This window comes from Anabaena sp. CCY 9910 (assembly GCF_963920875.1).
Lineage (GTDB): Bacteria > Cyanobacteriota > Cyanobacteriia > Cyanobacteriales > Nostocaceae > Trichormus > Trichormus variabilis.
Window position 1 is genome coordinate 115,344 of the sequence record NZ_CAWUDJ010000004.1, and the last position, 107,971, is coordinate 223,314.

At 42.0% G+C, this 107,971-nt stretch carries 89 protein-coding genes, 1 tRNA gene and 2 pseudogenes (1 of these 92 running past the window's edge); 41 read left to right on the forward strand and 51 right to left on the reverse strand.

From position 1 onward, the window contains the following. Positions 1-469, reverse strand: the 5' end (the start) of a protein-coding gene (locus ACM5QX_RS05490) for an NAD-dependent epimerase/dehydratase family protein (RefSeq protein ID WP_414752720.1). Its footprint begins 482 nt before the window's first position; only the first 469 of its 951 coding nucleotides appear in the window; it begins with the start codon at positions 467-469; the stop codon falls past the left edge of the window. A gap of 684 nt (positions 470-1,153) precedes the next feature. Between ACM5QX_RS05490 and purD the strand changes: the two genes are divergently transcribed. From purD to ACM5QX_RS05520, 6 genes are all read left to right on the forward strand, one after another. Continuing rightward, the gene (purD, locus tag ACM5QX_RS05495) at positions 1,154-2,431 is read left to right on the forward strand and encodes a phosphoribosylamine--glycine ligase (RefSeq protein ID WP_414752721.1); all 1,278 of its coding nucleotides are present in this window, start codon (positions 1,154-1,156) and stop codon (positions 2,429-2,431) included. A 144-nt stretch (positions 2,432-2,575) separates the two neighbouring features. Further along, entirely contained in the window at positions 2,576-4,528 is a 1,953-nt protein-coding gene (gene nblS / locus ACM5QX_RS05500; protein ID WP_414752722.1) for a two-component system sensor histidine kinase NblS, read from the forward strand. A gap of 100 nt (positions 4,529-4,628) precedes the next feature. Next, positions 4,629-4,994, forward strand: coding sequence for a dihydroneopterin aldolase (gene folB / locus ACM5QX_RS05505; RefSeq protein WP_414752723.1), 366 nt, complete (start codon positions 4,629-4,631; stop codon positions 4,992-4,994). Between the two features lie 271 nt (positions 4,995-5,265). Then, positions 5,266-5,700, forward strand: a complete 435-nt coding sequence (locus ACM5QX_RS05510; RefSeq protein WP_011319956.1) for a SufE family protein — start codon at positions 5,266-5,268, stop codon at positions 5,698-5,700. A 19-nt stretch (positions 5,701-5,719) separates the two neighbouring features. Further along, a complete protein-coding gene (locus ACM5QX_RS05515; RefSeq protein ID WP_414752724.1) occupies positions 5,720-6,622 on the forward strand; it encodes an alpha/beta fold hydrolase in 903 nt (300 codons plus the stop codon). A 111-nt stretch (positions 6,623-6,733) separates the two neighbouring features. Continuing rightward, complete coding sequence (locus ACM5QX_RS05520; RefSeq protein ID WP_414752725.1) at positions 6,734-6,880, forward strand: hypothetical protein; 147 nt, start codon at positions 6,734-6,736, stop codon at positions 6,878-6,880. Between the two features lie 630 nt (positions 6,881-7,510). Here the strand turns inward: ACM5QX_RS05520 and ACM5QX_RS05525 are convergent. The 5 genes from ACM5QX_RS05525 to ACM5QX_RS05545 all read right to left on the reverse strand — a co-directional run bounded on the left by ACM5QX_RS05525 (position 7,511) and on the right by ACM5QX_RS05545 (position 13,448). Next, the gene (locus ACM5QX_RS05525; protein WP_414752726.1) at positions 7,511-9,724 is read right to left on the reverse strand and encodes a tetratricopeptide repeat protein; all 2,214 of its coding nucleotides are present in this window, start codon (positions 9,722-9,724) and stop codon (positions 7,511-7,513) included. A gap of 313 nt (positions 9,725-10,037) precedes the next feature. Continuing rightward, positions 10,038-10,217, reverse strand: coding sequence for a photosystem II assembly protein Psb34 (gene psb34, locus ACM5QX_RS05530; protein ID WP_011319952.1), 180 nt, complete (start codon positions 10,215-10,217; stop codon positions 10,038-10,040). Positions 10,218-10,506: 289 nt separating this feature from the next. Then, positions 10,507-12,465, reverse strand: a complete 1,959-nt coding sequence (gene thiO, locus ACM5QX_RS05535) for a glycine oxidase ThiO (protein ID WP_414752727.1) — start codon at positions 12,463-12,465, stop codon at positions 10,507-10,509. Positions 12,466-12,618: 153 nt separating this feature from the next. Next, positions 12,619-13,089 carry a hypothetical protein gene (locus ACM5QX_RS05540; RefSeq protein ID WP_011319950.1) on the reverse strand — a complete coding sequence of 157 codons (471 nt, stop codon included), beginning with the start codon at positions 13,087-13,089 and terminating at the stop codon, positions 12,619-12,621. Positions 13,090-13,109: 20 nt separating this feature from the next. Further along, complete coding sequence (locus ACM5QX_RS05545; RefSeq protein ID WP_011319949.1) at positions 13,110-13,448, reverse strand: 2Fe-2S iron-sulfur cluster-binding protein; 339 nt, start codon at positions 13,446-13,448, stop codon at positions 13,110-13,112. 75 nt (positions 13,449-13,523) lie between these two features. Between ACM5QX_RS05545 and cimA the strand changes: the two genes are divergently transcribed. After that, on the forward strand, positions 13,524-15,200 hold the full coding sequence (gene cimA, locus ACM5QX_RS05550; RefSeq protein ID WP_414752729.1) for a citramalate synthase: 1,677 nt from the start codon (positions 13,524-13,526) through the stop codon (positions 15,198-15,200). A gap of 86 nt (positions 15,201-15,286) precedes the next feature. Here the strand turns inward: cimA and ACM5QX_RS05555 are convergent, their stop codons facing one another. Further along, positions 15,287-15,520, reverse strand: a complete 234-nt coding sequence (locus ACM5QX_RS05555) for a hypothetical protein (protein ID WP_011319947.1) — start codon at positions 15,518-15,520, stop codon at positions 15,287-15,289. Between the two features lie 161 nt (positions 15,521-15,681). Here ACM5QX_RS05555 and ACM5QX_RS05560 point away from each other — a divergent pair, with 161 nt between their 5' ends. Both ACM5QX_RS05560 and ACM5QX_RS05565 read left to right on the forward strand, forming a co-directional pair. After that, positions 15,682-17,796, forward strand: coding sequence for an NAD(P)/FAD-dependent oxidoreductase (locus ACM5QX_RS05560; RefSeq protein WP_414752730.1), 2,115 nt, complete (start codon positions 15,682-15,684; stop codon positions 17,794-17,796). 138 nt (positions 17,797-17,934) lie between these two features. After that, positions 17,935-19,071 carry an AIR synthase related protein gene (locus ACM5QX_RS05565; protein WP_414752731.1) on the forward strand — a complete coding sequence of 379 codons (1,137 nt, stop codon included), beginning with the start codon at positions 17,935-17,937 and terminating at the stop codon, positions 19,069-19,071. Between the two features lie 203 nt (positions 19,072-19,274). Here ACM5QX_RS05565 and ACM5QX_RS05570 read toward each other — a convergent pair whose 3' ends face one another. Continuing rightward, a complete protein-coding gene (locus ACM5QX_RS05570; protein ID WP_414752732.1) occupies positions 19,275-20,831 on the reverse strand; it encodes a hypothetical protein in 1,557 nt (518 codons plus the stop codon). 572 nt (positions 20,832-21,403) lie between these two features. Here ACM5QX_RS05570 and ACM5QX_RS05575 point away from each other — a divergent pair. Then, positions 21,404-21,787 carry a nuclear transport factor 2 family protein gene (locus tag ACM5QX_RS05575; RefSeq protein WP_011319943.1) on the forward strand — a complete coding sequence of 128 codons (384 nt, stop codon included), beginning with the start codon at positions 21,404-21,406 and terminating at the stop codon, positions 21,785-21,787. A 116-nt stretch (positions 21,788-21,903) separates the two neighbouring features. Here the strand turns inward: ACM5QX_RS05575 and ACM5QX_RS05580 are convergent, their stop codons facing one another. The 3 genes from ACM5QX_RS05580 to ACM5QX_RS05590 all read right to left on the reverse strand — a co-directional run bounded on the left by ACM5QX_RS05580 (position 21,904) and on the right by ACM5QX_RS05590 (position 25,527). Then, positions 21,904-23,394 carry a hypothetical protein gene (locus ACM5QX_RS05580; protein ID WP_414752733.1) on the reverse strand — a complete coding sequence of 497 codons (1,491 nt, stop codon included), beginning with the start codon at positions 23,392-23,394 and terminating at the stop codon, positions 21,904-21,906. A gap of 49 nt (positions 23,395-23,443) precedes the next feature. Then, positions 23,444-24,202 (reverse strand): TIGR03943 family putative permease subunit, encoded by a 759-nt coding sequence (locus ACM5QX_RS05585; protein ID WP_414752734.1) that lies wholly within the window; start codon positions 24,200-24,202, stop codon positions 23,444-23,446. A 272-nt stretch (positions 24,203-24,474) separates the two neighbouring features. After that, positions 24,475-25,527 (reverse strand): permease, encoded by a 1,053-nt coding sequence (locus tag ACM5QX_RS05590; RefSeq protein WP_011319940.1) that lies wholly within the window; start codon positions 25,525-25,527, stop codon positions 24,475-24,477. Between the two features lie 746 nt (positions 25,528-26,273). Here ACM5QX_RS05590 and ACM5QX_RS05595 point away from each other — a divergent pair. Continuing rightward, positions 26,274-27,632, forward strand: coding sequence for a sensor histidine kinase (locus ACM5QX_RS05595; RefSeq protein WP_414752735.1), 1,359 nt, complete (start codon positions 26,274-26,276; stop codon positions 27,630-27,632). A gap of 44 nt (positions 27,633-27,676) precedes the next feature. Here ACM5QX_RS05595 and ACM5QX_RS05600 read toward each other — a convergent pair whose 3' ends face one another. The 4 genes from ACM5QX_RS05600 to ACM5QX_RS05615 form a co-directional block, all read right to left on the reverse strand. Then, entirely contained in the window at positions 27,677-28,555 is an 879-nt protein-coding gene (locus tag ACM5QX_RS05600; RefSeq protein ID WP_190568540.1) for an NAD(P)-dependent oxidoreductase, read from the reverse strand. Between the two features lie 426 nt (positions 28,556-28,981). Next, positions 28,982-30,196, reverse strand: a complete 1,215-nt coding sequence (locus tag ACM5QX_RS05605; RefSeq protein ID WP_414752736.1) for a class I SAM-dependent methyltransferase — start codon at positions 30,194-30,196, stop codon at positions 28,982-28,984. Between the two features lie 41 nt (positions 30,197-30,237). After that, the gene (locus tag ACM5QX_RS05610) at positions 30,238-30,777 is read right to left on the reverse strand and encodes a GAF domain-containing protein (protein WP_414752737.1); all 540 of its coding nucleotides are present in this window, start codon (positions 30,775-30,777) and stop codon (positions 30,238-30,240) included. Positions 30,778-31,228: 451 nt separating this feature from the next. After that, positions 31,229-32,164, reverse strand: coding sequence for a lysylphosphatidylglycerol synthase domain-containing protein (locus tag ACM5QX_RS05615; protein WP_414752738.1), 936 nt, complete (start codon positions 32,162-32,164; stop codon positions 31,229-31,231). 137 nt (positions 32,165-32,301) lie between these two features. On the opposite strand from ACM5QX_RS05615, the gene ACM5QX_RS05620 reads away from it, so the two are divergent. From ACM5QX_RS05620 to ACM5QX_RS05635, 4 genes are read left to right on the forward strand one after another with little or no spacing between them, the layout of a single operon-like run. Further along, positions 32,302-33,126, forward strand: a complete 825-nt coding sequence (locus tag ACM5QX_RS05620; RefSeq protein ID WP_414752739.1) for an alpha/beta fold hydrolase — start codon at positions 32,302-32,304, stop codon at positions 33,124-33,126. 12 nt (positions 33,127-33,138) lie between these two features. After that, positions 33,139-34,077, forward strand: coding sequence for an alpha/beta hydrolase (locus ACM5QX_RS05625; RefSeq protein ID WP_414752740.1), 939 nt, complete (start codon positions 33,139-33,141; stop codon positions 34,075-34,077). Between the two features lie 13 nt (positions 34,078-34,090). Next, entirely contained in the window at positions 34,091-34,996 is a 906-nt protein-coding gene (locus ACM5QX_RS05630) for an alpha/beta hydrolase (protein ID WP_414752741.1), read from the forward strand. Further along, positions 34,993-36,663 carry a phosphatidylglycerol lysyltransferase domain-containing protein gene (locus tag ACM5QX_RS05635; RefSeq protein WP_414752742.1) on the forward strand — a complete coding sequence of 557 codons (1,671 nt, stop codon included), beginning with the start codon at positions 34,993-34,995 and terminating at the stop codon, positions 36,661-36,663. The genes ACM5QX_RS05630 and ACM5QX_RS05635 overlap by 4 nt, the downstream gene beginning before the upstream one ends. A 102-nt stretch (positions 36,664-36,765) precedes the next feature. On the opposite strand, the gene ACM5QX_RS05640 is transcribed toward ACM5QX_RS05635, so the two are convergent. Further along, positions 36,766-37,950 (reverse strand): NAD(P)H-quinone oxidoreductase subunit H, encoded by a 1,185-nt coding sequence (locus ACM5QX_RS05640; RefSeq protein ID WP_414752743.1) that lies wholly within the window; start codon positions 37,948-37,950, stop codon positions 36,766-36,768. 300 nt (positions 37,951-38,250) lie between these two features. Between ACM5QX_RS05640 and rsmH the strand changes: the two genes are divergently transcribed. Next, on the forward strand, positions 38,251-39,192 hold the full coding sequence (gene rsmH / locus ACM5QX_RS05645) for a 16S rRNA (cytosine(1402)-N(4))-methyltransferase RsmH (protein ID WP_414752744.1): 942 nt from the start codon (positions 38,251-38,253) through the stop codon (positions 39,190-39,192). Between the two features lie 276 nt (positions 39,193-39,468). Here the strand turns inward: rsmH and ACM5QX_RS05650 are convergent, their stop codons facing one another. From ACM5QX_RS05650 to ACM5QX_RS05665, 4 genes are all read right to left on the reverse strand, one after another. Then, complete coding sequence (locus ACM5QX_RS05650; protein WP_414752745.1) at positions 39,469-41,766, reverse strand: peptidoglycan DD-metalloendopeptidase family protein; 2,298 nt, start codon at positions 41,764-41,766, stop codon at positions 39,469-39,471. Between the two features lie 794 nt (positions 41,767-42,560). After that, positions 42,561-43,022: a tRNA (cytidine(34)-2'-O)-methyltransferase gene (locus ACM5QX_RS05655; protein ID WP_414752746.1), complete on the reverse strand. Its 462-nt coding sequence runs from the start codon at positions 43,020-43,022 to the stop codon at positions 42,561-42,563. A 215-nt stretch (positions 43,023-43,237) separates the two neighbouring features. Next, on the reverse strand, positions 43,238-44,377 hold the full coding sequence (gene gshA, locus ACM5QX_RS05660; protein WP_414752747.1) for a glutamate--cysteine ligase: 1,140 nt from the start codon (positions 44,375-44,377) through the stop codon (positions 43,238-43,240). A gap of 515 nt (positions 44,378-44,892) precedes the next feature. Continuing rightward, positions 44,893-45,810, reverse strand: a complete 918-nt coding sequence (locus ACM5QX_RS05665) for a histone deacetylase (RefSeq protein WP_414752748.1) — start codon at positions 45,808-45,810, stop codon at positions 44,893-44,895. Positions 45,811-46,141: 331 nt separating this feature from the next. On the opposite strand from ACM5QX_RS05665, the gene ACM5QX_RS05670 reads away from it, so the two are divergent. Together ACM5QX_RS05670 and ftsH2 are read left to right on the forward strand one after the other, a co-directional pair. After that, positions 46,142-46,636 carry a hypothetical protein gene (locus ACM5QX_RS05670; RefSeq protein ID WP_011319923.1) on the forward strand — a complete coding sequence of 165 codons (495 nt, stop codon included), beginning with the start codon at positions 46,142-46,144 and terminating at the stop codon, positions 46,634-46,636. A gap of 323 nt (positions 46,637-46,959) precedes the next feature. Beyond that, entirely contained in the window at positions 46,960-48,846 is a 1,887-nt protein-coding gene (ftsH2, locus tag ACM5QX_RS05675) for an ATP-dependent zinc metalloprotease FtsH2 (protein WP_414752749.1), read from the forward strand. An 84-nt stretch (positions 48,847-48,930) separates the two neighbouring features. Here the strand turns inward: ftsH2 and mutS are convergent, their stop codons facing one another. Beyond that, on the reverse strand, positions 48,931-51,495 hold the full coding sequence (mutS, locus tag ACM5QX_RS05680) for a DNA mismatch repair protein MutS (protein WP_414752750.1): 2,565 nt from the start codon (positions 51,493-51,495) through the stop codon (positions 48,931-48,933). Between the two features lie 449 nt (positions 51,496-51,944). Here mutS and ACM5QX_RS05685 point away from each other — a divergent pair, with 449 nt between their 5' ends. The 6 genes from ACM5QX_RS05685 (at position 51,945) to ACM5QX_RS05710 (ending at position 59,609) form a co-directional block, all read left to right on the forward strand. After that, positions 51,945-52,793 carry an LPS biosynthesis glycosyltransferase gene (locus tag ACM5QX_RS05685; protein WP_414752751.1) on the forward strand — a complete coding sequence of 283 codons (849 nt, stop codon included), beginning with the start codon at positions 51,945-51,947 and terminating at the stop codon, positions 52,791-52,793. 262 nt (positions 52,794-53,055) lie between these two features. Beyond that, positions 53,056-54,393 (forward strand): S-layer homology domain-containing protein, encoded by a 1,338-nt coding sequence (locus tag ACM5QX_RS05690; protein WP_414752752.1) that lies wholly within the window; start codon positions 53,056-53,058, stop codon positions 54,391-54,393. A 347-nt stretch (positions 54,394-54,740) separates the two neighbouring features. Beyond that, positions 54,741-55,787, forward strand: coding sequence for an SGNH/GDSL hydrolase family protein (locus tag ACM5QX_RS05695; protein WP_414752753.1), 1,047 nt, complete (start codon positions 54,741-54,743; stop codon positions 55,785-55,787). 179 nt (positions 55,788-55,966) lie between these two features. Then, entirely contained in the window at positions 55,967-57,007 is a 1,041-nt protein-coding gene (locus tag ACM5QX_RS05700; protein ID WP_414752754.1) for a M42 family metallopeptidase, read from the forward strand. Positions 57,008-57,213: 206 nt separating this feature from the next. After that, positions 57,214-58,662 (forward strand): site-specific DNA-methyltransferase, encoded by a 1,449-nt coding sequence (locus ACM5QX_RS05705; protein ID WP_414752755.1) that lies wholly within the window; start codon positions 57,214-57,216, stop codon positions 58,660-58,662. Then, positions 58,662-59,609: a type II restriction endonuclease gene (locus tag ACM5QX_RS05710; protein WP_414752756.1), complete on the forward strand. Its 948-nt coding sequence runs from the start codon at positions 58,662-58,664 to the stop codon at positions 59,607-59,609. Before ACM5QX_RS05705 ends, ACM5QX_RS05710 begins: the two co-directional genes overlap by 1 nt. A gap of 77 nt (positions 59,610-59,686) precedes the next feature. Here the strand turns inward: ACM5QX_RS05710 and ACM5QX_RS05715 are convergent. After that, positions 59,687-59,758, reverse strand: a tRNA-Thr gene (locus ACM5QX_RS05715). Positions 59,759-59,791: 33 nt separating this feature from the next. On the opposite strand from ACM5QX_RS05715, the gene ACM5QX_RS05720 reads away from it, so the two are divergent. After that, on the forward strand, positions 59,792-60,058 hold the full coding sequence (locus ACM5QX_RS05720; protein ID WP_414752758.1) for a DUF3493 domain-containing protein: 267 nt from the start codon (positions 59,792-59,794) through the stop codon (positions 60,056-60,058). A 380-nt stretch (positions 60,059-60,438) separates the two neighbouring features. Here ACM5QX_RS05720 and ACM5QX_RS05725 read toward each other — a convergent pair whose 3' ends face one another. The 3 genes from ACM5QX_RS05725 to ACM5QX_RS05735 form a co-directional block, all read right to left on the reverse strand. After that, positions 60,439-62,097, reverse strand: a complete 1,659-nt coding sequence (locus ACM5QX_RS05725; RefSeq protein WP_414752759.1) for a DUF1565 domain-containing protein — start codon at positions 62,095-62,097, stop codon at positions 60,439-60,441. Positions 62,098-62,423: 326 nt separating this feature from the next. Next, positions 62,424-63,122: a tetratricopeptide repeat protein gene (locus tag ACM5QX_RS05730; protein ID WP_414752790.1), complete on the reverse strand. Its 699-nt coding sequence runs from the start codon at positions 63,120-63,122 to the stop codon at positions 62,424-62,426. Positions 63,123-63,251: 129 nt separating this feature from the next. Beyond that, positions 63,252-64,544, reverse strand: coding sequence for a dihydrolipoamide acetyltransferase family protein (locus ACM5QX_RS05735; RefSeq protein ID WP_414752760.1), 1,293 nt, complete (start codon positions 64,542-64,544; stop codon positions 63,252-63,254). Positions 64,545-64,876: 332 nt separating this feature from the next. Here ACM5QX_RS05735 and ACM5QX_RS05740 point away from each other — a divergent pair, with 332 nt between their 5' ends. Next, positions 64,877-65,401, forward strand: coding sequence for a hypothetical protein (locus tag ACM5QX_RS05740; RefSeq protein ID WP_414752761.1), 525 nt, complete (start codon positions 64,877-64,879; stop codon positions 65,399-65,401). A 56-nt stretch (positions 65,402-65,457) separates the two neighbouring features. Here ACM5QX_RS05740 and ACM5QX_RS05745 read toward each other — a convergent pair whose 3' ends face one another. The 4 genes from ACM5QX_RS05745 to ACM5QX_RS05760 form a co-directional block, all read right to left on the reverse strand. Beyond that, positions 65,458-65,910: a YlqD family protein gene (locus ACM5QX_RS05745; protein WP_011319907.1), complete on the reverse strand. Its 453-nt coding sequence runs from the start codon at positions 65,908-65,910 to the stop codon at positions 65,458-65,460. Positions 65,911-65,952: 42 nt separating this feature from the next. Then, positions 65,953-67,929: an AMP-dependent synthetase/ligase gene (locus ACM5QX_RS05750; protein ID WP_414752762.1), complete on the reverse strand. Its 1,977-nt coding sequence runs from the start codon at positions 67,927-67,929 to the stop codon at positions 65,953-65,955. Between the two features lie 274 nt (positions 67,930-68,203). After that, positions 68,204-68,479 (reverse strand): hypothetical protein, encoded by a 276-nt coding sequence (locus ACM5QX_RS05755; protein WP_153228440.1) that lies wholly within the window; start codon positions 68,477-68,479, stop codon positions 68,204-68,206. A gap of 342 nt (positions 68,480-68,821) precedes the next feature. Continuing rightward, positions 68,822-70,321 (reverse strand): hypothetical protein, encoded by a 1,500-nt coding sequence (locus tag ACM5QX_RS05760; protein WP_414752763.1) that lies wholly within the window; start codon positions 70,319-70,321, stop codon positions 68,822-68,824. Between the two features lie 124 nt (positions 70,322-70,445). Here ACM5QX_RS05760 and ACM5QX_RS05765 point away from each other — a divergent pair, with 124 nt between their 5' ends. Beyond that, the gene (locus tag ACM5QX_RS05765; protein ID WP_414752764.1) at positions 70,446-71,651 is read left to right on the forward strand and encodes a histidine kinase; all 1,206 of its coding nucleotides are present in this window, start codon (positions 70,446-70,448) and stop codon (positions 71,649-71,651) included. A gap of 43 nt (positions 71,652-71,694) precedes the next feature. On the opposite strand, the gene ACM5QX_RS05770 is transcribed toward ACM5QX_RS05765, so the two are convergent. Continuing rightward, the gene (locus ACM5QX_RS05770) at positions 71,695-72,729 is read right to left on the reverse strand and encodes a diguanylate cyclase domain-containing protein (protein WP_414752765.1); all 1,035 of its coding nucleotides are present in this window, start codon (positions 72,727-72,729) and stop codon (positions 71,695-71,697) included. A gap of 82 nt (positions 72,730-72,811) precedes the next feature. Next, the gene (locus ACM5QX_RS05775) at positions 72,812-72,967 is read right to left on the reverse strand and encodes a hypothetical protein (protein ID WP_153228441.1); all 156 of its coding nucleotides are present in this window, start codon (positions 72,965-72,967) and stop codon (positions 72,812-72,814) included. Positions 72,968-73,612: 645 nt separating this feature from the next. Here ACM5QX_RS05775 and ACM5QX_RS05780 point away from each other — a divergent pair. After that, positions 73,613-73,873, forward strand: a complete 261-nt coding sequence (locus ACM5QX_RS05780; RefSeq protein WP_011319902.1) for a chlororespiratory reduction protein 7 — start codon at positions 73,613-73,615, stop codon at positions 73,871-73,873. Between the two features lie 16 nt (positions 73,874-73,889). On the opposite strand, the gene ACM5QX_RS05785 is transcribed toward ACM5QX_RS05780, so the two are convergent. Then, positions 73,890-74,465 carry a DUF2854 domain-containing protein gene (locus ACM5QX_RS05785; RefSeq protein ID WP_414752766.1) on the reverse strand — a complete coding sequence of 192 codons (576 nt, stop codon included), beginning with the start codon at positions 74,463-74,465 and terminating at the stop codon, positions 73,890-73,892. Between the two features lie 168 nt (positions 74,466-74,633). On the opposite strand from ACM5QX_RS05785, the gene ACM5QX_RS05790 reads away from it, so the two are divergent. Beyond that, entirely contained in the window at positions 74,634-74,816 is a 183-nt protein-coding gene (locus tag ACM5QX_RS05790; RefSeq protein WP_011319900.1) for a hypothetical protein, read from the forward strand. Positions 74,817-74,936: 120 nt separating this feature from the next. On the opposite strand, the gene ACM5QX_RS05795 is transcribed toward ACM5QX_RS05790, so the two are convergent. From ACM5QX_RS05795 to ACM5QX_RS05825, 7 genes are all read right to left on the reverse strand, one after another. Beyond that, positions 74,937-75,353, reverse strand: coding sequence for a response regulator transcription factor (locus ACM5QX_RS05795; protein ID WP_041456259.1), 417 nt, complete (start codon positions 75,351-75,353; stop codon positions 74,937-74,939). A 152-nt stretch (positions 75,354-75,505) separates the two neighbouring features. Continuing rightward, positions 75,506-77,716: a polyphosphate kinase 1 gene (ppk1, locus tag ACM5QX_RS05800; RefSeq protein ID WP_011319898.1), complete on the reverse strand. Its 2,211-nt coding sequence runs from the start codon at positions 77,714-77,716 to the stop codon at positions 75,506-75,508. A gap of 224 nt (positions 77,717-77,940) precedes the next feature. Further along, a complete protein-coding gene (locus ACM5QX_RS05805; RefSeq protein WP_414752767.1) occupies positions 77,941-80,883 on the reverse strand; it encodes a carboxypeptidase regulatory-like domain-containing protein in 2,943 nt (980 codons plus the stop codon). Between the two features lie 116 nt (positions 80,884-80,999). Next, the gene (locus ACM5QX_RS05810; RefSeq protein WP_190568574.1) at positions 81,000-81,971 is read right to left on the reverse strand and encodes a molecular chaperone; all 972 of its coding nucleotides are present in this window, start codon (positions 81,969-81,971) and stop codon (positions 81,000-81,002) included. Between the two features lie 22 nt (positions 81,972-81,993). Continuing rightward, complete coding sequence (locus ACM5QX_RS05815; protein ID WP_414752768.1) at positions 81,994-82,527, reverse strand: hypothetical protein; 534 nt, start codon at positions 82,525-82,527, stop codon at positions 81,994-81,996. 301 nt (positions 82,528-82,828) lie between these two features. After that, on the reverse strand, positions 82,829-83,413 hold the full coding sequence (locus ACM5QX_RS05820; protein ID WP_414752769.1) for a hypothetical protein: 585 nt from the start codon (positions 83,411-83,413) through the stop codon (positions 82,829-82,831). A 509-nt stretch (positions 83,414-83,922) separates the two neighbouring features. Continuing rightward, the gene (locus ACM5QX_RS05825; RefSeq protein ID WP_414752770.1) at positions 83,923-85,488 is read right to left on the reverse strand and encodes a calcium-binding protein; all 1,566 of its coding nucleotides are present in this window, start codon (positions 85,486-85,488) and stop codon (positions 83,923-83,925) included. Positions 85,489-86,018: 530 nt separating this feature from the next. On the opposite strand from ACM5QX_RS05825, the pseudogene ACM5QX_RS05830 reads away from it, so the two are divergent. Continuing rightward, positions 86,019-86,183 (forward strand): annotated as a pseudogene (locus ACM5QX_RS05830) (sensor histidine kinase); the annotation flags it as partial. A gap of 24 nt (positions 86,184-86,207) precedes the next feature. On the opposite strand, the gene ACM5QX_RS05835 reads toward ACM5QX_RS05830, so the two are convergent. Beyond that, complete coding sequence (locus ACM5QX_RS05835; RefSeq protein ID WP_414752771.1) at positions 86,208-86,450, reverse strand: type II toxin-antitoxin system HicA family toxin; 243 nt, start codon at positions 86,448-86,450, stop codon at positions 86,208-86,210. Then, positions 86,447-86,668, reverse strand: coding sequence for a 2-oxoisovalerate dehydrogenase (locus ACM5QX_RS05840; RefSeq protein WP_414752791.1), 222 nt, complete (start codon positions 86,666-86,668; stop codon positions 86,447-86,449). The genes ACM5QX_RS05835 and ACM5QX_RS05840 overlap by 4 nt, the downstream gene beginning before the upstream one ends. 78 nt (positions 86,669-86,746) lie before the next feature. Between ACM5QX_RS05840 and ACM5QX_RS05845 the strand changes: the two genes are divergently transcribed. The 3 genes from ACM5QX_RS05845 (at position 86,747) to ACM5QX_RS05855 (ending at position 89,993) form a co-directional block, all read left to right on the forward strand. Then, the gene (locus ACM5QX_RS05845) at positions 86,747-88,174 is read left to right on the forward strand and encodes a sensor histidine kinase (RefSeq protein ID WP_414752772.1); all 1,428 of its coding nucleotides are present in this window, start codon (positions 86,747-86,749) and stop codon (positions 88,172-88,174) included. A gap of 190 nt (positions 88,175-88,364) precedes the next feature. Further along, a complete protein-coding gene (locus ACM5QX_RS05850) occupies positions 88,365-88,844 on the forward strand; it encodes a DUF2267 domain-containing protein (RefSeq protein WP_011319891.1) in 480 nt (159 codons plus the stop codon). A gap of 315 nt (positions 88,845-89,159) precedes the next feature. Then, positions 89,160-89,993, forward strand: a complete 834-nt coding sequence (locus tag ACM5QX_RS05855; protein ID WP_414752773.1) for a hypothetical protein — start codon at positions 89,160-89,162, stop codon at positions 89,991-89,993. A 50-nt stretch (positions 89,994-90,043) separates the two neighbouring features. Here the strand turns inward: ACM5QX_RS05855 and ACM5QX_RS05860 are convergent, their stop codons facing one another. Further along, positions 90,044-91,123 (reverse strand): tetratricopeptide repeat protein, encoded by a 1,080-nt coding sequence (locus ACM5QX_RS05860; RefSeq protein ID WP_414752774.1) that lies wholly within the window; start codon positions 91,121-91,123, stop codon positions 90,044-90,046. A 97-nt stretch (positions 91,124-91,220) separates the two neighbouring features. Next, a complete protein-coding gene (locus ACM5QX_RS05865) occupies positions 91,221-91,850 on the reverse strand; it encodes a sigma-70 family RNA polymerase sigma factor (RefSeq protein ID WP_185478973.1) in 630 nt (209 codons plus the stop codon). Positions 91,851-92,047: 197 nt separating this feature from the next. Between ACM5QX_RS05865 and ACM5QX_RS05870 the strand changes: the two genes are divergently transcribed. Further along, positions 92,048-92,641: a glyoxalase-like domain protein gene (locus ACM5QX_RS05870; protein ID WP_414752775.1), complete on the forward strand. Its 594-nt coding sequence runs from the start codon at positions 92,048-92,050 to the stop codon at positions 92,639-92,641. Between the two features lie 80 nt (positions 92,642-92,721). Here the strand turns inward: ACM5QX_RS05870 and ACM5QX_RS05875 are convergent, their stop codons facing one another. The 3 genes from ACM5QX_RS05875 to lysS form a co-directional block, all read right to left on the reverse strand. Next, the gene (locus tag ACM5QX_RS05875; RefSeq protein ID WP_414752776.1) at positions 92,722-93,144 is read right to left on the reverse strand and encodes a putative toxin-antitoxin system toxin component, PIN family; all 423 of its coding nucleotides are present in this window, start codon (positions 93,142-93,144) and stop codon (positions 92,722-92,724) included. After that, positions 93,141-93,407, reverse strand: a complete 267-nt coding sequence (locus ACM5QX_RS05880) for a hypothetical protein (RefSeq protein WP_414752777.1) — start codon at positions 93,405-93,407, stop codon at positions 93,141-93,143. Before ACM5QX_RS05880 ends, ACM5QX_RS05875 begins: the two co-directional genes overlap by 4 nt. 209 nt (positions 93,408-93,616) lie before the next feature. Further along, positions 93,617-95,302 (reverse strand): lysine--tRNA ligase, encoded by a 1,686-nt coding sequence (gene lysS / locus ACM5QX_RS05885; RefSeq protein ID WP_414752778.1) that lies wholly within the window; start codon positions 95,300-95,302, stop codon positions 93,617-93,619. Positions 95,303-95,382: 80 nt separating this feature from the next. On the opposite strand from lysS, the gene ACM5QX_RS05890 reads away from it, so the two are divergent. The 3 genes from ACM5QX_RS05890 (at position 95,383) to ACM5QX_RS05900 (ending at position 97,607) form a co-directional block, all read left to right on the forward strand. Next, positions 95,383-95,541: a hypothetical protein gene (locus tag ACM5QX_RS05890; RefSeq protein ID WP_414752779.1), complete on the forward strand. Its 159-nt coding sequence runs from the start codon at positions 95,383-95,385 to the stop codon at positions 95,539-95,541. A gap of 260 nt (positions 95,542-95,801) precedes the next feature. After that, positions 95,802-97,283, forward strand: coding sequence for a calcium-binding protein (locus ACM5QX_RS05895; RefSeq protein WP_414752780.1), 1,482 nt, complete (start codon positions 95,802-95,804; stop codon positions 97,281-97,283). Between the two features lie 192 nt (positions 97,284-97,475). Then, positions 97,476-97,607, forward strand: coding sequence for a hypothetical protein (locus tag ACM5QX_RS05900; RefSeq protein ID WP_414752781.1), 132 nt, complete (start codon positions 97,476-97,478; stop codon positions 97,605-97,607). On the opposite strand, the gene ACM5QX_RS05905 is transcribed toward ACM5QX_RS05900, so the two are convergent. Continuing rightward, on the reverse strand, positions 97,604-98,032 hold the full coding sequence (locus ACM5QX_RS05905) for a hypothetical protein (protein ID WP_414752782.1): 429 nt from the start codon (positions 98,030-98,032) through the stop codon (positions 97,604-97,606). The genes ACM5QX_RS05900 and ACM5QX_RS05905 overlap by 4 nt on opposite strands. A gap of 256 nt (positions 98,033-98,288) precedes the next feature. Next, positions 98,289-99,251: a M48 family metallopeptidase gene (locus tag ACM5QX_RS05910; protein WP_414752783.1), complete on the reverse strand. Its 963-nt coding sequence runs from the start codon at positions 99,249-99,251 to the stop codon at positions 98,289-98,291. Positions 99,252-99,399: 148 nt separating this feature from the next. On the opposite strand from ACM5QX_RS05910, the gene ACM5QX_RS05915 reads away from it, so the two are divergent. From ACM5QX_RS05915 to ACM5QX_RS05925, 3 genes are all read left to right on the forward strand, one after another. Further along, positions 99,400-100,944, forward strand: coding sequence for a helicase C-terminal domain-containing protein (locus tag ACM5QX_RS05915; RefSeq protein WP_414752784.1), 1,545 nt, complete (start codon positions 99,400-99,402; stop codon positions 100,942-100,944). 124 nt (positions 100,945-101,068) lie between these two features. Beyond that, entirely contained in the window at positions 101,069-101,284 is a 216-nt protein-coding gene (locus ACM5QX_RS05920; RefSeq protein WP_011319878.1) for a DUF2839 domain-containing protein, read from the forward strand. Between the two features lie 974 nt (positions 101,285-102,258). Then, positions 102,259-102,603 (forward strand): DUF1815 family protein, encoded by a 345-nt coding sequence (locus tag ACM5QX_RS05925; RefSeq protein ID WP_414752785.1) that lies wholly within the window; start codon positions 102,259-102,261, stop codon positions 102,601-102,603. Positions 102,604-102,859: 256 nt separating this feature from the next. On the opposite strand, the pseudogene ACM5QX_RS05930 reads toward ACM5QX_RS05925, so the two are convergent. Continuing rightward, positions 102,860-103,360, reverse strand: a pseudogene (locus tag ACM5QX_RS05930) (CHAT domain-containing protein); the annotation flags it as partial. Between the two features lie 583 nt (positions 103,361-103,943). Here ACM5QX_RS05930 and ACM5QX_RS05935 point away from each other — a divergent pair. Further along, positions 103,944-104,444: an acyl-CoA thioesterase gene (locus ACM5QX_RS05935; protein ID WP_414752786.1), complete on the forward strand. Its 501-nt coding sequence runs from the start codon at positions 103,944-103,946 to the stop codon at positions 104,442-104,444. Between the two features lie 107 nt (positions 104,445-104,551). Here ACM5QX_RS05935 and ACM5QX_RS05940 read toward each other — a convergent pair whose 3' ends face one another. Both ACM5QX_RS05940 and ACM5QX_RS05945 read right to left on the reverse strand, forming a co-directional pair. Next, positions 104,552-106,201, reverse strand: a complete 1,650-nt coding sequence (locus ACM5QX_RS05940; protein ID WP_414752787.1) for a pseudouridine synthase — start codon at positions 106,199-106,201, stop codon at positions 104,552-104,554. 153 nt (positions 106,202-106,354) lie between these two features. Continuing rightward, positions 106,355-107,647, reverse strand: a complete 1,293-nt coding sequence (locus ACM5QX_RS05945; RefSeq protein WP_011319872.1) for a glycoside hydrolase family 10 protein — start codon at positions 107,645-107,647, stop codon at positions 106,355-106,357. Positions 107,648-107,971: the final 324 nt, after the last annotated feature.

Genomic DNA, 107,971 nt, shown 5'->3' on the forward strand with positions numbered 1-107,971 from the left:
CTAACTTAGTAATGCCATAAGGAGAAACCGGTTGCGGAGGAATTCCTTCGTGAGTAGGTAAGGTTTCCGCATCCCCATACACACTAGAAGTAGATGCAAACACAAACCTAGTTAATTGTTGAGCATCCTTAGCTGCTTCCAACAAAACTTGTGTAGCATTAATATTACGCTCAGTATAAGCACGGAAACCTTTACCCCAACTTGCCCTAACTCCCGCCTGCGCCGCCTGATGGTAGACCACAGTCACATCTTGGAGGAGAGAGGGCCAATCTAGAAACTGAATATCTCCTTCAATGAAAGTGAAGTTAGGCGACGATTGTAAATAGGCGATATTTTTACGTTTTAACAAGGGATCGTAGTAATCATTCACTTCATCAATCCCGATTACTTCTTCACCTTGTTTTAGGAGGGTTTCTACCAGGTGCGAACCAATAAATCCTGCTGCTCCAGTAACTATAATTTTTGCCATGTTACCTACTTTATTCTTATTTTCTTAGTTTCTATAGGAATCCGATTTGATTATTGAACAAATCTAAGTATTTGTAGGGTGGGCATTGCCCACCGTATCATTATTTTGGTGGACATTGACCACCATACCTATATTTCAAAAATCAAGTACGAATCTCATATATTCACAGGTTAATAGTGACAATGATGTTACGTCATTATTTCCTAGTTATTTTTAAAACAATTATTCTAAATTTGACAATTGATTATGGGATTGGGGATTGGGGACTAGGGATTGGCTCACAAGTGTAGGTTTTTTAACAAGTAGTGAGTCATGACTCTCAGGCTAACGAGAAAATCATCATTTCATTAACCCTGACCGAAGAGGCGGAGGGGCAGGGAGCGGGGAGCAGGGGGAGTAATCCCTGCCCAGTAGCCGTGAAGCGGAGCGGAACAGGGGTACAAGCCCCGTCCTTCTAGGACGCTTATACGGGGAGGAGTCCAAGCTCCGTCCCGGTCTTCCCCCTTGCCCCCTGCCCCCTGCCCCTTTTCCTCTTCTTGACACCCCTACACCCCTAAACCCTGACACCCCTACACCCCTACAATTCCCCACCATAGGACTTGCATCAGGGTCAGAATTGGTGAAAAATTGATCCGCGAGAGTCATCAGTTACTCTCGCTTCGCCAGAGACGCAAGAGGGAATCAGTGAAAGTTTTAGTTGTCGGTAACGGGGGACGTGAACACGCTCTAGCGTGGAAACTGTTGCAATCACCGCAAATTGAGCAAGTCGCCTGTGTACCAGGAAATGGGGGTACGGCAACTTTGGCACATTGCCAAAATGTAGCTTTAGCCGTGGACGATTTTGAGGGAATTAGTCAATATGCGTTGAATCAGGGTTTTTCTTTGGTGGTAGTCGGGCCGGAAGTACCATTGGCAAAAGGAATCACTGACTATCTACAAGAAAAAGGGTTGATGGTATTTGGGCCCAGCCGAGCTGGGGCGCAAATTGAAGCGAGTAAGGCTTGGGCAAAAGCGCTAATGCAGGAAGCGGGGATTCCTACCGCTAAGGCTGCGGTATTTACAGAGGCGGCAGCAGCCAAGTCATATATTCAGGCACAGGGAGCGCCTATCGTCGTCAAGGCCGATGGTTTAGCTGCCGGTAAGGGTGTCACCGTGGCGACAACAATTGAGCAGGCACAGAGCGCCATTGATGCCATATTTCAAGGGCAGTTTGGTAGTGCGGGTGAGTTTGTTGTCATTGAAGAATGTTTGACTGGGCAAGAAGTTTCTGTGTTGGCTTTGACGGATGGGCTGACAATTCGGCCCTTGTTACCCGCCCAAGACCATAAGCGGGTTGGGGAAGGAGATACAGGGGAAAATACAGGCGGGATGGGAGCTTATGCACCAGCGCCAATTGCCACACCAGAGTTAATGGCGCGAGTGCAAACAGAAGTTTTAGAAAGAGCGATCGCCACCTTACAATCTAAAGGCATTGATTATCGTGGTGTACTCTACGCCGGGTTGATGATTACACCTAATGGCGATTTTAAGGTTTTAGAATTTAACTGCCGCTTTGGCGATCCAGAAACACAAGTTATCCTCCCCTTATTAGCCACCCCCCTAGAAGAATTGATTCTGGCTTGTGTACAGCAGCGTTTAGGGGAACTACCGCCCATTGCTTGGCAGGGGGGAGCATCCGCCACCGTCGTAGCAGCTGCCGGCGGCTATCCTGGGGATTATGAAAAAGGCCAAGTCATTACCGGCATTTCCCAAGCAGAAGCCACAGGCGCAACGGTATTTCATGCAGGCACAACATTGAACGCCCAACAACAGATAGTCACAAATGGCGGCAGAGTCCTAAATGTTACAGGAATCGGAGAAAATTTCCAACAAGCCCTCGCACAAGCGTACACTGGAATTAAAGCCATAGACTTTTCGGGCATATATTACCGGAGAGATATTGGTTATAGAGTCAATAGTTGATAGTCCAAAGTCCATTGTTAACTGTTGAGTAATAACAACTAACAACTAACAACTGACAACTGACTAATGACTAATGTCCAAAATAACTGTTAATTTTTAAGTTGTTGGGGTTCATAACCAAAGCTACTAACAACTTTATTAGAGATGCTGGCGCTGTTAAAAACAATTCGAGAAGCGATCGCCAATTGGTGGTCAGAGTTCACACTCCAGACTAAACTGTTAGCCGCAGCCACTTTGGTGGTTTCCCTGGTGATGAGCGGTCTCACCTTTTGGGCGGTAAACACAATTCAGCAAGATGCCCAAGTGAATGACACCCGTTTTGGGCGGGATTTGGGTCTACTTCTGGCTGCTAATGTTGCACCCCTGGTTGCAGACCATAATCTAACTGAAGTTGCCCAATTTTCCCAACGCTTCTACAGCAGCACTTCTAGTGTGCGTTATATGCTCTACGCTGATGAAACGGGGAAAATCTTTTTTGGCATTCCCTTTTGGGAACCAGAGGTAGAAAACTCCCTCTCAATTGAGCGACGCATACAATTACCAGAAGAGTACCCTGGTGACGGCGAAAAGCCAATGGTACGGCAACACATGAGTCCAGATGGAACGGTGACTGATGTGTTCATTCCCCTAATTGCCGATAAAAAATACTTGGGTGTGTTGGCTATTGGCATCAACCCCAACCAAACAGCCGTTATCTCCACCAATTTTACCCGCGATGTCACCATTGCGGTTTTTATTACGATTTGGGTCATGGTGATTTTGGCAGGGGTGGTTAATGCCTTGACTATCACCAAACCGATTAAAGAATTATTGGTAGGGGTAAAACAAATCGCGGCTGGTAATTTTAAGCAGCGTATTGATTTGCCCTTGGGAGGCGAATTAGGAGAGTTAATTCTCAATTTTAACGAAATGGCAGAGCGCCTAGAGCGCTATGAAGAGCAAAATATTGAGGAACTAACAGCCGAGAAAGCCAAGCTAGAAACCTTAGTTTCCACCATTGCCGATGGTGCTGTGTTGATTGACAACAATATGCAGGTGATTTTAGTTAACCCCACAGCCAGACACATTTTTGGCTGGGAAGGTGCTGATGATGTGGTGGGTAGTAATGTGTTGCATCACCTACCGCCGACGGTACAAATGGAAATCACCAGACCACTATACGAAATGGCAGCAGGTGAATGTGATAGCGCTGAATTTCGCCTGACTCTCAACCAACCCAGTAACCGCACAATTCGCATTCTTTTGACTACAGTCCTCAATCTGCAACGGGAAAGCATCAAAGGTATTGCCATCACGGTGCAGGATATTACCCGTGAGGTGGAACTAAACGAAGCCAAAAGCCAATTTATCAGCAACGTTTCCCACGAACTGCGAACGCCTTTATTTAATATCAAATCTTTTATTGAAACCCTCCACGACTACGGCGAAGACTTGAGCATAGAAGAACGCCAGGAGTTTCTGCAAACAGTTAATCATGAAACCGATCGCCTAACTCGTCTTGTTAATGATGTTTTAGATTTATCTAAGTTGGAATCTGGTCGTAGCTACAGTTTCGATGGTGTAGACTTAGCCCAAGCTATTGAACAGACACTACGTACCTATCAACTCAACGCTAAAGATAAAGGTATCGAACTCATTCAAGATGTTGCCCCTGGCTTGCCACTAGTCTTAGGGAATTATGATTTACTATTACAAGTCTTAGCTAATTTGGTCGGCAATGCCCTCAAATTCACTCCCTCCGGTGGTAAAATAGCCATCCGTACCTACGTATTACACACTAAATCCAATTCCCCCAATCAGCCTACCCAAGTGCGGATAGAAGTTGCTGACACAGGTATTGGTATTGCCCCAGAAGACCAACAAGCGATTTTTGACCGTTTCTTCCGGGTAGAAAACAGAGTTCACACTTTAGAAGGCACAGGTTTAGGGTTGTCGATTGTGCGAAATATTGTGGAACGACACCGCAGTAAAGTAAACCTAGTCAGTGAAGTAGGGGTAGGTACTACTTTTTGGTTTGACTTAATTTTGTTTGAAGACGAAGCACCGAAAAAGATGGCGGAGTCTGGTGAGGAGAAGGCAGTATTGCCAGCTAATTAGGAAGCTAATCAAGGCAACATCGGAAATAGGATAGAAGAAAACTTAGCACTTTGCTATAAAATCCTTCTGGGGAAAATTCTATGCAAAGGTGGGGATTTAGATGGACTGCATTCACTTAACGGAGATTCGCTGCTATGGCTACACCGGCTACTTGCCAGAGGAACAGGTGTTAGGACAGTGGTTTGAGGTGGATGTCAAGTTATGGTTAGATTTATCCGCAGCTGCTAAGAGTGATGAGATAGCCGATACTCTTGATTATCGCAGCGTCATTAGCTTAATCAAAGACTTGGTGAAAACCTCTAAGTTTGCTTTAATAGAGCGTTTAGCTGGTGCGATCGCTGATTCTATTATCCAGCAGTGCCATGAGGTAACACAAGTCCAAGTTAAACTCACCAAACCCGCCGCACCCATTCCCGATTTTGGCGGCAAAATTAGCATTGATTTAACGAAAACTAGGACTAAGTGAAAGGATACAGTAGAAAAACTAATGACAACTGACCCTTACGGGTACTCTCCGAGAACCCCTCCGGGGAACGGCAGTTGCTTTAAGTCGGGGAACCCGACGACAGTCGCTTCAAGTCGGCAAAGCCGCCCACAGCGCTGTCTCCCCAACGCACTGCTTCACAACTGACAATTGTACAGACGCGATTAATCGCGTCTCTGACAACTGACAACTGACCATTGACCAATCAGATAATCTAAACTCAAGGTGAGACCGATTATTTGCAGATGCTTTTATGTCCTCTAGTTTAGATTCTTTACCACCTGCACTTGCTAAACTTGTCCAACGCTTTCAACGTGCTACCGACCCGAAGCGCCGTTATGAACAATTGATTTGGTATGCTCAAAAGCTGCCAGAGTTCCCAGAAACTGGTAAAGTCCCGGAAAATAAAGTTCCTGGTTGTGTTTCACAAGTTTACGTGACCGCACACTTAAATGATGGTCATGTTGCGTATGAGGGAGACTCTGACTCTCAATTAACTAAAGGATTACTTGCGTTTCTCATTGAAGGGCTAAATGGACTGACTCCCACAGAAATTGTCCAACTAACTCCAGATTTCATCCAAGCCACTGGTTTAAACGTCAGCTTGACACCTTCCCGCGCCAACGGATTTTACAACATATTTAAAACCATGCAAAAAAAGGCGCTGGAATGTAAGTTAGAACCATAGGGCTGATGATGGAAAAATTATGTCTACCAATGTGTTATCCACCTCTGATCCTACTGGGTTTGGTGGAGTAGTTCATGAATTTCTCTGGCAGTGGGAAGGTCAACCATTACGGGTGGTGTATGAAACCCTTGGTCAAGGTTCACCACTTTTACTATTACCAGCTTTTAGCAGCGTATCTACCCGTTTGGAAATGGGTGAAATGGCTAGGTTACTAGCTCCCCATTTCCAAGTAGTCGCAGTAGACTGGCCAGGATTTGGAGAATCTTCTCGCCCCAGTTTAGATTACAGACCAGAAATTTATCAGCGATTTTTAGAAGATTTTGTTCAGGCTGTTTTTTCTACCCCAATTACTGTGTTAGCGGCTGGTCATGCGGCTAGTTATGTGTTGCGACTAGCACAAAAACAGCCAGATGCTTTCTCAAAGATTGTTTTAGTCGCACCCACATGGCGCGGCCCCTTGCCAACGATGGGGGCAAGTCAGCAGGTAGCTGGTATCGTGAGGGGATTAGTGCGATCGCCCATTGTTGGACAAATCCTCTACAAACTCAACACTACACCCTCATTCTTAAATTTCATGTACCGCCGTCATGTTTTCACAGACGCGGATAGACTCACACCCGCTTTTATCGATAAAAAGTGGCAAACAACTCAAAAACCAGGAGCCAGATTTGCTTCTGCGGCTTTTGTCACAGGCAATATTGACGCTGTACACAATCAATCTGATTTCCTCGGACTAGTCCAGTCTTTATCTGTACCCCTGATGGTAATTATCGGTGCATCAAGTCCACCCAAATCACGAGAAGAAATGGACGCTGTAGCTGCAATCCCCGGTGTGCAAAGCGCTGTAGTTCCCGGTTCTTTAGGACTGCATGAGGAATACCCAGCAGCTATTTTCACCGCCATTGAGGATTTTTTATTTTAGGGGTGTAGGGGTTTAGGGGTGTAAGGGTGTAGGGGTTTAGGGGTGGACAGGAAATGATTACATTCGATTGATCAATTATGGCTGTCGCCAGTAGTGTTAGGACATCAATAGATGATACAACCTAGACACAACAAGACTTTTAAGCCAGTCCCTAGTAACAACTTAGAGCGGTGTAGGTTGGGTGGAGGAACGGAACCCAACATTCTCAAGACTTTGTTGGGTTCTGCTATCGCTCCACCCAACCTACCATTCTCTTAACTGAACCGTATTAGAGTATAGCTAGGTTATATGGCACTGACGCACCCTACTAATAGTCCGGCAAACACCTTATTAGTCATAGATACCCGACTTTTTAAAAAAGTTGGGTATCTGAACACCCACAGGTTAAGCAAAGGCTTTAACTTACAGGCTGGTCACTTTAATTTTGATTTGAGAAAGTAATCAAGCATATCGCTTTCTTATTTGGCTTAAATGCTTTCTGTTTTCGGTGTTTTCCGCAAGCAATTAAGCATATTGTTTTCTCATTTGCTGTAAATGCTTTCTCATTTTGGTAAATCGCGTATTCATTTTGGTGTTTTCCGCAAGCAATTAGAGATATTGCTTTCTCATTTGCTGTAAATGCTTTCTGTTTTCGGCAATCACGCATTTATGACAAATATAATCTTTGTAACAAAAGCAATTACATATTTACTAAGATTCTCTGAAGATAATATTTCTGTTGTATTTAACAATGTGATGAAAAATTACTGCTGCTAGTTAATTTCAGCTTTCGGGGTAATGTAATAAAAAATTAAATCATTTTACGTATAACTTGTTAAGCATTTAATACATAAAATTCCACATTAAATTATGTATAAATACAGAAATTATTGGCAATTTTTCACAAAACTATAACTTGGGTAAAATTTCCGGTAACAAATGACCAGGAACTTTAGACAAAGCCAAATTTTGCCCTTGAAAACCTAATTCATTGTGAAAAGCCCGAATTGTTTTGACTACATAAGCAAAAGTTGCTTGATAAGCCTCTGGTTGCTTACTTAAACCGTTTAAGGCTTGTAAATGATTATCTAAAGCCGCTTCCAGATGATGCGATCGCCTGCTTTTATCTCCACTAAAATAATTATCAGTGACTAACTGATAATGGGCGAGTCCCAAGTTATTGTGGGTAGCAAATAAATCAAAGCTTAAAGATACACTACTCAAGGAATGGGCGAGAGCGATCGCCTCTTCATAAGCATTAATACATAAGGTCAATAACTTCTGCCTAATATCTTTAGTAGTTTGCGGTAAATTAGCCAAATGCCAATAAGCCGTACCTAAATTATTGTGAGTTGCGGCACAAGCATTAGGAACCATTGCCGCCGTGCGATATTTTAAAGCTTCTCTGTAGACATCAATGGCTAACTGGAGATTTTCCCCTGGTTGTTCGTACTGCGCCAAATTCCAGTAGGCAGTACCGACATTATTTTGAATCATCCCATATTTGAGGGGTTCATCTTGGGGGTTGTAGTGAGCTAGTGATTGTTTGTAGGAGGCGATCGCCTTTTTCAAATGCACCACCGGCTGATTATACTGAGCTAAATGCCAATAAGCCGTGCCTAAATTATTCTGACAAGCAGCATACTTTAAAGGATCTAATTCCACAGTCCGGTGGCGTAAAGCTTCGCCATAAGATACAACTGCCTGTTGCCAATTCTCCGCCGGATTGGCAAACCGCGCCAAATCTCCATAGGCTGTCCCCAAATTATTATGCACTCGTGCATAAGTATCAGGGTGTGTTTCTGGAGAAATTATTTTTAACGCTAACTCATAAAATTCGATTCCTTGCTCAATATAAGTTTGCCCCTCCTCTAAATTGGGTGGTGTGCGATAAAGCATCCAATAGAGAGTACCCAAGTCATTTAAGATATCGGGCAGTTGTGGGGAATTTTCGTCATAGCTAATAGACTCTTGATAAGCAATAATTGCTACCATCAAGTCTTCTAAAGTTGACTGTCCCCGCTCAATTCGCAGACGATACAAATTTCCTAGCTGATGATAAGCCGCCGCCAGTATCTCCCCACTAACTGATTGTGTGTGTAATTCCTCAATCTCCAACAGCAGTTCCTGTGGTTGCCAGTCATCCTCTGCTTCTGATGATATTTTTGTATTAATTGTTGCCAGCACTAACTCCGTTAATTCTTGGCTGACATGAGACAAAGACAAAATTGATGAACTATTAGCAGCATTAGACCTAACTGTAAGTTCCTGCGGCTTTTGCTGAGTCGGGGGTAATTCCGAAATTAACGGAGGGGTTTCTTCTTTTGGTTGTGGATGATTCCCCGGTAGTTCTGAAGGTAAGTCTACTTCATCCCCAAAGTTAAACTCTGTGGTAGATGGGCTTCTCACCTCACCTTCCATACTTAATTCGTCTAGTACAGACTGTTCAAGATTACCTAATTTCACGCTTCTAGAATTGGAAAAACGTTCTGGATGACCTGAATTTTGAGTTGTTGGAGTAGGTTCGCCGGCAAATACAAATACACCAGTCCGCCAACGCCAAAACTGCGGCGCTGATTGCTGAATAGCTGATAACCAAGGACGCGACACCCATAACAATACACTAGATTCAAGAAATCGGCTGGATTCTTGAGCAGCAAAAAACTGTTCACTTAAGCGCAGATAATGTAGAAATAAACGCTGACTGGCTACTGTTTGTTTGGTGAGTTGTTCCACACCCACAAGCTGAAATGTGGGTATGGGTAAAGGTTTTCCAGGGTTATCTTTTGATGCGCCTACAATTGGCGGCGGATAATTAGCCAACCACTGATTAATTTGAGCAATAGGATTAGGTTCATTTAAATTCAGCCGCAAAGTAACTAGTCTCGGATAAGCCGATGTACTCGCTTCCTGTCCATCTGATGGCTGATATAGTACCTGGCCGACAGGATAGGCCAAAGTAGAATGTAACCGCGCAGCTACTTGATTTCTTAGGTGTAAATCGTCACATACTGCCAAGAAAAGTTGTCGTCGCAAACCAAGACTAAGGGCAAGTTTGAGACGGTGATAGACTTGCCTATTCCAAGCAGAATTATCGGAGTGTCCAGTATCATTCACGCTCATGGTGGCTTAAGAGCCGAGTACTATTGGGGATTAGGGGATTGGGGATTGGGGATTGGGGATTGGGGATTAGGGAAATCTTTATCTTATTGATTCATCTTTCTCTGTTTCTACTAACAGTCAATAATCTGACTGCGTAAGTCCTAACTATAATCAGGAGGTTGATACACTGCTCAGGATAAATTCAGGATTGTTATACTTATTAAAATTTGCGTACAATTACATAGAAGTATTTTGACCATAAAAAATAAAAACAGGTTCTCAAAAAATTTAGAACCTGAAGTAATAATAAATAAATTTGTTAAATGTTTTATGCTCAACTGAGGCTGGAAACAGAGAAGGCGACGAAAATCAAACCGCCAACCAAAATTGTGGCGGCGACTCCTAAAATAACGTAATTACGCTTTTGCCCTGCTGTGGGAGGTTCAGCTTGATAAACTTTTGGCTCCCTGGCAAAGTTATTTAGAAGTCCGCCTTCTTCGTTTGTATAGGGCATGAATTATTTCCTTAGCTCTGATTATTTTATTTAATCTTATAAAGACCTATATCTTTTACTTACACAATTAGAGATAAATCGTTACATTTGGTTAGTTGTCGGTTGTCAGTTGTCAGTTGTCAGTTGTCGGTTGTCGGTTGTCAGTTGTCAGTTGTCAGTTGTCAGTTGTCGATTGTCGATTGTCATTACTTATTGGTCAACAGCCCAAAGCGATCAATATGGACTATGGACTATTGACTATGGACTATTGACTATGGACTATTGACCACTGACCACTGACCACTGACTACTAACTAATCGTACCTGTGACCGGTGAACTAGCACTGGCATAGGTTTTAATGGGCATTCTACCTGCGAGGTAGGCTAGACGACCGGCAACTGTTGCGAGGTTCATGGCTTGAGCCATTGCGGCTGGGTTTTGAGCAAGGGCGATCGCACTATTAATTAATAGGGCATCTGCCCCTAATTCCATCGCCTGGGAGGCTTCTGAGGGCGCACCAATGCCAGCATCTACCACGACTGGGATCTTGGCGTTTTCGATGATAATTTGAATGTTGGCGGTGGTTTTTAAACCCTGTCCTGAGCCGATGGGTGACGCTAAAGGCATGACTGTAGCACAACCGACATCTTCTAACCGCTTGGCTAGCATGGGGTCAGCGTTGATATAAGGTAAGACGGCAAAACCTTCTTTCACTAGTTGTTCGGCGGCTTGTAATGTACCAATGGGGTCGGGAAGTAAATATTTAGGGTCTGGTATAACTTCTAACTTGACGAAATTATTATCTTCCTGACCTAATAACTTAGCCATTTCTCTCCCCAAACGCGCTACCCGAATGGCTTCTTCTGCGGTTTGACAGCCAGCTGTATTCGGCAACATCCAAATTCTCGACCAGTCCAAGGCTTCGGCTAAACCTTCATGTCCTGGGGCTTTGGTTTGGACTCGTCGCACCGCCACCGTGACAATTTCGCAACCGCTAGCAACAACACTTTGCTGCATTTCTTCTATGCTGCGATATTTGCCTGTTCCCGTCATCAAACGGGAATGAAAGGATTTGCCTGCGATGATGAGGGATGAGTCTAGAGTGGGGAGTGGAGGGTTTTTGGCGTGTCCGTTGGAGAAGTTGGCGGAGTGGGTAAACATGGGGGTGGTAGATGCCTGTGTTTGAAAGCGTGAATAGTGGAAATGGGACAGTAGGGGGTCAGATTTTTGTTCTACGATGAAATCGGCTATGAGTGCGGCGGTTATTGGTGCTAGTAAGATACCGTTGCGATAGTGACCAGTAGCTAAGGTTAAATTGGAACAGTGACTAGTTCCTAAAATGGGTAATTCATCTGGAGTGGCTGGACGGAAGCCCCACCAAAATTCTTGAATGGGATAATTCTGTAACTGAGGATAGAGACGAATTGCGCCTTGCAGTAAAGTTTGAATGCCGGCGGGGGTGTTGTGGGGGGTAAAGCCGACATCTTCACTCGTTGCCCCAATAATAATAGAGCGATCTCGTCTCGGTACAATGTAAATATTTTCGCCAAATAAAACCCGCTTTAAAGGCAATTCCGGTACAGATTCCGGTACACGCACACGCAACATTTGCCCTTTACGAGGGGTTACGGGTAAGGGTAATAATTCATTTGCCCAAGCACCTGTGGCTAAAACATAGTGTTCGGCCTGAATGATACCGGTGTTGGTTTGGACACCTACTACTTGTCCCTGCTGTTGTAATAATCCTTCTACTGTAATTCCGTCTTTGAGTTCCACACCAAGGCTTTCCGCCGCCGCCCACAGCACACGCGCTAGTGCTTGATTATTCACTTGGGCATCCTCTGGATACCACCAACCACCAACCACATCCTCACCTAATCCTGGTTGATATTGATGAATAGCGGCTTTTTCTAACCAATAAGCGGGTGATTCTCCCTTATTTTCCTGAATTCTTACATCCTGGCGCTCCTGCCCTTCATAAACTGGCGCTAGAATGCCGCAAGGCCAGTAACCAGTGTTTAAACCCGTTAAATCTTCTAACTTGCTTGTCCATTCTGGATATAAAGAACGCGATCGCCAACATAGCGACTTCATCGCCTCATCTGTGATTTCCTCGGCATCCGGGGCTAACATCCCGGCGGCGGCGTGAGCTGCTGCTGCTGGGAAATCACGACAAAGCACGGTAACTTTTGTCCCGCGCAACTTAAGTTCAACGGCGATCGCCAAACCAATAACGCCGCCACCAATAATTACAATGTCCCTAGTCATTAGTCATTAGTATTTATATATTAGCTATTTACCATTAGTACATAACTAATAACTCATAACTTGTAACCAACGACTAGTACAAGTGGTGAGGGACTAGGGATTAATTTTGTTGACTAAATACTCAGTACTGTTCACTTAGGACTCAGCACTTCATTACCACAAAGCACGAATTGGTTCTTTTGTTTCGTTTGTGTCACCAGATACGGTGTCTCTTGATTGAACTTCTGTAGTACTAGGTTCTGGTGTATTGTCAGGAGATGATGAATCGGTGGAATTGTTATTTTGAGCCACACTGGTTCTATTACCAGTCGATCTACGCTCGTCCTGATTGCTGGTGCCTCTTTCTTCAGGGTCAGTACTAGTGTTGAAATTATCTTGCGCTACACTGGGTCTGTTTTCATTTGTCGTAGCATTGGTGCGATTGCGATTGGCTGAGGAGCTATTAACATTAATGTTAGCTGGGAGTACTTTCGATGCTTTGCCCCCTGGAGCATTATTACTAGTTGAAGTATTGTTACTAGCTGTTTGTTGCTGGCCACCCATTGGGAAGTTAATACCTAGCAATGTTCCCATGAGAATTGCCAAGCCTCCGGCCATAAGAATTAGCGGTGTCCATCTACCCATCTTGATTTCTCCTTGTTAACCTAACCTTCTGGTTGCCACACTACTTGAGAACCTTGACCCCAAAATCCGTCAAATTTTGTTACCTTTACATCACCTAATACCTGAGTCTGACAAGCTAAACGCAGGTCTTTTGTAGGAGAATGAGGAGGAAGCGATCGCCGTGCTTGATCTCGCCAATTCGCCACAGACACTTCACCTTCTACTTGGACAGCACAGGTACCACAACTACCAATACCCCGACAGTTTATTACCTTAGCACCGCTATTGTAGAGGTCAATACCACTTTTTAGCAGAACTTTGCGTAAATTTTCTCCGTTGTTGCACTCAATTGTTTTACCCTGAGCTAATACCTTAGGCATATTTTAATCAGCAAACTGGCGTTTTGTTGTATCTTGGCACATTGCCTTTAAAGTTGTCTCCAAAGTCTTAGTCTTATGACCAAAAATCCCTCTCCCCACATTTGGCTTTATGACACCACACTACGGGATGGCACTCAGCGCGAGGGGCTATCAATTTCTACAGAAGACAAGCTACGCATTGCCCACAGACTCGATCAACTAGGGATTCCCTTCATTGAAGGTGGATGGCCAGGAGCCAACCCTAAGGATGTTCAATTTTTCTGGCAACTTCAAGAAGATCCGCTTAAACTTTCACAAATTGTTGCATTTTGTTCAACTCGCCGCCCTCATACTCATGCCGCAGATGAACCAATGCTGCAAGATATCCTAGCTGCGGGTTCTAGCTGGGTGACAATTTTTGGCAAATCCTGGGATTTACACGTCACAACAGGTCTAAAAACTACTTTAGAAGAAAACTTAGCGATGATCCGCGATACTATCGAGTTTTTTCGCTCTCAAGGGCGACGCGTGATCTATGATGCTGAACACTGGTTTGATGGCTATAAGCACAACCGAGATTATGCTTTACAGACCCTCAAGGCGGCGATGTTAGCCGGCGCTGAATGGTTAGTCCTCTGTGATACGAATGGCGGTACTTTACCTCACGAAGTTAGTCAGATTGTGCAGGATGTTGTCAAAGCAACTAGGGACTGGGGATTGGGGACTGGGGAAGATTTAACCCAATTACCAATTACCAATTACCAATTACCAATCCCCCAAATCGGTATTCATACTCATAATGATTCAGATATGGCTGTTGCCAATGCCTTAGCAGCAGTGATGGCAGGGGCAACGATGGTACAAGGTACTATCAACGGTTATGGCGAACGTTGTGGGAATGCTAATTTATGTTCATTAATTCCTAATTTACAACTGAAATTAGGGTATAGCTGTATCACAGAACACCAGCTAGGGCAACTAGCAGAAGCCAGTCGATTTGTGAGTGAAGTGGTAAACCTTGCCCCTGATGAACACGCTCCTTTTGTGGGACGTTCGGCTTTTGCTCACAAAGGAGGTATTCATGTCTCCGCCGTGGAACGTAATCCCCTGACATACGAACACATTCAGCCGGAACAAGTAGGGAACCGTCGCCGGATTGTGATTTCTGAACAATCGGGGATTAGTAATGTGTTAGCTAAAGCCCGGACTTTTGGCATTGAACTAGACAAACAGACACCAGAAGCCAAGCAAATTCTTCAGCGCCTCAAGGAGTTAGAAAGTGAAGGATATCAATTTGAAGCAGCCGAGGCGAGTTTTGCTTTACTGATGTATGAAGCTTTGGGCGGAAGACAGCAGTTTTTTGAAGTGAAAGGCTTTCAAGTCCACTGTGATTTAGTGGAAGGCAAAGAAATGACTAATGCTTTAGCGACGGTGAAAGTCGCGGTGAATGGTAAGAACATTTTAGAAGCTGCCGAAGGTAATGGCCCAGTAGCAGCCTTAGACGCGGCATTACGCAAAGCTTTAGTCAACTTCTATCCCCAACTTGCCACCTTTGAGTTAACAGATTACAAAGTGCGGATTCTGGACGGTCACACAGGCACTTCTGCCAAAACCCGTGCCTTAGTGGAATCAGGTAATGGTTATCAACGCTGGACAACTGTTGGCGTTTCACCCAACATCTTGGCAGCTTCCTATCAAGCGGTTGTCGAAGGTTTGGAATATGGTCTGTTATTACACGCCCAAGCAGAGGCGGCAGTAAAAGCGTCTGGTTAGAGACGCGATGAATCGCGTCTGTACAATTGTCAGAGATGTGATGAATCGCGTCTGTACAATTTTCTCCCCCTGCCTCCCCTGCCTCTTCAAGTAAAGCTCTCCCATACCTGGGTCACGAGTTTACTTAACCAACGACGTTGTTGCTGGTCTAGTAATTGGTCATCTGCTAGCAATTGGGCTGTTAAGTCTTCTAATGATTGACCTTGCGATCGCACTATTTTTATCACTCCGGCGATCGCTGAGGCCACTAATTCTTCATCTACACGCTGTTGTTTTAAAGCAAAAATTTCTTGTGGGCTGTCTGGAATGGGATAATTCATGGCGTAGGTTTATAAAATTTCCAAATGAACAAAAAAGTTTGACAAATTATTAAAAATTCTTTACCGAATCTTTATAGAAACCGATAGGGCGGAGTTTATCGTACTTACTGCCTTTCGCATATCTGTCTTGGTGAGTAGATTGACGGAGATGTCAGGAAAACATGAAAGAAATCCTTTATTTAGAAGTGCCAATCACGGATACGGCGGTTGTGCGCTGTTGGCTACAAACAGAATTTGACCCAGGCAGTTGGGAGAAAATACTGACTCCAGATGGTTGTAGGCTGAAAATATCTAGTAAATATACAGCAAGTAGCACGAAAATTACCGAAAATTTACCTAAAGAATTTTCTATATTTTTGTGGTCAGTCCAAAGAACTACTTACCTCAAGGTTTTTCGTTGGGCAGATCAGCAATTACCCGGAGAAAAGGAACTTTTACAAAGCTTAACAACAGCCATTCGCCAGCGTTTTCCCCATCACTATCCAGAACCACCAGCGATTGATTTATCCCAACAATCAATTTTTGAGGCTCTAGCACCCCATTACCCCCTAACGGTTAAATATTTCCAAAAGATGCCCAACGGGGAATATGACCTGAAACGTGCTTATTGGTGGGAACAGCGATGGCGTGAAGGAGTTCGGAATCCTCAGCAGCCGCGTCAGGTGGTGTTTTCGCAGAAAAGCGATCGGGGGACTGGGAACTGGGAGCGGGAAAAGCCCAATCTCCAATATGACCTGATCTATATTGGTGGCGCATTGGGGGTAATCCATGCGGCGGTGATGGCAAAGTTGGGGTATAAGGTGTTGTTGGTGGAGCGTTTGCCCTTTGGACGGATGAACCGGGAATGGAATATTTCTCGTGATGAATTGCAAAGTTTGATTAACTTGGGTTTAGTGACAAATGCTGAGTTAGAAACTGTGATTGTCCGGGATTATAAGGACGGGTTTAATAAGTTTTTTGATGGCAATAACCCAGCAAAATTGCGATCGCCTGTCTTGCACACGCCCACGGTGTTAAACATAGCCTTAGACTCGGAAAAATGGTTGCAAATGTGCGGGAATAAGCTCAAGGCTGCGGGTGGCGATATTTGGGATGAGACAGAATTTATCCGTGCAGATGTCAATGATACACAAGTTGTTGTAAAAGTCAAAGATTTGCCCACCCAAACAGAAAAGCAAATAAGTGGACGACTGTTAGTAGATGCGATGGGAACAGCTTCCCCCATTGCTTGGCAATTAAATGGTGGTCGTGCATTTGATAGCGTCTGTCCCACGGTGGGCGCAGTCGTTGACGGGGGATTTGAGCCAGGGGTGTGGGATTCCCAATATGGAGATGTGCTTTATAGCCACGGTGATATTTCCCGTGGTAGGCAATTGATTTGGGAATTATTTCCCGGTGCGGGTGAAGAACTGACAATTTATTTGTTTCACTATCACGAAGTTAACCCCCAAAACCCTGGCTCATTGCTAGAGATGTACGAAGACTTTTTCACAATTTTGCCAGAGTATCGCCGTTGCGATATGGACAAATTGGTGTGGAAAAAGCCGACATTTGGCTACATACCAGGACATTTCAGTGTGGGGAGTAGCGATCGCACCATTGCCTTTGATAGATTAATTGCGATCGGTGATGCTGCTTCCCTGCAATCACCCCTGGTATTTACTGGTTTTGGTTCCCTAGTTCGTAACTTAGAACGACTGACCACCCTGTTAGATGTAGCCCTCAAACATGATTTATTAAAGTTCAGTAACTTGAACCTGATTCGCGCCTATCAAAGTAATGTCTCTGTCACTTGGCTCTTTTCCAAAGGTATGATGGTTCCCACCGGGCGATTTTTAGCCCCTCAACGCATCAACTCGATGTTGAACACCTTCTTTGGCTTGCTGGCAGATGAACCCCCAGAAGTAGCAGATAACTTCATTAAAGATAGGTGTGATTGGTTGACTTTTAACCGCCTAGCCTTGAAAGCAGCCCGGAAAAATCCCGCCTTGTTGTTGTGGATTTGGCAACTAGCAGGCCCCAAAGATTTGGTTAGATGGCTGGGGAATTATTTTAACTTTGGTCGCCACGCCTTAGTTAACGCCTTACTGAGTGCATGGTTCCCCCGCTTCGTTCTAAAAATTAAACCTTGGCTAGAAACTAACAACCCGGCATTATGGCTGCGACTATTAGCCATTAACTACGCTATCACCACAGGCAGACCGCGATCGCCCCAGCAATTCGCACAATTCAACTCAGAAGCCGTTATTCACAACCCAGAAGGGGCGAGGGGGTAAGAATTAGGGGTGTAGGGGTGTAGGGGTGTAAGGGTATAGGGGGAGAATTTTCCCAATCCCCAGTCCCCAATCCCCAGTCCCCAATCCCCAATCCCCAATCCCCAATCCCCAGTCCCCCATCCCAACAAACTAACTCTGATGACTCAAGCACTCGATCAAGTCGATTACAATACTCTCGATGCGGCCAAGCTTCGCTTTATTGAGGCCGCAAAACGTACATTGCAGTTTGCACCCGCCTATGGGAAAGTACCTCTTTCCGGGCTGGGGGGAAGTGCTAACGCCTTTAGTTTCAACCTAGCGCCCTATTTGCAAACGGGAACACCAGAACTTTTTGTGAGTCTTGTTCCTGAAGGTCTGGGTACTGCTGATGATGCCCGTCCTGATGACCTCTCGGAGGAGGAATTGCGACGGTTTTGGTGGAACATTGGCATCAAAATTCTCTCGTGTCTAACCAATGATGCTGCATCTTCGGGGATGCAAACGGTACTTCTGGGATTGTATTTACCCTCAAGTACCCCGGAAACCGTCTTCACATCTGCCTTTTTGGATGGGTTTCTGGATGGTGTAGTTGAGGGATGCAAACGCATTGGCTGTGTTTACATTTCTGGGGAAACGCCACAACTCAAAACTAAGATGATTCCAGGGCGGCTAGATATTGCCGGTTCTGTATTTGGTGTCATGCCTCCTGGTGTGGCTCCTATTGATGGTACACGGTTGGCTGAAGGCAATGCGATCGTTTTGGTGGAAAGTACCGGACTCCATGAAAATGGCTTTACCCCAGTGCGGAAACTAGCCGAATCACTCCCAGATGGCTACAGAACAAAACTACCCAGTGGGCAGGAGTTATGGGCGGCGATGAATGCGGCTTCTCATCTCTACACGCCACTGGTGCAGGCAGTGTTGAGTGAGGGTATTCGTCCTACCGCAATGGAAAATATCACCGGTCATGGATGGCAGAAACTTATGCGTTCAGCCAAACCACTACGGTATGTGATCGAAAAATTATTACCAGTTCCCGAAATCTTTCAGTTTGTCGAAAGTCAGCTAGAAGGTGGGAAAGAAATGATGCTTTCCGTATTCAATTATGGTACGGGGTTTGCATTTTATACAGAGACAGAACAAGATGGGGAGAGAATTGTTCAGCTAGCAAAAGAGCAAGGTTTAACAGCTGCGATCGCTGGTAGAGTGGAAGCATCCCCCACCCGTGAAGTTGTCATCACCCCATTTAACATCACATTAAAGGGAGAGTCTTTCGGCATCGCCAAAGGCGCATAGTCAAGTCGCTTCTCTACGAGACGCTACGCGAACGCTCCAATTCAAAATTCGTCTTGAAAAGTTTCCTACGGCGGGAAACCCGCCTACAGAACTTTTCGCAAAATTCAAAATTCAAATAGGACTGACGCAGTGTGACTAATTTTCTGGCTTTTTTGTCAATAGTCCATAGTCAAAATCCAGGTTTTTGGACTGTGGACTATTAGCTATTGACCATATTGACCATTAGGCTTGTTGAAATTCGGCAATTCCACCGACGCTAGAGACTTACGCCCCTTCCGTGGTCGCTGGGGATAAACCACAGGTGAAGGTGATTGAGTATCGTTAGCAACCTCATCAAATGAATCTGGCGCTAAGTCAGTCATGGGAAACTCCACCTCATTCATCGGTGAAGGGGCTGAATTATCCTGCTCTGGGACTTCGGCAGTTTTTTCAGTGGGAGAGACAGTAAAAGAAAATGAGGAATTAGTGGGAAAGGGGCTTACTTCTACCATTGGTTCCCATAACTGCTCTGGTGTTTCCTCTTCCTCGACATTAGTAGCCGAAGTTTCCCAAACAGTTGTGTCCACTGGCTGACTTTCTATAACTGCTTCGGATGCAGGTGGTGTTGCTGGTGTACCTCCAGCTTGGGAGGCGAAAAACATTTGAATGAGACTATCTATTTGCTGATCTAATTCTGCTGAACCCACAGATTGCGCCTCTTCAGGAGAAATAGGCGACTCATCTTCTTTTGGTGCGGGTTCTGGTGGCTGGGAGATTATTCGTATATCTTCCTTCTCCTTATCCTTCACTGGCCAGTTCCAGAGAGAAGGGGGATTAGGCATGGAGTAATCGCTGGTGAAAGGGCGTGGTGTTTTAGGCTCTTCCCAAGATTGATTAATATCCTCTTCTTGAGAATCTGTTTCTGCTGACCAAGGTTTTATCGGTTCGGCGTTGGGAAACAAAGAGCGTGCTTTTCTAGCAAATCGGGTTTTGTGGGGGACTGTATTGTGAGTGTTGCTAGTATCCGTCTCTGGAGATTCATAGTTAGGAATGGATGTCTCTAGACATTTTTCCAGCGCCGCTTTAAATTGCAAGGTCTGGCGTTGCTGTCTCATCAGTCGAGTACGCAATTCTCGACAAGCGTTTTCTGACTGGACGACTTGTTGGGACTGTTCACTATAGTTAGTTTGTAATAAAGAACACTCTCGTTCTAATTGAGCAATGCGCTGTTGACTAATTTGCAATTGGGCTTTATAACTATCAATCAGAATTTCTTGACGTTGAGTCGTTTGGACGGCAGTTTCTAACTGTTGGAACAGTGATTGAATTTGTTCTTGGGCTGCGGCTAGTTCTTGAGCTTGTTGATTGAGCATCGACTCAGTGACACTGGAGCGTCTTTTCTGCCACTGTAAAGCCTTTTCTGACTCAGCTAAGTCATCTTGTAAATGTTCTACTCGCTGGTATAACTGATTATTCGCCGCCTGCAATTCCTCATTCAATGCCAATAACTTCTGAAATTCAGTTTCTACCTGTGCTTGCTTTTCACCATCAGGTTCCACCACCCAATCCTGCTGTTGTGCATCTTGAGGAGAATCGGTTGTTTGGATCTCGTCCTGCTCATCTTCTGCTGGATTCAGGAGGGGCAATTTGGCATTAGTTGTGTTTTCAGAAGGCACAACTGTATAGAAAGGACAGTTTGTCTGTTCCGGTTGTAGTGAATTAGCAGAAGAATTAGGAGATTCCATCACAGCCCTATTATTTGAGGTGTTAGCTTCATTCATCACTCTTGAACCACCCACTTAAAAACGCCTAGCATGGCTACCGCTAGGATACTTTTCAAGTGCTTGGGGGTTGGATCAGCCAAGTTAGACTGCCCCTAACACGGGTAATTATTCATTGATTCAGTGTTCCCTATTTTGCATACGTAACTGATGTCGTTATAACATTATGAGCTTGCACCCCGTCAACCTTAGACTTGACGAGGGTTTCAAGTTCAAATGCTACAAATGTATGCACCGCAGTACAGATACCTAATAAAGGTTTAAGGCTGCTTGGCTTTGATAAACAGTTATGTGGTAGGTGGCTCGCTGGTACAAGGTCAGAGGCGGGATAAATACTGTCTCTGTATATAATTTATCAAATGCCTAGCTCAGAAAAGTTAAAAATTGAAAAGGGTAAGAGTCGTTGGTCAGTTGTCAATAGTTTTCTTTTCTACCCCCTTACCCCCAGGACTGTTTCAGTCTAAAAAGGTTTGCCAGCAAGAGTCCCAACTCTTTCAACTCGGACAATAGATTTTAACCCAACTCAGTGATGTTAAACTTTCATTGTCTGGTCAAATGAAACAATAAACAGCATGGATGCCACCCATAAAGCCCAGGTCATTGCTAACGAGAAAAATCTCCTCTCAGCGATGAAAACAAATAACGTGGAACTTTTGGATAAACTGCTTCACGATGAGCTTCTGTTTAACGGGCCAAGTGGCGAAACGGCAACCAAAGCGATGGATCTGGAAAATTACCGTTCGGGAAACATCAACCTGCATACAGTTGAATCAAGTGATCTAATACTCAATGTGGTCGTGGACGACGTTGTTGTTGCCGTCACAGTAGAGATACGAGGAAATTATTTAGGGCAAGAAATTAATGGCAAATTCCGCTATCTCAGGGTTTGGAAGCTATTTGAAAACGACTGGAAAGTGATTGCAGGAAGCGTGGTTACGCTAAGTACCGACAACTGAAGACAATATATTTGGGAAAAATCTTCATCAAAAACAACATCCTTAATCCGAGGCTAACGATTCCCAATACCAAGTTTTCTTCCCAGAATGAAACAGTCCTGCCCTCACTTCCTGCTTCACGGTAGCCAACGGGGATGAAATCCGATGAAGGGTAGCTTTTCTGGTCTGATGGTACTGATAGCTGTGTCAGAAATGGGTAGTAGGGGCATTAGCCAAAGATTACTGGTGGCGATCGCTTCACCATCATCTGTTTTTAATTCTCTGGTTGCAGGTGCATTAGGATTGCTCTGGGGAACTACTTGGTCAAATAACAAGCCTAAACCATCTGGTGATAGGCTCATCTGCACGTTTCTTTGTTCTATGGGTAACACCAGCAATGGTTTTTGCTGTCCTGTTTTGAGGTCAATTGCGACTAAATAAGGTTGTTCTATGTATTGTTCTTGGGATACAAGCTGTGTCAGCAAGCAATAGAGGGTAGGTAAGGCTGGATCAAACTGGCAACTGAGGATTGAACCTGTGGTTTTCAATAAGGGTTTTTGGACACCTTGATTTGTGACTAAAAATAATTCTTTTGTGAAATCTGTATTAAATTTCACCATTGCTGCTTGAGAGCCATCTTTGGAGAATGCCTGTACTAGCCCAAATTGGGGCAGAAAATCTAGGGGTTTGCTGGCATCTTTTTGTAGTGGTAGAATGGCGGCTCCTTGCCCTTGGGCAACGGCTACGGCTTTACTGTCAGGGGTAATCATGAAATCTCCCCCAGGCTGGCTTTGCAGACGCTGTGGGACTGGTCTTTGTCCTGAGTTGCCGGTAGCGGAGATAAACCACAGACCAAAGTCACTAGGGTTGTTTCTATTTCCCCTTTGAATCACAATAGTTTCGCCATTGGGGGATAGGTCGAATTTCAGGTTTTGATAGTCTTTATTATCTAAAATTAAGTCGATTTTCCCTGCTGGTTCGGCTGGTGTATCAGATTTGGTGCTGATTCCGGTTGTGACTGTGTACAATTGCGCTGAAAGTAAGTCTTGATTGTTGGCAGCGCGAGCCGAGAATAAGATTTTTTCTCCATTGGGAAATGGTTTAAAATCCATCACAACTAAGTCTTTGGGACTAAGTACCTTTTTCTGTTCTAAAGACAAGTTGTACAGTACTAGCTGTCCTTGGTTTTCTTGATCGGCTCCAATGTAGAGAATGACGCGATCACGTGTACGAAATTGACTAGTAAAGGGCTGGATTACCCGATTTGTTTTTTCTTTTTCGGCAAACCTATCTTTAGCGCCCTGCAACTGTAATTTATAATTCGTCCCATAAGGAGCTGGTGTCAGCAGAGTATAAACCATCCGTCTCCCCGCCCAACTAAATTTCCCTGCTAAAGGCGGTTCGATTTTTAAGTTATCTTCTACGCTTTTGATATCCATTGGACGGCTAAAGGTGACAGCAAAAGAGGTGTCTTCTGCGCCGATTTGTTGATTTTCCCATGTAAAACTGCGTACACGAGAAGCAACCACATCACCTTGTAAGATTAGCAGTCCAATCAACAAACTCAAAATTAACATGAGAGCGATCGCCACGCGATCTAGTGGTTGGAGAAAGGGTTTGGTAGTCATTGGTCAGTTGTCAGTTGTTCGTTGTCAGTTGTTCGTTGTGGACTATTGACTAATAACTATATGGATTTGCTGGTTGGGGAATCTTTTTGATGGAGGTGGCGGCGATGGTTAATTGACGTTTACCGCTTAAGGTTTCGGTGGTCATCTTTCCTTCTACTTCTAACCAAGTGTCGGGAGAATACCGTTCTTGATTAGTTGCTAATTTAACTGGTAAACCTACAGGATAAGCATCGGCGGCGCAGCAGGTGAGGACAAATCTAGCGAGGAATATATATTCTTTGCCAATATCTGGGGGATGGATGACAAATCCTTGTACCTTGGCTTTTTGACCTGTATATGAATCTGGTTCGGGATAGACATTCACGGTGCGTACCCAATCTACAAGCGATCGCTCTTCTGGACGCACGGAGGCGCGGAAGGATTGGGGTTGTAGGCGCGAGGTGGTTAATAAATCTGTCACACCCCTCTGGAGTGCTTTATCACTGGCAAATACTTGCGGTGTAATAATCAAGCCTAAAATCGCTGTGAATAGCAGTAAGCCGCTACCCCAACCAGGAGCAAAAAAAGTGATGTGCTGGGGGTTGGGGGTGACATCACGAGGACGTAAGCGCCAAAGTTCTTTAGCTTTGGCAAAGCCAATAATTAATAAGACAACACCGGCTACAACCACCAATCCAAAATAATTGGGGTGAATTAATAAATTGAGCTTGCCAGTCAGCCAATATCTCAGCATTAATACGCCCCAGGCTGTAATTGCCAAGACATCCAGCCAAGAGAGCAGTTTATTTGGTACTTGAGATTTAGTCATTGGTTATGAGTCAATAGTCAGTGGTCAAGAAGAGGAAAAGGGGCAGGGGGCAGGGGGCAAGGGGGAAGACCGGGACGGAGCTTGGACTCCTCCCCGTATAAGCGTCCTAGAAGGACGGGGCTTGTACCCCTGTTCCGCTCCGCTTCACGGCTACTGGGCAGGGATTACTCCCCCTGCTCCCCGCTCCCTGCCCCTCCGCCTCTTCGGTCAGTAGTCAGTGGTCAATAGTCAGAAGAAGAACTAACGAAGGACACCTGACCACTGACGAAATATCAAATAACGTGCAAGTTAATGAAAAGGGTGAATAAGAATGTCAGTAGCCCTGCTAAGGCAAATAAGTAGAAGATTGTCTTGGGTTTGAATATGGATAACATCAAGCCGACACTTTTGATGTCAATCATGGGCCCAAAGACGAGAAAGGCTAATAATGAACCACTGCTGAAGGTGGCGGCGAATGATAGGGCAAAAAATGAATCGACAGTAGAACAGATGGATACTACTGCGGCTAACACCAGCATGACGAGAATTGAGGTAATCGGGCCAGAACCTAGACTGAGGATTAATTCACGGGGTGCTAGGACTTGAATAGCTGCGGCGATCGCACTCCCAATTACCATGACTGCACCCAACTCCCGCAATTCTTGGATGCTGTTATCTAGTAACAGGCGTAGTTTATCTCTCAACGGTTTATTGTTGCTGCTAGCTTCATTTGTCGGGGCTAGGTTAGCATCTAGTCGTGTTGGCACACCACCTGCTCGACCACCTAAAATATAAGTCCCAGAACGCAACATACTGGGGGTATTCGTGTCTTTTGTTGTGGAGTATTTACCCCGGCGTTTTGTTTCTGGTTTGGCTGGGGGATTAAATTTTAAATAACGAGCGATCGCTGGTTGGACTATGGGTTCTAAGTCTGCTTGAAAACTGAAAACAAAACCGATAATTGTGGCGATTAAGAGCGAAAATATCACACGTAAAACTACTATTTCTGGTTGTTCCCTAAATGCTGTCCATGTTGCCCAAATCACAATCGGGTTAATTGTCGGTGCTGCTAGTAAAAAACCAACCGCTACGGGTGTAGGTACTCCTTGCATCAGCAAGCGCCGCGCTACTGGCACATTTCCGCATTCACAGACTGGAAACAAAAAGCCGACCATACTGCCAACTAAAGCACCTAATAAGGGATTTCTGGGCATTTTTTCTACTAATTTGCGCTCATCTACAAAAAACAGCAGCAAACTGGAGAATAAAACCCCAAGCAGCAAAAAGGGCATCGCCTCGACTAGCAAACTCAGAAATATTGTGAAACCATTGTTCAGTTGATTCATGGGTGTCGCAGTCAAAAGCGCTGTGGATTTTTTAGGTTAAGCCTAGTCATTCTATAGAAACGGGGATCAAACACATTTAGTGACAGATCAAGATAAAATTTGGCAAATAAGTTAGTTCTGGGATTCTAGTTGAGTTTAAGCAATGTATTGATGCTGACGAGCCAGCGCATATTCATGTTTATATGGGTGAATTTACTGGCAATGAACATTATTATGATTGTTCTATTGTGTAAATAGTTCCGATATTAGCAGACTGGGTATAAAGTTACATAAATTTTCACTACCTAAGATTTATACTTACTGTCAATTAGCTCTTTAAAGTGTTAACTTCCGGGCATTTTCACCAAGTATTCATACTTTTTAAATAACGGGGGATCACTGTGATAATCGGTTATCAGCCTTATAACATAGCACTTGTAAAGGTTTTAGGCTGCTATTGGCTGTGAGTATTCCCATAAATTATTGTCATTGCTAACTTAACAAGTAAATCTTTTTGATCCTTGGGGCAATTTTTTTTTGCTTTGGTTGATTTTTTACTATAAAAACTTTCAACTTGCAAGCCCAATCTGCCAAAAATTGATTATGGGACTTCAGTAAAATCACAGTGGTAACATTATTTTATATTTAAGCATTTACGCTGAAAATATTTTTGTGTTACTTTGACTAAATTTAGCTTCAGTACTAAGCTCGGAAGCTAGAATGTTGGCTTATTTACTTGTCAGTCCTTGTATCTATCAGAGTCTCAAGTGTCACAAGAATTTTGTCCCCTTGTATCACCACCTACCGTATCTAGAGGTAGCGATCGCGATTTAGGTTTAGATTCCACCATTCAAGAACTACCAATGTACACTTTTCAGGTGGAAATTAGCCTGACTGGTGTGGAAGTAGCGAAGTATTTTGATAAATATCCCTTGTTACCAGGGGTAATTTTGCTAGAACAGGGAAAGTTTACGGGAATGATATCCCGACGAAGGTTGATAGAGTTTTTGATGCGTCCCTACGGACAAGATTTGTTCGCTAAAGAACCATTAGATGTTCTCTATCGTTATGCGCGTTTAGCGGTTTTAGTGCTGGCTGATACCACACCAATCTTGACAGCCATGCAACAGATATTAAGGCGATCGCCTGAATTTTTAGCAGAACCTCTAGTAGTACAAACAGCAGATAATTCCTACAGATTGCTAGATCCCCATGAATTGAATATTGCAGCTTGGCAAATTCGCGGTATAGAAACTCAAGTACGCTACGAACGCAGCCAAGCCCAAATGATTCAAAACGATAAAATGGCGAGACTGGGGCGGTTAGTAGATGGGGTAGCACACGAAATTTTAGACCCCGTAGGTTTTATTTGGGGTAACTTAACTTATATTTCTAACTACAGCCAAGATTTACTGAAGTTAATAGCTGCTTATGATGAATGTTTACCCTCTGGTTGTGCGGTAATAAATGATATTAAAGAAGAAATTGAATTTGATTATCTAGAAAAAGATTTATCTAAAGCATTAACTAGCGCTCGTTCCGGTGCAGAAAGACTAAAAAAACTCGTTACTAGCCTACAAAATTTTTGCCATATCGATGCAGTTTATCCTAAACCCGTAGACTTACACGCCTCTATAGACAGTATTGTAATTTTAATTAAAAGTCGTTTGAAAGGCGAAATTACTATTATTAAAAATTATGGAAAAATCCCCCCAGTATCTTGTTTTATAGGACAGTTAAACCAAGTATTGATGAATATTTTCAGTCACGCTGTCGATAGTTTACTAGATGAAACTGTGCGGCGGCAATTGCAACCCGATTGTGGACAAAATGTGAAGCAAGCAACTATAGAAATTACAACGGAAGTTATTTCTCAAGCAGCTACTAAACCCAACGAATTTGATTCACGCTGGGTTTCGATTTGTGTGGCGGATAATGGGACAGGAATGTCGGAGGAATTACAACAACAAATCCGCGAAAATTTCTCTATAGAAAAAAGAACAGAAAAAGAGACAAGTTTAGCCGTTAGTTATCGCATTATCACGGCGAGACACGGCGGTAAACTCAATTTCTCTTCCAAACTAGGCATCGGTACAAAATTTGAAATTTTACTACCTTTGCTCTAGTCAATATTCAATAGTTATTTGTTGTTCTCCTCGTCTCGATCCCTCTAACCGCCACTTGCTTCCCCCCAATCTCTGATAACAGAAAATAGGGCAGAGTAATCGTCATTGGCAAATGACATTTTCATGGTTGTTTGTAAAAGTCTCTGCACAGTTTCAATACTGCTGAGATCCAGTCCCAGGTATTGGGCTTCGGAAATAAACAAGTCGGTATCTTTGAGCAAGTGTTTTGTGGGAAAGTTAGGATTGCTATAATTGCCATCCAACATCCTTTGCAGCTTTTTATCAAAGGTAGGCGCATACAGCGCACTCTCCCTTAAGACTTGCATAAATTTATCTACATCAATACCTTGACGCTGCACAAAAGCTAAACTCAGGGCAAAACTAGTAGTTAAGGAAGCAATTAGCTGATTTAGGGCTAGCTTTAATCCCGATGCGGTTCCTACTGGCCCTATTAATAATGGGTCTGGGCCAAAATTCTTGAGTAAATCTAGGCAGCGTTCATATTGTTGAGGTTCAGCACCTACCATCACTGTCAGCGTACCCGCTTTGGCTTCGGGGATACTTCCTAATACTGGTGCTTCTATATATTCACCGCCACCACCCACTATGGAATCTCGAATCTCTTGGCTTTGGGTGGAGGTAATCGTTCCCATCTGAATGATGGTGCGTCCTTGGAGAGTCCGCCAAGAAGTATCCGAAAGCAACACATGATATATTGCTGCGGCGTTGGTCAGCATGAGGATGACACACTCAGCTTCTCGAATTGCGTAGCGGGGATGTGTCACCACTTCCGCGCCAGCTGCTTGTAATGGTGCTAGTTTTTCTGGGGTGCGGTTATAGGCAACTACCTCTATATTTGCTGCTAACAATCTTTGGGCCATTGGTAGTCCCATAAGTCCAGTTCCCAGAAATGCCACCTTCATGTTTTACGTTCCTTTGATTCAGCCGCTTTTCCATCGTTTGATTGTAGGTTGTCAGGGAGTAGCTCATTAACGGTTAACTGTTAACAGATTTACATTTTTTCTACTCCCTACGTCCGGATCTAGCGATCAGCCTCCTGCGGCAAAAGTTGCCATAATGACAACTGAAAGCAAGATGCCAGGACTAAGTAATGTTACCAACATTAATAGGTCATGAGCAGTCATAATTGTAACTCCCCTCTGATGCTCGACTTCATAGTAATCACTGTTATGCTAGTCTATATCCAGCCAATCCAGCATTCTTAAATAGAGTTTTAATTATTAGTCAGAGACGCGATTAATCGCGTCTGTACAATTTCAGGGAGGCGATTAATCGCGTCTGTACATTTCAGAGAGACGGTTAGTCGCGTCTGTACGGCTGTTTGCATCCTATTTCCCCAGTTCTGGCACAGATAATCCCGTGAGTGCTTGAGAAGCTTCCTCTTTTGTCAGTCCCTTGCTTTGAATGAGAACTCCAAAGCCCCCAAGTCCTGTGGGATCGATTAACTGGTGTAGTGCTTGTCGCCTGTGGAGTAACTCAGAAACTGGTATTTGTTGATAGGAGAGGGCTGCAATGCGACTTCCTAAGCCCAGAGCCATTAAAAATAAAGCTTGCTGGGTAAAACCGAGTCTTTCTAGGCCACAGCGATCGCCCCATCGTTCCAAGGCGGTAAAGTCAACATGGGCGGTGATATCTTGTTGCCCAATATTGATATAGGGGTTGTTGTGATGACGATGTTGATAGTAGCACTGTAAAGTTCCTTGCGATCGCCTGGGGTTATAGTAACGGCTGGCAGGATAGCCATAATCAATTGTTATCACATACCCTCTTTGCAAGCGGTCTGCTACTATACTCAACCAGTCAAGAGCCGCTAAATTAATTTCACTGCGATAGCCATCTTCATAACCGCCTTGCGCCAAATTAATGCCTACTAAGTCAAAATATTCTGCGAGTCTGGGGGTAGATGGGGCTGCTGCGACTTCAGTTAATTCGTAATTAGGGGATGGGGAAAGATTTTTTGCTTCTTGTGCTTCCTTCTCTCCCTGGACAGTTAGATAAATTTCCCTCAGTTCCCCTCCCTCTAAAATGAACTGATGTACTGGTAGTGCATCTACTAATTCATTGGAAAAAAAACAGCCTGTAATCGAGTTAGGTGATATTTCCTCCCAACTGCACCAGCGCACAGAGAACCCTTGTAAGCGTTCCTGTTGTTCTTGCTTTAAACCTGGGGATTTTTCTACAATCAGATATTGCAAGGCTGTGAATAAATGGGGATATTTTACCTGTATATATTTCAGGATATGTAAAGCTAACAGTCCTTGCCCTGCTCCCATTTCCACCAAATAAAAGGGTGTGGGTTTTCCTAAAATCTCCCACATCTGCACAAATTGTTCTGCTAGTAAATCACCAAGGTCAGCACCTAAATTGACTGAAGTGAAAAAATCGCCACCTTTAAACCCGATTTTGACGGTATTGCTGGAATAATAACCGTATTCAGGGTGGTAAAGCGCCATGTCCATATATTCTGCAAAAGTAATTCGCGCTTCGGGGCTGTTAGCAATGCGATGGATGATGGCTGTTTGTAGCGCTGAATGAGAATTCATAGACAAGTTAAATTAAAGCCGGGAGTAGGAAATTTTGTAATTCAACTTTCCAAAATATAAGGCGATGTTGCGAGGGTTTTCGCTCCTGTCTGCATAAGTTCTATATCTGATTCTGTCCAAAAACGCGTTCCTTGGCAGTGATGTGCGACTAGCAAGCCCCATAACCCCTTGGGGACTAAAACTGGTACAACTAGGTTAGCGCGGACTTGTAGAGTGCGGAGAAAATCCCTATGACAAGGGGTAATTGATGCTGATTCAATGTCGGCGATCGCTTTTGTGCGTCCAGCTAAATACAGTGCTGCATACTCATCATTAAAACATTCATCTGCCCCGGTTGACCCTAATATCGAAAATTCTTCGGAACTTAAAGCCTCGAATGTCACTTGTCCGTGCCACTGCCAGTAAAAGTAATACAAAACAACGCGATCAATTTGCAGGGTTTCTCTGAGTCTATTTGTCGTTTGTCTAACTAATGCGTCTCTCTGCATTGTCTGGACAAGACGCTGGAGAACTCTTTGTAAACCCTGTTCAGTCGGTTGATTTGAACTAGGATCAAATTCTGCATGAGAATGAATTTGCACAATTCTACAATGATGAATCAGTCAAGTCTTTCAGATTTATATAGTAATTTATTTGGTTTTAATTGAACAGTGGTAGTAATATCGTTAACTCATCTATATAAAAACAAAATGGTTATACAATAAGGATGTTGTTGTTTTCGTCTTAAAAATTTATTTCTCTTCATCCTAATAAAGTAAATATTAAGTAGGGGAGGCAAAAAGCGGTGTAGATGTTCTTCCGGCTTTATTGCCGTTGTGTTACGGCCATGAAAGGATTTGGGACTGAGATACAAGAAAATTTAGCCGTAACGCATCATCCGTAAGGCGGTGCGTTAGGCGCGAAGATAGTTATTTTGTAACCAATCATCTTGGAAATCAGCACCTAACACACCCTACTGGACTGACACGACTTACATATATTTCAAAAATCGAGTATGAGTCCTATATTTGGGGTAATTACTATTTTCTTTTTTTAACTTTTTCGCAGATTATATTTAAATTCAAAAAATCCCAGTGACCCAGATGCTAGTAATAAGGGCAAAAAATAGTATATTCCTCGATAAGCTAAGAGTGAGCCAATAATTGCTGCCGCCGGAAGTTTAGAAGTAAGTAAGAGTAATACTACAGTTTCAAATACACCCAAACCACCAGGGATGTTACTAATCACTGCTGCAAACATCGCTAGTAAATAAATTCCTAAAAAATTAGGATAAGACAAATTGGTGTTAGCTGGAAGTATTTCATAAAGTACTGACGCTGCAAGCATCCAATCAAGGCTAGAAATGAAGATTTGTGCCAGAGAGAGGTGAAAAACAGGCAAACGAAACAGATGACCACGAATTATTAATGATTGTTTAATAAAAATACTGCCTAATAAGTAACTAGCAATCAAAAAAAGAAAAATTATGCCGAGGGGGCGCACTGTAGAAAAAGGCAAATGTAATTGGTTAGGAATCAGCAAAGGATGGGTGATAAAAATCAATCCAGCAACAGTAAGCATTCCCAGCCAAAAAGTAAAATTAACAAAGGCAATTATTTGGGCGATCGCCACGGCTGGTACTCCCCAATTAGCATAAAATCGATAACGGATAGCAGTGCCAGTCAGTAAGGCAAAACCGATAGTATTACTAAAGGCAGAGCTAATAAAGTTAGTGAGCGCAATCTTATTCCAAGATAAGGGAAAACCAACGTAGTAAAATCCCAAAATATCGTAACCTAACATGACTGAATAGCCTAAGATAGTCAGCACTAATGCCCGACTTAATCGCTGTTTAGGAATGGTAGTTAAAGAGTGAAGAATATCTCGATAATTATAATCTCGTAATTCGTTAGCGATCGCCCATAGACAAAGCGTCAATAATATCAGACTCAACAAATAACTCAAATTAAATCGGGAACTTTTGGGCATAGAGATATGAGGATATAGGGACAGAAAGTCTTCAACTTTCCATCAAGTTGACACAACATTGACAAATGTTTTGCTTAAACTTTTGAACATCAATTCATCTGTCGTTTATTTGCTCTCACTCTACTCCCCATCGTCTCATGCCTAATCATGATGCCCTCGCTGGTGGAAAAGTTCACCTCCGCCGAGGTGTAGATTTACAAGTTTCTCATAGTCCGGGTGTGTATCCCCCGTTGGTTTTTATCCACGGTGGAACAGGAAACCGCTTCAATTTCAGAATGCAGTATGAGTTTGCCCAGGCTCAAGGTTGGGAAGTTTTAGCCTACGATTTGGGCGGGAATGGTCAGTCTAGTCGTTACTCGCGCTACTCTATAGGGCGACATTGTCGAGATTTAGCGCGATTGTTAGTCCGTTTTGGTGTGGAATTACCTGTGTTGTGCTGTCACAGTTATGGGGTTCCCATTGGTCTGGAGTTTTTGCAGCACCATCCAGTCAGTGCAATTATTGCTATTGCTGGGGGAACTCACGATTTAGCACCGTGGTGGGAAATTCCCTTGATGAAGTTTATGGCTGGGGGTGGTAGATATTTGCTGCATTTACCTGGTGTAAAAAAAATCAATAAGCTTCTCTCGACTTCTTATAGTCACAGTGTGATGGAACGATTTTTTGTAGAAAACCCACCACCTACAGATTTTGATGCCTATAAAGGTTTAGAAATCTTTTGGGACTATAACTTTTTTCTTCGTCATCCTTTACCGAAAAATCTGCATATTCCCGCTTTGGTAATTACTGCCGGCAAAGATCCCGCATTTACAGCCGACATGGGGGATGAGTTAGCCAGTCACTTTGATGATGGCACTCATTTACATTTTGCCAAGGGGGGACACTTAGTGATGGCTGAGTCGGCTGAGTTGGTGAATGAGGCGATCGCTAATTGGCTAAGTCAAAAACTTACTATTAATTAATCTCCTCAATATATGAATCAGCAAAAATATTCAATTTTTCTGTTACTATCAGTACTCTCTTTAATTGGTTGCAATTACTGGCCAATCTCTACAGCTCAAGTACCATCAAAAACGGCTGCTAAATTATTGTCCCAAGCAAATGCTGATATCTTAGCTACTCCCCTCACCTACCAAATAGAAACTTACAAAAGCCAAGTTATGGGAGGAAATCGCACCTATGGAGTTTCGTTACCACCTGGTTATGCACAAAACTCCCAGCAACGCTATCCTGTAATTTTTCTTCTCCACGGTGGACACGGCGAGCCTATAACTTGGTTTGATAAAAACAAGGGAGAAGCCCTGAAAACTCTAGAGAAACTCTACACTACAGGTAAGTTACAACCTAGTATTATCATCACCCCAGATGGTAATGATAAACGCGGTTCTAGTCGCTATTGGGACCCAGAATATTTCGATGGATCTAATGGTAAGGTTTCTACAGCCGTTGGTAATGAGCTAGTAAAAGTAGTAAAAAGCCGTTACCGGACACTACCTAATCCTAATTTTTGGGCGATGGGAGGATTATCTTCTGGTGGTTGGGGCGCAGTTAATATAGGCTTACATAACTTAAATAATTTCTCAATTTTATTTAGTCATAGTGGTTATTTTCGAGATAAAAGTGGCCCATCAAATAGCCCTATAACTTTTATTAAGGATGTGCCAACACAAGCAAAAAAAAGGTTACGGATTTATCTAGATACAGGTAGCTCAGATATTGATGAAGTTAAAGAAGGTGAAAAATTTAGTCAAGAACTAGCACGCCTCAATATTTATCATGTATTTCGTCAATTTCCTGGTAGTCATACTTGGCAATATTGGCGAGAACATTTAACTGATTCCTTGACTTTTGTGGGTGAGCAATTTAAAGCTGCACAAGTCGCTAGTAAAGATAAAAATTTACGCCATGATTGATAATTGAAAAAAGATGAAAATCCCCAAATTTTTTATGGGTATAGTAGGTGCGATCGCTATCTTAAGCGCCACTGGCTACTACTATGTATTTATATTAGGCGCACCACAATTAGACCCGCCCCAAGAAGAGGTAAATACTGGGCTGAAATTTCAGTTAGAAACTTTTAATTCCCAAGCAATGGGTACAGTCCGCAATTATGGTGTAATCTTACCGCCTGGTTATGACAAGAATCCGCAAAAGCGATATCCCGTAATTTTTTTATTACACGGTGGTCATGATGATGCCCGTGCTTATGTTGATAAATATGCCATATTGAATATATTAGCTGAATTATATAAGAGTAAAAAGTTACCTCCATCAATTCTAATTACACCAGATGGCAATGATAATCGGGGTTCTAGTCCTTTATATGACCCAGATTATTTTGACGGTGATAATGGCAAAGTTGGGACTTTGATTGGTTCGGAATTAGTCCAAGTCGTCAAGTCACGCTACCGGACTCTAGAATCGCCACAATTTTGGGCTTTAGGAGGTATATCTTCTGGGGGATGGGGTGCATTGAATATCGGGCTACGCTATCTCAACAACTTCCATATATTTTTTAGTCACAGTGGTTATTTTACTGATAATAGTGGCCCAGAAAATAGTCCCCAACAAATTGTCCAACAGCTATCACCCGAAGAGAAGAAGGGATTGCGTGTTTACTTAGATGCGGGGTTAAATGATACTAATTTACTAGCTTCGACAAAAGTATTTCATCAAACATTAAATAAGTTAGGTATTGCTAATGTTTTTTATTCATTCCCTGGAGGTCATGGTTTATCGGGTGCTGATATAGGCTGGAATTATTTTCACAAGCATCTTAAAGATTCTCTGGCTTATGTAGGAGAACAGTTTAATAATTCAACCCGCAAATGAATAATCAATTTAAACTTCGGATAGGACTTTGGAGTGCAGCTATTCTGACTGCTTTAGTCGGAGTGGTCAATTTATTATCAGCCGTTACTCCTAATTTATATGGTAGAAATCATTGGTTAAAAGAATTTTTACCATTTGAAATTCGTGCTACTGGTCATATATTTGCAGCCTTAACTGGCTTTATTTTATTAGCACTTGCTACTAACTTATTACGGCGCAAACGAGTCGCATGGATTCTTACTGTTGGTTTATTAATTATTTCTATTATTAGCCATTTATTGAAAGGATGGGATTACGAAGAAAGTATTTTATCTGGAGTCTTGTTACTGCAATTAATCTCTATGCGCCATATTTTTACGGCACAATCTGACCGTCCTTCAGTGGCGCAGGGTGTGCGTGTATTAATCGGGGCGCTGTTGTTTACGCTGGCTTATGGGACGGTGGGATTTTATTTGTTAGATGACAAATTCACCGAGAATTTTAATTGGGGTGGAGCTATTTTGCAAACCTTAGCGATGTTTTTCACAGAAGATAATTGGGGGTTACAACCCAAGACTAGATTTGGAGAATTTTTTGCCAATTCTATCTATGTGATTGCGGCCAGTACAATGACATTTGCGGTGGTGATGCTCTTACAGCCAGTATTTTTACGCCAGCCAGCAACCATAAGTGAGCAAAGAAAAGCAAAAGAAATAGTCCAGCAGTATGGACGTTCTTCTTTAGCACCTTTAACTCTTCTCAGTGATAAAGGCTATTATTTCAGTCCTTCTGGTCGCAGTGTGATTGCGTACGTTCCCAAAGGAAGAGGGGCGATCGCCTTGGGTGATCCCATCGGCCCCATAGAAGACCGCACAGAAGTAATTTCCAGCTTCCAAGAGTTTTGTCAACGCAATGATTGGTATCCAGCTTTTTACCAAACTTTACCGGATGATATTGACTTGTACAGGTCTTTAGGGTTTAAGGTTCTCAAAATTGGTGAGGAGGCGATCGTGGATTTGCCAACTTTTACCTTACAAGGCAAAGCTGGTAAAAACTTCCGTCCTTCTATCAACCGTTTAACTAAACTTGGTTATCAAGTTAGTTTTTATCAACCGCCAATTAGTAGTGAATTATTACACCGGCTGAAACCTGTGAGTGATGAATGGCTGAGAATGGTACAAGGTTCAGAAAAACGCTTTTCTCTGGGATGGTTTGATGAAGCTTATCTGCGAGAGTGTGAAATTGCTGTTGTACATACTCCCGATGGTCAAATTGATGCTTTTACCAACCTTTTACCAGAATATCAACTCAACGAAGTCACTATTGATTTGATGCGTCACCGCCATGCAATGGAAAATGGCACGATGGATTTTCTGTTTACTTCTCTACTACAACATTTTAAAGATGAAGGCTACGACAGCTTTAACTTCGGCTTGTCGGCGTTAGCGGGGGTAGGTGAAAAACCAGAATCTCAGGGTTTAGAGAAGGGATTGCGCTATCTCTATGAGCATTTAAACCGTTTTTATAATTTTCAAGGCTTACACGCCTATAAAGAGAAATTTCATCCGCGTTGGGAAGGACGTTATCTGGTGTATCCGAGTTTAACCGCCTTACCCGATGTGGTTGTCGCCTTGATTCGTGCAGATTCAGGCGATCGCCTCCTCGATTATTTCCAACCAGGAGCCTAATATTTTAGTTCAAAATTAAGAAAACTATATTTTTTTGTTGACGGTTAACAGTCAACCGTCAACACACTTCACGAGTAACTTTGAATTAAAAAGCCTAATGGCTTATCTATCTACAGAACCCATGATTACGTCAATACTACCGAGAATTACCACAATATCCGCGACTTTCATCCCTCTTAGTAAATGAGGCAGAATTTGCAGGTTGTTGAAATCGGCTGGGCGAATTTTCCACCGCCAAGGAAAGACGTTATCATCACCAATTAGATAAATGCCTAGTTCACCTTTACCGCTTTCCACACGGGCATAAATTTCACCTTTAGGCATTTTGAAGGTAGGAGAAACTTTTTTGCCGATGTATTGGTAATCAAAAGCATCCCATTCTGATTTCTTACCAGCTATTAAACGCTTGGCTTCGAGGTTTTCGTAGGGGCCTCCGGGTAATCCTTTGATTGCTTGCTTGATAATCTTCACAGATTCGCGCATTTCCCGCATTCTCACGGTGTAACGGGCTAAACAATCGCCGGCTGTCTCCCACTGTACATCCCAGTCGAAATCGTCGTAAGATTCGTAATGGTCAACTTTCCGCAAGTCCCATTTTACGCCAGATGCACGTAACATCGGGCCTGAAAGTCCCCAGTTAATTGCTTCTTCGCGGCTAATTGTGCCAATACCTTCGATCCGACGACGGAAAATGGGATTATTGGTAACTAACTTTTCGTATTCATCAATTACGGGTAAGAAGTAGTCACAAAATTCTAGACACTTGTCTACCCAACCATAGGGTAAATCCGCAGCTACGCCACCGACGCGGAAGTAGTTGTTATTTACCATGCGGTAGCCTGTGGCGGCTTCCCACAAATCGTAAATCATCTCCCGTTCTCGGAACTGGTAAAAGAAGGGAGTTTGTGCGCCTACGTCAGCTAGGAAGGGGCCGAACCACAGCAGGTGGTTAGCAATGCGGTTCAATTCCAGCATGATGACGCGGATGTAGCTAGCGCGTTTAGGAACAGCAACACCAGCCAGCTTTTCCGGTGCATTGACGGTGACAGCTTCATTGAACATTCCTGCGGCGTAGTCCCATCGGCTGACGTAGGGGACGTACATGACCGTGGTACGGTTTTCGGCGATTTTCTCCATTCCTCGGTGCAGATAGCCGATTACTGGTTCACAATCAACGACATCTTCACCATCCAAAGTGACAATTAGCCGCAGAACCCCGTGCATTGAGGGATGGTGTGGCCCCATATTCAGCACCATTGGTTCAGTGCGGGTTTCTATTCTTGCCATAAATTTCCGTGTTCTCCCATTATGAAAATTTTGAGTTGAACCGCGTTGATGCCATCCAGACGCGAGATCTCACGTCTGCCAAAATCAAATTCCTATGAGCAACATCTTGGGGACAAACCTTAATATATATGGCTCATACGGGAGTATGTTGGAGAGATGGGGGCAGCAGAGGGGTTTTGCTTGATGTTTCATTTTGTTTCACTTCTTCAATTATTATAGGAAAGCTCGATATTTAAGAAATTGAGGCGATGGAATTTTTTAACTGTTGACCATTGACTATCGACTATTGATTAACGACTAATGACTAAAACACCGCTCACTGTAGAAGAACCGATATTTTCTCATCTACCTGTTTTACCGCAAGAAGTGATTACAGGTCTGGTGGTGCGTCCTGGCGGGCGTTATTTGGATGTAACGGTAGGGGGTGGTGGTCACAGTCGGTTGATTTTAGAGGCTGCACCAGATGTCAGGTTAACAGCAGTGGATCAAGATGGGGATGCTTTAACCGCCGCGAAGAAAGAACTGGCAGAATTTGGGGAACAGGTAAAGTTTGTGCGGAGTAATTTTGCTGCTTATGAGTTCCCCATTGCTAGTTTTGATGGTGTGCTGGCGGATTTGGGTGTGAGTTCTTATCACCTAGATACCCCAGAACGGGGTTTTAGCTTCCGTCATCAAGCAAATCTAGATATGCGGATGGATCAAAGACAATCTCTCAGCGCCGCAGATGTCATTAATGATTGGGACGAAGTTGAGTTAGCAAATATTTTCTTCAAATATGGTGAAGAAAGACTCTCACGACGCATTGCTAGACGGATTGTCGAAAAACGTCCTTTTCACACAACTACAGAATTAGCTGAGGCGATCGCTTCTTCTGTTCCTCCCAAATACCGCTATGCTAGGATTCATCCTGCTACCCGTGTATTTCAAGCGTTGCGAATCGTCGTCAATGATGAATTAAAGTCCCTAGAAACTTTTATAGAAAAAGCACCCAAAGCTCTTGTCCCTGGCGGCAGAATTGCCATTATTAGTTTTCATAGCTTGGAAGACCGTTTGGTAAAACACGGTTTAAGAAATTCCCCTTCACTAAAGGTTTTAACGAAAAAACCCATTATTGCTACCGAAGCCGAGATTGCTAATAATCCGCGATCGCGTTCTGCCAAACTCAGGATAGCAGAGAAGCAGGTGGAGATAGATATAGCTGTTGCCAGTAGTGTTAGGACATCAATAGATTATACAACCTAGTAGTTCACCAACCCAAAATTGCTGGGCTAGGGCAAGCAGGGGGAGAAGTCGCAAGGAGGGTTTCCCTCCGGGCGAACTTCGGGGGAGAAAGAGATTTTTTTTGCTGCTATTAACCTTGCAAAGTTCTCTTGGCAGACTACTAGACACAAAAAGAATTTTCACCCAGTCCCCAATCCCTAGTCCCCAGTCCCCAGCTACAACTAAAAAATAAAAGAGGGGATTTACTTTAACCCCCTCCATAAACAAAGAAATGATTGAATTGAAGATAGCTAGTAACTATATGCGGTTACTGGTTGTGGCTGGTAGCATCGCTATAGGATTTATTGCTCCTTTGCCAGATTTATGGATTTCAAAGTGAGTGTGAGGGCCTGTGCTAAAGCCGGTGCTACCCATAGCGGCAATTTGCTGCCCTTGACGCACTTGCTGACCTGCTTGGACTAAAAGCCTGCTGTTGTGAGCGTAACGGGTCAAGCTGCCATCGGGGTGACGAATATCCACAAGATTACCGTAACCGCCTTTATTCCAACCAGATTTCTCCACAACGCCATCGGCTGCGGCGAAAACTGGTGTGCCAACAGCGTTAGCGATATCAATACCTCTGTGCATTCTGCCCCAGCGCCAACCGTAGCCAGAGGTTAGTACACCTTTTGTTGGCCAAATCAGTGCTACTGAGGGGTCTGATGGGGGAGGGACGTTTTCATCGATTGCTTGTGGTAAGTACTGGTCTACTGCTGCCAAAGGTGGCAAGTTTGGAGACACAGTAGTTCCTCGCATTCTTCCCAGCGACTCAGAAGCATTGAGACGGGCAGGAGGTGTAGCTACCCTTCTGATGGAAGGATTCCGAGGGGCGTTATTAGGCAGGAATTCCGGATTTAATGGCTCATTTACGGGGAGCGTAGCCCGGAATTGAGGCTTAACGGGTTGGTTGCTGTAGTTTGGTGCTAATGGTGTGGGTACAGCAATTGGTACGGCGATTTCTTGCTGTCTGGAAATTGGTCTAGTTACTGCAAAATTGTTGGGGCTAGTAACGGGAATTGGTATAGCAATGCCATTGTTTTGATTGGCAACTACTGGTGCAGATGTATTACCAGTCTGTTGATCCCGATATTTTGCCTGTAATCTTTGGATTTCTGCTTGTAAGCTACGCAAGCGATCGCCTTTTGCTCTGGCTACTCTCTTTCCAGGTTGTTGAGGGCGCTGTATTTCGATAAAGGCTTTGGGTATTGGTACATTACCACCCACCCCTTGGGTATCAGCAGGCGCTGAAGCTGATTCTAGGGGAACAATTGTATCAACTGGTGTTTCACTATTAGCACCTGGTGTTGGCACAGTAATAGGCACACTGTCGTTGTTAGCTATAGCTGGGGGCTGTACAACTGGCAAGCTAGGATTGACTCTAGCAGTATCTACAGGGAAGTTAGGTACTGTAGGCGTGCTGGGGTACTGCACACTGTTAGAGCTAATTATTGCTGGTGCTTGAGCTATGGTGTTGTTTGCTCTACCAGGAATAATCAGTTGTTGGCTAATTTTTAATTGGTTAGGATTGCTAAGATTATTAACTTTTACCAATTCTGCAACCGAAGTATTATATCTGCTGGCGATCGCCGCTAGGGTATCTCCGGGCTTAACTTCGTAAGTATTTGCAGTTGATGCTGAGGTTTCAGTTAATGGCTGTACTGGTATGTTAATCGGCTGTGGCTGCTTGATGGTAGTTGCTAGGCTATCTTGGCTACCATTAGCCACTGTTAACTGCTGCTCAATTACTGTACCATTTGTGGTCAATGGTGGTAGTTGATTAGCTAAACTTGTGGGCTGTGTTAACCCAACAGTAGTTTTTGATAAATCTTTTGACTCCTCAGACCGCAACTCCGCCAGACTTTTTCTTAAACGGCTCGATTTCTCTTGTAAACGACTGAGCGCAAATTCTTGCTGCGCTTTTAGTTGGGCATTAATACCATCACTAGCGGTTGTGTTATCAGCTAGTGCTTGTGGTTGAGTCGTTGGTAATATATTTTGCCCAGCAGTCACGCCGTTAACGTTGTTCAGTTGTGCTGCTATCTCTTTTACTGGCTTGGTTGTTTGTTCCCCTTGTGCCAGTTGAGATTGGTGGTTGATAGTAGTTTTATGAAAGGCGATGTTTTTAGTAATATTTTCTGATGCAGGAACCTGCACAGACATTCCACTGGACAAAACTTGCCACTTAGCTTCTAGTCCAGGTAACTGTGAAACTGCGGTTGGTTCCATGATAACTGGGTTCTCCGGCACGCTGGTCGATAGAACTCTGGAATTTTGCAGTTGTGAAGCTAATTTCAGTTCGGAATCAGTAGCAGTAGGGATGCTTGAGGCTGCCTTTTGGCTACCCACAGGCGCAGCCGCTTGGGCTTGATCGCTTTGTCGAGTCACCAAAAGGCTGGTTGCTCCCATTGATATGGCTAGGCCAATCATTGCCGCTTGTCTGCGCGCCCGGCGATTAGCTTGATTGTTTACTACGTTGAACTGATCTGCCGGGGCATCATCGCTGGTAGGGGTATTTTTCAACACAGCTTTCACTCTTTTTTTCAATGCTCGTTTCAAAGACGACCTCCTATGATCACTAGCGCTTAACTGACCTCGATTTTTCGGTCGGATACTAGTCAATGATTTAGATCACACCATGAGATAGATCAAGATCACTTTCACCAGAGATACTTACGCAAGATTAACCTGCTTCTCTGATTTAGACAAGTTCACACCTGTTAGCAAAATTTAAAGTTGCTGTGCTTACTTGTCTTTGCCACTCCACACACCCTCACACAGTTTGCTGTTCACAGTTGCCTTTGTTGATTTTGCTTAGAGGCTGTGACCGGAGATTATATACTCACCAAGTCATCTGTCGCCATCAGCAATTTCTCTACTCTGACCCCTGGAAACAGGATGCCCCCTGCTGTAGATATCTTCAAGGTTTTTCTACTTGATCCGTCTTACCAACACGAGACTTTACGTTGATTATTCCCTAAAATACAACCGTGTAAACTTTTCTCACTTTTTTTGCCGCCCAGATAGTTGATAAGTGGCTAAAAAGGTGCAAATGCTTTATAAGAAAGGTTTTCACCTCTTTTGTTTCCCAAAATAGATAGATTTTAATTCATCAAAATCTATCATTCCAGTTGCGGTTGTACTGGATTTTCCTATACAAATTTCTTATATCCACACACTTGATTTTTAGGGTACTTTTCAATATTTATACTGTTTTTTATAAAAATAAAAGTGTTGATGGATACATTAAAGTAAATTGATAACATAGTTATGAGTTTCTTCAAACCCTTGCAGATTATCTGTATTATGGTTTGTCTATAAGTATTATTGCTTAAATAAAATTTGGTAACTAATTATAGTAGATATCCTAACTGACGACGGACTTCAAATAAGCCTACTGCCACGCTCACAGAAAGATTTAAGCTGCGGACACCTGGTTCAGCCATAGGAATGTATAAGGTGGCATCACAAGCTGAGAGGACGGTGGGAGGTAAGCCTGTGGTTTCACTACCGAATAGTAACCAATCATCAGCTTGATATGGAAACTGAATATAACTAGAACTGCCGCTAACGGAAAAACCTAGCAATCTACCGCCACGCTCTTGATGAGCATTTTCAAAGGCTTCTATGGTTTTGTGGTAGTGCAGTTTAACGTAAGGCCAGTAGTCTAAACCTGCTCTTTTGAGGTAGCGATCGCTAATTTCAAATCCCAATGGTCCTACTAAATGTAATTCTGTACCTGTAGCAGCACAGGTACGAGCAATGTTGCCCGTATTAGGGGGTATTTGCGGATTAACTAAAACTACCTGAGGCATTGTCCGTATAATTTCTGTTTGTATAAAAATATATATTATTTATGCAAAATCTACCAGTAGAGAGAGGGCAACCATAGGTTTTGTTAATAATTCTCTATTAAGTTATGTTGATTAGAATTTTAAAAGGAAAAAATTTGGTCAATAGTCGGTTGTGAGTTGTTTTCACTCTGAACTATTGACTATTGACTATTGACCATTGACCATTGACTATTAACTTACCCCTTTAGCTGTGTACACAACTTATTTTGCAGTTCAAGTTCCCGTTCCTGGGTGGTACTGATTGCTTGGGTGATAACGCATTGGGTGTCGAAGCCGACTTTATGTAGCTGTAGCCAGTGTTGGGCTTCGTTACCCTCGCGTAAAATTTTCTGGAGGGGAGAGAGGAAACAGCTAAAGCCATGTTTTTTAGCGATCGCCCAAACTTCTTGATATATTTCATTCACCCAATCTCTAGCTATGATGCTTCTACCGTCTTGCCAATGTGTCAGTTGGGCATCGAGACTAGCGCTAGCGGCTGCGGCTTCGTTTTCAGTAGTGAGGGTTATGAGTTCTTCGGGGGAAAACTTACTTTGGATTAAGGGATCTAGGTCGGGATGTTCTATTAGTTGTAATAACCGCGCTTCTAGTAAGGCTGTAATTGCTAGTAAGGAGATGGGGTCTGTAACTAAATCACAGATTCTTAATTCTAGACGGTTTAAATCATAGGGACGGCGATCGCCATTTGGTCTGACTGATACCCATAGATGGCGGACGTTCTGCATTGTCCCCATAGCTAATTGCTGTTCTACCCACTCTATATGATGGGCATGGCTGGTAAATAGTGGGACGTTAGTTGGCGTTTGGGGAAAGACTCCCCAACGGGTGGAATGATAACCTGTGGCTTTACCATCGATGAAGGGAGATGAGGCGCTTAAGGCTAAAAATAGGGGTGCTTCAACGCGAATTAACCGACAAGCCCGCATTAACACTTCCGGATCGTCAATACCTACGTTGATATGAACGCTAGCGGTAACTACTTTCGTTCCGTAAGTTTGCTCAATATAGTCGTGATATGGGTTGGCTGGGTCTGAGCGGAAAAAGCGATCGCTTCCACCTAAAGATAATGTACTGCCAGGAATGAGGGTATAGTCACCTAATTGCTTGAGGTAGTCTCTTAAGGCGCGTCGAGGACGCAACAAAGCACACAGCAAGCTTTCATAACTGTGTAGTGGTTCTGTTGTGTATTCTACGTTCCGGCTATCTGGTTCTCGTACAAACCCGTCTAATTGAGTCACAATTTTATCCGAGAGACCGACGATTTCACCTTGAGGGGTACCGGTGTACATTTCAATTTCAAAGCCTTTCAATAAGACCACTTTATTCTCCTCGGCTCTCCCAGCCTTTAAATTGTATCGAGTTAGACAATCCTTTACATCGACATTCGGGCAAATTTAAAGTTAAGAATTATGGAACCGTAGACTGAGGCTCTTGACTGTCATGCCTCACTCAAGGTTGAGTTATGAATGTTCCGAGTGGATTATTGCCTAGTCCGTAACCCTTGATTCATAACTCATAACTCTAAGTGCTTACTAGTCGAATTTAGATTAGTAAATTTAATCTTTTTGATATTGACAATAAAAGCAACTGGTGATTCTTAAGTCAAGAATTTACCAGCGCGGATAATTACGATCAACCCCATCAGCCAAACCACAGCGCTTAGATAAGGGTAGTTTCGCTATACATCACATTTTGCATAGGAAAATATCGATATCAATCAAGCTCAAGTTTTCTCACAATTAATTATTGATGGCTTAATACTAATTTTTGATTTAGGTGAGAAATTCTGATGTCATCTATATTCTCATGAAATGTCTAATTATTTCATAATCTATTAAAGCTTGTATTGACGGTAAACCTCACTAGCGGCACGATGCAATAGGGAATGTCGCCAAACTAGGGATGTCATATCATCAGCGTAACCACCACCAATTACGCAGGCGACGGGATAACCAGCGCTGATACAGGTAGTTAAAACCTGCATTTCTCGACGGAATAAGCCAGTGTCACTTAAGGCTAGTTTACCTAAGCGATCGCCTATGTGGGGATCAACACCAGCATCGTAAAATACTAAGTCTGGTTTGATCTCAGATAACAAATCTGGTAGGTAACTCGCCAAGGTTTGTAGGTAAGCATCATCCTCCATTCCTACTGGTAAGGGAACATCTAAATCACTGTGTTGCTTGGTTCCTGGGAAATTAACTTCGCAGTGCATGGAGAAGGTGAAAACACTGTCATCATCTTGGAATATAAACGCTGTACCGTCTCCTTGATGAACATCCAAATCGACAATGAGGATTTTTTTGACTAGTTGCTGTTGTTGGAGAACGCGAGAGGCGATCGCTATATCATTGAAAATACAAAAACCAGAACCATAACTAGGAAAAGCATGATGAGTACCACCAGCAGTATTACAAGCTAAACCTTGACTGAGTGCTAGCTGTGCTGTGAGTATTGTTCCACCCACAGCTATACAGGTACGATTTGCTAGTGCTGGACTCCAAGGTAAACCGATTCGACGTTGTGCTTTAGTATCTAGTTTACCTTCACAGTAAGATCGCACATAGTCTGGGGTATGAACTAACTCGATTAACTCTGGGTGTGGCAGGGTTGGGGTATAAAATTGCTCTGTTTGTGCTACATCATCACTTAACAGCAATTCATAGAGTTTTTTGAATTTTGCCATCGGGAAGCGATGTCCTTCAGGCAATGGTGCAACATAATCTGGGTGATAAATAATTGGCAATTCCATGTTATTTATTTTCCCAGACTGAAGCTGAATATGCTTAAAAATTTTATGGTGAGCAGAGAAATTGTAGGCGATCGCGCCTAATATATGAGAGGTTGTTTGGTAGATGATAGTTGCACCTTAATACCAATCCTTTGGCTGTTTCCTTACCATCTACCGCAGATTAATAGAATGTCAGAATTTGAGACTTGACTTAAGACATTCAATTAAAAAATCGGTTGCGACCAAAATCAATTTCCACACTAATAATTTAAATAGTCAATTTCGCCCAGATAGGGAACTTAGAGTGTAAAATTCATGTCTTCCTAAACACTGAGATGATTATGTGATCAAAATGTCGAAAACATCGCTAAATAAAGGTATACAGATATATTCAATCATCTTTACGCTCGGTGTTATCTCGTTACTTCATGCCGGCAGCAACGCCCAGGAAGCGCCACCGATATTTGGAGATGTCACCATTAGTCAGAAGTTTTCTCCAGACCCTTTAGTAGTTCGGGGTATGAGTGGCGGCTCAGTTGAGGGAAACCGCATTACTGGCAGAATAGAAACGCCTACTGGTCCCTGTAACGGATTCGTAGATGAAACACCAGACCACACCATCAGGCTGACAAGTAAATTTGATTACTTAAAACTGCAAATACAAGCTCCTCAAGATACCACCATCGTGGTCAAAGGCCCAGGCGGAACTTGGTGTAACGATGACCTAGACGGAAAAAATCCAGGCATAATTGGGGAATGGTTGCCAGGAAATTACCAAGTTTGGGTCGGTTCTTACCAAAAAGGCAAGTATTTTCCCTACACGTTACAAATCACCGAAGTTAAGTAGAGTAGGTAGCGGCAGGGGGCAGGGAGCAGGGAGCAGGGAGCAGGGGGCAGGGGAAGAACTGACCGCAAGATTTTCGCCTAATCCCCAATCCCCAGTACCCAATCCCCAGTCTCTTGCAATCTTGTATTAGAATTAGGTTAAATTTAATTAAGATTCTTATCGGCATCTTAGATTTCACATAATGCCCTTATAGCTTTATGGCGGTGCATGATTAGATATCAAATTAAAGAAAATGGATTTATAAACATCCGTTGTACAACTGTCTAGTAACTCCAGTTGCTAGAAATGAATAATCGTAATTGGCATCTAGAGGCAAATTAAAAATGAAATTCTCTTGGAGAGTCCTAGTACTCTGGACATTGCCAGCTTTGGTAATTGGTTTTTTCTTTTGGCAAGGGACGTTTGCTGGCGCTCCTGCGGACATGAGCAAGAATGCAGCTAACACTCGCATGACTTACGGTCGCTTTCTGGAATATGTGGATGCTGGACGTGTTACCAGCGTTGACTTATACGAAGGCGGCAGAACAGCTATTGTGGAAGCCCAGGATCAAGATATCGAAAACCGTGTCCAACGTTGGCGGGTGGATTTGCCAGTTAGCGCTCCTGAGTTAATCAGCAAACTTAAAGAAAAGAAAGTAAGTTTTGATGCTCATCCAGCACGTAATGATGGCGCTATTTGGGGATTGTTGGGAAATTTAGTGTTCCCCATCTTATTGATTACTGGATTGTTCTTTTTGTTCCGTCGCTCTAATAATCTCCCTGGTGGCCCTGGTCAAGCCATGAACTTTGGCAAATCCAGAGCGCGTTTCCAAATGGAAGCCAAAACTGGGGTGAAGTTTGACGATGTAGCTGGTATCGAAGAAGCGAAGGAAGAATTACAAGAAGTTGTGACATTCCTCAAACAGCCAGAAAGATTTACGGCTGTGGGTGCGCGGATTCCCAAAGGTGTACTGTTAGTGGGGCCTCCAGGGACTGGTAAAACTTTACTAGCAAAAGCGATCGCAGGGGAAGCTGGTGTACCATTCTTTAGCATTTCCGGTTCGGAATTTGTGGAAATGTTCGTGGGTGTGGGTGCTTCCCGCGTGCGTGACTTATTTAAGAAAGCTAAAGATAACGCTCCCTGTATCATCTTCATCGATGAAATTGACGCTGTTGGTAGACAACGGGGTGCAGGTATCGGTGGCGGTAACGATGAGAGAGAACAAACTCTCAACCAGTTGCTGACTGAGATGGATGGTTTTGAAGGTAATACAGGCATCATTATTATTGCTGCTACCAACCGTCCCGACGTATTAGATGCGGCGTTGTTACGTCCTGGTCGTTTTGACAGACAAGTAACCGTTGACGCTCCAGATATTAAAGGACGCTTGGAAGTTCTGCAAGTCCACGCCCGGAATAAGAAACTAGATCCGAGTGTATCACTAGAAGCGATCGCCCGTCGTACCCCTGGATTCACTGGTGCAGATTTAGCCAACTTGCTCAACGAAGCAGCTATTCTTACTGCCAGAAGACGCAAAGAAGGTATCACCCTCAGCGAAATCGATGACGCTGTTGATAGAGTCGTCGCCGGTATGGAAGGTACACCCCTCGTAGATAGCAAGAGCAAACGCTTAATTGCTTACCATGAAGTGGGACACGCCTTGGTAGGGACTTTATTAAAAGACCATGACCCAGTGCAGAAAGTTACCCTCATCCCCAGAGGACAAGCCCAAGGTTTGACTTGGTTTACTCCCAATGAAGAACAAGGATTAATTTCCCGTTCTCAACTCAAAGCCAGAATTACTGGTGCTTTGGGTGGTCGTGCAGCCGAAGAAATCATTTTTGGTTCTGCGGAAGTGACCACTGGTGCAGGCGGAGACTTGCAACAGGTGTCAGGAATGGCAAGGCAAATGGTGACAAGATTTGGGATGTCTGATTTAGGCCCCTTGTCCTTGGAAAGTCAGCAAGGAGAAGTATTCTTAGGTCGTGACTGGATGACCAGATCAGATTATTCTGAATCCATTGCGGCAAGAATTGACTCTCAAGTCCGGTTGATTGTTGACGAATGCTATGAAAACGCTAAGAAAATTATGCGTGAACATCGCACCGTTACAGATCGCATCGTTGACCTGCTGATTGAAAAAGAAACCATTGATGGTGACGAGTTCCGGCAAATTGTGGCTGAGTACACTGATGTACCTGATAAGCAGCAGTTCGTACCACAACTGTAGGCTTTAAGTTTTATCAGCAAATAGCAGGGGATGACAAAAATCATCCCCTTTTTTTATATCAAAATTCAATGTTCCACGAAAATCCTAAAGACCTTCACGTAAACCCATCGCAATCTTACTATGTTTCTCAATCTGCCCCATGACTTGTTTCGCCCGTTGAATGACTACTGTTGGTAAACCCGCTAATCGTCCCGCTTCGATACCGTAGGACTTGTCAGCGCCTCCTGGTTGGACTTGGTGGAGAAAGATAATTTGGTCTGGTAATTCTTTCACGGTCACCTGATAATTAGCCACATTGGGTAACATTCCCGCCAGTTCGTTTAATTCGTGGTAGTGGGTAGCAAAAATTGTCCGGGAACGAATGTCGGTGGCGATATATTCTGCAACCGCCCAAGCGATGGAAAGACCGTCAAAAGTAGCGGTTCCTCTGCCAATTTCATCTAATAAAACAAGGGATCTAGATGTGGCATGATTGAGAATATTCGCCGTTTCATTCATTTCTACCATGAACGTAGATTGACCCGTGGCTAAATCATCTACAGCACCAACACGGGTAAAAATGCGATCGCATACTCCCAACCTAGCAGATTTAGCCGGAACAAAACTGCCAATCTGCGCCATTAGTTGAATTAAACCCACTTGGCGTAGGTAACAACTTTTACCACTGGCATTTGGGCCAGTTAGAATAATTAAGTCAGGAAGTTGGTGGGTTTCTTCATTACTCCCCAACTGGGTGGAATTTGGCACAAAGAACCCCGCAGGTAAGGACTGTTCCACCACAGGATGGCGACCATCGATAATTGCTATCTCTCGTCCATTCACCATTTCGGGACGACAATAACCTTGATACACCGCCAACTCAGCTAAACCACACAACACATCGGCGGCGGCTACGGCGCGGGAAAGATGGCGAATTGCTTCCGCCTGTTCTCCTACTTCTTCCCGTAAGCTGACAAAAACCTCATATTCCAACTTATGTAAATCATCCCGTGCTGTGAGAATCCTGGCTTCCCGTTCTTTCAATTCCGGGGTGATGTAACGTTCCTCATTTTTCAGGGTTTGCTTGCGGATGTAATTGGCGGGTACTTGGTCAGCTTTGGCGCGGGAAATACTAATGTAATAGCCAAAGGTTTCATTAAATCCCACCTTCAGTAAAGGGATTCCCGTTCTCGCCCTTTCATCCACTTCTAAATTAGCAATCCATTGGTGGTCTGCTTCGACGGTCGCTTTTCTCTCATCCAATAAAGGATTGACACCTGGACGAATCAAGCCCCCTTCTTTGAGATGTAATGGTGGTGATTCTACTAGATGAGCGTGTATTTTTTGCGCCAGTTCTTCTAAAATTGGCGGTACTTTTTGCAAAGCCTTGAGGAAAGGCGAATGGGCATCAATGACCAAGTTGGCTAATTCTGGCAAACGGGAGAGGGAATCAGCTAAAGCAACTAAATCTCTAGCATTTGCAGTCCCTGAACTAGCCCGACCTGTTAGCCTTTCGAGGTCGTAAATTTGCCGTAACAAATGCCGTAAATCTTGCCGTAATCGAGTATTTGTGACTAATTCTTGGATGGTGTCTTGGCGTGAATTAATCCCTTTAATATCCAGTAGGGGTTGTAACAGCCAGCGCCGCAAAGCCCGACTACCCATCGCCGTGCTAGTTTTATCTAATGCCCATAGTAAGGAACCATGAAAAGTACCATCACGAACTGTTTGGGTAATTTCCAAATTACGGCGGGTTTGGTTATCAACAATTAGATAATCGGTAATGGTATAGGTGCGGAGTCTTTGCAGGGATACTTGCCCAGCTTTTTGGGTATCTTCCACATATTCCAACAACCCACCAGCCGCGCGCACAGCCAAGGGGAGATGGTCACAACCCAAACCTTCCAGCGATCGCACCTTAAATCTCTGCAATAATATGCCTCTCGCTTCGGGTTGGGAGAAGGGGAGTTGCGATCGCAAGCTATAGCAAAATGATGGGGGTAAACATTCTGGAAGGTGCGGCGAAGTCTCCCCTGGACGCAGCAATGTACCCAAATCTGGGGCGTTGGTAGGAACCAATACTTCCGAAGGTTGCAACCGCATCAATTCTTGGGTCAACCGTTCTAAATCACTATCTTGAGTCGTGAGAAATTCCCCGGTGGAGATGTCTGCATAGGCTAGCCCCCAATGATTGCTCGTAATTACCACAGCCGCCAAGTAATTATTACGACTTGATTTAAGCATTCCTTCTTCGAGCAAAGTGCCGGGAGTTAGGATGCGCGTCACCTCCCGCCGCACCAAACCCACAGCCTCAGAAGCATCTTCTACTTGGTCGCAAATCACTACAGCATAACCTTTTTCCACCAATTGGGTAGTGTAGCGTTCCCAAGCATGGTGAGGGACACCAGTCATGGCTACCCGTCCAACTTCGCCACCGTGTTTACTTGTCAGGACTAATTCTAATTCTCTAGCTACCGTGACAGCATCTTGAAAAAACGTTTCAAAGAAATCACCCACCCGATACAACAACAACGCATGAGGATATTTATCTTTCACCTCAACATAGTGCTGATACATCTTACTCAGCTTAGTGCGGTCTACCAGTCGAGTGTCGGCGTGAGGTGTTGGAGGAGTATGGGGTTCCGTCGGCTGAATGTCAGAAGCGGTCATAGATAGATGCTGGAAGTTACGCACAGAGAAGCCACAATACCTGATGATAACGTGCTGTGCTAAATTGAGGGGCGATCGCTCAAGATTTTTTTATGCTTTGCCCCTCCTGAGTCATAAGTATCAAGTAGTTAATCATAAACAATCAGTAAAAAATATAACTTTTAATTTACTTAATCAATAAAGATATAGCTGTCGCCAGCAGTGTTAGGACATCAATAGATGATACAACCTAGACACAACAAGACTTTTCACCCAGTCCCCAGCTACATATCTCAATCAAACGAGAAATTATGATAAACGTGCTACAAATACCATGACTAGGCTAGAATGTGGCATAAAATTTTAGGCAAAATTAGCCGCCGACATACATTGTTCCCGTACCATTTCGCAGCAAGAAACCATAAATCACTTTGAAACCAGATTCTAGTTAATGAGTTTTATTAAAAGTTATGGATAAACAAGAAACGGTTAATAATTACCTGATTAACTACATTCATCAGGTGTTAATTATTGCTCATAAAGAATCAACCGAACAGTTAGAAGCGACCTTAAATAAAGAGGGATTAAATTACGAAGTTCTCCGCCAGGAAAGTCAACCAGAATATCAAAACTTTTCTCGCAGTTATTTGTGTTTACTCAATCATAGAAGCGCCTGGGAAAAAGCCAGACAAACTGATAAACTAACACTCATTGTTGAAGCAGACTTCGTACCAGTCATTGGTTTTGGTAAGTTACCCTTACCTTTTGATCCTCATCAAAAGGATGTTGGTATTAGTTGGCTTTACACTTGTGCGCCCCAAGTTTATCACGTTTCACCAGAAGGCTATGCTCAAGGTTTTTCTACTTCCGCCGTTGCTTATATTGTCAATTCGCAAAGTGCCACCTATTTATTAGAACTAGCTGATGAAATCACAGAAAAAATAGGAGCCACTAAATACTCAACTTGGGATTCCGAGATTGATAAATTTCTCCTCCAACGCAAGCTGAAAAATTACATTCCTTGGCGCAATTATGGAGAACATGGAGGTTTACCCAATCCAGAACATCGACAAAACAATCTGGGTAATGTTCATCACGCTGATGTCCTCTACGGTAAACTTGCCTTTACGCCGTTGTATGCCCTTGGTGAACAAGGTGGAACATGGAAATTTCTGACAGTGAGATTGCAAGCGCGTCTCAAAGGAATTGCCCGTTTGGCAGTAGGGCGCTTTTTACGTCCGCCAGTTGTCCGAGGTTCTACAACACCCTTGAGATTAATTAGATTCGCTTTATTGCGACAGTTCTCATTGAGGCTTTAGTCCACAGTCCAAAACCCTATTTACTATGACTAAGGGACTTCCAGATAAAAAAATATCCAAAATGTAGGGTGCGTCAGTGCCATAGAACCTAACTATACTCAGAGATTATTCATACTGACGCACCCTACCAAACCATTAATTTCGGATAAATTTTTTGGTGTTCCCTAATGACTAATGACCACTGACATATTTTTTCCCAAACTTAGTTCAGAGGTGATACTCTGCGCTAGGGTAGGAATTGACGCGCGATTTGTGATTTCCTGTGCTTCCTTGTAAACGACCAACTTTAGTCTTGAGCTTGGCTGTTTTCTTGACTTCATTAACAGCCTGTGCAAACACTCCATCTGCCAAAAACCTAGAACAGTCTTTGGCAGCAGATCCGAGACTACAAACCAATCAAGTGATCTTTGGGGAAACTAAGGAGGGTGAACCCCAGCCAGGGCAAAATCAACCTTCAGTCCAACTACCGGCGGATTTTCCCCAAGATATACCTTTATATCAAAATGCTCAATTACAGGAAATTACCCCCGCAAGTGGTTCAGAAAAACGCGTATCAACTACTTGGCTGAGTTCAGACCCCAGCAATTTTATTAGTAGTTTTTATCGTAGCCAGTTCCAGACCAACAATTGGCAGATTTTACAACAGCCAACTGATGATGTAGAGGGAACTTTTGCCGCACGTCGGAACGATTTGCTGGTAAATGTGTCGATTCAACCCAAATCGGTGACTAACGCCGCAGCCAATCAACCCCAAACAGCAACAGCAATCAAGATAGAGTACGTTCTCAATAGCACCGCCACAGCAGCATCAAATATTCCTACGGCAGGTGATACCCAGTTTATCGGCCCAGTACCGCCAACGAATTGGACGAAAGATAATTCCACTACTCCAACAGTCGCATCAGAATTTAATGATGTAAATAAAGCACCGCAACAACTGCGCCAATATATTCAAGATTTAGCTGCATTGGGCGTTTTCAGTTCTGCATCTTCAACGAATAAGAATAATAATCCCGCCAACCAATTTGAACCCGGTAAAATCATTACCCGCCGAGAATATGCTCGTTGGTTAGTCAATGCCAATAACGCTATGTATGCCAATAATTCAGCGAAGCAAATTCGCTTGGCTGGGGAGAGTACACAAGCAGCATTTACTGATGTGTCGTCTCAAGATGCTGATTTTCCAGTCATTCAAGGATTAGCCGAAGCTGGTTTAATTCCTAGCCCTTTATCGGGAGATGCGACAGCCGTTTTGTTTCGTCCCGATGCACCCCTGACAAGGGAACAGTTAATTCTGTGGAAAGTTCCTCTCGACACCCGTCAAGCCTTACCCAACGCTAATTTAGAAGCGGTGAAAGAAACTTGGGGTTTCCAAGATGCAGGGAAAATTGACCCCAAGGCTTTAAGGGCAGTTTTAGCGGATTTTCAAAATGGTGAACAGGCTAATATTCGCCGCATATTTGGTTATACAACACTGTTTCAGCCCAAAAAACCAGTAACTCGTGCTGAAGCTGCTGGTGCTTTGTGGTATTTCGGCAGTCAGGGTGAGGGTATATCGGCAGTTGATGCACTCAAGTTAAAACAAACAACTACACAGTAAGCTATGACACTTTTAAATTACATAGTTACTTGTATGGTTTGTTGACAGTTGACGGTTAACTGTCAACCGCCAACACAAAAGTTGTGCAAATTAAAGTAAGGGCAGCGTAGGAAACGCGATGGTCTGCGACTGACCGGAAGTCATCGCCTACATTGCAAATTAATCTCATTACGGAAATTCACTTAAAATCTTGATATTTTTAGCTAATTTTTCTTGATATCTTATGGTTGGCTATGTAAAGTTACTTAGCTAGGATTAGCAAATATGCACTGAGTGTTATTTACAACATTGCTTATTGTGACTTTATCAAACAAGCTCAACGATAAAATTTCATTATTTCATTAAAAATGAAAACTAAATTCATCGCGGCAAGTTTTATTACACTCTCCTTAATGTCGCCGCTAAAAGCTTCGGCTGCAAATTTTACCGGGCTTTACGTATTTGGCGATAGCCTGTCTGATACAGGTAATACATATAATATTTCCAATTTATTTAATCCTTTGAATCCCATTCCTCCTAGTCCGCCGTACGAGCCGGGGCGTTTTTCTAATGGTCCAATATGGGTAGATTATGTAGGAAGCAAGTTAGGTTTAACACCCACGCCCATCACTAATCTAGTTCCTGATTTAAATGTTAGTCGTCCTCTGACTGCACCCTTTCCCACACAAGGTATTAACTTTGCTATCGGTGGCGCTAATTCCGGTGAAGGTAACTCTTTTGGTTTTCCTTTACCTGGAGTTTTACAGCAAGTATCTGCTTTTCAAGCGTTACTACAGGTTAATCAACAAAGCTTTGATTCTAATGCGCTCTATGCTGTGTCCGGTGGTGCAAATGACTACCTTTTTCCTCCTCAGTTCAGTGATCCCAGTAGACCCCAACCCTACACGAATATTTCCCAGGCTGTAAGTAACCTAGCGGCAATAGGCGCAAAAAATATTTTAGTGTTCAACTTGCCGGATTTAGGCAGGATTCCAGCATCGGGAACAAATGGTCGCAATCCCGCAGCACTGACTCAAGCAACTCTAGATTTCAACTCAAACTTAGCCAAAAATCTAGACGAAATTCGGAAAAACCAACAAGTAAATATCATTGAAATTGATATTTATTCTTTAGTTAACCGTGTGCTTGCAACTCCCAATGAATTTGGTTTTGAAAATGTAACTAATTCTTGTCTCTCTCAGTTTCTTAACTGTAGTAACAACCCCAGCAAATATTTTTTCTGGGATGATGTCCACCCATCAACTGACGGTCATAAGTTAGTAGCAGAATCAGTCTTAGCGGCAACAACTCCTGAGTCTTCAAGCACAATTGGCGTATTATTTCTGGGTGCATTGGGTGCAATGAGCAGCATTAAACGCTTACAGCGAAAATCAATTAAATCTTCAATTCAGTAAAAAAGGTTACTGCTAAATTATTAGCTGTCTCTTGCTCATTCACATACTTGAATGAGCAATTATTTTAAAATATGGAAATACCATAAAATAGCCCTGTGGTTCTAGTTTAAATAGCTTATCCAGACAATATATTGAATATAATTGGATATGGCTGATATAGAGATGAAATAAAAGTATTGATGTGCAATTACAACCAATTATTTGAAAATATCGCAGAATTAGTGATGCACCATTCGCCCAGTGGTGCAGAAGCCGAAATTAATCAGCTTTTGTTACAAAAATTTGCGGCGCTTGGTGTGGAAGTTTGGAGCGATCGCGCAGATAATATCATAGCCAAAATTCCGGGGAAAAACTCTGAGCGAGCGATCGCCATTACAGCCCACAAAGACGAAATTGGGGCGATCGTCAAAAATATCGGTGATGCCGGAAAGGTGGAAGTCCGCAAGCTAGGCGGCGCTTACCCTTGGGTTTATGGTGAGGGTGTCGTTGATTTATTGGGAGACAACGAAACCATTAGCGGTATTCTCAGTTTTGGTTCCCGCCACGTTTCCCACGAATCACCGCAAAAAGTTCAACAAGAAGACACAGCAGTTAAATGGGAAAACGCCTGGATTGAAACCAAACGCACTACCGAGGAATTAGAAATTGCTGGGATTCGTCCAGGGACAAGAATGGTAATTGGCAAACATCGCAAACGTCCCGTGAGGCTTCAGGATCACATTGCTAGTTATACATTAGATAACAAAGCATCAGTAGCAATTTTATTGGCTTTAGCTCAACAATTAAAACAGCCAGCAATGGATGTTTATTTAGTAGCATCGGCTAAAGAAGAAGTAGGAGCTATAGGGGCATTATTCTTTACCCAAAATCAGCAATTAGATGCCTTAATCGCCTTAGAAATTTGTCCCATATCTGAGGAATATCCTGTTAAAGATAGCGAAGATCCTGTACTTTTAATTCAGGATGCCTATGGCATATATGATGAAGGACTAAATGGAGAACTGCGCCAATGTGCCAAACAATTGAATATGTCGATACAGCTAACAACCTTAAGCGGCTTTGGTAGTGATGCTTCTATAGCCATGAAATTTGGTCATGTGGGACGTGCTGCTTGTTTGGCATTTCCTACCCAAAACACCCACGGTTATGAAATTGCTCATTTGGGGGCAATTTCCAACTGTATTAATTTGTTAAAAGCTTTTTGTGAGACTGAGTTTTAGGGCAAATAATATTATTTACAATAAGTCGCAAAAAGAATATATTCAATATTTAAATTGATTACTGTAGAAGCATAACGAAGTATAATTAGGTTCTGACTGTTGTCAATTAGTCTATAAAAAATAGGATTCAAATTTTAAGTAATAGACGATAGTGCTTTGTCCTGATATGATCTTAGGCTGCCTCTTTGTCACAATAAAAATCTAAAATGACTTCATTTGAGCTTGAGAGTCCAACAGAAATAAAGACTGACCAGACTGATATTGATCAAGAGATGGATTTCTTTGTACAAGAAATTTCTCGATTCAATAAAGCACTTGAGCAACGCTTTAGAGATAAGATGCAACTACATGAAAGTTTAAGTCGAAAAATAGTTAGTTTTCAAGCTAATAAGTCAAAACCTCAGTATCGCTGGTTTAAATATAAAGAAGCTTTTTCAGTTGATTTGGTCAATCAGTTAATATTCGAGTACGAGAAAAAATCATTTGAGAGGATTCTTGATCCCTTCGCAGGATCAGGAACAATGCTATTTGCCTGTAGTGATGCTGGTATTCAAGCAGATGGTATAGAAGTATTACCTATTGGTCAAGAGATTATTGAAGTAAGGAAAATAATCCAGCGACAATTCCGTCGAGAAGATTTTTTGAGATTGATTGAATGGTACAAACAAAAACCTTGGAATCAGCATAATAATAGAAAATATCTTAATCGTTTAAGAATTACTGACGGAGCTTATCCTCCTGAAACAGAAGCATCAATAGAGAGATTTTTATTTTCTCTAGAAAAAGAGAATATTCTTGTGAAACAAGTTCTCCGTTTTGCTCTATTGTGTATTCTTGAATCTATCAGCTATACCCGTAAAGATGGACAGTATCTACGTTGGGATAAAAGAGCATTTAGGAAAGGTGGATCAGATAAATTTGATAAAGGTAAAATTCTGGATTTCGATGAAGCAATTACTGAGCAAATAAAATTAATTTTGAATGATTCCTTTGACGTAATAAGTAATACATTATTTTGTTATGGGACTCAAAGAAGTGAAATTAATTTATTTAATGCTTCATGTCTTAAAATTCTGCCTGAATTTGAGGAAGATTTTTACGACTGTATAATTACTTCTCCACCCTATTGTAATCGTTATGACTATACACGTACATACGCTCTAGAATTAGCTCTATTAGGTGTTGGAGAAAAAGATATAGTACAACTCAGGCAAGATATGCTGAGTTGTACTGTTGAAAACAAAGAAAAGTCTCTTATTCACAATTGGCAGGAAGCATTATGTATACTTGATCAACAAGAATTGTTACAAAGTATCTTGCGCTTTCTTGAGCGAGAGCTTGAAAGAAAAAAACTTAATAATAACGGTATTCCTCGTATGATAAAAGGATATTTCTACGAAATGGCTTGCGTTATTATAGAATGCTTTAGAGTTTTAAAAAATGGCTCACCTTTATTTATGATAAATGATAATGTTCGCTATGCAGGTATTGATATTTCGGTTGATTTAATTCTTTCTAATATTGCAGAAAAAATTGGTTTTAATGTGGAGAAAATTCTTGTCTTACCTACTGGCAAAGGTAACAGTAGCCAACAAATGGGGATACATGGAAGAAAGACACTTCGCAAATGTGTGTATGTTTGGAGAAAACCCTAGTGCCATATAAATATCATCTTCAAAGCAATGATGATCTTGTAACTCCATATCAAGAAGTCCGAGCAGGATTTGTTGCTTTAGCTTTGGAAAGAAATCGAAAAGCCACACCATTTGTTGAGCAGGCAAGAGCCTTAAAAATCAGAGTAAGCCAAATTGAAAGACCTCAAGACCTTTTACAAATTAAAGATATCAGACCTGCTCTATTAGCTGCCTCTGGGGTATCAGATAAAGCTGCTGGACATCTTCAAGAACAAGATAAAGTCGATGCAATAGAAGGTTTAATTCAAAACTTCTTAGAGCCTGCTGGAGAAAACTTTGTAGAAGAACTAGTCTATCGTTTCCTACTTACGCGTGGAGATACACTTGGTGGATCAATGCGAAATGTTGGTGGGATACTTGCTGAACGTAAATTTGCAAGATATATTATTTCTGCACTAACTCTATCGAATACCTCTTATAAATGGCTAGATAAAAACAGTAAAACTTGGCTTAATCAACCTGATGATGATACAGACATTGAATTACGTCTTAGGGGATTAAGTTGGAACTTGGAGGGTAGGAATAGGACTTTCATTTATAATGTAAATGTTCCGATTGTGCGGAAAAACATTGATATTTGTTTGTTTGATTGCAGACAAAATAAAATTGAAAAGAATATAATTTCAAACCCAAATATCTACATAGCTCTAGGTGAATTAAAGGGCGGTATTGACCCAGCAGGAGCAGACGAACATTGGAAAACAGCGAACAGTGCTTTAGCCAGAATCAGAACAGCATTTGATCAGCACAGTCTTAAGCCATATACTTTTTTTGTGGGATCTGCTATAGAAAAAAGCATGGCAGAAGAAATCTGGCATCAACTAAATTCTGGCATTCTTACTAATGCAGCAAACCTCACTCAGCCTGACCAAGTTGCCTCTTTGTGCGCTTGGTTTATTCAACTTTGATGTACAGTGACTAATTATTTGTCACTGTAAAATAGTCAAGAATTAGTCAAGACAAGAATATAATTTTCTGAAACCCAAGCCGATGATGGGATTTGAACCCACGGCCTGCTGATTACGAATCAGCTGCTCTACCACTGAGCCACATCGGCATATACGATAAGAGATTATAGCATTATTTACTCATGGTAGAACCTAATCCCACAAAGCACCTTAATCCTGAACAATATGCCCGCCTGAAAGCAGAAATGTCTACCCCATATCGTGGCTTGCGGCAACTTCTCTATGTTGGTTTTGGCGCTTCTGGCTTTATTGGGGCATTTATCTTCTTTTTTCAGATCCTAGCTGGGCGAAATATGGAAACTGCTTTACCTAACTTCGCTCTGCAAGTAGGAGTTGTAGCATTGATGATTTTTCTCTGGCGTTGGGAACAAAGTCGCCAAAAGCGATAAACAATACGATTGTTTTGATCTAAATACTCTACTCTGAATGGATGAGTATAAGTACTTATTTTTCTGAAAAAAGCAGCTTCAAAGCTTTATTGATAGTAATTTTTGTTAAAAGTAATTCATCTTTTTATAAATTACTAAATATAGGGAAAGAAAAAATAAAAAAAATATTATGAAATCAGGAATTAATAAATTTTTTGAGAGACTTGTAATTGTTAAAACGGGGTCAGCCAATATAAAGACCCTGAAGATAGACACGCCACTTTGGATGGGGTTGGACTAATTTAAAGACCCCTAAGTTAAAAAAAACACGATATTTCAAGCGCCAGACAAGTATATTCTTGGTCTGGCGCTTGAAATTTCTAATAACTGCCCCTTGCTTTTTATTGGGGAACTTGAACTAAATAAGATGATGGCAGTGGTTGTGCGCGTCCAGCATTGACTAATGCTTGGTAAACAAAGGCAGCAATTTCCGCTCTGGTAGCTGGACGATTAGGATTGAGTTGACTAACTGTGGGATAGTTAATCACTAATTGCCTTGTGGTAGCTGCTGCAACTGGCCCAACAGCATAACCAGGAATTTGACCAGCATCAGAATAGATAGAAATTACATTTTGATTGTTAGCAGTTAAGCCTAGCCCGTTAGCTAAAGACACCAATGCTTGGACTCTGGGAATTTCTTGCTGTGGTTTGAATGTACCATCGGGATAACCGGAGACAAATTGGCTCCGATATGCAGCTTGAATTGCTGCAAAAGCCCAGAAATTGCTGCTGACATCACGGAAATTAATGGCGTTGCGTTTAGCTTGTGGTGTTAAGGCTTTGGTGACAATAGTGGCAAATTGGGCGCGGGTGACAGGCTCATTAGGTCTAAAAGTGCCGTCAGGAAAACCAGCAATGATATTTTGGGAGGCTAAGGCTTCAATGTAACCTTTTGCCCAGTAATTTGTGGTTACGTCCGTAAAGCCTGTACCTTGACCAGAAGGTGGTGGTTCAACACTAGCAGCCACAAAATCGACCTGGCCAAAAATCTTTTTCTGGTCAATATCATTACCCACAGCCAGAATGCGGACTGTTTTGGTGGCGTTGTTCACATCATAACGACCGTTGCTACGGATTAAATTACCACCAGGATTTTCACTAGTACCAAGGTCTGGTTGAGCATTAACAGTTGCTACTACGCCGTCCCGTTTATTGTTTTGAATAACATTCTTACGCAAAACAGGCTTGGCTGTTTCTGAAATGTATAGACCGTCTTGGTTCTGCACAATTTGGTTTTCTGCCACTAAAGGCGTAGAAGTACCGCCGATCGCAATCCCAAAACCAGTATCCTGAAATAAGTTATTACTAATCTCTCCTAGCGCTGACCTAGCTACAGAAACACCGTTACCTTTGTTTTGGATAAAGATATTACCTTGAATTTTGGGGTTTCCTGTACCAGTGACAAAAACGCCTTCCCTAACACTATTGGTAAAAGTATTGTTTCTGATAATGGGATTGCTGGATTCTACCCACACAGCAGTACCACGTTGATTAGGATTGGTGGCGGTGATGCCAGCGATCGTGGTGTCGTTATTTGCCAAAATGGTAATATCTTGTCTGGCAAAGGTACGGCTGGTATAGAAACCACCACCTGTAATCAAGACACCTTGACCTCTAGCAGATTCATCACCTTGTAGCGTTACCCCTGGTTTGAGGATCAAAGGAAATTGTTCCCCAGTTTCACTGCTATAGTTTCCTGGTGCTAATTGAATAATCGTCCCTGGTTGGGCTTGATTGAGCGCAAAGGTAATTGTTTTGTAGGGTGTTGCAGCTGTCGCACCACCGCTAGCCGTATCTGTACCAGTTGTTGGGTTGACATAAATTACTGACGCTGTCGTGGGAACCTGCGCTGTTAACGTTGGCGCAGCACCAGCATTGACCCCACTAGGTACTAGCATGAACCCGCTAGAAGCAACTAATAAGGCTGTGATTCCAGTTGGTAAGGATAAAATCGAGCATAAATTTCTTAATGAAGAAAAGTTAAACCCCTGATGTGTCATTTTTTGCTTCTGTGATTTGCTGATTGTTAATTGGTTAAATGGGGTTATTTAGCAGATATCTAGCGAGAAAACCCCTGCCAAACTATACCGGATGACTAGCAAATCAGCAGCTATGTTTCGCAAGAAATTACATAAATTTTCCTTATTATGCTAAATTTGTCGGTTGTCAGTTGTTAGTTGTCAATTGTTTGTGATTACACGTTGCGCGTCAGTTGTTTTGGAATCTGGGCGAAAACATCCCTTGTGAAGGATGTTCACATCTTGAAAGCCACTGACTACTGACCATTGGCCGCTGACAAAAACTCTATCCCCTTGTGGGTAGAGTTTTATGAGAGATTATCATCAGAGTTTTTGATTCTCTGCAATAGTTGTTCGACTTGGTTAGCTTTTTCGTTTCTATTCTGTTTTTTGAAAATATTTAAAGCTTTTTCTAAAGAAACTAGGGCTTCATCTTTTTTATTTGTTTGCCACAATACCAAAGCGACATTGGTGAGAGCATCGCCATAATCGGGATTAATTTCTAAAGCTTTTTGATATTGGGCGATCGCCTCACTCCAGCGATTTTGACTAGCATAAACTATACCCAGTGCATTGTAAGCCACGGCGTACCGCGATTTGAGGCGAATGGCTTCTTGATAGGCACTGATTGCAGCTTCTACTTTTTTCCCACGGAAAAATACATTACCTAATTGAAAGTGTCCAAAAGCATCATCTGAGTATTTTTTCAAAAATTTACACAGGTTTACTTCTGCACCGGGTAAATCACCTTGACTAAATAGCGCATTAGCTTGTTGAATCAGTTGCGATCGCTCTTGTTGGGGATCTGCAAACTGTGCCAGTTTTTGTACTTGTTTGGTTCGCGGTTTTTGTTCTGCGTTGCTTAAAACTTGCTCACAGGCTGATTTCGCTGGGGAATTTTCCTGTGCTGTTGCGGGAGGCAATATACCAATGGTTGTAATGATACTCAGCGTTAGACAGCTAAGAGGTTTAACAAATCTTGTTTCCATCTGGCTTTTTTGCTTCATCGCCCCAATCTCTCTATCATGCTCTGATCCATGATAAACCGAGGCTGGGGGTATAGGGGTATGGGTCATAGGGGTGAGAATACGGAGAAGTTCACCCTTACACCCTTACACCCTTACACCCTTACACCCTTACAGTGTCAAAGATTGAGCGTCAGTTTCAATTAACTTGGCTAAATCTTGTAAGAATGCAGCAGCATCAGCACCGTAAATAATTCGGTGATCAGATGTAATATTTACCTGCATTTGTTGTTTGATAGCAAACGAACCATCGCCTGTGGCTACTAGTTGGGGGCGAGATGCGCCGATCGCTAAAATTGAACCTTGTCCTGGGGGTAAAATGGCATCAAATGTATCTACACCAAACATCCCCAAGTTTGATAGGGTAAAGTTACCACCACTATATTCATCTGGTTGTAGTTGTTTGCTTCTGGCCTTGTCTACTAGAGATTTCCAGGTGCGGGATAGGGAGTAGATATCTATCTTGTCGGCATTTTTTAACACTGGTGTAATTAAACCGCCACCATCCATCGCTACAGCTACCGCAATATTGATGTCAGGATGGTAAACAAGACCTTGATCTGAATAGCTGGCATTTAATAAAGGATGTTTTTGTAATGTCACCGCTACAGCTTTCGCCAGTAGCGCTGTCATGGTTACACCTTTGGATTTAATTTGTTTGTAAAGTTTGTCTAAGCCATCGGTGGTGATGGTGTAACCCACACGGAACACGGGTACATCTAGACTCGCCACCATGTTACGAATGACGGCGTTTTGTAGGGTATTAAATGGTACTACTTGCCCAGGTGCAGCCGCTACTGGTGCTGGTGCTGGTGCTGGAGTCCTGGTTGCTGGGACTGGGGTTGGGGTAAAGGTGGGTGTGGGTGCAGTCGGTGTAGTGGCTGGTTGCTTGACTTTACCAATAGCAGCTTCTATATCATCGGCCACAATGCGACCGTAGGGGCCACTACCTTTGAGACTTGTCAAATCAACTTTTAGTTCTTTTGCCAACTTGCGGGCGCGGGGTGAAGCTACAAGCCTACCCTCGCGGTGGTTAGAGCCATTTTGTGACGCGGCTGGTACACCTACGGCGGCGGTGGCTGCGACTGGTTCAGGAGGGGCGCTAGGAGTGACCGCAACACCATCAGAACTGCCTAAAGACTTGGCGGCTTCGATTTCCGCTTCGGTTTCGGCTACGTAAGCGATCGCTGCTCCGACAGGTGCGCTATCACCAGCTTCTACAATGATGTGGGCGAGATACCCTTCATAGAAGGTTTCTACATCCATATCTGCTTTGTCTGACTCTACAACCACCACTGTTTCGCCTTTTTCCACTTTATCGCCTGGCGATTTCACCCAGGAGACAATTTTGCCTTCGGTCATGGTGGAACTCAGCGCCGGCATGAAGATTTCGTGAATGCTCATAGGGTGGTTTCAGAATCAATGGGTTTAAGGAATTTAACAGCTTTTGCCAGATCGAATTGTATCTTGGTACGAGGGTTTTATGGTTGAGATTTTCTATTTTATGCTGGTTGTCGGTTGTCAGTTGTCAGTTGACTGTTGACTATTGACTGTTGACCAATGCGGAACTTCAAAACCAACTTCAGGTCTATCCAAGATATGTGTATTTGTGTTGCTGATAACTAATCAACATGACACAGATGCTATCCCAAGGTAGATGATAGGGTGTAGAAGTTTAACTCCAATTTAGAACCCTAAATTCAGAATTAGTGTTGTTGAAATACTTGTTTAATTCTATGTCGGGAAAATTGAAATTGTTTTTGATTTTGCTGCTTAGTATTTTTGTTACTGCTGGTGCTGGTGTTTATTTTCATCAGTACCAAGATCATACATTGATTGTAGATAACAGCAGCACCACACCACAGCAATTATCAGTTGTGAAAAACTCTCAGGAAGTTTTACATGATCCAGAACGGATTCAATATAAAAATATACCATTATCGGGGATCAATTCTCCACTGCAAGGTAGTGACCCTAAAACTTTAGCTCTCAATTTTCTGGATGACTTTACTGTAGCCAGTGGTAAGCGAAAGGTAGAGATAGCTTATCCTCAACATAATCAAGCTTTAGTCACGGTTACACAAGTCTCAAAAAGCAAAGATACATCTGGAGAAATCAAATATCGGTTAGAGATGAACAGTTTGGGGCGATCGCTTTTTGCCAGTTCACCGCCCGTATGGCAAATAGTTTGGGTTGGTTCCCAAATATCATGTCGAAATGGTAACCAACCCTTAGGTAACTTAACTCAACGTTGTGATTGAACGAGTTAATAGTGTGGTGTGAGGAATTTCTAGTTAAAACTCAGAATCCGCAACGTTTAAATGTCGCCACGAATATCTTCTACAACACCATCGCGGATGACGATTTCTACCTGCATTTTGCTAATCAAGTTGTCTCCCCGTTCCACACGGAAGAAACCTTCCATCTGAAATTGATTGACTTCTTGATCTAACTCAAGCAATTGTACTTGCTGGAGATTTTGCAGCATTTGATTTTTTTGTTCTAGAAGTTCGCTTTTCTTTTGATTGACTTGGAGTTGAATATTGTCAATTTGTTGCAGGGTTTGGGGTCCGGGTGGTTGGAGGCTTTGCTTTTGAATAGCAGCGATCGCTCTTTGTCCTTCTAAATCCAATTGTTGTAGTTGCTGGTCAATTTGGTTAATTTGTGCTTGCAATTGCTGTTGCACTTCCTCTTTCCAGAGGGGGGTGACAATAACTTTTACATTAACAACGCGCTTCAAAAGCAATTGAGGGTTGGAGACATCTGTCATAAAATTTCCCGTTCACTCTTAGTAGTTTGTAGTGTGGAATTATCAGGCAAACATGGCGTTGATAATATCGCGGTAGCGTTCTGTGACAACGTGTCGCCGGATTTTCAGCGTTTGTGTCATCAAGCCGTTTTCGATGGAAAATGGCTCCAGAATCAGTTTAAACGGCCCAACACGGTCATCTGGGCGATAACCAGGACGGTTCTGCACTTCCCGATTCAATTCTTGCCGGAATAAACCCTGGATCATTTTACTCTCCAGGTTAATTTTTTGACTGGATGAGGAGGTTAAATTATCATCCTCTACACTCAAAACAAGATTCTGGCTTTCTGCCCACTTTGCCAAAGCTTCCACGTTGGGGACAATTAAAGCACCGATGCTACGCTGATCTTGTCCAACAAGCATAATTTGGTCAATGTAGGGCGATCGCAAACACGCATCCTCGATGGGTTGCGGTTCGATATTTTCCCCGTTGGACAAAACAATCGTATCCTTTGCCCGGCCAGTTAGCACGAGTTCGTTATCTGGTGTTACCCAACCCAAGTCACCGCTATCAAACCAACCTTGAGGATCAATGGCTTTTGCTGTTGCTTCTGGGTTTTGGTAATAGCCTTGCATGACTTGTGGCCCTTTCAATAACACCAAGCCTCGTTGTCCAACAGGTAAAGGCTGGCGAGTCTCAGGGTCTACGATTTTAACTTCTGTGCCGGGAATTGGTTGTCCGGATGTCCCGATAAAATTACGCCAGGGACGGCGCACGTTGGTGACTGGTGATGTTTCGGTTAAACCATAGCCTTGCAAAATCTGCACGCCAATAATTTCAAAAAAGGTGTCGATGTGTTTTGGTAATGCACCGCCACCGCTAATTACTTGTTTAAATCTTCCTCCTGTGGCTTCCTTGACTTTGCCATACACTAACTTTTGTCCTAAAACATGGAAGGGTAGGAAAGCCAATTCTAGTACCTTAGCGATTAATCGTTCTAGGGATGAAGCGTGGAGATGATCTAAACTTGTACCTTGAGCAATTCTTGTAGCTCTGATATATCTTTCACTCATGCCCAATAAAAACTTGATCAGGCGTTGTTTGTTGGCTGGCTGTTCGCGGAACTGCTTCTGCACTCCTTCATAAATCGATTCCCACAGGCGCGGGACAGCAACCATGTAGTTGGGTTTATATTGTTTCAGGTCGGCTTTGACTGAGCGTAAATTAGTATAAATTTGTGTGCAACCTTGAGACAATAAATAATACTCGACCGTCCGTTCGTAGCTGTGCCAACTGGGTAAAATGCTGAGAGCCGTATCACCTACTCTTGGTTGTACTACGACTCGGAAGGTTGTGACTTGATGTAGGAGATTGCTATAACTGAGCATCACACCCTTGGGTTTGCCCGTAGTTCCAGAAGTATAAATTAATGTCGCCAGTTCGTCGCGTTTGCGTTTAACTGGAACAAAAGTATGGTTTGTGCCAACTTCTATTAACTGAAGAAAGTTCAATACCTTAAGGCTTTGTTCAGTTGGTGGCGTTTCGTCGGTAAGTATGACTACCACTTGAATTGGTAAGTCGTGGAGTCTATCTTGCAGCTTATTGAATGTCTTTAAATCTTCGACAACTAAAGCTGTGCTGCCACTATGAGCAACAATATAAAGTAATTCTTCCTTTTCGGCTTGGGAACTACGCACCGCATCCACTGCACCTGCTGTCATAATCCCTTGATCGGCAATGAACCACCGAGGACTATTATCGGCTATCAGGGAGATGCGATCGCCTGCTTGAACTCCCAATGCTTGTAGTCCGGAAGCAAATAGCTGGATTTTTTCTGCTAGTTGCTGATAAGTAATCTTTACTTCCGGTTTAGCATGGGGATTGTAAAGAGCTAAAGTCTCACCAAATTTCTTCGCAGCTATCGGCCAAATTTCCGGTAACGAATCTACATTTGTATAATCTACTAAGCGTTGTATTTCTTTGCCTTGTTCCTTTGTAATATCGGATAGTAATGAATATCCTGGTTGACTGTTGGTCATAAAGCACACCTCAAATGGAATAAATCGTTTTTTCTTAATTAATTCTGTTACTAAGTAGAACAGGGTAAATAATTAAATGTTTGTAGTGAGAACTAAAGTTCTCAAAAAAGGACTAAAATTCTCACTACGCAATTAATCCTATTGTTTTTACATTATTTAACATAGTTGTTTTTTTTCAAGTCTTTCTACTTACGTTTAGAATATCTCTTCTCCATATCTACACCACCTTGGGTGTATGCAGTTTCCTGACCTTCACGGTTGCATTGATAAAAGTTTATGTTAAAGTTATTTTATATAGCTTAGAATCGATGGTTCTGAGAGTACGAGCTGGTGCATGAAATTGACAGCCAATAAACAGATGCCACCTGATTATCCGATGGGGGTGATTACCTATAGAGTTACTAGATGCTTTCTTACTAACGCTGATCAATATCGTCGCTTGTTTGGGATTACCTAAACTTCTTTCCTTGATTCTCTCGGCTCCTAAAAACAAACGCACTCTAAGATTATCCAAGAGTACAAAATCCCTTCCCGGCAGTATGGGAATCACCAGTTTTCCTTACTGTACGGCTTATGCCAAAACGGGGAGCCAATTCTGTAAGTTCAGCCCTCATTTCTGTGCCAAATGTTCTCCAAGTTGACTAATTTTCTCAGCTTGCAATCTCTGCACAAGTCAAGCTAAATTATTTTTCACCTCGGTTATTAATTTAACGTGCGCCTCTGTTGGAGACTCACATTAAATTAATAACTGGTACTGGGTAAGAATTTCTGCTCAATTACCCATTACCAAATAAAAAACTCTATCCCTTTGGGGGTGGAGTTTGTTTTAGTAACAACTGACAACTGACACGCACAAGACGATTAAGACTAAGTAACTAGCAACTTGTGTCAATTAGTCTTGAATTTGTGGTGCTGGTAACTCATTTAACACCCGCCAAAGTATAGTATAACTACCATCAGAACGCCTACGGACTGCTCGAAAGGCAATAATCATATCGCTGCTGCGAATTTGTTTTAATTGGTCTATGTAGCTGCTCTTGTCTAAATTGGCAAATTGACCATTGAGAATAATCTCTGGTAGTTGGAATTGTAGCGATCGCACTAAATAAGTATGATTCAATTTAGCGGTGGCACGGGTGAGAATTATCTGATTTTGCTGCCAACTTTGGTCTTTACCAGTCACAAACCGTCTTTTGTCTACTTGTAAAGACCAAAGTTGCTTGGGGGGTTGGTAGTTTAAGAAAAAATCTTTTGTTGATGAGGGTAAGAATTTCAGGCTATCGTCCAATTTCTCTAATGGCACATCACCCACATCTACCATAAAACTATAGTCTATGCCCTGATGCAGAAATTGAAAGTTCTCTTCTACAACCTGGAGTGTTAAACTAGGATTAAGTCCTCCCTGAGGATTACCCAGAGTTGGAAAAGAATAGCGCTCACTCACGTTGGGCCGTAATCTATTCCACAAAGTATTTAGCGGACGCTGGTAAGCAGAAGCAGGTAAAACCCGAAAAATCCCAGTACGCGGCAATCTTAAAAACTTAGCGTAAGTTTCCGGTTCTTGTGGGTCAAGTCCGTAAGCAAAACGGTCAAGTACTCTCGCTGTTTCCTGTGCATCTCTAAATTTTGTTTCTGGGGGAAATCCTATCTGCGCTGCTGTCAACCACCGCTTGGCGTTTGCCAGTATATGCAGTGCCGTATCAGGTGGTGCGATCGCAGGTTGTATCGGTGGTAGATAATTAGCTATAGCTGTTTTCGCAACTCTGCCAATAATTGGTAGTGCAGATGGCAAAGTCACTGTGGTAGTCTGTTGATTGGTCGGTGCTAAATTTGGTTCTCTGGTTGATAAAGGCACTGCTGGCTTCCCCAGGTCTGGCTGTTGTGTTGGTGCAATAGTCAGTATTGGATCGAACTTACGTTCACCACTCACCAAGGGTAAGCGCCTAACTAAACCTAATTCACCTCGACGAGACAAAAGATTATCTAGCACAGGTGCAAGCTTTAATAATTCCTGGCTAGAAGCAGACAGCGCGCAATAAATTTTTGTTTGTGATTCGCTTAACTGGTCAGGGGAATCGTTTGCAAGATGACAAAAATTATCGCCCTTGTAGCGCTGGAGAAAACTTTCTACCGTTTTAGCTTGAAAAATTAATTGTCCCCGTACAGCACGCATCCGATTAGCATCTGGAGAAACTAAAGCTTGTTCAATGCGTACAATCAAATCCAACTGCTGCTGAAGCAGATAACTAGCTTGAGTATAAAAATTTCCATCAGTTGACTCAACCGCCAGAGTATGATTATGAGACGGAGACTGATATTCTAGGGCAAGAGCATTTCTCTCCAAGCTAGCAACACAAAAAGGTAATAAAAGGCCAAGAAATATGTATCTCATCTCAAAAACCCTGTGTGGATAGGTGTAGTAAAAACCTAAAATAGATATTAAATTGAAAAAAGAACGACCATCGACACCTGTCAGTCTATTCTAATTTCCGCAAAGCGTCGCCGGGTTGTTACCAGTGCTGAAACACGATTCCATGCAAGTTTCCCAGGATCAGCCTATTTATTCTGAGGCTCCACTCCAGCTGTTATTGTTCATCGATGGACGACCCAAGTCCAAACAGCAGGTGCAGCGTATCCGTGCTTACTTAAAAGACTTGCAGGCTGAGTATAACTTTGAACTTCAAATCATTGATGTCGGGCAACAACCTTACTTGGCAGAACATTTTAAGTTAGTAGCAACACCAGCTCTAATTAAAATTCATCCAGAACCCAGGCAGATTTTAGCCGGTAGTAACATCATCACCCAACTGAAAAATTTGTGGCCGCGCTGGCAAGCAGCAGTAGATACCTATGTAAAGTTGCAAGAAGACTTGCAAGAGCGTGTAGATGATAATGGACGGGTAGCACAACCTACATCTACTATCAATTCTGTTGCTGTTTCGGCGGAACTGTTACGGCTGTCAGACGAAATATTCAATCTCAAACAAGAGAAAGAAAAATTAATAGAGCAGTTACAGTTTAAAGACCGCGTAATTGCCATGTTAGTTCATGACCTCCGCAATCCCCTCACAGCAGCAGCGATCGCTATTGAAACCCTACAATCTAACTACAACCCAGATATCGGCCAATTTCAACGCTTAAAACCCGCCCTAGTAGTCAACCTATTAAGACAAGCCCGCACTCAAGCTAAAACAATTGATAAAATGATTGCGGATCTTTTACAGGTGGGTCGCGGTACTGATACAGAGCTAATAATTATACCACAAAAAACAGAAATAGGTCTACTCTGTTTAGAAGTACTAGGAGAATTGCGCGATCGCTACACCACCAAAGCGCAAAAAGTAGAAACAGATATTCCCCAAGATTTGCCCTGTGTTTACGCCGACCCCGAACGCATCCGCCAAGTACTGATCAATCTGTTAGATAATGCCATCAAATATACTCCAGAAGGTGGCACAATTAGCATTGCTGGATTACACCGCACTACCCAAAAAGTCCAATTTAGTATTGGCGACACCGGCCCCGGTATTCCTACTGACAATCGAGAGCGTATATTTGAAAATCACTATCGCTTAGAACGAGATGAAGCCAAAGAAGGCTACGGCATCGGTCTTTCCTTATGCCAACGCATAATACGCGCCCACTACGGTCAAATTTGGGTAGACTCTAACCCCCACGGTGGAGCGTGGTTCCACTTCACCCTACCCGTTTATCCATCTTAGAGATTGGGGCTAGGGATTGGTAGGGAGCAAGGGGAAAAGAAAACTATTGACTACCTTTCCATTGGCAAATACGGTCACGTCCTGATTCCTTCGCTTTATAAAGTGCTTTATCCGCCGCCGCAATCAAATCAGAAGGTGAAGATTCCCAGGTAGGAGTTATGGTAGCAACACCCATACTGAGAGTAATATGTTGACTCACAGCAGATTTATCATGGGTAATTTGCAAATCTCTGACACTGGTTTGTATGGTATGGGCAACATAAATCGCTCCTTTTGCATGAGTATATGGCATGATCACGGCAAATTCTTCGCCACCATAACGGGCAACTAAATCCTGATGCTTCTGAGCTTTGTAGCTTAAAACCGAACCTACTTTTTGTAAACAAATATCCCCAGCCGGATGTCCGTACTGGTCATTATAAAATTTAAAATAATCAATATCACACAAAATCAAAGACAAGGGAGCGCCTTTCTGTACCAAGTTAATCCACTGCGTATTTAAATAATTATCAAAGCGGCGGCGATTAGCTAATCCAGTTAAACCATCCACATTGGCTAAGTGCTGTAAGGCCATGTTCGCAGCTTCTAACTGTTTATACACTTGTGCTTGCTGTAGTAATCTTCGTAAGCGTTGACGCAACACAGCCCAGTGAATTGGCTTAGTAATATAGTCAGTTGCGCCAGCTTCAAAAGCACGATCTACGGACTCTGCATCGTTTAAACTAGTGATCATTAGGATAGGTGTACGTTCCCACAATCTGGAGATCACCGTACTTCCTAAGCCGGAATCAGTATCTAGATTTGCCAATGCGGTAATTAGATTATTTCTGGCAATTTGTAGTAATTGTTTACAGCACGTAAAACCGTCCATTACAGGCATCATAGCATCTAGCAACACTATATCTGGTTTAACAGCCTCATAAGCGTCTAGACACTGTTTACCATCTGTGACCTCTACTACTCGATAGCCTTCTTTTTCCATAGCTTCACGCAACAGCATTCGGATGGTCTTGTCATCATCAGCCACCAAAATTAAGGGAGGTTTTTTAGAAAGAGAATATGGGCTTATGCCTGACATGAGATGCGTTCCGTAGAAAATCAGAGTTCTGAGGACTGAAAAACAGAGAAAAGCTCCACCTCCATAGTTAAATTACCTGTAGTCATAATTTCAGCAAAATCTTGGTGAGTGTGTAGAAAAAAGTTTGTACGGCATTCATCAATACTGAAACAGATAGCAAGCCTGTATCTTTTGTAGCTATGGACTTCTCGATAATTTGTAACCCAGAATCTGGATTAATACTATGTCGGGTATACATTGAATAGGCAGAACAAAGGTAGTTGCTTATTACACTGATTCTTTATAGGCATGATAAGAAATATTACTGTTATAGTTCCCGTCTGATAAAGCGTAATTGCTCTATTAAGCAAAACTTTAAATGTGAACCCTAATTTTTCACTCCAGGGGTTATTTTGTATATAAACTTAAAAAAATAAAACAATATATGAATAGCCAAATTACCAGGAAAATATTTCCCAAACCCAGGCCTGCTCTCAATTAAGTTGCAGCGATTGAAAACATCCTGTAAGCTTGATAGTGATTGGTATTCAAGAAAATTACTGAGATTGTATAAGTTTATTATCAAGCTATTAACACAATGATTTTTTTAGTGTTATTAATCAGCTACTCAATTAAGTAAGATTCCTCTTGACAAGCTGATTTAAAAATATGTTTTTGAATTTAAAATGTAAATAAATATAATATAAATTCGGGCGATTGGCATTCATGGTCGCTCAAGATATCTGGATTTTAAAGACTCATCACATACTACAAAAGTTATTTTTTCCTAAAAATTCAGAAATTTTTACATACATCTAGATGAATTACAACATTGTAATAGATTTTTATAAAAATCTAATTTATCTTAGTAAAATCATTTGACATAACTTAGAGCATCCTTACAATGCCAGATCCATTAATGTATCAACAGGATAACTTTGTTGTCCTAGAAACCAACCAACCAGAAAAGTTTCTCACCACAATAGAATTACTAGAAAAGCTCAAGGGGGAATTACAAAAAATTAATTTTTCGGATTTACCCCTTGAGCTACAAAAATTAGATTCTTTGCCAGCCCAAGCCCAACACTTGATCGATACCAGTTGTGAGTTAGACGTAGGTGCGGGAAAATATTTACAATGGTACGCGGTGCGACTAGAAAAGTAAGTTGTTAATTATTTAGTTATTGGCGATTACTTTGGGCTATTGGCTCTTGACTAAGAGTAATCAATGCTAATTCGATTTTATCTTCACCCACTTGAGTAATTTTTATCTCAACTCCTGGTCCAAAGTACTTGGTCATCTTTTCTTGTTTTTGTTGCCAATCACTGACTGGTATTTCAGGCGAGTCAAATTCTAAAATTAGGGTATAAGCTCCATTAGTTTCTATTTCCCGTAGACCTGTAACTATGGGTCTGTCTTCATCTGAAGGACTTAAACCCAAGTAAGACAGCGCTCCGTCTAAGTGAGCATTCTGTCCGTAACAATATCGAGTGATATCTTTACGGATTTTATTTTGGGTGACAGTCGCTTGCTGTTGGCGCAAGAGTAACACTGACTCTGTTGTTGTCTGGCTATAGGATATGGGCTTGAGTTCGTTAGCCTTGAGAGCTAGTCCTCCTAAAAGTAAAGGAAACCCATAAAAGAATCCGACCAGGTTTAGTGTGGCATTATTTGCAGCATAGGCAACAAACCCCACGATGGTTAATATGCCACCGATACTTAAACCAATTGTTCCCAAAGAGATTTGGCGTAACATGAGATAGTATAAATTCTTAACACTTTAGTTTTATTATCATCTGTTATGAGTGACAACTTAGGGAAGAGTCTCTGCTCAAACCCTTGATTTTCCTTCTTATGCCAACTACATAACGAGCCTTTTTTGAGTTAACTTTAAATTTGAAGCCGCTTTTAGGATACAAAAATCATGGATTTGCCAACTCTCAAAGAAAGAATTACAGCAGTTCAAAGTAAACGTGAGTATTTGCTCAGCCTTCTAGAGCAACCGAATCTAGGCATTTTAAGAGTTGATGTTAATCAAGCGTTGGAAGAACTGGACGAATTGATAGAAGAATATAAACGCACTATTCCCGAAACAGGTAACAATTAAATAAAATTGCGTCGGTCTTACCGTCAAATAACGATTTTACCGACGCTTCTGAATGATAAAATTTCTTCAGGTCCCCATTTTCAACTATACCGATTTAGTTAAGCGACGTAGCAAATGTATTTATTGGGAAATTGAACTATTCGCCCCACGTCTTCCCAATTCCCTTACCAAAGCAATAAGTTCCTTGGTAGGCACATCTTTTTTACAAACATCATCAAAGTTAGAAGTTGTCTTTGTGTCAAGAAAACGTATATCTTCTACTGACGAATAAGCTAGTATTTGTGTGTTGGGAGAAATGGCTTTAATATGACAAGAGGCGCTCCAACCATCCATGACTGGCATTTGTAAGTCTAGAACAATGACATCAGGATGACTGTCTCTTACCATTTCTATCGCTTCTTGACCATTACTGGCTAAACCGACTACTTGGATATTTTCCTGACTAGAAAAGGCTAATTGTAAGGTTAAACGAGTCAGTTCATGATCGTCAACCACTAGAACCTTTAAGGTAGAGGACTCACAAGAGAACATTAACATTCCCAGGAATAACTAAATACGATATTTTCCATAGTTTATGGGAACAAGTACCAATGATTACTCTATCCTATGGTTGAATAATTTGTGCGTAACCATAAAGATTAATTAGAGTAATTGTGAAAAGTTAATGTTTGCAGGGAAATTTGGTTGATTTAATTGTCTTTATATGCAGGACTTTTTGGTGAATCGATCAGATTTGTAGCGATTCCCGTTGAACGTAACGCCATATTCATGAGAGTTTTCTGTGAGTTAGTTTCTGGACAATTTTCTCCCGGAAGGCGCTGAATGTAACTACCATCAGCTTGTAAATCCCAAGCTTGACGATTATCAGCTAGCAAAATTCCCAAAATTTCTTGCAAATCCTTAGCAATATCTGGGTCTTTTATCGGGGTAATTACTTCTACTCGCCGATCTAAGTTACGGCTCATCCAATCTGCACTACCAATAAAAATTTCTTCTTGTCCATTGTTATGGAAGTAATAGATGCGGGAGTGTTCTAAAAAGCGGCCGATAATGCTGATAATGCGAATATTCTCACTGATATCTTTAATACCTGGGCGCAAACAGCAAATGCCTCGAATAATTAAATCAATTTGTACGCCAGCACGGGAAGCTTCGTACAAAGTCGCAATAATTTGTGGATCAACAAGAGAGTTCATTTTGGCAACAATACGACCTGAAAATCCATTCTGTACGTTGGTGATTTCCCGACGTATTAACTCCAAAAAGCGATCGCGCATATTTACAGGCGCAACTAGCAATTCTCGATAAGATTTTTGCCGTGAATAACCAGTCAAGAAATTAAACAAATCTGTAATATCCGCACCCAATTCTTCTCGACAACTAAACAATCCTAAATCTGTATATAGTCTGGCTGTTTTTGGGTTGTAATTGCCAGTTCCAATATGTACATAACGGCGCATCCGGTCTTTTTCTCGTCGCACTACCATCACCGTTTTGCAGTGAGTTTTCAGACCTACTAAGCCATAGACAACGTGAACACCTACTCTTTCTAAGCGCCTTGCCCAATAAATATTATTTTCTTCATCAAATCGGGCTTTAAGTTCTACTAGAACTGATACCTGTTTACCATTTTCTGCCGCCGCAATTAAAGCATTAACGATAGGTGAATCGCCGGAAGTACGATACAAAGTCATTTTTATTGCTAAGACATTTGGATCGTGGGCTGCATGGGTGATAAAGCGCACGACTGTGGCAGAAAAAGATTGATAAGGATGGTGTACGAACAAATCTTTTTCTCGAATAACGGAGAAAAAGTCTTTACCTTCCTCTAACTCCAAAACATCAGGATTTAAGTTTGGTTCTCGCAATCGTTGTAGACGCATCGGTACTACAGATTGGCGTGGTGGATCTTTGAGTTCTGGTAATGGCAAAGCCATAAAGGACATTAAATCACGTAGTCCTAACAGACCATCGACTTCGTAGACATCCTGTTCTGTCAGGTCTAGGTCTTGCAGTAATCTGGTGCGGATGAGTTCTGGCGTTTGGGATTGAATTTCGATTCTGACGGGAGAACCACCCATACGCCGTTTACGCAGTTCTTGTTCTATTGCCAGTAACAAGTCATCAGCTTCGTCTTCTTCCAGAGTTAGGTCAGCATCGCGGGTAATGCGGAAGGGGTGATATTCTTGGATATTCATCCCTGGAAAGAGGGAATCTAGATTATGAGCGATCGCCTGCTCTAATGGTACACCTACCCAGTTAGCTGCTTGTCCGTTCTCTTGAAATGCTAACTCTGGCGGTAGGGGCAAAAACCGAGGGAGAACGCTGGGAACTTTGACTCTGGCAAAAAATTCTTCTTCTGTCTCTGGATTCTTGACCACAACAGCCAAATTCAAGCTGAGATTAGAAATGTAGGGAAAGGGATGGCTGGGGTCAACAGCTAAGGGTGTCAGAACCGGGAAAATTTGATCTTCAAAATAGTTATCTAGATAACTGCGTTGTTTTTGAGTCAAGTTAATGTAATCCAAAATATGGATACCATGACTAGCTAACAAGGGGCGAATTATTTGTTCAAAATGTTGATGCTGTTTTGTAACTTGGGGTATGAGATTCAGGCGAATATCATTTAATTGTTGTTGGGGTGTGCGTCCATCGGGTGTTAGTTTGCTGACCTTTGCTTCTACCTGTTGTTTTAGAGCTGCCACCCGCACCATGAAAAACTCATCTAAGTTGGAACTAAAAATTGCCAAAAACTTAAGTCTTTCTAATAGTTTTGTGCGTGAGTCGCAAGCTTCATGTAAAACTCGGTTATTGAATTCTAACCAGCTTAACTCCCGGTTAAGATAGTATTGAGGATCGTTTAAATTAATAGAATTAGAGCTTTTTTTTGATTTAGGCATAGCGATCGCAGATTAACCTAATGCAGCCCATTGAAGGGGAGAACAATTCATATCGTAGATGAAATGGGGCATTAAGGTGAAGTATCTGGCTAATAAATATAATTGCCACACTTAAATATTTAAAATTAGGTGTTGTTGCAGAAATAAAATTAAATTTTTCCAAAAAGTAAAGATTTTTATCTTTGCTTTTCTTTATTCATACGTCAATTCAACAACACGCAAATTTAAGGATTAGGTAACTTTGGTGCTTCCTGTGCATCTTTAGTGGCTGCGGAAATGGGTAATTGCAGATTTTGGTCATAGGCAAAATCGTTCTCAATAGTTATGGCTCGTTTGGGCAGGCTATTACTACGATCGATGTTGCTTTGATTGGGAACCTGTAATGTGTATTGACCAGTCGGAAGACCATCTACACGATAAAGACCAAATTCGTCAGTTGCGCCTGTTCCAACTTTTTTACCTTCAGCATTAACAAGTTCTACCGCTAAACCCGGTACGGGCAGACCTGCACTATCTGTAATGCGTCCAGCAATGCCATATTCAACCCTCATAGGGAAACTCAACTTAGTTACCGCCGCACCCGCAACCTCGGCAATTGTGGTAGTTTTCAGGGGGGTAAGTTCTATGGGTAAGTCTTTGGGAACGACCTCAACTATGTAAACACCCTCTGGCAAATTACCGACAAAGAAGTTACCCTGAGCATTGGTTCTCGCACCACCGATAATCTTACCGTATTTGTCTGTAACTCGGACACTAGACTCGCCTAAATCAAAGCTTTCTTTACTTCCTTCGACAAAAATACGTCCAGAAATCGCTCCCTTATCTTTACCAAAAGAGTTAAAGTTACCTGGGGAGATTCTACCATCAGAGAATGATAAATCGGATACTAGAGAAATTGTCAGGCGATCATCTCCCCATCCACCAAAATTACTTCTAGCCTTGGAAGGTATAGCTTGATATTCGACTCTAGCAAATAGACCCGGTATCAATTGGGTGCTAGCACCAACAATTGGCCCCACATCGCCATCCCGATAAGCAAGCCCTAACCTCCAACTAAATCCTCTAATATTTCTGGGATAATAATTTACTGTAGCAAGGTAGCGAGCTGGTAGATTACCACCAAAATCACTGCCCAAAGATAACTGATAATTATTGTTTAGTTTATAACTGAAATCTGTAGCATAGTTATCACCAAAGCTACTAAATGATAATCGAGTTAAAGCATTAGGTTGATATGCCGAATAAAACAGATATTGCCCTTCAGTGTCAGGTCTACCTGTAAAATATAAACTATTGGAGGGACGGAAATAGAAAGTAGGTGCAATGTATTCAGTTGAGTTTGAATCAGATTTGCGACTACGTGCTAAAACTCCCAACCTCAAATTACTATTGAAGCGATAACCTACTTCTAAGCTATGATTGTATCTTTCTCTTGAGCCATTATCACTTCTATAACCTTCAGGGAATAACTGGGAATTAGCATTTATATCTAATCCACCTAATTGAATATCTAAATCTGTATTATAGGCAAGCTTACCAAAAGACGTACCCACACTACCCGATAAAATCACAGGATTGGCTATACGCCAAATTGCACCTACTTGAGTTTGGAAAGTATTCGGAATTGCTTGTAGTCCAGCTTCAACAGTAAAATTATCTGATAGACCTTGCCTAAATTGATAAAAGCCCACAAGGCTACCAGAATCAGAGGTATTATAGTCGTCAGAAAAAGCATTTTGAGCTAAGTTACCACTAAAACCCAAACCCAATAACTGTACGTTACCACCTGGAGGTAATAGTAAATCTGAGGTGTTGAGTCTCACAGAGCGAATTTCAATAGGTACACTGAAATTGTTGCGATCGTAAACTAAAACCTCAATTAAATTATTTTGTCCAGCAGGCAAATTTACATCAAAAAATTCGTATCTTCCATCAAATCCTACCTGCTGTTGGGCAATTATTCTACTACCAACTCGCAGTTGCACAAAACTGGCTGGCGGAACTTCGCCGCGAAATGTTTGTACGGAACGAGAACTTCTGGGTATTAACTGATTAGCACTATAACTTTGTCTGTAACGATCTGCGGGTAAATTAGTGTAACCAAATTGTGCGCCTGTTAAAATTTGCCCATTTAATAGTGGATGTACACTGATTTGTTGGCGACCTAATTGATAAAGAAATCTGCCATTACGTTTATAGAAAAAATATTCAGCTAAGTTAGGAGAGTTTTCAAAATTATTATTTAAACGTATACGCCAAGTCCCGCCAGCGAGTCTCCCACCCAACAAACTATAACTCTGGAACCGAGTACCACCAGAATCATTAACAACATTAAGTTCCTGTCTAAAACTAGACAATCCACTTAGCGGTGCTTTAACTTCTGGTTCTAGATCAATTGCTGCATTTCGCGCTTCTCTACTACCTGATAACCAAGGTAAACCAACAATTAAAGCAGCCTCTAAAGACCTTAATTCAACTGTGGTATTGAGTTTTTCTTGTAATAGAGAATCGCTAATGTAAGTAGTTCCTTGGATGCTTTCCAGTTCATTAGCTGCGAGTTTTACCACGCCTAAAGGTGTCTTGATTTCTGTTGTCTCACCATTAACTGTAATAGTTAAACCAGTAATTTGGGCAAAATTTTCTAGGGGTAATAGTAAAGTTTTACCACGGCGGATAACGTCTAAACTGCCTACTTCTCTTCGGTTGATAATAATTCCTAATAATAAAGTTTCGATGCCTGAATCGGCTGTGTCGGTGAAAGTAATTGTGTCTGATGAATTTGTGGGTACTGTGCCATTAACATTTTTCTCTGGGTTGCCAGGATCTGGTTGAGAAGATTCAGCTTTAGGGGATTGTTTACTACTATCAGCAATGTAGCTTTCTTGGGTGTGAGTAATAGGATTAGAACTGTTAGTTTCAGCTAATAAAGTGTTGGTTATGTGTTGAGCAATTAGCTTTTCATCAAAATTTTCTGTGGTAAAAATCTGTGGTGCAACACCTGTGGAAAACTCATTGGGAAAAGTTTCTAATGCACTGGGAGTAGCGATCGCATACTTAAATGTATCAGCCGTTTGGCTATGATCATTATCTTGAGGTGTGGGAATAGAACTTACTAACGAATGTGGTGTGATTGGTGGGGGGGAAATTGGGGGGCGATCGTAAAACATAGTTAATTAAACACAAATGTTCCTATAAGCAGTCGAGAAATTTCTTGACTGCAAAGTAGTTGGGGAAGAAAGTAGTTAAATCAATTGAAAAATCGCAGTTGATGTACCAACAAATGCTATCTTGTGCGTCTGGGAATGATGTTACGACGAGACGAATCAGCAGGACTGGTTAATAGCTTTTGAGGAGTACTCGCTAAAACTGACACACTGAAAGGGATACCTTGATCAATTTTGATCCCATTCAATTCACCGTTAATGTCTAAAACATATTGACCAGGTGTTAGTTTTTGTGGTATCCGGAGAGGGATTTGACGACGAGTATCTGGTAATATGGGGCTTCTAGGTAAGAAACCAGCACTCAAGACATTTTCTGGTAATTTTGTAGTTTTCTTTTCTAAATTGGCAATTTGTTTAGTAGCATTAGCACCTGGATATTTAGCAGCCGGCCAAATAGCATATTGACCAGCCATCCGCACATAGCCATTACCTTGACTAGAAATATCAAAATTTGCTTGTACGGGGCCAGTTTTAGTATCTACAGTAATTTTATTGAGTGAAGCAACTCTCTTGATTTCACCAACATAACCATAGACAGCAACCCCAAAACGTCCAACAACTCTCACATCAGCTACACTTTTAGGACTTGCGTCCCTATCTTCAGAAGGAACTTCTTCTATAAAGATAAAAGCTCGATGTTCTCCGGATTTAGGCTGTACACGGGGACGCACGGAAAATCTGACACTTTGAGCTTTTCCTGGGGGAATAGTAAACCTAACTGGGTTAACTACAATTGATGAAGACAGCGACTGTTCAGAAGTTGGTACGGCTTTAATATTATTTTTTTCGTCGAGTGTCCAATCTTGAGTATAGATTCTAAAAGTCGATGGTTTTTTTCCGTTATTTACTACTTGAAAAGACTGAGTACTAGACCTTCTTTGGTCAAGCTTTAACTCAAAGCGTGGAGGGCTAACACCAATAGAAATAGCTGAAGTAGAATTACAAGCTAAAGCAACTGCGCTCGCTGTTGCTAAGATACTCAGCCCAACATTTCTTAGTGTTTTAGTTAGCTTTATCTGCTTGTTCATCATTAATAATAAATAGATTAATTGTTTAAAATTCTGTAATTGTTAACTGCAAACTACCAGAATGAATACCGGATTTTGTTACTTGTGATAAGTCTAAAGTAAAAGTTGCTCCTCCTTGGACTATCACCCTATCCGGTGTTGCACCTTGTCCGATAACAATGGGTGCTAGAGGGTCAATATCTACTATAATTACGGAGCTTCCTTGTGTAAGTGAAAAATTTCCAGAAGGGGTGTATTGTACCTGTAAACTATTAAGATTATTACTATCTATTTGGAACTGCCAGAGATTATTAATTGTCTTGCTAATTTGTGTATTAACTAAGAACGGGTTAGATGTATTTAAGGAAGTTTCACCTATAACTCCATGACCACTTAGATTCACAGTGCGACCATCTGGTAAGATATCTTCTTGGCTAATTTCTAGTATTTCATTTTCAATGACAATACATCCGTCATTAGTACTTGTACAAGTTGGATTAGCAGATGCTATACCCGCAGTACAGAATTGATAGAGAGCCAGAACAATCGTTGTGATGCTGAGAAAATATTGGCGCTGCATCAAATTCTTCATTCAGCAATTATTTAAATCAGAGAACTAAAAAATATGGCAATTGATTACGGACAGAGCAGAAATAATTAAACTTTATAACTCATGGCTTAGATTCAGAGTCACTAAGTCTGAGTACGTGAATCTACAAGTGTCTTAGATGGACTACGCTTGTTTATGTGTGCGGACTGTCAGCTCTATGGGTTAGGGCGTAGATACACATGAAAACTATTTACCTAACACAAAAATTTTGCTCTGAGCCGATATCAATTGCCATTATCGACTCTATTCTGGGAAACTAAATGCAGATATCTTAGTTAGCTGTAGCTGTGACAGTAATAATCCCGCCTGTGTGCAAACCAGATTCGGTGGTGGCAGAAAAGTCGAATGAAAAGCTTACGTCTCCTGTCAGAGCGTTAGCATAATCTAAACCAGGAGCAGAATCAGTAGAGGAAGCTAGAGTAGGTGTGAAGGAAACTGTACTGTTGCCGCTAGTTGAATCCAAGGCAACAGCAGTGCCACTATTGGCAATCCCATGTACGATATTACCAGTGCTAGTAATACCCCAAGTCTTGTACAGGGTAATAGGGTTAGTAATTGTTACAATGCCGTTAGCAACGGTGGCACTTGCACCACCGTTGAGGGCATTATCAACTGTGCCTGCGGCATCAAAAGTACCATTTACAGTCTGGATAACTCCATTAGTATAGCCAGGTGCTAAATCTGTAGGTTGTACGTCATAGGTGAGAGTATCATAGGTTTCCAAAAAGATAATTTCTGGAACGTTGGCTTGGATGTCAACATCGGCGGTGGCTGCCTTAACAGGTGCGGAAAAGAAATTGCTAACTAAAGCTACTGTACCCAATGTTAAAGATGCTAAAGAATATATCTTTTTCATGGTCGTGTAGGTATAACTTGTGTGGTTTTTTGCTACGCCTGAACAAGCGCAAAAACAATTTAGCCCGTTGTATATTTAAGCAACATCAGAAATTTTACTGAAAGTATTTAAATTTACTATATTCATGATAAGTAATAGTACTTATTTCTTTTTTCTTACTCAATCGATTTACGGTTAAAGCAAAACAGATGGAAATCGTCTGCAAAAGCAATTTTAAAGTATGAATAAGCTCGTAGTAAGGACTTTAGTCCTTATTTTGGGAACCAAAATCTTTACCACAAAATCTGCATATAGGAATCATCTTTAATTTTTGAACAGATAAATAATAATCCAGTAGTAGCGTGGCAAGCCTTAAATGTTACACTGGGATTATCTTCCAGTGTGGGCATCTTGCCGACACAAGACGGGCTAGAAGCCCATCCCACAAGAGCTATATTTTTCCACTACTTTAGCCTTGACACTCCACTACAGGAATTTTATTTATACTTTATAAATAACCTTTCATACGTTTAAGTAAATGCAGTGAAATCACTGACAGTAATATTACTGCTGACAACTCCATTTAAGATACCTATTAATTCATTGGTACTAGTGATTCTAATTAAAGTATTATTAATATCTACACCCGTACCTTGAGTGATGGTTAATTGTCCAAAGGTCAAACCACCTGCTAAACCAATCAAGTCTTGACCGTCTACAAAGTCTTTGATTATATCTGTTCCACCCTTTGCTTGTAGAACAAATAGGTCATTACCACTACCACCAACTAAAATATCATTACCCAATCCACCAATGAGAATATCATTACCATCTCCACCCCGGAGGATGTCATTACCACTTAAACCATAAATTGTGTCGTTACCACCTTGACCATTAATAACATCGTTAGAACCATTGAGACCAACGTAGTAGTTATCAAGGTCATTCAGGAAAGTGACAGCATTATTTTTAAAGTTGGTTCTGTCGGTTTGGGTAGCAGTGTAAACATCATAGACATCTTGAATAATGTTACCGTCTCCCTCAAATAGAATGTTGCCTATTTTCGGCTGACTGAGGAGCGGTTCCCGGAAGTTATTCAGGTTTTGCATCTGAAAATTCTGCAAAATGACCTTGGTATTAGCCACACCCTCGAAGGTAATTTCTAAATTAGCACCATTTTGGGTGAGGAGCATATTTTGAGCAGTCATACCAGCGCCTTGAAATTTCAAGAGATCCATTTCTGCTCGGATACTGGAGGATGGATTAAAGCGAGTACCTGCACCACCAAAATCAGTGATGGTATCTGTTCCATCTCCTGCATTGAGGATGAACTGATCATTACCACCGCCACCGATGAGGATGTCATCTCCCTTTAATCCTGTGATGATGTCGTTACCGGTTAAACCATCTATATAGTCTTCAAAGTTATCACCTTGTAGAGTATCGTTGCCGTTTGTACCAAAAGTACCAAATGATAAAGAAAAGTCATCAATGGCTAGACCGTGATCGTTACCTGTATGGTTGATGTCGCTCCAACGTAGCCAGATTTCTTGGCCTGGTGCTAGATTCAGACCACTGATTTTACCGGATATGGAAGTACGGTTAGCTGCTGCATTACCATCTAAAGCCGTTACAGTACCACCAGTTACAGGACTGGTAAAGTCAAGGTTATTAGCATCTATCCAAGTACCGCCAGTGATACTAGTAGCACCGACTTGATACTGAAAATCTACTGTTTGAGTGCCTGCACCACTATTACGCCATTGTTCACCTATATATGTGACGTTCAGAAAGTTGAGGGTGATGTTTGTATTATTAACTAAGCGGACACCCCAAAAAACAGTTCCGGTGGAATTAGAACCGATGGAACCTAAAGCGCGATCGGTGCTACCTACAGTACCAAAACTGTATAAGTTTCCAGTACTAGTGCTGCCATTAGTTGTAGAAATTTGGGTTCCAGTACCAGTACGAGCTGTGTACCATCCATTAATAGTGCTGTCATTAACCCAAGTGGCGTTACCTGAAGTACGTAAGGTATTAAAGTTTTCAGTATAAACATTATTATTGAGGATGCTAGAAAGTTGGATTGCTGACATAGTAAAACCTGGGATATTGTTGTTTTTGGTTAGTCAATTTATTTACAGAAAATCTCATTGATTGTGTATTTAAATTCATAGATAGATTAATTTACTGTAAGTATGCCTTCAATAAATTTTGAGTCATCAAAACTTCTTGAGGAAAGTTCACAGCCATTATCTAAATATTGGAGCTAACAAGATTAACTTACCCATGAATAAGGGCTAAACTCATCCTTTAAATAATTAGTTGATAAAATTTGAATGAATAAACAGTAAAATGATAGAAAATAAAGTTAGATATAAATCTGAATTGGCAGTTCAGGTGGTGAAGTATTAAAACTTATTGAACAGTAAAAAATAGCCTAATTTGATATTTAGCTCATTTACTATATTCTTACCTACTAGTCTCCGTCCTCAGCATATTTACTTAAGTGATAGTGAGGAAAAACTTGGTTTAAATATTACTTACATCAGTTAATATTCTTTACTGCATTGCTTTAACAAGAATTTAGCACTTAACAAAGATTTAGTTCTTTTACATTAGGCAAATGTTTCAAGCTACTCGTCGTCGTCTGGCTATTTGGTACACTGCGGTAACTGTGGTATTGTTGCTGTTGTTTGCCAGTGGTGTGTATTTATATGTCCGTAGTACATTGGTGGAACGGATTGACGATACTCTTAGTCATGTTGTGGAAATTGTAGAGCGATCGCTATCTGAAAAATCAGAGAATTACTGGTTACGAAAAAAGCTGACTAAGCAATTCATCTCGGCTCAAGCTTAGATGCTCCGCAACATCTCGTAAGATGGCATTCAGTGTACCAACTTTGAGTGGGTCATGGGCAGGAACTGTAACATGATGTTCCCCATTTAGCTGAGTTGTTAAACGAATATGACTTCCAGTTTGCCTATCTATTACATACTCAAAACGCGCTAATGCTTTAGCTAAGTCTTCACCTAATAAATCTCGCGGTAATTTCACGAAGCAATTACCTCATCACGGACGATATGCAGTCTAATTGCTTTTGGTCGATTGGCTTCATCAGGGAAGTGACAGCGAACCGCATCACGTAACATTTCCTTTAAGCTAGAAATATCATCAGCTTGGGTAAAGATTGATTCACCTAAAGCCTTTGCTGTGTAACCACCCTCTAGGTCTTCTTCAACTAAAAATATGATTTCGGTTGATGTATTTTTCACTATGCTTGTATTGTCATCAAAGTATTGCCTCAACCATACTTTAACATTCAAAAAGATTTAGTTTTTCTGCGTTGTCCAATGTTTCAAGCTACTCGTCGCCGTCTGGCTATTTGGTACACTGCGGTAACTGCGGTATTGTTGCTGCTGTTTGCTAGTGGTGTGTATTTATATGTCCGTAGTACTTTGGTGGAACGGATTGACGATACGCTCAATCATGTAGTGGAAATTGTGGAGCGATCGCTGGTCATTGAACCAGTGAACGGTGAGCCTGAGAAGCTACGCATTAACGTAGAAGCCAGTTTTCGCAACAATGCCAATACTGTAGAAGATGATCATATTGATCTAGAGTGGTTTAGTCCTACTGGTGACTTAATCTGGTCAACTTTTTCTGAACCTTTAAATATTCCTATTCACAGTAACCGCACAGGTGAAACTGTTCACGTTTTTAAGCAAGACAGATGGACAAACTCAAAAACGCAAAACTCAGCACTCACCAATCAAGATTCAGGACTATTATTGCGACAAGTTACACAACGAGTGGAATTTGGACGGCAAGTTTTGGGATATCTGCGTGTGAGTCATCCTTGGTTTGAAGTGACTAAACCGAGTCGCCAGTTAATTTTTGATTTGGCACTGGGTACTGGGTTAATGGTGATTTCTGTCGCCGCCAGTGGGTGGTTTCTCTCAGGTAAAGCAATGGAACCAGTTGGTGAATCTTACCAACGTCTCAAGCAATTTACTGCGGATGCTTCCCATGAACTCAGAAGTCCCATTACTTTGATTCAAACTAATGTCCAAGTTGCTTTAGCTGATTTAGAGTTGACTGAAACTGAAGCCACTACATCTTCCAATTATCGCCAACAATTAAAGGTAGTGGAACGGTTAACCCAGCGTTTGGGCAAGTTAGTTAATGACTTATTATTTCTAGCACGTCAGGACGGTGGTGTGAGCAGAGATGGTTTTTCATCTTGTCCCCTTGATGCTTTACTGATGGATGTGGTGGAAGAACAACAACTTGTAGCTACGGAAAAAGCAATTACTCTCAATCTGCACTTAATTGATCCTGTTGATTCTGAAACTAGTCCTGAATTACTAGAACATTGGTTCACACTGGTAGGGAACTGGGATCAACTGGTGCGATTATTTACTAATTTGATTGGTAATGCTCTACATTATACACCCGCAGGTGGGGCGGTGAATGTGGAATTGGTGCGTGTAGATAGAGTTCGCTATAATACATCGCAGTTACAAATTAAGGTGAGTGATACGGGAATTGGTATTCCGGCTGAAGCATTACCCCGATTATTTGATCGTTTTTATCGAGTTGATCCTGCACGCACTCATAAGAGTGGGAATGTAGGTAAAGATAATGCTACAGGTTCAGGATTGGGACTGGCGATCGCGCAAGCTATTGTGGAACATCACCAAGGTAACATTCAAGTCGAAAGCACTGTAGGTAACGGTACTACTTTTATTGTCACTTTACCCATAACTCTAGAGTCTTAATTTGATAATTGATATTTGTTTCCTGTGACAGATGAATTTTACTAAATTTACATACTAATTTATTTATTAAAGCCTGCATTTTTTAGCCATAAATATTGCAGCCAGCAGTTGAGTGATTAAGAATTTGTCATTTAATCTGCTATTTTTTGCTGGCGAAAATGCAGGTATAAGAAAACTTTTGGAGGTCTTGATGACAACTTCCATTCCAGAAAAAAATATACCTTTTTTAGAAAAAGTAAGAACAGAAAGCGGCTTGGGTGATATTTATGATGCCAGAGATATAACTGAAGTAGTCTTTCGTGTCATGCGTGATTTGATGACTACAGAAGCTGCGGACAGAGTAGAAGCAGAACTACATGAACCTGCGGAAGAAAGTGATGATAAATCGCTGCAAATGGAAATTGCAGATTTGTGGCATGATACCAATCCTCTTGTCGGCTTCTTGAGTCGGGTACGTCCGCCCTGGCAAGGCCCTGGAATTTTTAAAATCGATAGCGATCGCTTCCTATTCCGGGTGGCTAATGAGGGAGGAATGCCGCCAAATGTAGATAGAGAACAAGTAGTTAAAGCTGTGTTTTCTGCTACAAAAGATGAATTATCATCAGAGCGAATTGAAGAAATTGCTAATTGGTTACCTGATAAAGTTCGTCAAATTTGGGAAGAAGCTTAACCGAAGTCTGGTATCTTCTGAATAACTATGTGGTGGGCAATGCCCACCCTACGGATAATTAAATTTCCAAAAAAATTAATCTGATTGAACCATAAATGTTTTTATTATTCGTAATGTAATTTATTTGTATTCATCATCCTAAAGATAGAGGTTGATATATACAATTTTTGTCCACATTTTCAATCCCAAAGTTAGAGAAAGACGAAAAGAATAGCTGGTAGATTGAGAATGCTGCTTTCGTAGTAGAGATTTATTTAATTGATTTAAATAAAAAATCGTCCTATTTGCTAAAACTCAAATTTTTAGGAGTAAATCATGAGCATAAACTTTTCCAACTTTCGCAAGTCTGCTGAATTATTGAGTGCAATTTGTGGAGGGTTGCTGATGGGTATAGTAGCAATTCCTCAAGCAGTGCTGTCACAACAGCCAGTTCAGCAACCTACTATCCAGCCCAATTCTAAAGTTAATCCTTGTCCAAGAATTTTTTATGAGCAACCACACAATGATCGGGTTGCAGTCCCTCAGGGTTGCCCTCCTAATGCTTTCACTCAAAGGCTTATAGATCAGGGATTGCTTCCGCAAAGCAGCGTTCCTGCTACGCCAAACGCTGACCAAATAAGAATGGGTGTTGGTGGCGAAACAAGTTCAGTACTAAACCCCAACCCCAGGATTTTTAGTGAAGCCCCCTATGGTCGTTCTCAACGCAGTTTACAAACTGAAGGCGGAAACACACAGCCAGGTGTTCAAGGATCACAGCAGAACCCAGCGCCTGGTGTAGGACAATCTACTGTGCCAGTTAGTCCCCTACCCTCACCAGGTCAACAACAAAGTCCTAGCACCCGTATTTCTCTGGCGAGTGGTAGAGTAAACGTGAGATTAGTTAACGATAGCGGTGCTAATGTGACTTATCAGGTAATTGGAGACACAGCACCGCGATCGCTGCAAGGTAAATCCGATGTCACACTCCAAGATTTAACAGCACCCGTCACTGTCACATTTCAACGGGAAGACGGTGGATTGCTAGAAGCAACTCCCCAGCCTTCCCCACAATCAGGTGTTTTGGAGGTGAGATTGAGAGAGACTACCGATGTTGGTCAAGATAGAAGTGCGTTGAGAATTGAAAATAACGGTTCAGTGTTTTTGAACTAGTCAATGGTCAATAGTCAATAGTCAATAGTTACAAATCTTTTGACCATAAACTATGGACTATGGACTATGGACTTTTGACTCCTCAACATTTGCGTCAGGCGATCGCGTAAAAATACTTCTTGTTTGTTGTCTTCTAGGGTTTGCGAAAGTATGATTGCTCTTTCGTAAAAATTACGGGCGGTTGGGTAGTTACCTAGCTGCTCGTATAATTTTGCGTAGGATTCAAAGGACTTTAATTCTTCGCGCAGATTTTGTAATTCTTGAGCGATGGTTAAACGCTGTTGTAGTAAGTCAAAGGCGCGTTCATAACGTCCGACGGCGCTGTGAGCTGTGACTAAACCGTCAATGGCGCGGATTTGGTTAGAGCGATCGCCTAGAGTTTTGGCAATCCTCATAGCTGTGCCATAAGTACCAATCGTATCAGGATAATTACCAACAGCTAGGTAAGCATCGCCTAAGTTATTTAAAGTATTAATTTCTCCTGGTGCGTCCCCAGTCCGACGGCGGAAAATCAAAGCTGTTTCATAAAGTTTGATCGCCTTGTTGTAATCTCCCAGCCTAGCCGATACAAGACCCAAGTTACTCAAGGATAGTCCCTCACCATCAATATTTTTCACATTGTCAGCGATGGTGTAGGCTTCCTGAATTGTTTGTCCGGCGGCTGTGGCTTCACCTGCTTGTAGTAGCAACGTACCAAGATTATTCAGGGCGAAAATTTGTGATTGAAAGTCTTTAGTATCACGGGCGATCGCTAACCTTCGACGTAATGCGTCTTCTCCTTCTTTAAAACGTCCTAATTCAATATAAGCTTTTGCTAACAAATTATAAGTTAGACCTTTTGCCCTCAGGTCACCAATCAAGTGATAAATATCCAACGCTTGTAAACCAGAGTCAATGGCTTTGTCTGCATATCCAGCAGCATATTGTTGTTCAGCCACCTGTAATAATGAGTCTGCATCATCTCTAGATTGCCGTCCAATAGAACTATTGAAAGGACGATGGAGTTGTTGAGTAATATCAGCCGCACTGGCGGCTACAGGATGCAATAGGGAAGTCAAAATTAATAGGTAAAAACCAAACAACTGGTAGCTTTTGGCTTGAGTGCTAGGGAATAAATGCTGTTGTGTCATAAAACTTACCCAAGAAATTGCGGTTTTAAGTAAAAGCTGGCAGAAAAGTTTTATTATGTCAGCATGAAGACTAGCAGTTTACGCGTATATACTTAACCTATGACTTAACCAAATCTTCGCCCAAGTAGATAGTGCGGATGTCTGCGGGTAATTTGTCCTCTAGCATACGATAGCCTTCCTGAAGAAAATTGGCTACTTCAGCAGGTGTTACCTTTTCCCCTTCTGCTTGTAGATAAGCGGCAATGCGAGTTTCGCTCCAATGAAAGGTTTGCGCCATCAAGACCATCAATCGTAACATGGGGGGCAGTTGGTCTAATGCTTGTTCGACATAGCACCAAAGTGGTGGAGAAGTTGCTTGCAGAGAATAGTGAATGGCTTCAGTTGGGGGTAATTGAATTTCATTGATACAGTAAGCTGTGATATTAATCAGCCAATTTTGCAAGGTCAACCCTTCTTGACCTGGAAGAGGATTTTTTAAATCCAGTCCACCAAGTTCGTAATAGATGTGTCGCCAAGTCAGAGCAAAGAGATAATCGGCCTGTACAGGCGATCGCGCGGAATGTTGAATTAAAGTGTAGACTATCGGGCTGTAACGGCAAAAAATCACCGTAAAGTACTTACCAGCATCGGGATTATGTTGAAACAGATCCAGCAATTCTTGGTCACTGTGATGAAACAGGGACTTTACCAGTGGGTGATTCGCTTCAGAAAAATGAGGAATTTGCATAAGTTTGGCCATTGATACTTGTTAAAATAAAGTTGCCAATAAGATTTTTGAGTCAGCCGTATAATATCTTGATGTAGGTCTGTTGAGAACCAAGACTCAGATTAGTTTAGTCTTGTACACTAGAACAAAGACCTCTTAGTTGAAGTCTTTATAGACAAAAATAAAAGCGACTCCCTTATATAATTTTTAATTTGTTCATGGTTATAGCAGCTAGTGTGATATCGTTCCGGCTTACCCCTGTTTTAGGCTCTTTTTTGCCCTCCTTGCCTCTAGATAGCCTGTTGTCAACCCAAGGCATCATGGTGATGCTCTTAGCAGCATATGCTGGCGCTATGTGGCTATTCCTCACCAGTGCGCCTAAAGTGCATACTGTGATGGTGTCCGATCTAGAGATTGCCCGACAATTATACGAAGGGCTACTAGATTTACCAGCCGCAGAAGTACCACTGCACTACTACTACAACTACGAACAAACTATAGGCGCAACGGGCATAGATCCGCTATATATGTCTACTAGTCCTAGCTGGTCTGGCAAGTCAATGAATAATGCCAGTGATGGACTGTGGTATCAATTAAAGAAAAATACTCAACTACACGTCATTACAGGTGCAAGTTTGGGTGTAAAAAATCAGCAACGTCACGTTTGCTTTGACCGTGACTGCTTAGAAATGGTTTTAATGCGGGTAGAAACACGCGGTTTAAAATTCAAAATTCGTAATCAGAAGCCTCTAAACTTTCTAGTTAAGGATTATGAAGGTAGAATTATCGAAATAGCTGAAGTAGCCAATTAGTCATTAGTTATTGGTCATTTGTGATAAATAAGGTGCGTTTGGCAAAACCATAACGCACCTTATTTTGTTTTTTTAGGTTGTTATTCATCTGAGAAGTAGCGACTTAGAAAAGTTTGCGGTGTTAAAATTGGAACTTCATTAAATTCTATCAATACTAATAAATCTAAATCACCAGTAACAATCACTTGGGCATTGGCAGATAAAGCAGTTGCGAGTATGACCGCATCATCTGGATCTCGTAGTTGGGAAACTTCAATAGAATTGATAATACATGAATGTGATAACTGTTTTATTATAGAAAGCAACTCTTTTACACTTGTATTTAAAGTATTTATCCTTGCCTGAAACTTCTTACGCGCAAGTATTTCTTCAACATCCGCAAGGATAGGCTCAGAAGTATAAATAGTTATTTTATTTGCTGCTGCTAAATCAAAAATTTTACCTGGGACACCACGCCAAAGTAAACCAGAAACCCAAACATTAACGTCTAAGACAACTCTCATTTTTTAGAGCGTCGTTCCCGTCGCATTTCTTTGACCATCTCACTAATTTCTTGCAGAGTAGGTTCATCAGCATCTACTCCTAACGTTGTGATTTTTTCAGATAATTCTGTCCAAGTCAATTGGTTACTCATTTTTTTGAACACAATTTCATCTTCTGTAACCAAAACTTCGTATTCTGTCAAAGGCTGGAGTTTAGCCAACACCTCTGGCGGGATTTCGAGTTTGCCTTCAGCCGTCACTTTAGCAACAATATTTGTATTCATAGTTTAAATTTACCAGTTTTATAGATTTTATCTTCTTATCCCTCATCTCACCAGATACCGCTAGGAAGTGCTACTAGTAGAAATGTCTCGATTAGACGAGTGATTGCAAAAAACTAGGATATGGCGATCGCCTGATAAAATTAATAAAAATAGGGTGATTTAGGTAAAATGCTAAATCACCCTTGAAATTTTATTTTCTACTTATTTCATCAACTCAATTGTTCATACTTGAATTTCCCTTTAATAAACTTATGGAAATATTGACCCTTAGACGGTGCATTATCTAATTCTTCCTTGACAGTAAGCGGTACTTTGAAATATTCGTAAACACTTCCACTATCAAACTCCATAGTCAGTGTTTGAGTTGTTGGCTCATAGCGATACTCCTTAATAAAGCTGCCTTCGGGTTTGAGTAGAGGGAAAGCAATTACATCTCGAATGCTGGCAGAATCAGTTAATAACATGACTAACCGATCAATCCCAATACCTAAACCGCCAGTGGGTGGCATACCATATTCCAAAGCGGTGAGGAAATCTTCATCTACACCTTGGGCTTCTAAGTCACCGGCAGCTTTTTTCGCAGCTTGGGCTTCCAAACGTTCTCTTTGATCGATGGGATCTGTTAATTCTGAGAAACTATTCGCAGTCTCCCGCCCGACTATGAATAACTCAAATCTTTCTACTAACCCAGATTGAGAACGGTGAGGTTTAGCTAAGGGCGAAATTTCTACAGGATAATCAATGACAAAGGTCGGCTGAATTAACTTTGCTTCTACCTTTTCTTCAAAAGCTAAATTCAGTATCTTACCTATAGTTTGGGCTTCATCTACACCAGGAATCCCAGCATTTTTACCTGCTGATTTCGCTTCTTCTAGTGTTGGGAAAGAATGGAAATCCAATCCCGTATATTCTTTCACTAAATCGTGCATTGTCACCCGTCGCCAAGGTGGTGTTAAATCTACCGTTTCGCCTTGATAGGTAATTTGCAGCGTGCCGAGTACATCTTGGGCAACAGTGGTGATAATACCTTCCGTTAACGCCATCATATCGTTGTAGTCGGCGTAGGCTTGATAAACTTCAATAGAGGTAAATTCAGGGTTGTGTCTGGTGGAAATTCCCTCATTGCGGAAAATTCGCCCCAACTCAAATACTTTTTCAAAACCACCGACAATCAACCGCTTGAGGTGGAGTTCTGTGGCAATTCGCAGATACAACTCCATTTCTAAAGTGTTGTGGTAAGTGATGAAGGGACGCGCATCAGCACCACCAGTTTCACTTTGTAAAACTGGGGTTTCAATCTCTAGAAAATCCCTTTGTTCCAAATAACGGCGAATCCCGGCCGTAATTTGGGCGCGACGGCGGAAAGTTTGCCGGACTTCGGGGTTAACAATTAAATCAACATAGCGTTGACGGTAGCGCTTGGCAACATCCGTTAACCCATGCCACTTGTCGGGTAGCGGCAGTAGGGATTTGGTGAGGATGGTATATTCTTTGACGTAAATCGATAACTCGCCCTTTTCAGTCCGTTTTATTGTTCCCTTGGCTCCCAGAATGTCCCCTACATCTGTGAGTTGTTTGAGATGATTAAAAGCATCGGCATCAGTTTCTGCCATGCTTTCTTGGATACGATTTTTCTCTAAATAAAGCTGAATAGTGCCTGTTTCATCTTCCAAGGTGAAGAAAGCCAATTTACCGAAAACGCGACGCGCCATAATGCGTCCGGCAATGGCAACTTCTGTATCGACTTCTTCACCACTGGTTAAATCAGCAAATTTTTCTTGCAATTGGGCGGCGTGATGGGTAGACTCCCAACGGTAAGCGTAGGGGTTAGTTCCTAGCTGCTTGAGTTGTTCTACTTTCTCCAGCCTAGCGGCACGGATATCTTCTTCCGACATGGTAACGAACTATTCAGAGGGCAAGATTAATTATAAATAGGGATTAGGGAGTAGGGATTGGGAATTAGGGAAAAATTCTTATGATTTGTGGAGGTGGGGATTTGGAATTGATGCGATCGCTACAATTAAACTACAATCAAAGCACTATGACGCAAACCAAAGTCCGCTTGTGGAATGTAGAAGAATATCACCGGATGTTGGCGGCAGGCATTATGGATATATCTATGCAAAAGTATTGAACATCAGAAAAACTCTGTTGCAGAGTTTTTCTGCGCGATCGCGTGTCAGTTGTTGAAAGGATTTGGTCTAATACCCCAACCCGCACAAGGAGTGGTTTTTACATATATTTGCCACTGACCACTGACAAAACTCTACCCGCAAGGGATAGAGTTTTTATTTTTAATCAAAATGTATCAAATTGTTAACCTAATTCTGATATTTTAAAGAGGATTTACAAATATTTGTATTCCTTAACTAAATTTAAAGGGAAAATAGCGACGTGTATAACACCATTATCGGCACACCATTTAATGATCTGCTCGTTGGTACTGCGGTTGATGATCTAATAATTGCCTTACAAGGAAATGATCAAATCATTGGTAGTTTTGGAAATGATTTCATCGTTGGGGATACAGGAATTGATACTGTTGACTACAGTGAATTAGGTCAAGCTGTTACTTTACAAGCAACAGGTATTGTTCAAAAAGGCAGAGCCGGAACAGACACACTCAATGGGATTGAAACTATCATTGGTGCGAAAGGACAAGTCAATACAATAGATGCTTCCACCACCACAGGTTCTACTACATCTGTTAGCGTTAATCTTTCTGCTAACAGTCTGATAGTGAATGGAGTTCCCACAACTAGCCCATTGAATTTTACAGTGCAGAGATTTGCAAATGTTATCGGTACTGCACAAAATGACAGCATCATTGGCGATAACAACAATAACCTGCTAATTGGTGGTCAAGGTAACGACGAAATTTTTGGACTCGAAGGTGATGACACCGTGCAAGGTGGTGCTGGTGATGATGTGATAGGTGGAGGGAGTAGAAATAGTCTTGCGACTTCCCGATTAGGTGATGGTAACGATATCGTACAAGGCGAGGGTGGTAATGATGTCCTGATCGGCGGTACTGGTAATGACACCCTTGATGGTGGTGCTGACCTTGATACAGCCGACTATAGTAATTTAGGCACTGCGATCGCCTTACAAGCGGCTGGTATTGTCAATAAAGGTGCAGCAGGTACAGATCAAATTCTCAATATTGAAACTATCATCGGTGCAAGAGGTCAAGCCAACGCCATTGACGGTTCTACCGGTACTAGTACAACCACATCATTTAACGTCAATCTCTCTACTGATAGTCTCGTCGTTAACGGTGTTCCAGTCTTAGGAACACTGAACTTTAACGTTCAAAACTTTGTTAACGTCACCGGTACTTCCCAAGCTGACACCATAGTTGGTAATAACCAAGGTAACTTATTAATTGGTGGTAGAGGCAATGATCAAATCTCTGGTCTTGGTGGTAAAGATACCATCATCGGTGTTGATCCTAACAGTCTCCAACCAGGTATTAATGAAGTAGATACCCTCACCGGAGGAGCAGATCCTGATAAATTCGTATTAGGAGATGCAAAAAATCCTTACTATGTAGGCGGTGGCGGTTTTGCTGGTTTGAATGACTTTGCCTTGATTACTGATTTTCAAACTGGTCAGGATCAAATCCAACTCAAAAAGCTAGACGGTTATATCTTCGGCAGTAATTATATTGCGATCGCCAGTCCATTCCTATTAGACAGCAGCAAAGCCTTCGATGATTCTCTGTTAGTTGCGACTGCAAATCAGATTGTGAAAGGCAATGGTGTCTACGATGCTTCTAGTCAGAGTGATTTGACATCCTCTTCTATATTTGCTCGTTTTGATATCATTTCCATCTTTTCCACTAGCTACAGCGTCAGCGACATCCACTTTGTCTAGAAAGACAATAGACAAAAGAATTGCCATCATTACTAATTCGTAATTCGTAATTAACGTGAGTCTCCAACGGAGACTCACGTTAATTAGAGGTGGAACACCACACTATGTTCTTAACCGAGAAGTATTGACTTGATTTGGACTTCTGGCTTTACTTATTTCTGCTTGTTGTCATAATTTTTACTATAATTTTTAATGTACTTATATTTCTTAAATTTTGCTTCCTCATTTGGGACTTGTTGGAAAAATAGTGAAATAAAAAGCGATCGCCCCATCATATCCCAGCAAGCGATCGCTATTTTCCCAAAAGAGGCAGACAGACTTTAATTACTAACGCTTGGTACTGAATATTTAACTAAAAGCGCTTTCAATTTCAGACTTGTCAATTGTTCTATAGCTTTAATCAGGTGTTGCTGTTCTGGTTGCAGTTCCAGAGAAAGCAAAGCTTGATTGAAGCTATGACCAGAGTGTACTTGATGCCTCAGGGTATCACGTTGTGATATGTCCAACACTGCCTGGATTTCTTTATTTCTGCGTTGCAGCACAGATTGGAGTCGTTGGCGCTGCAAAGGAGTTAAATCCAAATCAGCAAAAGAAGGGTAGGTGGTAACTAAACTAGCAGCAGAGGCATAAATTGCTTTAGAGGGAGTATGAAATCCAAATGTTGCTGCCGAGGTAGTTACGGGCATAAGTACAAGCAGGGCAAGAATAGTGGCTAATACAGCCAGCCACTTTGGAAAGTTAATTGCCATAATCAGCAGTTTCCAGACGGAATTGGGTTATTTGTTGCCTGTTGTGCAGGTGTCAAGGTTTACATTTGAGATTCTCCCACTCTCCAAGGGATGATTTATCTAAAATGATCGCTCTCATGCTGAGGCTACACCTAACAGGGAAACAACGGAGTCTCTTAGATGACTGTTTTATGAAATCAGGGATTGGGGATTGGGGATTGGGGATTGGGGACTGGGAACTAGCATATATATCCAATTACCAATTACCCCATTAACATTATTCAGACCGTTTCATTTTGTTAATTTCTTGTTGTAATTCTTCAATTTGACGGCGTAATCTTTCGGCTTCGGCTGCGGTGGTAGAGGCTTTCACGTCTACAGAACCAGAGGCAGGCGATCGCTGATAATTACCTTGGCGAATTTGTTGATATTCTGAGGATACTGCCCATTGTTGTAGGTATTGGACTCTTTCTACAGCGAACGGATGGCTTAACATCATGCCTTGAGCGCCGTTGTACATTAAGAATTTATACACTTGATTTAGCCCATCCTCATCTAACGCCTGATAATTTTCGGACTGCTTAATAAATTCTTGCAAACTGCATTCATTGGCATATTTACTGCTACCGCCAGAAATCTTCATCATTGACGATAAAACAGTATTTAGGTCATCAACCACCAACAGCGCTGCTCTATCTGCCGTTAACTCAGCCTTGCGCCGCCATTCAAAAAACGCATAAATTAAGGCTTGAGAGACAAAATTACCAATGCCAAAGGTTAATTCTCCTAAGGCAGAAGCCGCACTCATCGCCCACATCGCCATTTGAATTAGAATAGTATGACCACATTTAATATGCCCCAGTTCATGGGCTAACACCGCCCGAATTTCGGCTTCGTTGAGTAAGTCTAGTATCCCTGTGTTTATGACTATGTAAGGATTCTCTTGACCTAATGCGTAGCTATTTGCCTGAGGATTTTGTGAAACAAACAGTGTAGGTTCTGGATAAATATCCAAATCCCGCACACACTCCCGAAACATCTGGTAAATAGTGGAATATTGCCGAGGCCCTACTTGGATGGTGTTGCCCATTAGATAGACTAGCTGAGGGCGTTCGTAGACAAATTCCACAAATTTACGAGCAATCAAATCAAATCCTGGTAGATTTCGCAAAGCTTGCTCGGCTTGGCGATCCAGTGGATGTCTGAAGGCTTCGCTGGAAATTCCTGTGTAAGTTGGCATAATTCAGGGTAATGGGTTAGTGGTCAGTAGTCAGTAGTTAGTGGCCAGTATGAATGCAACTGACAACTGACAATTAACAACTGACAAAAGAGATAATAGAAATGGGGCTATTGGCAATTAAAGTCATTTTGTATGGGATGGAAAGCGTGTGATTGAAGCAGAAGTTCATTTGTCATTACATAACTTTTTGCGATCGCAGGCGGGTTTCCCTTCCTGGCCCCATCATTTAACGATGGCAAGGTTGGTAGCACGCGCCTTGCGTCTGGGACGTAGCGCCTTAATTCAAGTAGGGGCTGTTTGTGGCTATCAAGGACGGTATCGCACAAGTTTTATTGCCTCCGCTCTGATGTGGCACGGCCCTGTAATTATTGTTGCCACAGAAACAGTGCAACAACTACTACTGCGAGTAGAAATTCCTCGTTTACAGCAGTGGTTACAAGTCAATAAACCAATCAGAACAGGTGACGTTTGGCCTAACCCTGAGTTCCAAGGAATACTTCTAACTTCCCCAGAAGCTTGGCTAAAAGGACAGCTAACATCTGCTGATAATTTCCCCCAAGGTATACCCACCATAATTGATGGAGTCGATGATTTAGAAGATTGGGTACGTGATCAGCTGACTAGAGATATTCAACCCCAAGACTGGGATCAACTTATACTAGCCTGCCCCGAACAAGCTGAAGCAATCCGGGCTGCAAGAATTGAATTGACCAGTGAACTGTTCAAACATCCAGCAAATCCCTATGAGTGCTATTTAATCTCCCAGTCAGAAACTGATATTTTAACCAAACTCCACACAGTTTTAGAATCAGCATCAGGTGTACCAGAAGTATGGCAGCAATTACCCAGCGAGCAAAATCATCCCCTCTCATCCTCCCCACCCCTCTTGTGGGCAACAATCGCCCGTCGCCAAGGTTTATTTTCATTACATTACGCACCAATCGAATTAGGAGAAATTCTTGCACCTATTTGGCAACGACAGCCAGTAGTCCTCATTGGCAGCGCCTTAGAGCCAGAAACCGAGGCTCCTTTGTTTCAAGAGCGTCTAGGTTTAGATGATTTAACCTGCTTAAAATTCGCTTCTGATAGCCAATCAGAGGCAATTCAACTCTACATACCTTACAAGTTACCTCTACCTAATACGCCAGAGTTTCAAGCCGCATTCATTCACAAGGTGCGGACTTTAGTCTGTCTAAGTGCTACTGCACCAGGATTGACAGTGTTGCTTGTGGGAGATGTGCCATTAAAGGCACAGGTGGGAGCAATTTTAGCTTCAGAATTTGGTTCGCGGGTACAGGTAGAAAAAACCTGTCTAGATGAAAACGGCATTTTGGTTAGTGGTTGGGAATTTTGGCGAGAACATCAGGCTGTCTTACCTGCGCCTCAATTGTTAGTGATTGCGACTTTACCTTTACCATCTTTAGAACACCCCTTAGTGGCTGGTAGAGTAGCTCACTATAAGCGATCGCATCAAGATTGGTTTCGTTTATTTTTATTACCAACTGCCTTAAATGAACTACAAAGAGCCGTAGCCCCCGTGCGTGAAAATCAAGGCATTGTCGCTTTACTCGATAGTCGTGTCGTCAACCGTAGTTATGGTTCTCAAATCCTCAATGTCCTCAGCCCTCTAGCGCGCCTGAACTATCTCGATCCCAGCCTGTTTGCCCCCAGTGGTGAAGAAAATTCAGCGTAGAAAAGGAGTAGGGGTAGCAAAGAAGAATCACTATGAACAACTGACAACTGACAACTGACAACTGACAACTGACCATAAGTATTAAAGTAAATTTATAGCCTAGACTAAATCGTGAATCTTAATTATGGGTGAAGCAAAACGTCGTAAAACAACTATGGGAGAACAGTACGGGCAAGACACCCGCATCTTATCTTGGGTTCCCATCACTAAATCTCAAGCTGAACTATTCGTTAGCTGGACTACTCGCGGTGCTTGGGTAGGAATCGGTGTAATGGTTGTTGCTTGGGTAACTATCCGTTTTATCGGGCCGGCTTTTGGTTGGTGGCAAGTAGCCGCCTAAAATTTCTGTCAAAAGATCGGGGAAGGGTGTATGTGTCCAAAATCCTTACACCCCTACATCCCCACACCCCTGAACCCTTACACCCTCTCACAGCAGATAGTCCTGTTCCACAAGAGATCAAGTGATCAGGCACACTTTAGCCAGTTCTATTGCTTTTTAAGTTCTGTATCTATAACTCTCGCTAGAGTGACTTACTGTTAGTCTTGAATATGATTGGCTACAGAGTTTTAGGAGGCTCGACATTCTTAAAGGAAATCTGTTCTATCTGCAAAGGGGATATTTGTGATCTACTTAATTTTTTTTAACGTTTAGAGCCTAAAAAAATACTGCCGAAATGGCAACACACTTATCTTTAGTTTAGTTATGCTCGGTCTTATGCCTATAGATATTCGGGCTGTAGTTATCTTTTCCTGAAGTGTAATCAACCCCCCTACTATATTCGGCCATTACGCCTGCATTTTCACTTTAAAGCTTGCGCCCTCATCCATTTAACTCTATAAACCCAGGAGGGGTTGAATTGGGTGCAGCAAAATCTAGTAACAATCCGCAGTAAGAAAATCCGTAGTTTTACTGTATAACAACTCTGTAGAGAACATTAACTAGGCTGAAAAACTGTAATAATCACGAATGAACCACATTTAGTATAAAAGTGCAATCCGTGATTTTTCTATGGTTGACTAAGGTTAAATCTGAGTTAATCTTGATGCCATCACTGCTAACAATCACAAAATCAGATTGAAGTTTGTAAATTTATTATTAATTTTTCTAACTCTGTCTGATGTGTTGATTTTGCAAACTGAATTGTTTGATACGGCAGGATGTGGAGTTTTCTCTTACCCTGAGCAAGGTAGTCAATTAACGACTTCAACAAATGTCTTAGTAATTGTAATGGATAGTTTACAATACCAATGGGTGAGAGAATCTAAAGAAAATATAAAAGAGACTAAAATGACTGTGGTGTCTGGAGGACAAAAGTGTTTCTAAGACTAGCTCATCAACATCGGCAGTTTGTTCAAGACTTGGTAATGAACCTTCAAGCCTTGGCAATTGTACTCGAACGGCGTGGATATCCTGCCTCTTGTTATACCTGCGGCGACCAAATGAACAGTGCTTCGTTCATGGTCAGCTTGGGTAATAATCATTTGATACGATTCCTAGTATCTGACTATGGGATCACTTGGACAGAGATGCGAGACGATCGCGAATTGATGAAATTGGAAGGTGCAGAGGCGATTAACCAGTTACAAGAACTAGCAAATCTTGTGAAGCAACCTACGCCGATTAGTTCCGCGAACAAGGCGTTGGCAAAACGAGGTTAAAACTTTCTGTACATATAGTTTTAATGGTCAATTTTTCATTGAAGATTGATTAAATATCACCCAAAAACTTAGTGATTCAGACTTGGCTGGCAATTCTTAGCTATCTATATTTACTCTTGAGTAGTTAATTTAGCTAACTGCTGCACTCTATACTGTGTGCTGAAGCCCGAATAATTCGTAATTAAACAACCTCCATACAGGGATAATGGAGCATAAATTCTCTACCTTAAAGTAAATTTACGAATTACGAATTATTCTACAAGCCATTCCCAATCAAAATGAAAGATGCCCAGTAGTAAGGGTGATGAAAGTTACCACTGTTGGCTACAGGCATGATGTGATTGGTTGACTCTATATCTCTAATTAAAGCTGTTTGAGCTTGCCGTAAAGCTACGGTTTTAGTTACTTTGCCTGTAGATAATTTTTGATAAAACACACTCATTAATGCTTGAGTGCCACCATCATCTACAGCCCAAAGCGAGGCCATAGCTGCCTTTGCGCCGTTTTTTTGTATCTGATAACCAAAGCCTAAAATTTCTTGACCACCGCCCAACTTACCACCTAAACCAGTTTCACAGGCACTCAAAACTACCAAATCTACATGAGGTAGTGACCATGTGGCAATATCTGACAGATTCACGCGATCGCCATTACCAAATAAAATAAATGAATCTTGTGGTTTACCGACCACAAAGGCTGCATGAGTTGCTAGATGGACAATCGTATAATCATCCATCTGTGGTACTGTAACTTGCGGCTGGTCTTGTTGGGAATTGAGGATTGCTTGTTTATTTGGCGTTGCATATTTGCGGGATGAATTTAGACTTCTCGACAAAGCTGAAAGTCAATTCTACCCTTCTCCTTCCCTGCGGGACGCTACGCGAACGGAGACGCTAACGCGTAGCTTGCTTCCCCGTAGGGGTAAGGGTTCCGCGTTAGCGGTATGCGTGAGATAAAAATCATCCCATCAATCAGTAACGCCGTTTATTTAATGTTTCAATTGGCGATAGTTGTTCGCATAGTGTCTCGGAGATAAGCCCTGCCTTTCCTAGAGAACGTTCTAGTGTAGGCGATCGCTGATTTTTCTGAACTAATATTTGATCTTTTTCTCTGTAATTAAATAAATTTACCTCTTGAACTAGTGCTTCTACTAATCCAGAATTGAATAGAAATAATTATAGGTAAAACCAAAGTACTGAAATAACGCAGATGAAACTGCATAACCACGCACTCCTTTTATCTAGGAGTTTAAACCTTATGAATTGAATAAATTCAACAATGCGACGCTTTTTTATGTTATTCCAGACTTGGAAAAACTTAAGTTGCTCAAAAACAAGAAGATGTCTGACGAACAATCAAACCAATCCCAATTACCACCAACCAACGCCATCGAAGTTTCATCATTACGTCAGTTCGATAGTTGGTTTGAGTATCCGGTGAGAGTTCATCCCCACCATACTGACTATGCAGGTATTGTTTGGCATGGTACCTATTTAAGTTGGATGGAAGAAGCCAGAGTAGAATGTTTGCGTTCTATTGGCATTGAGTTTGCTGATTTAGTTGCCTTAGGCTGTGACTTACCTGTAGTAGAACTTTCTATCCGCTATCATCGTTCAGTTCAGCTAGGTATGGCGGTGGTGGTAAAAGCGCGGATGATAGATGTGACTGGTGTCCGGATCAACTGGGATTACGCTATTGTCTCCACTGATGGACAGCAACTATTTGTTACTGCCAAAGTGACATTAGTGGCCTTGGATAGAGATAGGGGTAAGATTATGCGTCAGTTGCCCAGCAACGTCAAGGATGCTTTGGCAAAGGTGTCTGCCTTACACAATAACTAATCGGGGATTGGGGATTGAGAATCCAAGAGGTTGTACACTCTTGATATTTGTGGAGTCAAACATTTCTATCTCATACCCTCCCTGCCAATACAAAAAGAGCAACTCAGTTAAAATGGTGTCTTTACTTGTAAGTGAATTATTTTTCCTGAGTGTGGATGCAGAAAGCAGAGTTCTCTAGCGTGCAAATGTAATCGATTTGCTTTAGCAGTGCAACCATAAAAGCGATCGCCCAAAATTACCACCCCCAATCCTTGCACATCTGACGCATGAACTCTTAATTGATGGGTGCGTCCGGTGAGTGGTACAAATTCTACACGGGTGTAATCTCCTTCCCTGGCGATCGCCCGAAAGTTTGTCACGCTAGGTTTACCACGTTGCCAATCAACTTGCTGATAAGGTCGATTCTCTGGATCTCCCCACAATGGTAAATCAATTATCCCAGTCTCTGTGCTGACAACGCCGGCAAGTATGGCTTCATAAACCTTGTGAACTTGTCGCTGTTGAAACTGCTGGCTAAGTTGACGATAAGTTTGCCTGTCTCTTGCCAGTAAGAGAATACCAGAGGTATCTTGATCTAAGCGATGCACAGCAGCAAGCTTCGTTTCCTGAGTTAACAAACGGCGCAAACGGCTAAGAACGCTATCTTGGGTATCAAAATAACGACCAGGAACTGATAACAACCCCGCAGGTTTGTTCACCGCAATCAGCCATTCGTCCTCATAAATCACATTAATTTGTTCTTTGTCAAAGTTTGAGTCAGGTTTCAAACCTGACAACAAAAATCCCATCAACGGCTGACAACGTTCCATGCAAGCGCCATAAAACTCACCCTGAATTTTATCTTGACAGGATGAACCCCACCAAAATTCAGCCATTGCTAAAGGTTTCAGTCCATGCGTGGCTGCATAGTGTAGGAGTTTTGGCGCACAACAGTCTCCCGTTCCTGTAGGTAAGCCATTCGGCATCAATCGCTGTAATGATACAGATTGCCCTAAAAAATTCATCAGGGAGTAAGCAGCGTGCATTTGCGCCTGTAATTGCCGAGATAGTGCCTTCCGCTTTTGCTTGAGGTGTTGTATTTTAATATTTGCTGAGGCGATCGCTTCTTGTAATGGTTGCAGAACTGTGTCTCGTTCTTGCTTGAGTCGCCGTCGTTCAATTCCATCCTGACGACTTTCTTCGTCAAGCTGTTCTAAAGTAGTAGTGAGGGTTGCTGGTGAAATAGTTTCGTCTATTAGCTGACGTTGTTGTTGTCGTTGAGATTTGCGATAACGATGGCGATCGCTCATTGCTTGCAACTGCTGCTCAAACTCTTGAAAAAGAGTTTCGTACTCTTGTCTTTGTGGTAGTTGCTTGAGGGTAATCAATTCTTGCTTAATAGCATCTAACTCAGCTAAAGTATGCTCCTCTTGTATGGCAACTTGTTCCCTTCCCGGAATTGGTGGAACCCAGCCATCAAATACATTTTGTCCGTTTAGTAACCCAGAGAAAGCTTTAAGTACTCGTCTTTCACCAGTGGTTAGTTCAACTAGCAATATGCCATACATTTTACCTTCACGGGAATATCGTTCATCTTTAGCAAGGCATTGCATTAAACTATGAGCGATCGTCTCTACTAAAGCAGTACGAGGCAGCCTTAATAAATCACCAGATTGCAGACAATACCCTTCATACCAATAGTTAGCTGATAAGTCATCATCGGTCAAATCATATTCAATAAAATCTGACAACGGGTGTAGAACCTCTGTAAAAGGCATGATGGGAGATATAGCTGACTCTTGGCAGATGATGATTTTATATTTTATGGTGTGCTGGGGCGATCGGCTCTCCTTTAGGTATCTATTACGCCAACCTCATCCCAGCTGATGATCAAGGAATTTCCTAATAGTTTTAAACTTCCCCTAACAATATTATTCAATTCTTGCACGGAGTGCAGAATTAGGGAAAAGAGCTTGGAATCCTGCTTGGCGCTCATCTAAATCTTCCTGGCTATAATCCCAAAGGCTACGGTAGTAGAAAAAAGCTACCCCCAAGCCCCGTTCTCTCGTAGTCCGCACTTGAGATTTAATTTGTGACATAGGAACAGCATTATTGCGTAATCCTGTCATAATTCCAATGCCAGTTGGTATTAATTTTTGTGCTTCTTGAATTTCTGGACGAGAAATAGTAGAAATAAAACTTTGTAGGTTAGGACGATATACTTGCACAATTAGCTCATCAACAATCTTGAGACGTATCCAAGCAAGCCAATCTTGTAGCTGAGACTTGTAGGCAAAATCGTAATAATTGGGAGCTACCGAGAAAATTATCTTAGGTTTTCTCGCTTTTACAGCTTGGTTTAGCTTCACCATAAACGCTGTAATCTTATCAGAACGCCAGCGCACCCATGCTGGATCTTGATGATTAGCTGGAGGTGCATTTTTGGTCTCTTTAGTATACAAAGAAATTGTATATTTATCGTAACCAAATTCATGAGGCAAACTCATGTGATCATCGAACTGTATACCATCAACGTCATAATTGGTCACAATTTCCAATACAAGGTCAGTAATCAAACGTTGTACTTGTGGGTGGAAAGGATTAAGCCACACCACCTCACCAGCAGCACTAATTGAAGTTTGTCCACCATTACGCTTTTTTGTTAACCACTCTGGATGGTTCATAGCTAATTCTGAAGTTGGAGGAGCCATAAAACCAAACTCAAACCAAGGAATAGCTAACAAACCCCGATTATGTGCTTGGTTAATGACATCTGCAACAATATCATGTCCATCCGAGCCACGAAATACAAAAGGTTGAATACCAGCCTTTTGTGCTACAACGCTAGGATACATTACATAGCCAGAGTTCCACACTACAGGGTAGACAGTGTTGAAATTCAACTGCCGCAGTTTACCCATAGCATCCTGCACTTTGCGACGATCCTTGAGGATGTCAAAATCATTATTAGTCATCCAAACCCCACGAATTTCTTGGCGGGGTAGTTGAGCAACAGCAGGAATAAAACTGTTTCCCAGTAATACTGAGACGAAGGATATCAAAACCAGAATAGGGAAAACACTCTTCAGCAAAATTCGACGATAAGTATTTGACTGCCTAAGTCGCCACTGATCATGAAGGAAACTTAATTTCATCGATTTAAACGATGCGTTAGCTACCCACACGCGCCATCCCATGAATTTGTAATGGAACTTACTAGCCATAGCGTCTACCCGCTTTATTGCTTATTAAAGAATTGGCTCATTAGTAGTTATTCAATGTGGTGCATCGAAATTTCTGCCTCAATCAAAATTGAAGCATACTTAGTACAGCAAGTATAGTAGACACAACTATTTTTCATCAGTACCTCACAAGAATTTGCTTTGAGAATACTGAATTTTAAATAATTCGAGATAATTCAATACTCAATTAACAAGTCTTTGACAGCCTTATAATTACTTAACCTGAATGTAGCAGTTGGAGATAACTGCCCAAAACAAAAACCCCCTTTTGTGTAAAAAAGGAGGTTTTTGGTTAAAAATAGAACC

What these genes read in the sequence shown, in the direction of transcription:
- ACM5QX_RS05850 (WP_011319891.1), top strand. Translation starts at nt 88,365, where the DNA reads ATGACAACTTCCATTCCAGAAAAAAATATACCTTTTTTAGAAAAAGTA.
- ACM5QX_RS05940 (WP_414752787.1), bottom strand. Translation starts at nt 106,201, where the DNA reads ATGCCTTTTACAGAGGTTCTACACCCGTTGTCAGATTTTATTGAATAT.
- ACM5QX_RS05570 (WP_414752732.1), bottom strand. Translation starts at nt 20,831, where the DNA reads ATGAATGAAGCTAACACCTCAAATAATAGGGCTGTGATGGAATCTCCT.
- ACM5QX_RS05670 (WP_011319923.1), top strand. Translation starts at nt 46,142, where the DNA reads ATGTCGAAAACATCGCTAAATAAAGGTATACAGATATATTCAATCATC.
- ACM5QX_RS05695 (WP_414752753.1), top strand. Translation starts at nt 54,741, where the DNA reads ATGAAAACTAAATTCATCGCGGCAAGTTTTATTACACTCTCCTTAATG.
- ACM5QX_RS05880 (WP_414752777.1), bottom strand. Translation starts at nt 93,407, where the DNA reads ATGAATACAAATATTGTTGCTAAAGTGACGGCTGAAGGCAAACTCGAA.
- ACM5QX_RS05600 (WP_190568540.1), bottom strand. Translation starts at nt 28,555, where the DNA reads ATGAAGGTGGCATTTCTGGGAACTGGACTTATGGGACTACCAATGGCC.
- ACM5QX_RS05620 (WP_414752739.1), top strand. Translation starts at nt 32,302, where the DNA reads ATGCCTAATCATGATGCCCTCGCTGGTGGAAAAGTTCACCTCCGCCGA.
- ACM5QX_RS05625 (WP_414752740.1), top strand. Translation starts at nt 33,139, where the DNA reads ATGAATCAGCAAAAATATTCAATTTTTCTGTTACTATCAGTACTCTCT.
- ACM5QX_RS05565 (WP_414752731.1), top strand. Translation starts at nt 17,935, where the DNA reads ATGACTCAAGCACTCGATCAAGTCGATTACAATACTCTCGATGCGGCC.
- ACM5QX_RS05945 (WP_011319872.1), bottom strand. Translation starts at nt 107,647, where the DNA reads ATGGCTAGTAAGTTCCATTACAAATTCATGGGATGGCGCGTGTGGGTA.
- ACM5QX_RS05770 (WP_414752765.1), bottom strand. Translation starts at nt 72,729, where the DNA reads ATGTCAGGCATAAGCCCATATTCTCTTTCTAAAAAACCTCCCTTAATT.
- ACM5QX_RS05900 (WP_414752781.1), top strand. Translation starts at nt 97,476, where the DNA reads ATGTACTTATATTTCTTAAATTTTGCTTCCTCATTTGGGACTTGTTGG.
- mutS (WP_414752750.1), bottom strand. Translation starts at nt 51,495, where the DNA reads ATGACCGCTTCTGACATTCAGCCGACGGAACCCCATACTCCTCCAACA.
- ACM5QX_RS05820 (WP_414752769.1), bottom strand. Translation starts at nt 83,413, where the DNA reads ATGAAAAAGATATATTCTTTAGCATCTTTAACATTGGGTACAGTAGCT.
- ACM5QX_RS05545 (WP_011319949.1), bottom strand. Translation starts at nt 13,448, where the DNA reads ATGCCTAAGGTATTAGCTCAGGGTAAAACAATTGAGTGCAACAACGGA.
- ACM5QX_RS05785 (WP_414752766.1), bottom strand. Translation starts at nt 74,465, where the DNA reads ATGTTACGCCAAATCTCTTTGGGAACAATTGGTTTAAGTATCGGTGGC.
- lysS (WP_414752778.1), bottom strand. Translation starts at nt 95,302, where the DNA reads ATGTCGGAAGAAGATATCCGTGCCGCTAGGCTGGAGAAAGTAGAACAA.
- ACM5QX_RS05750 (WP_414752762.1), bottom strand. Translation starts at nt 67,929, where the DNA reads ATGACCAACAGTCAACCAGGATATTCATTACTATCCGATATTACAAAG.
- ACM5QX_RS05555 (WP_011319947.1), bottom strand. Translation starts at nt 15,520, where the DNA reads ATGAATTATCCCATTCCAGACAGCCCACAAGAAATTTTTGCTTTAAAA.
- ACM5QX_RS05775 (WP_153228441.1), bottom strand. Translation starts at nt 72,967, where the DNA reads ATGTATACCCGACATAGTATTAATCCAGATTCTGGGTTACAAATTATC.
- ACM5QX_RS05540 (WP_011319950.1), bottom strand. Translation starts at nt 13,089, where the DNA reads ATGGGTAGATGGACACCGCTAATTCTTATGGCCGGAGGCTTGGCAATT.
- ACM5QX_RS05725 (WP_414752759.1), bottom strand. Translation starts at nt 62,097, where the DNA reads ATGACACATCAGGGGTTTAACTTTTCTTCATTAAGAAATTTATGCTCG.
- ACM5QX_RS05635 (WP_414752742.1), top strand. Translation starts at nt 34,993, where the DNA reads ATGAATAATCAATTTAAACTTCGGATAGGACTTTGGAGTGCAGCTATT.
- thiO (WP_414752727.1), bottom strand. Translation starts at nt 12,465, where the DNA reads ATGACTAGGGACATTGTAATTATTGGTGGCGGCGTTATTGGTTTGGCG.
- ACM5QX_RS05575 (WP_011319943.1), top strand. Translation starts at nt 21,404, where the DNA reads ATGGATGCCACCCATAAAGCCCAGGTCATTGCTAACGAGAAAAATCTC.
- ACM5QX_RS05865 (WP_185478973.1), bottom strand. Translation starts at nt 91,850, where the DNA reads ATGCAAATTCCTCATTTTTCTGAAGCGAATCACCCACTGGTAAAGTCC.
- ACM5QX_RS05825 (WP_414752770.1), bottom strand. Translation starts at nt 85,488, where the DNA reads ATGTCAGCAATCCAACTTTCTAGCATCCTCAATAATAATGTTTATACT.
- ACM5QX_RS05890 (WP_414752779.1), top strand. Translation starts at nt 95,383, where the DNA reads ATGATTTGTGGAGGTGGGGATTTGGAATTGATGCGATCGCTACAATTA.
- ACM5QX_RS05860 (WP_414752774.1), bottom strand. Translation starts at nt 91,123, where the DNA reads ATGACACAACAGCATTTATTCCCTAGCACTCAAGCCAAAAGCTACCAG.
- ACM5QX_RS05760 (WP_414752763.1), bottom strand. Translation starts at nt 70,321, where the DNA reads ATGAGATACATATTTCTTGGCCTTTTATTACCTTTTTGTGTTGCTAGC.
- ACM5QX_RS05875 (WP_414752776.1), bottom strand. Translation starts at nt 93,144, where the DNA reads ATGAGAGTTGTCTTAGACGTTAATGTTTGGGTTTCTGGTTTACTTTGG.
- ACM5QX_RS05515 (WP_414752724.1), top strand. Translation starts at nt 5,720, where the DNA reads ATGTCTACCAATGTGTTATCCACCTCTGATCCTACTGGGTTTGGTGGA.
- nblS (WP_414752722.1), top strand. Translation starts at nt 2,576, where the DNA reads ATGCTGGCGCTGTTAAAAACAATTCGAGAAGCGATCGCCAATTGGTGG.
- ACM5QX_RS05935 (WP_414752786.1), top strand. Translation starts at nt 103,944, where the DNA reads ATGTCTGACGAACAATCAAACCAATCCCAATTACCACCAACCAACGCC.
- ACM5QX_RS05795 (WP_041456259.1), bottom strand. Translation starts at nt 75,353, where the DNA reads ATGTTAATGTTCTCTTGTGAGTCCTCTACCTTAAAGGTTCTAGTGGTT.
- ACM5QX_RS05655 (WP_414752746.1), bottom strand. Translation starts at nt 43,022, where the DNA reads ATGCCTCAGGTAGTTTTAGTTAATCCGCAAATACCCCCTAATACGGGC.
- folB (WP_414752723.1), top strand. Translation starts at nt 4,629, where the DNA reads ATGGACTGCATTCACTTAACGGAGATTCGCTGCTATGGCTACACCGGC.
- ACM5QX_RS05700 (WP_414752754.1), top strand. Translation starts at nt 55,967, where the DNA reads ATGTGCAATTACAACCAATTATTTGAAAATATCGCAGAATTAGTGATG.
- ACM5QX_RS05790 (WP_011319900.1), top strand. Translation starts at nt 74,634, where the DNA reads ATGGATTTGCCAACTCTCAAAGAAAGAATTACAGCAGTTCAAAGTAAA.
- ACM5QX_RS05615 (WP_414752738.1), bottom strand. Translation starts at nt 32,164, where the DNA reads ATGCCCAAAAGTTCCCGATTTAATTTGAGTTATTTGTTGAGTCTGATA.
- ACM5QX_RS05525 (WP_414752726.1), bottom strand. Translation starts at nt 9,724, where the DNA reads ATGAGCGTGAATGATACTGGACACTCCGATAATTCTGCTTGGAATAGG.
- rsmH (WP_414752744.1), top strand. Translation starts at nt 38,251, where the DNA reads ATGACTAAAACACCGCTCACTGTAGAAGAACCGATATTTTCTCATCTA.
- ACM5QX_RS05640 (WP_414752743.1), bottom strand. Translation starts at nt 37,950, where the DNA reads ATGGCAAGAATAGAAACCCGCACTGAACCAATGGTGCTGAATATGGGG.
- ACM5QX_RS05845 (WP_414752772.1), top strand. Translation starts at nt 86,747, where the DNA reads ATGTTTCAAGCTACTCGTCGCCGTCTGGCTATTTGGTACACTGCGGTA.
- ACM5QX_RS05685 (WP_414752751.1), top strand. Translation starts at nt 51,945, where the DNA reads ATGGATAAACAAGAAACGGTTAATAATTACCTGATTAACTACATTCAT.
- psb34 (WP_011319952.1), bottom strand. Translation starts at nt 10,217, where the DNA reads ATGCCCTATACAAACGAAGAAGGCGGACTTCTAAATAACTTTGCCAGG.
- ACM5QX_RS05630 (WP_414752741.1), top strand. Translation starts at nt 34,091, where the DNA reads ATGAAAATCCCCAAATTTTTTATGGGTATAGTAGGTGCGATCGCTATC.
- ACM5QX_RS05745 (WP_011319907.1), bottom strand. Translation starts at nt 65,910, where the DNA reads ATGACAGATGTCTCCAACCCTCAATTGCTTTTGAAGCGCGTTGTTAAT.
- ACM5QX_RS05585 (WP_414752734.1), bottom strand. Translation starts at nt 24,202, where the DNA reads ATGACTAAATCTCAAGTACCAAATAAACTGCTCTCTTGGCTGGATGTC.
- ACM5QX_RS05560 (WP_414752730.1), top strand. Translation starts at nt 15,682, where the DNA reads ATGAAAGAAATCCTTTATTTAGAAGTGCCAATCACGGATACGGCGGTT.
- ACM5QX_RS05510 (WP_011319956.1), top strand. Translation starts at nt 5,266, where the DNA reads ATGTCCTCTAGTTTAGATTCTTTACCACCTGCACTTGCTAAACTTGTC.
- ACM5QX_RS05520 (WP_414752725.1), top strand. Translation starts at nt 6,734, where the DNA reads ATGATACAACCTAGACACAACAAGACTTTTAAGCCAGTCCCTAGTAAC.
- ACM5QX_RS05780 (WP_011319902.1), top strand. Translation starts at nt 73,613, where the DNA reads ATGCCAGATCCATTAATGTATCAACAGGATAACTTTGTTGTCCTAGAA.
- ACM5QX_RS05810 (WP_190568574.1), bottom strand. Translation starts at nt 81,971, where the DNA reads ATGATGAACAAGCAGATAAAGCTAACTAAAACACTAAGAAATGTTGGG.
- ACM5QX_RS05665 (WP_414752748.1), bottom strand. Translation starts at nt 45,810, where the DNA reads ATGGAATTGCCAATTATTTATCACCCAGATTATGTTGCACCATTGCCT.
- ACM5QX_RS05705 (WP_414752755.1), top strand. Translation starts at nt 57,214, where the DNA reads ATGACTTCATTTGAGCTTGAGAGTCCAACAGAAATAAAGACTGACCAG.
- ACM5QX_RS05740 (WP_414752761.1), top strand. Translation starts at nt 64,877, where the DNA reads ATGTCGGGAAAATTGAAATTGTTTTTGATTTTGCTGCTTAGTATTTTT.
- ACM5QX_RS05905 (WP_414752782.1), bottom strand. Translation starts at nt 98,032, where the DNA reads ATGGCAATTAACTTTCCAAAGTGGCTGGCTGTATTAGCCACTATTCTT.
- ACM5QX_RS05870 (WP_414752775.1), top strand. Translation starts at nt 92,048, where the DNA reads ATGGTTATAGCAGCTAGTGTGATATCGTTCCGGCTTACCCCTGTTTTA.
- ACM5QX_RS05720 (WP_414752758.1), top strand. Translation starts at nt 59,792, where the DNA reads ATGGTAGAACCTAATCCCACAAAGCACCTTAATCCTGAACAATATGCC.
- ACM5QX_RS05580 (WP_414752733.1), bottom strand. Translation starts at nt 23,394, where the DNA reads ATGACTACCAAACCCTTTCTCCAACCACTAGATCGCGTGGCGATCGCT.
- ACM5QX_RS05730 (WP_414752790.1), bottom strand. Translation starts at nt 63,122, where the DNA reads ATGAAGCAAAAAAGCCAGATGGAAACAAGATTTGTTAAACCTCTTAGC.
- ppk1 (WP_011319898.1), bottom strand. Translation starts at nt 77,716, where the DNA reads ATGCCTAAATCAAAAAAAAGCTCTAATTCTATTAATTTAAACGATCCT.
- ACM5QX_RS05815 (WP_414752768.1), bottom strand. Translation starts at nt 82,527, where the DNA reads ATGCAGCGCCAATATTTTCTCAGCATCACAACGATTGTTCTGGCTCTC.
- ACM5QX_RS05805 (WP_414752767.1), bottom strand. Translation starts at nt 80,883, where the DNA reads ATGTTTTACGATCGCCCCCCAATTTCCCCCCCACCAATCACACCACAT.
- ACM5QX_RS05590 (WP_011319940.1), bottom strand. Translation starts at nt 25,527, where the DNA reads ATGAATCAACTGAACAATGGTTTCACAATATTTCTGAGTTTGCTAGTC.
- ftsH2 (WP_414752749.1), top strand. Translation starts at nt 46,960, where the DNA reads ATGAAATTCTCTTGGAGAGTCCTAGTACTCTGGACATTGCCAGCTTTG.
- ACM5QX_RS05855 (WP_414752773.1), top strand. Translation starts at nt 89,160, where the DNA reads ATGAGCATAAACTTTTCCAACTTTCGCAAGTCTGCTGAATTATTGAGT.
- ACM5QX_RS05605 (WP_414752736.1), bottom strand. Translation starts at nt 30,196, where the DNA reads ATGAATTCTCATTCAGCGCTACAAACAGCCATCATCCATCGCATTGCT.
- ACM5QX_RS05910 (WP_414752783.1), bottom strand. Translation starts at nt 99,251, where the DNA reads ATGCCAACTTACACAGGAATTTCCAGCGAAGCCTTCAGACATCCACTG.
- ACM5QX_RS05920 (WP_011319878.1), top strand. Translation starts at nt 101,069, where the DNA reads ATGGGTGAAGCAAAACGTCGTAAAACAACTATGGGAGAACAGTACGGG.
- ACM5QX_RS05735 (WP_414752760.1), bottom strand. Translation starts at nt 64,544, where the DNA reads ATGAGCATTCACGAAATCTTCATGCCGGCGCTGAGTTCCACCATGACC.
- cimA (WP_414752729.1), top strand. Translation starts at nt 13,524, where the DNA reads ATGACCAAAAATCCCTCTCCCCACATTTGGCTTTATGACACCACACTA.